This window comes from Streptomyces sp. NBC_00996, assembly GCF_045162675.1.
In the GTDB taxonomy this organism is placed as follows: Bacteria; Actinomycetota; Actinomycetes; order Streptomycetales; family Streptomycetaceae; genus Streptomyces.
The window spans coordinates 5443039-5558381 of record NZ_CP108723.1 but is presented as its reverse complement, the minus strand read 5'-3'; the positions used below and the strand labels follow the sequence as shown (position 1 = coordinate 5558381).

At 68.4% G+C, this 115343-nt stretch carries 97 protein-coding genes, 3 tRNA genes and 2 pseudogenes (2 of these 102 only partly in view); 56 read left to right on the top strand and 46 right to left on the bottom strand.

Annotated elements, in window-relative coordinates; translation table 11 throughout:
• The 19 genes from OG390_RS26165 to OG390_RS26075 all read left to right on the top strand — a co-directional run.
• On the top strand, window positions 1-1767 hold the 3' portion of the coding sequence (locus tag OG390_RS26165) for a non-ribosomal peptide synthetase (protein ID WP_406171529.1). The gene continues 69 nt to the left of window position 1, outside the view; only the last 1767 of its 1836 coding nucleotides appear in the window; its start codon lies beyond the left edge, outside the window; its stop codon occupies window positions 1765-1767.
• Between the two features lie 12 nt (window positions 1768-1779).
• Window positions 1780-6369: a non-ribosomal peptide synthetase gene (locus OG390_RS26160; protein WP_406171527.1), complete on the top strand. Its 4590-nt coding sequence runs from the start codon at window positions 1780-1782 to the stop codon at window positions 6367-6369.
• The gene (locus tag OG390_RS26155) at window positions 6366-6686 is read left to right on the top strand and encodes an acyl carrier protein (RefSeq protein WP_406171525.1); all 321 of its coding nucleotides are present in this window, start codon (window positions 6366-6368) and stop codon (window positions 6684-6686) included. Before OG390_RS26160 ends, OG390_RS26155 begins: the two co-directional genes overlap by 4 nt.
• A complete protein-coding gene (locus OG390_RS26150; protein WP_406171524.1) occupies window positions 6683-10156 on the top strand; it encodes a thioester reductase domain-containing protein in 3474 nt (1157 codons plus the stop codon). The genes OG390_RS26155 and OG390_RS26150 overlap by 4 nt, the downstream gene beginning before the upstream one ends.
• 10 nt (window positions 10157-10166) lie before the next feature.
• The gene (locus tag OG390_RS26145; protein WP_406171522.1) at window positions 10167-11021 is read left to right on the top strand and encodes a 3-hydroxyacyl-CoA dehydrogenase family protein; all 855 of its coding nucleotides are present in this window, start codon (window positions 10167-10169) and stop codon (window positions 11019-11021) included.
• Window positions 11022-11071: 50 nt separating this feature from the next.
• Complete coding sequence (locus OG390_RS26140; protein WP_406171520.1) at window positions 11072-11362, top strand: acyl carrier protein; 291 nt, start codon at window positions 11072-11074, stop codon at window positions 11360-11362.
• Window positions 11355-12464, top strand: a complete 1110-nt coding sequence (locus tag OG390_RS26135) for an acyl-CoA dehydrogenase family protein (protein ID WP_406171518.1) — start codon at window positions 11355-11357, stop codon at window positions 12462-12464. Before OG390_RS26140 ends, OG390_RS26135 begins: the two co-directional genes overlap by 8 nt.
• Window positions 12461-13447, top strand: a complete 987-nt coding sequence (locus tag OG390_RS26130; protein WP_406171516.1) for a 3-oxoacyl-[acyl-carrier-protein] synthase III C-terminal domain-containing protein — start codon at window positions 12461-12463, stop codon at window positions 13445-13447. The genes OG390_RS26135 and OG390_RS26130 overlap by 4 nt, the downstream gene beginning before the upstream one ends.
• 2 nt (window positions 13448-13449) lie before the next feature.
• The gene (locus OG390_RS26125; protein WP_406171514.1) at window positions 13450-15507 is read left to right on the top strand and encodes an HAD-IIIC family phosphatase; all 2058 of its coding nucleotides are present in this window, start codon (window positions 13450-13452) and stop codon (window positions 15505-15507) included.
• A 67-nt stretch (window positions 15508-15574) separates the two neighbouring features.
• Window positions 15575-17128 (top strand): amino acid adenylation domain-containing protein, encoded by a 1554-nt coding sequence (locus OG390_RS26120; RefSeq protein ID WP_406171512.1) that lies wholly within the window; start codon window positions 15575-15577, stop codon window positions 17126-17128.
• A 2-nt stretch (window positions 17129-17130) separates the two neighbouring features.
• The gene (locus OG390_RS26115; RefSeq protein WP_406171510.1) at window positions 17131-17628 is read left to right on the top strand and encodes a hypothetical protein; all 498 of its coding nucleotides are present in this window, start codon (window positions 17131-17133) and stop codon (window positions 17626-17628) included.
• Entirely contained in the window at window positions 17625-18362 is a 738-nt protein-coding gene (locus OG390_RS26110) for a tyrosine-protein phosphatase (protein WP_406171509.1), read from the top strand. The genes OG390_RS26115 and OG390_RS26110 overlap by 4 nt, the downstream gene beginning before the upstream one ends.
• Window positions 18363-18365: 3 nt before the next feature.
• Complete coding sequence (locus OG390_RS26105) at window positions 18366-18704, top strand: hypothetical protein (protein WP_406171507.1); 339 nt, start codon at window positions 18366-18368, stop codon at window positions 18702-18704.
• A 33-nt stretch (window positions 18705-18737) separates the two neighbouring features.
• Window positions 18738-19679 carry a hypothetical protein gene (locus OG390_RS26100; protein ID WP_406171505.1) on the top strand — a complete coding sequence of 314 codons (942 nt, stop codon included), beginning with the start codon at window positions 18738-18740 and terminating at the stop codon, window positions 19677-19679.
• A gap of 52 nt (window positions 19680-19731) precedes the next feature.
• Window positions 19732-20682 carry a nucleoside-diphosphate kinase gene (locus OG390_RS26095; protein ID WP_406171503.1) on the top strand — a complete coding sequence of 317 codons (951 nt, stop codon included), beginning with the start codon at window positions 19732-19734 and terminating at the stop codon, window positions 20680-20682.
• A complete protein-coding gene (locus OG390_RS26090; RefSeq protein ID WP_406171502.1) occupies window positions 20670-21461 on the top strand; it encodes a 4'-phosphopantetheinyl transferase family protein in 792 nt (263 codons plus the stop codon). The genes OG390_RS26095 and OG390_RS26090 overlap by 13 nt, the downstream gene beginning before the upstream one ends.
• Window positions 21462-21518: 57 nt before the next feature.
• Window positions 21519-22049, top strand: a complete 531-nt coding sequence (locus OG390_RS26085) for an ATP-dependent Clp protease proteolytic subunit (protein ID WP_406171500.1) — start codon at window positions 21519-21521, stop codon at window positions 22047-22049.
• 118 nt (window positions 22050-22167) lie between these two features.
• Window positions 22168-23091: a hypothetical protein gene (locus tag OG390_RS26080; protein ID WP_406171498.1), complete on the top strand. Its 924-nt coding sequence runs from the start codon at window positions 22168-22170 to the stop codon at window positions 23089-23091.
• A complete protein-coding gene (locus OG390_RS26075) occupies window positions 23088-24971 on the top strand; it encodes a hypothetical protein (RefSeq protein ID WP_406171497.1) in 1884 nt (627 codons plus the stop codon). Before OG390_RS26080 ends, OG390_RS26075 begins: the two co-directional genes overlap by 4 nt.
• Window positions 24972-25088: 117 nt before the next feature.
• Here OG390_RS26075 and OG390_RS26070 read toward each other — a convergent pair.
• A tRNA-Leu gene (locus OG390_RS26070) sits at window positions 25089-25172 on the bottom strand.
• 538 nt (window positions 25173-25710) lie between these two features.
• On the opposite strand from OG390_RS26070, the gene OG390_RS26065 reads away from it, so the two are divergent.
• The 7 genes from OG390_RS26065 to OG390_RS26035 all read left to right on the top strand — a co-directional run bounded on the left by OG390_RS26065 (window position 25711) and on the right by OG390_RS26035 (window position 34501).
• Entirely contained in the window at window positions 25711-26562 is an 852-nt protein-coding gene (locus OG390_RS26065) for an FhaA domain-containing protein (RefSeq protein WP_406171495.1), read from the top strand.
• A gap of 10 nt (window positions 26563-26572) precedes the next feature.
• Entirely contained in the window at window positions 26573-27097 is a 525-nt protein-coding gene (locus OG390_RS26060; RefSeq protein ID WP_406171493.1) for an FHA domain-containing protein, read from the top strand.
• A 90-nt stretch (window positions 27098-27187) separates the two neighbouring features.
• Window positions 27188-28759 (top strand): Stp1/IreP family PP2C-type Ser/Thr phosphatase, encoded by a 1572-nt coding sequence (locus OG390_RS26055; RefSeq protein WP_406177859.1) that lies wholly within the window; start codon window positions 27188-27190, stop codon window positions 28757-28759.
• A gap of 26 nt (window positions 28760-28785) precedes the next feature.
• Entirely contained in the window at window positions 28786-30210 is a 1425-nt protein-coding gene (locus OG390_RS26050; protein WP_406171491.1) for an FtsW/RodA/SpoVE family cell cycle protein, read from the top strand.
• Window positions 30207-31682, top strand: coding sequence for a peptidoglycan D,D-transpeptidase FtsI family protein (locus OG390_RS26045; RefSeq protein ID WP_406171489.1), 1476 nt, complete (start codon window positions 30207-30209; stop codon window positions 31680-31682). Before OG390_RS26050 ends, OG390_RS26045 begins: the two co-directional genes overlap by 4 nt.
• Before the next feature lie 170 nt (window positions 31683-31852).
• Window positions 31853-33835, top strand: a complete 1983-nt coding sequence (gene pknB / locus OG390_RS26040; RefSeq protein WP_406171488.1) for a Stk1 family PASTA domain-containing Ser/Thr kinase — start codon at window positions 31853-31855, stop codon at window positions 33833-33835.
• A gap of 207 nt (window positions 33836-34042) precedes the next feature.
• The gene (locus OG390_RS26035) at window positions 34043-34501 is read left to right on the top strand and encodes a hypothetical protein (RefSeq protein WP_406171486.1); all 459 of its coding nucleotides are present in this window, start codon (window positions 34043-34045) and stop codon (window positions 34499-34501) included.
• A 58-nt stretch (window positions 34502-34559) separates the two neighbouring features.
• Here OG390_RS26035 and OG390_RS26030 read toward each other — a convergent pair.
• Window positions 34560-34679 (bottom strand): annotated as a pseudogene (locus OG390_RS26030) (class E sortase); the annotation flags it as partial.
• Between the two features lie 290 nt (window positions 34680-34969).
• Here OG390_RS26030 and OG390_RS26025 point away from each other — a divergent pair.
• Entirely contained in the window at window positions 34970-36010 is a 1041-nt protein-coding gene (locus OG390_RS26025; RefSeq protein WP_406171484.1) for a restriction endonuclease, read from the top strand.
• A gap of 99 nt (window positions 36011-36109) precedes the next feature.
• Here OG390_RS26025 and OG390_RS26020 read toward each other — a convergent pair whose 3' ends face one another.
• The 6 genes from OG390_RS26020 to OG390_RS25995 all read right to left on the bottom strand — a co-directional run bounded on the left by OG390_RS26020 (window position 36110) and on the right by OG390_RS25995 (window position 40968).
• Window positions 36110-36868, bottom strand: coding sequence for a class E sortase (locus OG390_RS26020; RefSeq protein WP_406171482.1), 759 nt, complete (start codon window positions 36866-36868; stop codon window positions 36110-36112).
• An 80-nt stretch (window positions 36869-36948) separates the two neighbouring features.
• Window positions 36949-38010, bottom strand: coding sequence for a class E sortase (locus tag OG390_RS26015; RefSeq protein ID WP_406177857.1), 1062 nt, complete (start codon window positions 38008-38010; stop codon window positions 36949-36951).
• Between the two features lie 572 nt (window positions 38011-38582).
• Window positions 38583-39221 (bottom strand): aminodeoxychorismate/anthranilate synthase component II, encoded by a 639-nt coding sequence (locus OG390_RS26010; RefSeq protein WP_399076008.1) that lies wholly within the window; start codon window positions 39219-39221, stop codon window positions 38583-38585.
• The gene (locus OG390_RS26005; RefSeq protein WP_406171480.1) at window positions 39218-39436 is read right to left on the bottom strand and encodes a hypothetical protein; all 219 of its coding nucleotides are present in this window, start codon (window positions 39434-39436) and stop codon (window positions 39218-39220) included. The genes OG390_RS26010 and OG390_RS26005 overlap by 4 nt, the downstream gene beginning before the upstream one ends.
• 16 nt (window positions 39437-39452) lie before the next feature.
• Window positions 39453-40154 carry a class E sortase gene (locus tag OG390_RS26000; protein ID WP_406171478.1) on the bottom strand — a complete coding sequence of 234 codons (702 nt, stop codon included), beginning with the start codon at window positions 40152-40154 and terminating at the stop codon, window positions 39453-39455.
• A gap of 34 nt (window positions 40155-40188) precedes the next feature.
• Window positions 40189-40968: a DUF881 domain-containing protein gene (locus OG390_RS25995; RefSeq protein WP_406171476.1), complete on the bottom strand. Its 780-nt coding sequence runs from the start codon at window positions 40966-40968 to the stop codon at window positions 40189-40191.
• A gap of 143 nt (window positions 40969-41111) precedes the next feature.
• Between OG390_RS25995 and crgA the strand changes: the two genes are divergently transcribed.
• Window positions 41112-41366 (top strand): cell division protein CrgA, encoded by a 255-nt coding sequence (gene crgA / locus OG390_RS25990; protein ID WP_189187114.1) that lies wholly within the window; start codon window positions 41112-41114, stop codon window positions 41364-41366.
• Window positions 41367-41643: 277 nt separating this feature from the next.
• Here crgA and OG390_RS25985 read toward each other — a convergent pair whose 3' ends face one another.
• Together OG390_RS25985 and OG390_RS25980 are read right to left on the bottom strand one after the other, a co-directional pair.
• Window positions 41644-42552 (bottom strand): rhomboid family intramembrane serine protease, encoded by a 909-nt coding sequence (locus tag OG390_RS25985; protein ID WP_406171474.1) that lies wholly within the window; start codon window positions 42550-42552, stop codon window positions 41644-41646.
• Between the two features lie 157 nt (window positions 42553-42709).
• A complete protein-coding gene (locus tag OG390_RS25980; protein WP_406171472.1) occupies window positions 42710-43243 on the bottom strand; it encodes a peptidylprolyl isomerase in 534 nt (177 codons plus the stop codon).
• A gap of 392 nt (window positions 43244-43635) precedes the next feature.
• On the opposite strand from OG390_RS25980, the gene OG390_RS25975 reads away from it, so the two are divergent.
• Window positions 43636-44337, top strand: a complete 702-nt coding sequence (locus OG390_RS25975) for a DUF5324 family protein (RefSeq protein ID WP_406171470.1) — start codon at window positions 43636-43638, stop codon at window positions 44335-44337.
• 496 nt (window positions 44338-44833) lie between these two features.
• Here the strand turns inward: OG390_RS25975 and OG390_RS25970 are convergent.
• Window positions 44834-44906: transfer RNA gene (locus OG390_RS25970), tRNA-Ala, on the bottom strand.
• A gap of 182 nt (window positions 44907-45088) precedes the next feature.
• Here OG390_RS25970 and OG390_RS25965 point away from each other — a divergent pair.
• The gene (locus OG390_RS25965; RefSeq protein WP_362023614.1) at window positions 45089-45637 is read left to right on the top strand and encodes a DNA-binding protein; all 549 of its coding nucleotides are present in this window, start codon (window positions 45089-45091) and stop codon (window positions 45635-45637) included.
• A gap of 130 nt (window positions 45638-45767) precedes the next feature.
• On the top strand, window positions 45768-47849 hold the full coding sequence (locus OG390_RS25960; RefSeq protein WP_406171468.1) for a protein kinase domain-containing protein: 2082 nt from the start codon (window positions 45768-45770) through the stop codon (window positions 47847-47849).
• 15 nt (window positions 47850-47864) lie between these two features.
• Here the strand turns inward: OG390_RS25960 and OG390_RS25955 are convergent, their stop codons facing one another.
• The gene (locus OG390_RS25955) at window positions 47865-49277 is read right to left on the bottom strand and encodes a hypothetical protein (RefSeq protein WP_406171466.1); all 1413 of its coding nucleotides are present in this window, start codon (window positions 49275-49277) and stop codon (window positions 47865-47867) included.
• Window positions 49278-49547: 270 nt separating this feature from the next.
• Window positions 49548-49676: a DLW-39 family protein gene (locus OG390_RS25950; RefSeq protein ID WP_003999697.1), complete on the bottom strand. Its 129-nt coding sequence runs from the start codon at window positions 49674-49676 to the stop codon at window positions 49548-49550.
• Between the two features lie 337 nt (window positions 49677-50013).
• Between OG390_RS25950 and OG390_RS25945 the strand changes: the two genes are divergently transcribed.
• Window positions 50014-50382 (top strand): DUF6344 domain-containing protein, encoded by a 369-nt coding sequence (locus OG390_RS25945; protein ID WP_406171465.1) that lies wholly within the window; start codon window positions 50014-50016, stop codon window positions 50380-50382.
• 433 nt (window positions 50383-50815) lie between these two features.
• Here the strand turns inward: OG390_RS25945 and OG390_RS25940 are convergent.
• The 9 genes from OG390_RS25940 to dnaA form a co-directional block, all read right to left on the bottom strand.
• Window positions 50816-50892: transfer RNA gene (locus tag OG390_RS25940), tRNA-Ile, on the bottom strand.
• Between the two features lie 111 nt (window positions 50893-51003).
• Window positions 51004-51705 (bottom strand): DUF3566 domain-containing protein, encoded by a 702-nt coding sequence (locus OG390_RS25935; RefSeq protein WP_406171463.1) that lies wholly within the window; start codon window positions 51703-51705, stop codon window positions 51004-51006.
• 18 nt (window positions 51706-51723) lie between these two features.
• Window positions 51724-54315, bottom strand: coding sequence for a DNA gyrase subunit A (gene gyrA, locus OG390_RS25930; protein ID WP_406171462.1), 2592 nt, complete (start codon window positions 54313-54315; stop codon window positions 51724-51726).
• Between the two features lie 42 nt (window positions 54316-54357).
• Complete coding sequence (gene gyrB / locus OG390_RS25925) at window positions 54358-56421, bottom strand: DNA topoisomerase (ATP-hydrolyzing) subunit B (RefSeq protein ID WP_406171460.1); 2064 nt, start codon at window positions 56419-56421, stop codon at window positions 54358-54360.
• 474 nt (window positions 56422-56895) lie between these two features.
• On the bottom strand, window positions 56896-57471 hold the full coding sequence (locus tag OG390_RS25920) for a DUF721 domain-containing protein (RefSeq protein WP_406171458.1): 576 nt from the start codon (window positions 57469-57471) through the stop codon (window positions 56896-56898).
• A complete protein-coding gene (gene recF, locus OG390_RS25915; RefSeq protein ID WP_406171456.1) occupies window positions 57468-58589 on the bottom strand; it encodes a DNA replication/repair protein RecF in 1122 nt (373 codons plus the stop codon). Before recF ends, OG390_RS25920 begins: the two co-directional genes overlap by 4 nt.
• Window positions 58590-58718: 129 nt before the next feature.
• On the bottom strand, window positions 58719-59594 hold the full coding sequence (gene gnd, locus OG390_RS25910) for a phosphogluconate dehydrogenase (NAD(+)-dependent, decarboxylating) (RefSeq protein WP_406171454.1): 876 nt from the start codon (window positions 59592-59594) through the stop codon (window positions 58719-58721).
• A gap of 163 nt (window positions 59595-59757) precedes the next feature.
• Window positions 59758-60888, bottom strand: coding sequence for a DNA polymerase III subunit beta (dnaN, locus tag OG390_RS25905; RefSeq protein WP_399083209.1), 1131 nt, complete (start codon window positions 60886-60888; stop codon window positions 59758-59760).
• A gap of 1021 nt (window positions 60889-61909) precedes the next feature.
• Window positions 61910-63955: a chromosomal replication initiator protein DnaA gene (gene dnaA, locus OG390_RS25900; protein WP_406171452.1), complete on the bottom strand. Its 2046-nt coding sequence runs from the start codon at window positions 63953-63955 to the stop codon at window positions 61910-61912.
• Window positions 63956-64352: 397 nt separating this feature from the next.
• Between dnaA and rpmH the strand changes: the two genes are divergently transcribed.
• From rpmH to OG390_RS25855, 9 genes are all read left to right on the top strand, one after another.
• Window positions 64353-64490 carry a 50S ribosomal protein L34 gene (gene rpmH / locus OG390_RS25895; protein ID WP_006381191.1) on the top strand — a complete coding sequence of 46 codons (138 nt, stop codon included), beginning with the start codon at window positions 64353-64355 and terminating at the stop codon, window positions 64488-64490.
• Window positions 64491-64511: 21 nt separating this feature from the next.
• On the top strand, window positions 64512-64883 hold the full coding sequence (gene rnpA / locus OG390_RS25890; protein WP_266458390.1) for a ribonuclease P protein component: 372 nt from the start codon (window positions 64512-64514) through the stop codon (window positions 64881-64883).
• The gene (gene yidD, locus OG390_RS25885) at window positions 64880-65245 is read left to right on the top strand and encodes a membrane protein insertion efficiency factor YidD (RefSeq protein ID WP_406171451.1); all 366 of its coding nucleotides are present in this window, start codon (window positions 64880-64882) and stop codon (window positions 65243-65245) included. Before rnpA ends, yidD begins: the two co-directional genes overlap by 4 nt.
• A 3-nt stretch (window positions 65246-65248) precedes the next feature.
• The gene (gene yidC / locus OG390_RS25880) at window positions 65249-66538 is read left to right on the top strand and encodes a membrane protein insertase YidC (RefSeq protein ID WP_406171449.1); all 1290 of its coding nucleotides are present in this window, start codon (window positions 65249-65251) and stop codon (window positions 66536-66538) included.
• Window positions 66539-66553: 15 nt separating this feature from the next.
• Window positions 66554-67063, top strand: a complete 510-nt coding sequence (locus tag OG390_RS25875) for a protein jag (protein ID WP_406171447.1) — start codon at window positions 66554-66556, stop codon at window positions 67061-67063.
• A 196-nt stretch (window positions 67064-67259) separates the two neighbouring features.
• On the top strand, window positions 67260-67976 hold the full coding sequence (rsmG, locus tag OG390_RS25870) for a 16S rRNA (guanine(527)-N(7))-methyltransferase RsmG (protein WP_406171445.1): 717 nt from the start codon (window positions 67260-67262) through the stop codon (window positions 67974-67976).
• A 365-nt stretch (window positions 67977-68341) separates the two neighbouring features.
• Window positions 68342-69415 (top strand): ParA family protein, encoded by a 1074-nt coding sequence (locus OG390_RS25865; protein WP_406171444.1) that lies wholly within the window; start codon window positions 68342-68344, stop codon window positions 69413-69415.
• Entirely contained in the window at window positions 69412-70509 is a 1098-nt protein-coding gene (locus OG390_RS25860) for a ParB/RepB/Spo0J family partition protein (RefSeq protein WP_406171442.1), read from the top strand. Before OG390_RS25865 ends, OG390_RS25860 begins: the two co-directional genes overlap by 4 nt.
• 327 nt (window positions 70510-70836) lie before the next feature.
• A complete protein-coding gene (locus OG390_RS25855; protein WP_399083188.1) occupies window positions 70837-71454 on the top strand; it encodes a GNAT family N-acetyltransferase in 618 nt (205 codons plus the stop codon).
• Between the two features lie 94 nt (window positions 71455-71548).
• Here the strand turns inward: OG390_RS25855 and trxA are convergent, their stop codons facing one another.
• The 7 genes from trxA to OG390_RS25820 form a co-directional block, all read right to left on the bottom strand.
• On the bottom strand, window positions 71549-71881 hold the full coding sequence (gene trxA / locus OG390_RS25850; RefSeq protein WP_103545205.1) for a thioredoxin: 333 nt from the start codon (window positions 71879-71881) through the stop codon (window positions 71549-71551).
• Between the two features lie 43 nt (window positions 71882-71924).
• Complete coding sequence (trxB, locus tag OG390_RS25845) at window positions 71925-72890, bottom strand: thioredoxin-disulfide reductase (protein ID WP_406171439.1); 966 nt, start codon at window positions 72888-72890, stop codon at window positions 71925-71927.
• A gap of 181 nt (window positions 72891-73071) precedes the next feature.
• Window positions 73072-74019 (bottom strand): anti-sigma factor family protein, encoded by a 948-nt coding sequence (locus OG390_RS25840; protein WP_406171437.1) that lies wholly within the window; start codon window positions 74017-74019, stop codon window positions 73072-73074.
• The gene (gene sigM, locus OG390_RS25835) at window positions 74016-74732 is read right to left on the bottom strand and encodes an RNA polymerase sigma factor SigM (RefSeq protein ID WP_406171435.1); all 717 of its coding nucleotides are present in this window, start codon (window positions 74730-74732) and stop codon (window positions 74016-74018) included. Before sigM ends, OG390_RS25840 begins: the two co-directional genes overlap by 4 nt.
• A gap of 29 nt (window positions 74733-74761) precedes the next feature.
• On the bottom strand, window positions 74762-76483 hold the full coding sequence (locus OG390_RS25830; protein WP_406171434.1) for a serine/threonine protein kinase: 1722 nt from the start codon (window positions 76481-76483) through the stop codon (window positions 74762-74764).
• 118 nt (window positions 76484-76601) lie between these two features.
• Entirely contained in the window at window positions 76602-78905 is a 2304-nt protein-coding gene (gene murJ, locus OG390_RS25825; RefSeq protein ID WP_406171432.1) for a murein biosynthesis integral membrane protein MurJ, read from the bottom strand.
• A gap of 46 nt (window positions 78906-78951) precedes the next feature.
• Window positions 78952-81369, bottom strand: coding sequence for a DUF6049 family protein (locus tag OG390_RS25820; protein ID WP_406171430.1), 2418 nt, complete (start codon window positions 81367-81369; stop codon window positions 78952-78954).
• Window positions 81370-81590: 221 nt separating this feature from the next.
• On the opposite strand from OG390_RS25820, the gene OG390_RS25815 reads away from it, so the two are divergent.
• A complete protein-coding gene (locus tag OG390_RS25815) occupies window positions 81591-83069 on the top strand; it encodes a CCA tRNA nucleotidyltransferase (RefSeq protein WP_406171428.1) in 1479 nt (492 codons plus the stop codon).
• A gap of 222 nt (window positions 83070-83291) precedes the next feature.
• Here OG390_RS25815 and OG390_RS25810 read toward each other — a convergent pair whose 3' ends face one another.
• The 6 genes and pseudogenes from OG390_RS25810 to OG390_RS25785 form a co-directional block, all read right to left on the bottom strand.
• A complete protein-coding gene (locus OG390_RS25810) occupies window positions 83292-83714 on the bottom strand; it encodes a hypothetical protein (RefSeq protein WP_406171426.1) in 423 nt (140 codons plus the stop codon).
• Between the two features lie 16 nt (window positions 83715-83730).
• Window positions 83731-84241 (bottom strand): annotated as a pseudogene (locus OG390_RS25805) (MFS transporter); the annotation flags it as partial.
• A 258-nt stretch (window positions 84242-84499) separates the two neighbouring features.
• Window positions 84500-85012 (bottom strand): hypothetical protein, encoded by a 513-nt coding sequence (locus OG390_RS25800; RefSeq protein WP_406171425.1) that lies wholly within the window; start codon window positions 85010-85012, stop codon window positions 84500-84502.
• 112 nt (window positions 85013-85124) lie between these two features.
• Complete coding sequence (locus OG390_RS25795; RefSeq protein ID WP_406171423.1) at window positions 85125-86387, bottom strand: MFS transporter; 1263 nt, start codon at window positions 86385-86387, stop codon at window positions 85125-85127.
• Between the two features lie 78 nt (window positions 86388-86465).
• Window positions 86466-87548 carry an inositol-3-phosphate synthase gene (locus OG390_RS25790; RefSeq protein ID WP_399083155.1) on the bottom strand — a complete coding sequence of 361 codons (1083 nt, stop codon included), beginning with the start codon at window positions 87546-87548 and terminating at the stop codon, window positions 86466-86468.
• 43 nt (window positions 87549-87591) lie between these two features.
• Window positions 87592-88275 (bottom strand): helix-turn-helix transcriptional regulator, encoded by a 684-nt coding sequence (locus OG390_RS25785; protein ID WP_399083152.1) that lies wholly within the window; start codon window positions 88273-88275, stop codon window positions 87592-87594.
• Between the two features lie 374 nt (window positions 88276-88649).
• Between OG390_RS25785 and OG390_RS25780 the strand changes: the two genes are divergently transcribed.
• Together OG390_RS25780 and OG390_RS25775 are read left to right on the top strand one after the other, a co-directional pair.
• Window positions 88650-91364 (top strand): transglycosylase domain-containing protein, encoded by a 2715-nt coding sequence (locus OG390_RS25780; protein WP_406171420.1) that lies wholly within the window; start codon window positions 88650-88652, stop codon window positions 91362-91364.
• Window positions 91365-91483: 119 nt separating this feature from the next.
• Window positions 91484-92989 carry a glycosyltransferase family 87 protein gene (locus OG390_RS25775; protein ID WP_406171418.1) on the top strand — a complete coding sequence of 502 codons (1506 nt, stop codon included), beginning with the start codon at window positions 91484-91486 and terminating at the stop codon, window positions 92987-92989.
• 92 nt (window positions 92990-93081) lie between these two features.
• Here OG390_RS25775 and OG390_RS25770 read toward each other — a convergent pair whose 3' ends face one another.
• The 3 genes from OG390_RS25770 to OG390_RS25760 form a co-directional block, all read right to left on the bottom strand.
• A complete protein-coding gene (locus OG390_RS25770) occupies window positions 93082-94113 on the bottom strand; it encodes an alanine racemase (protein WP_406171417.1) in 1032 nt (343 codons plus the stop codon).
• Between the two features lie 128 nt (window positions 94114-94241).
• Window positions 94242-95363, bottom strand: a complete 1122-nt coding sequence (gene femX, locus OG390_RS25765; RefSeq protein ID WP_406171415.1) for a peptidoglycan bridge formation glycyltransferase FemX — start codon at window positions 95361-95363, stop codon at window positions 94242-94244.
• A 163-nt stretch (window positions 95364-95526) separates the two neighbouring features.
• Complete coding sequence (locus OG390_RS25760; RefSeq protein ID WP_399083137.1) at window positions 95527-95838, bottom strand: hypothetical protein; 312 nt, start codon at window positions 95836-95838, stop codon at window positions 95527-95529.
• Between the two features lie 286 nt (window positions 95839-96124).
• On the opposite strand from OG390_RS25760, the gene rpsF reads away from it, so the two are divergent.
• From rpsF to rplI, 4 genes are all read left to right on the top strand, one after another.
• Window positions 96125-96415: a 30S ribosomal protein S6 gene (gene rpsF / locus OG390_RS25755; protein WP_005482942.1), complete on the top strand. Its 291-nt coding sequence runs from the start codon at window positions 96125-96127 to the stop codon at window positions 96413-96415.
• Between the two features lie 77 nt (window positions 96416-96492).
• Window positions 96493-97083, top strand: coding sequence for a single-stranded DNA-binding protein (locus OG390_RS25750; RefSeq protein ID WP_406171412.1), 591 nt, complete (start codon window positions 96493-96495; stop codon window positions 97081-97083).
• Between the two features lie 57 nt (window positions 97084-97140).
• Complete coding sequence (gene rpsR / locus OG390_RS25745; RefSeq protein ID WP_003949403.1) at window positions 97141-97377, top strand: 30S ribosomal protein S18; 237 nt, start codon at window positions 97141-97143, stop codon at window positions 97375-97377.
• Between the two features lie 18 nt (window positions 97378-97395).
• Window positions 97396-97842 (top strand): 50S ribosomal protein L9, encoded by a 447-nt coding sequence (gene rplI / locus OG390_RS25740; RefSeq protein ID WP_189187153.1) that lies wholly within the window; start codon window positions 97396-97398, stop codon window positions 97840-97842.
• A gap of 138 nt (window positions 97843-97980) precedes the next feature.
• Here the strand turns inward: rplI and OG390_RS25735 are convergent, their stop codons facing one another.
• Window positions 97981-99327: an MATE family efflux transporter gene (locus tag OG390_RS25735; RefSeq protein ID WP_406171410.1), complete on the bottom strand. Its 1347-nt coding sequence runs from the start codon at window positions 99325-99327 to the stop codon at window positions 97981-97983.
• Between the two features lie 450 nt (window positions 99328-99777).
• Here OG390_RS25735 and dnaB point away from each other — a divergent pair, with 450 nt between their 5' ends.
• The 3 genes from dnaB (at window position 99778) to OG390_RS25720 (ending at window position 103592) form a co-directional block, all read left to right on the top strand.
• Complete coding sequence (gene dnaB, locus OG390_RS25730) at window positions 99778-101253, top strand: replicative DNA helicase (RefSeq protein WP_406171408.1); 1476 nt, start codon at window positions 99778-99780, stop codon at window positions 101251-101253.
• A gap of 666 nt (window positions 101254-101919) precedes the next feature.
• Window positions 101920-102219, top strand: a complete 300-nt coding sequence (locus OG390_RS25725; RefSeq protein ID WP_406171406.1) for a hypothetical protein — start codon at window positions 101920-101922, stop codon at window positions 102217-102219.
• A gap of 323 nt (window positions 102220-102542) precedes the next feature.
• Window positions 102543-103592: a LysR family transcriptional regulator gene (locus OG390_RS25720; RefSeq protein WP_406171404.1), complete on the top strand. Its 1050-nt coding sequence runs from the start codon at window positions 102543-102545 to the stop codon at window positions 103590-103592.
• Window positions 103593-103633: 41 nt separating this feature from the next.
• Here the strand turns inward: OG390_RS25720 and OG390_RS25715 are convergent, their stop codons facing one another.
• A complete protein-coding gene (locus OG390_RS25715; protein ID WP_406171402.1) occupies window positions 103634-104200 on the bottom strand; it encodes a dihydrofolate reductase family protein in 567 nt (188 codons plus the stop codon).
• Between the two features lie 334 nt (window positions 104201-104534).
• Between OG390_RS25715 and OG390_RS25710 the strand changes: the two genes are divergently transcribed.
• Window positions 104535-105920 carry a serine hydrolase domain-containing protein gene (locus OG390_RS25710; protein WP_406171400.1) on the top strand — a complete coding sequence of 462 codons (1386 nt, stop codon included), beginning with the start codon at window positions 104535-104537 and terminating at the stop codon, window positions 105918-105920.
• 78 nt (window positions 105921-105998) lie between these two features.
• Here the strand turns inward: OG390_RS25710 and OG390_RS25705 are convergent, their stop codons facing one another.
• Together OG390_RS25705 and OG390_RS25700 are read right to left on the bottom strand one after the other, a co-directional pair.
• On the bottom strand, window positions 105999-106451 hold the full coding sequence (locus OG390_RS25705; protein WP_406171398.1) for a GNAT family N-acetyltransferase: 453 nt from the start codon (window positions 106449-106451) through the stop codon (window positions 105999-106001).
• A gap of 39 nt (window positions 106452-106490) precedes the next feature.
• Window positions 106491-106949 carry a MarR family winged helix-turn-helix transcriptional regulator gene (locus tag OG390_RS25700; protein WP_406171396.1) on the bottom strand — a complete coding sequence of 153 codons (459 nt, stop codon included), beginning with the start codon at window positions 106947-106949 and terminating at the stop codon, window positions 106491-106493.
• A 143-nt stretch (window positions 106950-107092) separates the two neighbouring features.
• On the opposite strand from OG390_RS25700, the gene OG390_RS25695 reads away from it, so the two are divergent.
• Together OG390_RS25695 and OG390_RS25690 are read left to right on the top strand one after the other, a co-directional pair.
• A complete protein-coding gene (locus tag OG390_RS25695) occupies window positions 107093-108301 on the top strand; it encodes an MFS transporter (protein ID WP_406171394.1) in 1209 nt (402 codons plus the stop codon).
• A gap of 103 nt (window positions 108302-108404) precedes the next feature.
• Window positions 108405-108827, top strand: a complete 423-nt coding sequence (locus tag OG390_RS25690; protein ID WP_406171393.1) for a heme-binding protein — start codon at window positions 108405-108407, stop codon at window positions 108825-108827.
• A 127-nt stretch (window positions 108828-108954) separates the two neighbouring features.
• Here OG390_RS25690 and OG390_RS25685 read toward each other — a convergent pair whose 3' ends face one another.
• Window positions 108955-109821 (bottom strand): GNAT family N-acetyltransferase, encoded by an 867-nt coding sequence (locus OG390_RS25685; RefSeq protein WP_406171391.1) that lies wholly within the window; start codon window positions 109819-109821, stop codon window positions 108955-108957.
• Window positions 109822-110001: 180 nt separating this feature from the next.
• Between OG390_RS25685 and OG390_RS25680 the strand changes: the two genes are divergently transcribed.
• On the top strand, window positions 110002-110634 hold the full coding sequence (locus OG390_RS25680; RefSeq protein WP_406171389.1) for an HAD family hydrolase: 633 nt from the start codon (window positions 110002-110004) through the stop codon (window positions 110632-110634).
• Between the two features lie 399 nt (window positions 110635-111033).
• On the top strand, window positions 111034-112695 hold the full coding sequence (locus tag OG390_RS25675; RefSeq protein WP_406171387.1) for a globin domain-containing protein: 1662 nt from the start codon (window positions 111034-111036) through the stop codon (window positions 112693-112695).
• A 42-nt stretch (window positions 112696-112737) separates the two neighbouring features.
• Here OG390_RS25675 and OG390_RS25670 read toward each other — a convergent pair whose 3' ends face one another.
• From OG390_RS25670 to OG390_RS25660, 3 genes are all read right to left on the bottom strand, one after another.
• Complete coding sequence (locus OG390_RS25670; protein ID WP_399083099.1) at window positions 112738-113220, bottom strand: NUDIX domain-containing protein; 483 nt, start codon at window positions 113218-113220, stop codon at window positions 112738-112740.
• A gap of 122 nt (window positions 113221-113342) precedes the next feature.
• The gene (locus OG390_RS25665; protein WP_406171385.1) at window positions 113343-114248 is read right to left on the bottom strand and encodes a LysR family transcriptional regulator; all 906 of its coding nucleotides are present in this window, start codon (window positions 114246-114248) and stop codon (window positions 113343-113345) included.
• A gap of 249 nt (window positions 114249-114497) precedes the next feature.
• On the bottom strand, window positions 114498-115343 hold the 3' portion of the coding sequence (locus OG390_RS25660) for a cystathionine gamma-lyase (protein WP_406171383.1). Its footprint extends 300 nt past the window's final position; the window shows 846 of its 1146 coding nt (coding positions 301-1146); its start codon lies off the right edge, out of view — the gene reads right to left on this strand; the stop codon is at window positions 114498-114500.

Here is a 115343-nt window from a genome sequence, read left to right as displayed (position 1 = left end):
CAGTCCCGGCGTCGCCCGGACTCCCTCGCCGTGATCGAGCCGACCACCGGACGGCAGGTCACCTACCGGGAACTGTGGAACCTGTCAGGCGCGCTGGCCGCGCGGCTGCGATCGGCGGGCGTGCGCCGCGCAGACGCCTGCGGCATCGACCTCGGCCGTTCGGCGGACCTCGTCGTCGCCCTGCTCGCCGTGGCCAGGGCGGGAGCCTGTTACGTCCCGTTGGACACCGGCGCACCGCGGCAGCGCTCGGCCGCCCAGCTGACCGACGCGGCGGCCCGCTGTCTCATCGGGGCACCGGAGGAGCGGGACCGTGCGACGGCACTGCCGGCCGGAATCCCGGTGGTCGACATGGTACGCGAATGCGGCGAGGACCCTCAGGACCCGGACCCCGAGGTCCTGGGCGAGGACCCGCTCTACGTGAACTTCACGTCCGGCACCAGCGGCCGTCCCAAGGCCGTCGTGGTGCCCCACCGCGCCGTGCGCCGCCTTGCCGACTCCCCCGTCTACTGCCGCATCGAGCCGGGCACACGGGTGGGCAACGCCGCCAACCCCGCCTTCGACGCCACCACCTTCGAGGTCTGGGCCACTCTCGTGGCCGGCGGCACCGTCGTCGTCCTGCCGTCCGCGGCCGTCATGGGGCTGGACGGCTGGACCGAGCTGCTGGGCACTGCACGCGTCGACGCACTGTTCCTGACCACCTCCCTGTTCCACGTGATCGCCCTGGAGCGGCCCGCCGCCCTCGGCACGCTGGAGACACTGCTCGTGGGCGGTGAGGCGATGAACCCCGAAGCGGCCCGCCGGGTGCTCGCCGCCGCTCCCCCGGGCCGGCTGGTCAACGTGTACGGGCCGACGGAGGCCACGACCTTCGCCACCTACTACGACCTCACCCCCGAACGGCTCGACCGCGTGGACCAGGTGCCCATAGGGCACGCGATCCAGCACACGTCGCTCCATGTCCTCGGCCCGGACCTGCGTCCGGTTGCGGACGGGGAGCGCGGCGAACTGTGCATCGGCGGGCCGGGAGTGGCACTCGGCTATCTGGGCCGCCCCGACCTGACCGCTGAACGGTTCGTCACCCTGACCGGCGCCAACGAGCCGGGGACGGTGTACCGCACGGGAGACGTGGTCCGACGGTCGCCGGAAGGCCGGCTGGAGATCTTCGGCCGGCTCGACCGGCAGGTGAAGCTGCGCGGCTTCCGCGTCGAACTGGAGGAGGTCGAGCGAGCGGCGATCGCCACGGGCCTGGTCGCGGAGGCGGTCGTGGAGAAGGCCGGCGAAGGCGGGTCGGCCTCCCTCGTGGGCTTCGCCCTGCCCGCCGACCAAGGTGGCGCCGGCTCAGACACCGTCGCGGAGAAGCTCCGGTCGGCTCTCGCCGCCCTGCTGCCCGACTACATGCTGCCCGCGCGGTGGACCGTGCTGCAGCGACTGCCGCTCGGCCCCACCGGCAAGGTGGACCGCGGTGCGCTGCTCGCGGGGATCGCGACGGCCGCGCCCGACGAGCCCGACGAGCCCGACGGCGAATCGTTCGGCACGGATGCCGTGCCCGGTGAGGTCCGTCGGCTGTGGTGCGAGGTGCTGGGAGTGGCCGGTGCCCGCCTCGAGGACAACTTCATCGAGTCGGGCGGCAATTCGATCCTGGCGATCCAGCTGTCGTCACGCATCGGCGAGACCACGTCCGTCGAGCTGAGCCCGGCGGACGTGCTGCTGGCGGCCGATCTCTCCGACCTGATCGACACGGTGCGGAACTCAGCGTCCGCTCAGGCCTGACCGGGGGTAACGATGCATCATCACACCAAGCCGGGCACGCACGCGCAGGACACGGTCGAGGTACCCCTGTCGGCGGCGCAGGAGAGCATGTGGTTCGTGGACCGGGCCCATCGCGGTACCGCGGCCTCCAACGTGCCCCTTCTCATCCGGTGGAACGAGCCGGTGGACGTGCCTGCGCTCCGTCAGGCGCTGCGGTGGCTGACGACACGGCACGAGGCGCTGCGCACCACATACCGGCTCCGCGGCGACCGGCCGGTGCAGCACGTGGGTCCGTCGCGCCCGGTCGAGGTGTCCGTGCGCCACAACGCTGTCCGGCCCGACCGGGACGAGGTCCTGGCGTGCGGCCGGGCACCGTTCGATCTGGCGGCCGGACCACTGGTGCGCTGCGACGTCTGGCAGGGTGCGCCGGAGGGCGACACGGTCCTGTTGACGGTGCATCACATCGCCGTCGACGGGTGGTCGCTGTCCCCCCTGTTCGACGACCTGCTCGCGGCCTACGAGGCGGCACTGGCCGGAACCGACGTGTCCGTCCCGGAACCGTCCGGCCGGTACACGGACTTCGCCACTTGGGAGCGCGAGTCCTGGGGGCGGCGCGATGTGGAGGGACGGTCCGCCAGACAGGCCGAGGAGCTGACCGAGGCCACTGACTCGCCTCTGTTCCCGGGTCGTGGCCCCCGCGGCGCGGATGTGCGCCCCGGCGGTCATCTGACGTTCTCCGTGCCGGCCGACGTCTGGCGGGCCACCTGCCTGCTGGCCACCCGTCTGCGGGCCACGCCCTTCGTCGTGCTCCTCTCCGCCTTCCAGGAGGTGCTGCGCCGCTGGTCGGGGGCATCGGACTTCGTCGTCGGCACCGTCATGGCGAACCGGCCCAAGCCTGCCCTGGAACATGTGGTCGGTTGCTTCGTGAACACGGTCCCGCTGCGCTGTCGTCCCGCTCCCGGGATGACCTTCGAGGAGCTGTGCCTGCGGTCACGCACCGAGTCCTTCCGCGCGCTGGCCCGTCAGGACCTCCCTTTCGACCGGGTCACCGCCCTGACCGCCGCGAAGCGGGGAACCGGACGCGGGCGCCTGGTGGAGGTGGCCTTCGGCGTGCAGAACATGCCGGCCCCGCGGTCCACGGGCAACGCCCGCTGGCAGCAGCCCGAGCTGCTGCCCACCGGAACCGTGAGATACGACATGCTCTTCCTGGTCGAGGAGCGGGCCGACGGGGTGACCGGCACCATCGAGTACGACCTCGAACTGTGCTCGGACGACATGGCCGAGCGGTTCCGGGACAACTTCGTCGCGCTGCTGGCCGCGGCCGTCGACGCCCCGGGCGGCGCCCTCGCGTCGCTCCCGCTGTCCGACCGCGCGCCGGGCGCCCCGGTGCCGGGCGTCCTCACAGGACAGCGTCGCGACCTGAGCCGCACCACCCCGCCGACCGACCGGACCCTCCTCGACCTGATCTCCGCCCGGCTCGCCGAGGCACCGGACGCCATCGCCGTGAGTGCGGGCGACGCCCGGCTCAGCCGGCGACAGCTGGACGACTGGTCCTGGGCGGTTGCCGAGCGCCTGGGCCCGGAAGCCGGGATCGTGCCCGTCCTCGCCGCACGCGGCCCCGCTCTGGCTGCGGCCTGGCTCGGCACGCTGCGATCGGGCAACGCCTACGTGCCACTGAACCTGGACACACCGCTCGAGCGCCTGGAGTACATCCTCGGCGACCTGAGCGCGCAGGTCGTACTCGCCGACGAGGCCGGGGCCGAGGCGATCCGGCGGGTGAGCACCGGCGTCCGGGTCGTCGACCTGACGGCCCTGCGCAACACCGCGCCCGGAGCGCGCCGGTCCCCCGAGCTGACCGGCGACGACACGGCCGTGGTCATCTACACCTCGGGCACCACCGGTCGGCCCAAGGGCGTTCCCGTACCACACCGCGGCCTCGCCAACACGGTGCTGTGGTGGACCGAGGACGCGCGAGTGGGTCCGGCCGACCGGCTGCTGTGCGTCGTGGGCACCTCGTTCGACCCCGCCACCTTCGAAACCTTCCGTGCTCTGGCCTCCGGCGCGGAACTCGTCTACGCCGACGACGTGGAACGCAAGGACGGCCGGGCCCTGCTGCGGCTGCTGCGCACCGCGTCGGTGGTCTCCATGACCCCTGGCATGCTGCGCGCGGTGCTGGACGCCGAGGACGCCTCGTCGACGAGCCTGGCCGGTTCCGCGCTCCGGCTCATCCACCTCGGCGGCGAGAAGCTCACCCGCTCTCTCGTGACGGAGTGCACGAAGCGCTGGAACGTTCCGCTCCGCAACGTCTACGGCCCCACGGAGGTGTCGTGCACCAGCCTGTCGGCCGTCGTCGATCCCGCCGACCCGCACGCACCGCCCATCGGTGCACCCGTCTGGAACACCCGCGCCTATGTGCTCGGGCCCGCCGGTGAGGAACTGCCGCTCGGTGTGCCCGGGGAGCTCTACCTCGCGGGTGCCGGCGTCTCCAAGGGCTATGTGGGCGGCCCAGACCTCACTGCCGGGGCCTTTCTCACGGATCCCTTCGCGCCGGACGACGAGCCGGGAGCCCGGATGTACCGGACCGGGGACCGCGTGGCGGTGCGCCCCGACGGCTTGATCGAGTACCTCGGCCGCGCCGACGACCAGGTCAAGATCCTCGGTAACCGGATCGAGCCGGCGGAAGTCGCCGCTCTGCTCGAGGAGGGGCACGACGCCGTCCAGTCCGCGGCCGTCACCACCGAAGGTGACCCGGCACGTCTGGTCGCCTATCTCGTCCTCGCCGACACCGCGCATCCGCCCACCCACGACGAGGTGGTCCGGCCGCTGCTGCGCTGGCTGCCGACGGCCGTTTTGCCCGACGCGGTCCATCCGGTGGACGCCTTACCCATGACCGCGAACGACAAGACCGACTTCCGGGCACTGCGGGTGCTGCGCACCGCTCCGCTCCCCAGGGGTGCACGCCACCGGGCCGACCTGGACGCGGCACAGCAGTGGGCGAGTGAGCAGTTCCTGTCCGTGCTGCGCGACGATGACCGGGCCGGCGGGCTCCCCAGCGGAGTCGAGGCCGCTCTCGCGCCCGACGACGACTTCTTCGCCCTCGGGGGCCACTCGCTGCTGGCCGTGCGCATGCTCGCCGCCATCGAGCGGGAGCACGGCATCTCCGTGCCGCTGGGCGCCTTCCTCAGCCGCCCGACGGTGACCGGTCTGGCCCGGCTGCGCCGCGCCGCCGCGGGCGGGGCGAAGGCCGGTGCCGTGGAGGCGGCACAGGGCCGCCACCCCGCGACGCCGATCCAGCAGCGCATGGTGTTCCTCGACCGCATCGCCAGCCAGCGCTCGGCCTATCTGGCGCCCACCGTCGTGGAGTTCACCGGCCCGGTGGACGCCCACGCACTGGCCCGCGCCGTCGACCACGTTCTCGGACACCACCCGGCGCTGCGTTCCCGGTTCACCCTCGACCGCGACAGTCGGCAGGTCTTCTACACGACCGACGGCGCCGCGGCCGAGGCCCGGGTGACGGCGTGGACCGACGGCGACGAAAGGCTCACGGAGTACCTGCGCGCGTTCTGCTGGACGCCGTTCGACCTCGCCGGTGAGGCACCGGTGCGGGCGGAGATCATCCGGGCGGGCAGCCGGACGGTGCTGGCCCTGGTGATCCACCACATCGTCACCGACGGATGGGCTCAGCAGCTTCTGCTGCGTCAGCTGGCCCAGGCCTACCGCTCGGTGGCGGCAGGCCTGGAGCCCGAACTGCCGCCGACGGTGCACCCCAGCACCCTCGTGGACGGCCCGGCGGCGCCCGGCGCCGGATCGGCGCAGCGGGCCGAAGCCCTGCTGGCGCGCCTGCGCGGGGCGCCCACCGACATCTCCCTCCCCCATGACCGGGAGCGGCCCGCCGTGCAGGACACCACGGCCGCCGTACGTCACCGACGGCTGTCCGCCACGACGAGCGCCCAGCTGCGCACGGTGCTTGCCGAGGAGCGGGCCACCGTCTCCATGGCCGCTCCCGCCCTGCTGGCCGCCGCCCTCGCCCGGGCCGTCGGCCAGCGCGACTTCCTCTTCGCCTTCCCCTGGGTCGGCCGCGACAGCGCCGCCGCCACCGAGGCCGTGGCCATGCTGATCCAGACCCTGGCGCTGCGCGTGGACCTGCGGACCGCCTGCACATGGCGGGACCTGCTGGCCGCGGTCAAGGAGGAGAGCCTCGCCTGCTACCAGTACGCGGACGTTCCGTTCGAGACACTGGTCGCCGAGCTCGATCCCGGCCGGGGGCTCAGCCGCCCGCCGCTCACCCCCGTCCTCGTGACGGCAGTGACGGATCCGCCCGCCGTGCCTGACCTGGGCCCCGGGGTGAAGGGCCGGCAGGTCCCACCGCCCGGCCTGCGCATCAAATACGAACTCGAGCTGACCCTGCGGGCCACGGACGACTGCTTCGACGTCGAACTGGCTTATGCGACGGCCCTGTTCGACCCCCGGTCCATCGACGCCTTGCTGGACGGCATCGCCCAAGCCGCCGACCGGCTGGCCGAGCAGCCGGATCACCCGGTCCTCCCACCGCGTCCGGACCACGACAGCGCACACACCGACCGGCCCGGCAAGGGCCCTGAGACTGGAGACACACGCCCATGACGGAGCCGGTGGAGGACGTACGCCACATCTGGAGCACGGTGCTCGCCACCGAGATCCAGGACGTGGATGTCAACTTCTTCGACGCCGGAGGCCATTCGCTTCTCGTGATGGTCCTCCAAGAGCACCTGGAAGAACTCGCCGGCCGGGAGATCGCCATCGAGGACCTCTTCGAGCAACCCACCATCCGCGCTCAGGCCGGTCTGGTCGCCGGCCGTTCCGGAGCCGACAGCGCGGTGGACGCCGGGCTGGGCGCGCGCGCCCGTTCCCAGTTGCTCGGCCGCCGTCGCGGCCGCGCCGTCACCGAGGACCAGGCATGAGCCGCGCCACGGACATCGCGGTGGTCGGTGTCGGCTGCCGCTTCCCCGACGCCCCCGATCCGGCCGCCTTCTGGGCGAACCTGTGGTCAGGTGTCGTCTCGACGCGCCGGCAGTCCGAGGAGCGGCTGCGCGCCACCGGCCTGTCCGAGGCGGAGCTGAAGCACCCGGCGTTCGTCCCGGTCGCCGCGACGGTGCCGGACGTGGAACTGTTCGCCGCGGAGTTCTTCGGTTGCTCCCCGGCCGAGGCGGAGAGCATCGACCCCGGCCAGCGGCTCTTCCTCGAGGTGTGCTGGGAGGCCCTGGAGTCCGCCGGTCACGCGCCGACCGGATCCGGGGGGCCTGTGGTCGCTGTGTTCGCCAGTGGCGGCCCGAGCCCGTACACCGTGGCCCTCCAGGCCGCGAAGCTGAGGGAGGGCGGCCTCGCCGCCGCCGTCGACGACCTGGACCTCACCCTTGGCGGTACGGCCGACTTCATGGCCTCGCGCGTGGCGTACAAGCTGGGTCTGCGCGGCCCGTCCGTGGGTGTGCAGACGGCCTGTTCGTCCTCCCTCACCGGGGTGCACTCAGCCGTGCTGAGCCTGCTGTCCGGCGAGTGCGACCTCGCTCTGGTCGGCGGCGCGGCGCTCAGCGACCCCCTGGTCGGCTACACCCACACGCCCGGCGGCGTGATGTCCGAGGACGGGTACTGCCGCCCGTTCGAGGCGCGCTCCACGGGAACCGCCGCGGGCGCGGGCGTGGGGGCCGTCGTACTGCGTCGCCTCACCGATGCGCTGGCCGACGGCGACCCCGTGCTCGCCGTGGTCCGGGGCAGCGCGATCGGCAACGACGGTGCCCTGCGCTCCGGCTTCACCGCGCCGAGTGCCAAGGGACTCGCGGGCGTCGTCGCCGCAGCGCTGGCCGTGGCCGACGTGGCACCGCACACCGTCCGCTACGTCGAGGCCCACGGCTCCGGCACCCAGCTGGGAGACAGCCTCGAACTCCGGGGACTCACCGAGGGGTTCCACGCGGCCGGCGAGGACCTCGGTACACCGATGCCGGGCAGCGGCGGCTGCGCCCTGGCCTCGGTGAAGGCCAACATCGGCCACGCCGGCTGGGCCGCCGGCATCGCCGGATTCATCAAGGCGGTGCAGGTCGCCCGTACGGGCACGGTGCCTCCGCACCCCTCCTTCGAACATCCCCGTGACCCGGGTGTGCTGGCGGACAGCCCCTTCTACATCCCCGTCGAGCCGGTGTCGGTCGGCACGGCGGACGACTGGCACGTGCTGGTCAACTCCATGGGCCTCGGCGGCACCAACGCCGCCGTGGTGCTCGCTCCGCCACCCGCTCCCACGCGTCCCGCGGCCGAGCCGGCCGACGTGGTCCGGCTTGTGCTCTCCGCACGCAACCGCACCGAGTTGGACACCCTGTGCCGAGCCGTCGCCGATCGGCTGGACGCCGGAGCACCGGTCGGCGATGTGGCGCACACCTTGCGGGTGGGGCGCCGTGCCTTCGCCGAACGGCGCGTGGTGACGGCGGCCCCGGACCGGATCGCCGCCGCCCTCCGGCTGCCGCGGCCACCGCACGCGCGCACCGTGCGGGTCGAACCGCGCCGGGTGCTCCTGGTCACGTCCGGGCCCGGCACGGCCGTTCCCGCAGGGCTCCTGGACCACCTGGTGCGGGCGTTCGGCCGACGGGCCGAGGTCGTGGCCGCCGTGCCCGGCGAACCGCCGGCGGACGCGTACGTGCTCCGGCTGTCGGCCGACGCCGACGGGTCCGGTCCCGTACTGGACATCGGCGGCGGGGCGGTGCCGGATCCGGACGCATGGGACGAGGCGCTGACCACCGCGTGGCTGGGCGGTGCGGACGTCGACTGGGAGTACCTGGCCCGTAACGGCCGCGGACGCCGGCTGGCCCTGCCCACCTATCCCTACCGGCGGCGCCGGTACTGGGCCCTCGACCACGTGGACCTCCGGCCGACGGTCCCCGCCGCTCTCCCGGACCCTGTGCCGGCGGCCGGGCGCCCCCGGACGGGCACCGACGCGGTTGAGAACACCCTCCTCGACATCTGGGCGGAGTTGTTCGGCACCCCGGCGATCGGACTCGACGACGAGTTCGGCACCCTGGGCGGGACCTCGCTGCTGTCCGTCCGCATGGGTCTCGAAGTGCACGCTCGCCTGGGGGTCCTGGTCAACCTGCACCGGGCGGGCGGAAGCCGCGCCACGGTACGCGGGCTCGCCCGGATCGTGCGGGCGGCGAGCGCGGCGGAACGGACGGCGTCCCCCGAGGACGAGGTCGCCGACGGCCAGGCATCTCTCGTCGACGCCGACCTCACCCTGTCGCTGGGCGAGGCCTCGCCCCGCACGGCCACGGGCACCGACGTCCTGCTCACCGGAGCCACCGGCTTCCTGGGCGCCTTCCTGCTGCACGAGTTGCTGTCCCGCACCGATCGCCGGGTGTACTGCCTGGTCCGGGCCGACAGCGAGAAAGAAGGCCTGCGGCGCCTCGGCGAGGCCGCGGCCTCCTACGCACTGCCCGCCCCCGATCCGGATCGGGTACGCGTGGTCGTCGGCGACCTGCGCGACGTCGAGGACGTCTGTGCCGGCTACCGGGACGGCGAACTCGCGCGGCGGGTCGGGCACCTGCTGCACTGCGCCGCCCGAGTCGTGTTCACCGAGCCCCACAGCGAGCTGCGCGGCGACAACGTACTGCCCACCCTCGGGCTGATGTGCTGGGCGCGGAAGCACGGGATACGCGAGTTCGGCTTCATCTCCTCCCTGGCGGCGACCGGTCCCGCGCTGGGGGCGGACGGCCGGATCCCGGAAAGCCGGGAGCAGCCCCTCGACCCCGCCCAGGGCGGCTACGGGGTCGGCAAGTGGGTCTGCGAACGACTGCTGGCGCGCGCGGAGTCCGAGGGGATGCGCGTAAGGGTCTTCCGTCCCGGTCTCCTCCTCGGATCCGGCACCACCGGCGCCTGCAACCCCAAGGACATGCTGTGGCGCATGCTGGCCGCCGGGGTCGCGGTGGGCGCGCACCCGCTGGACGACCGGCCGATGCCGATGGCACCCGTCGACCTGGTGTCACAGGCCGTCGTCGACCTGCTCTTCACCCCCGGGACGGCCGGCCGGGCCTTTCACCTGGTCGCCCGCGAAGGGGTCAGCGCACAGCGGCTGTTCACGCTGCTCGGTGCCGCCGGGCTGCCCACGAAACCGCTGAGCCGGGCGGAGTGGCTCGCCACGGTGGCCGATCGGGCCCGTGCCGGGGACAACGACGTGCTGATGAGCATGGCGCTCTACGACCTCGCCGGACACGAGAGCGGCGACGCCGCCGTGGAGGCCGAGGCATGGCGCCCCTGGCTGGCGGAGGCCGGGCACGATCCCGCCCCCACCGGGGAGCTGCTGCGGACCGCGCTCAGCCATCTCGCCACCAAGGAGCCGGCCTATCTGGAACTGCTCGGCGCCGACGACATGTCCGGCACCGACCGAGACGAGTAGGGGAATTGTGATGGAAGGACAGCACAAGGGCCTCGTCGCTGTGCTGGGGGCGGGAGTCATGGGCGTGGGCATCGCCGCCCTCGTGCTCGGTCACGGCGTCCCCGTGGTGCTCGTCGACATCGACGACGACATCCTTGACCAGGCCGCCCGGGCCGTACCGCTGCGCATCCGTCAGGGCCAACTGCTGGGCAAGCTCCCGCGGACCACGGATCTCCCGAGCCTGGCGACCTCCACCTCACTGGAGGCGGCGGCCCACGCGACGGTGGTGATCGAGGCCGTCGTGGAACTGCCCGACGTCAAGGCCAAGGTGCTGCACGAGGTCTCCGAACTCGTGGCGCCCGGCACCCCCTTGGTGAGCAACACGTCCGGCATCCCGGTCGACGAGCTCGCCGGACACACCGTCCGCCCGTCGAGCGTCCTCGGCGCCCACTTCATGAATCCGCCGTACCTGATCCGCACCGTCGAGGTGATCCGGGGGCCGCGGACGACCGAAGACGCGCTCAACCGGACCCTTCGGCTCCTCACCACCCTGGACCGGCAGTCGATCGTGGTGGGTGACGGACCCGGCTTCGTCATCAACCGGATCCTGCAACGGATGATCAACGAATCGGCGCGGATCGTCCAGGAGGGGATCGCCACCCATGAGGAGGTGGACGCGCTCTTCCAGGGCTGTCTCGGCCACACGACCGGTCCGCTCGCCACAGCGGACCTGATCGGCCTGGACAACGTCGTCGACAGCCTGCGCGTGCTGCACACCCACACCGGCGACGCGGGCTTCGACCCGTGCGATCTGCTGCTCAGCAAGGTCGACGCGGGCGACTTCGGCCGCAAGACAGGCCGTGGCTTCTACGCGTACGAATCCTGACGCGATCAGCGCCGGTCCATCCGACCCCGAAACGAGAGGCTCCAACCACCGTGTCTGCCAAGCCTTCCACCCAGCCGACGGCCGCCGAGATCGAGGCCGAACTCCTCGCCTTCCTGCACAGCCGCGGGAAGGTGGCCGTGGCGTCCGACACTGACCTGTTCGCCTCGGGTGCCGTCACCTCCCTCTTCTCCCTGGAACTGGTCATGCACGTGGAGACGGCGTACGGCGTCGCCGTCGTGGGTGACGAGCTGAACATGGACAACTTCCGCAGCGTGCGGGCCATGGTGGCGCTCATCGAGCGGCTCTGCTCGGACGGCGGGACGGAACCCTCCCGTGCGTGAGTCCGTCGAGTGGGCGGCCGCGCTGGTCACGGAACTGGCCGCGGACCGGGCCGAAGCATGGGACGACCGCGCCGAACTGCCCCGCGAGGTCATCCACGAACTGGGTGTCAAGGGCGTGCTCTGCGCCGACGTCTCCGAGTCGTTCGGTGGCCTGGGACTCGGCAGCCAGGACAACGGCCGGCTGATCGCCGCCACCGGGGAGAGGTGCAGCTCGCTGCGGAGCGTGATGACCTCGCAGGGCATCGCCGCCTGGACCGTGGCACGCTTCGGCTCGGCCGCTCAGCAGTCGGAGTTCCTGCCGCGGCTCACCTCCGGTGAGACGGCCGGGGTCGCGTTCAGCGAGCCCGGCGCCGGCAGTGACCTCGCCGCGATGACCACCGAGATCGTCCGTGACGGGGACACGATCGTCGTCAGCGGTGTGAAGACGTGGGTGACCGGGGCCCACTACGCGTCCCTGCTCGTGGTCTTCGGCCGGTACGGCGACGGTGCCGCCATGGCGGTCGTGCCGACCGATGCTCCCGGGGTGACCGTCGAGCGCGTCCCCTCCCCGCTCGGCTGCCGGGCGGCAGGGCACGCCACCGTCCGCCTGGGCCGGGTCCGGCTGCCCGTCGGCCACCTTCTCGGCGGCGCGGGGATGCCCGTCACGATGCTGGTCTCGTCGCCGCTGACGCACGGCCGGATCTCCGTGGCCTGGGGCTGCGTGGGCATTCTGCGGGCCTGCCTGCGCGAGGTCGTACGGCACAGCTCCCGGCGCGTCACCTTCGGCAGTCCGCTCTCCCGACACCAGCTGGTCCAACGGCACATCGCGGAACTGCACGCCGACGAACGCACGGCGACGTTCGCGTGCGAACACGCCAGCCGGGAGTGGGACACCAAGCAGCCGCGGCACATGGCGACCGCCGTGCTGGCCAAGCACGTGGCCGCGGGACACGCAGCGCGGGGCGCGGCGAGCGCCGTGCAGGTGCTGGCCTCCGCGGGGGCGCACTCCTCGCACGTGGTGGCGCGCGCCTACCGGGACGCGAAGCTGATGGAAATCATCGAAGGAAGCAACGAGATCAGCCAGCTCCTGCTGGCTGACGAAGCGATGACGGTGTGGGGATGACCATGAACGACGGGGGCGGCGACGAGGTCGGCCTGGGGGCCGTGCACTGCCTGTTGCCGGACGAACGCGTCAAGGTGGGCGACCTGCCCGAGTGGGGGCAGCTCAGCCGCGACGAGATGGACTTCGCTCGTGGCTCGGGCATCGACACCGTGAGCGTCTTCGAAGGACGCGCCACCGCGGGCCTGGCGGCCGAGGCCGTCCGCGGACTCGGCGCAGCGGTGGACGCCAGCCCCGACCTGCTCATCCTGGTCAGCCCGCGCTCACCGGACGTGCTGCTCGGCTCCGACGTCGGCCAGGTGCAGTCCGAGGCGGGCCTGGCCGGAGCGTTCTCCTTCACCGTGGACGGACTGGGCTGCACAGGTTCCAGCGCGGCGTGGGCCATGGCCCGCGATCTGATCGTGGCCGACCCCAAACGCACCAGCGCGGTGATCGCCCACGCCAGCCGCCCCACCGGAGCCGACCGGGTGCGCCATCCGGTCACCGTGATCGGTGACGGGGCGTACGCCATGACGATGGTGCGCGGGGGGCGTCCGGTCCTTCGGGCACACCGGATGGAGAGCGACGGCACCTTCCACGACCTCTTCCGCGTCGACTACAAGCGCGCGCCCTGGTACGAGTGGCGCGAGGAGTGCCAGTCCGCCGACCGCTACCGGTTCGAGCTGGCTCTGCACAGCAGACAGCGGCTGTCCCGGCTGGTCGACGAGGTGCTCGCCGACGCGGGTCTGGGCAAGGCGGACATCGCCGCGACCCTGATGCAGAACGTCACCGCCGGTGCCTTCGACTTCTACGAGACCCTGCTCGGCCTGCCCATCCACCCGGTCTGCCGGCGTCATCTCGCCGAGCACGGCCACCTGGGGGCCATGGACGTCGTACTCAACCTTCAGCGGGTGCTCGCCGAGGGCGGTCTACGACGCGGCGACCACGTTCTCGTCCTGAACAACAGTCCGGTTGCCGCCTGGGCGGCCACGCTCTGGGAGATCTGATCATGTCGCACAGCACAGCCGCGCAGAATCCCACCACAGCCGGGCAGGCCCTGGTCAAGTGCCTGGTGTGGGACCTGGACAACACTCTGTGGCAGGGAACGCTGCTGGAGGACGAGGAGGTCAGGCTGCCGGAGGAGATACGGCGCACCATCGAGGAACTCGACGCGCGCGGCATCCTGCAGTCCATCGCCAGCCGCAACGATCACGACCACGCCTGGGAGCGGCTGGAGAAACTCGGGCTCGCCCAGTACTTCGTCCTGCCCCGGATCAACTGGGGCAGGAAGTCCGACTCCGTCCGCGCCATCGCGGAGCAGCTCAAGTTCGCCCCGTCCACCATCGCCTTCATCGACGACCAGCCCGCGGAGCGCGCCGAGGTGGCCCTCGAACTGCCCGACGTGCGGACGTACGAGGCCGAGCGGGCCGCACGGCTGACCGGCCTCCCCGAGTTCAGCCCGGACCACGTCACGGAGGACGCGGCCAACCGGCGTGCCATGTACCAGGCGGGCATCCGGCGCGAGCAGGCCGAAGCGGAGCACAGGGGGTCGAGTGACGAGTTCCTCCGCTCCCTCGACCTGCGGCTGACCATCGAGCAGGCGAGCGCCGAGCAGTTGGGCAGGGTCGAGGAACTGACCCTGCGCACCAGCCAGATGAATGCGACCGGCATCCACTACTCGGACGCCGACCTGCGCACTCTGCTCGCCGACCCCGACCACGACGTGCTCGTCGCCGGCCTGACGGACCGCTTCGGCAGCCACGGCGCCGTCGGTGTGGTGCTCCTGGCACGCCGGAGCACCCACTGGCGCATCAAGCTGCTGGCCACCTCCTGCCGCGTGGTCTCCTTCGGCATCGGTGCCACCATCCTGCGCTGGCTCAAGGCCCAGGCCCGAGCGGCCGGGGTGCACCTGACGGCCGACTTCCGCCCCACGGAGCGCAACCGGATCGTGGAAGTGACCTACCGGTTCGGCGGTTTCGGCCGGCGGTCGTGCGCCGGGTGCGGGAGCATCGGCGAGAACGCCTCCGACATCCAGCAGCTGCACTGCGTCCCGGCCGAGGAGGAGATCTCGGCCACGACGCGGGTCATCGCACCGACGCTGGGCGCCGCGCGCGCCGAATCCGTGCACGAGTGCTACGGCTACCGCGTGGAATGCTCGTACGACCGTGCGGCGCGCAGGGTCGTGGACGACTTCTTCGGCCCCGCCGTGGACCGGGACGGCGCGGTTGCCGGGCATGTTCGGACCGTGCGGCTGGACTTCGCGGTGCAGGACGGCCCGGTGGTGACGCCGGTGAACCCGCCGCACAACCTGGAGGTCATGACGGGGGATCCGATCGTGATCGACACGGGCGGTTCACGGTGCGTGTTCGACCCGTCCACGAGTTCGGGCACCGTCACCGTGGGCCGGGCCGACCTGGGCGACTCCCAGGTGTGGGGCCGCTGGATCCTGGAACGCCTCTTCCTCTACCTCATCTGCCGTTCGCCGCGCAGCTACCCGTTGCACGCCGGAGCGATCGAGGCCGACGGCCGGGTGGCCGTGCTGACGGCGGCCGCCGGTGTGGGCAAGTCGACGTTCACCTACTGGGCTCTGCACCGCGGTGCTCGTCTCGTAGGGGAGGACATCCTCGCCAGGAACATGGACGAACCGGGCGGCGTGGTGTGGGGCTATCCCCGTGCCCTCTACGTCACGCCGGAGATGATCGCCCGCAGTGATGTCCTTCGGGGGGCGCCGGTCACGCCGATCGAGGGCGGGACCAAGTGCCGGGTCACTGTTCCCCGGGCCCTGGAGGACCGCCTGCTTTCCCGGGCCCGGCCCACGTGCCTGGTGTTCCTGGTGCGCGGCGACGGCGGCCTCCGGGAGCTGACCACGGCCGAGGCCCTCGACCGGTGCCGCGAGGACTACGCCACCGCGAAGAACGAGGCGGACCTCAAGGCGGTGGTGGACGATCTGCGGCGGCTTCTGGCGGGGGTGCCCGTCTGGGAGTTCGAGGTCTCCGACGACCTCGACGAGAGCTACGACCGGCTGCACTCGGCCCTGGCCGCCCTTCCCGTGCTCTCCACCGACTGACCGGACAAGCTCCTGTTCGCCCCTGAGGACCCACTGAGGACCGATTGAGGACCCATTGCGAAAGCCCATGCAACAGCTCAAGCACGCCACGTCGCTGTACGCGGTGTTCGCGGGCCAGGCACAGCGTCACCCGGACGCCGTGGCCGTCACCGACGGTTCGCTCGACGTCAGCTACCGCGAACTGGAGCACGGCGCCCTGGCGTACCGGGCACGCCTGGAGCAGCAGGGTGTCCGGCCCGGCGACCTGGTGGGCATCAGCCTCACGCGGGGCTGGGAGGTCGTCGCGGCGATTCTCGCCGTGCTCGGCCAGGGGTGCGGCTATGTACCGCTGGACCCGGCCTACCCCGCGGACCGGCTGGCCCTCATGGTGGAGAACAGCCGCATCCGGGTGGCCATCGCGCACCCGGACGGCTCACCGCTCCCCGAGAACGTCGTCCGCGTGACACGCGGCTCCGCCGACGAGATCACCACCGCCGTCCCCCTCCCACGACCGGACGGCACGCCGGTCTACGTGATCTACACGTCGGGCTCCACCGGAGTGCCCAAGGGAGTCGCCGTCGCGGAGAGCGCGGTACTGGAACTCTTCCGGTCCTGCTCCCCGGGGCTGTTCTCGTTCGGCCCCGACGACACGTGGTCGCTGTACTTCAGCCACAACTTCGACTTTTCCGTGTGGGAGATCTGGGGTGCCCTCCTGTTCGGCGGCCGGGTCGTGGTCGTCCCGGCACAGACCACCACCCGGCCCGCCGCGTTCCTGGAGTTCCTCGCGCGCGAGCGGGTGACCGTGCTCAGCACGGTGCCCAGTTTCTTCAAGTACCTGCCCAAGGCGTACGAACGCAAGCCCGTCCCGCTCGCCCTGCGCTACGTCGTCTTCGGAGGCGAGCAGCTGGACCGGGTCTCCGTGCGCAACTGGATGGAGCTGCGGCCGGACGCCGAGACCCTCGTGAACATGTACGGGATCACCGAGACGACGGTGCACACCACGTTCGGCGCCCTCACCGCGCAACGGGTGGCGTCCGACGGAGGCGGCACCTGGATCGGGACGCCCCTGCCGCACCACCGCATGGTGCTGCTCTCACCGGACGACGGTGCGGTACCCGACGGCGAGCCCGGTGAGGCGTACGTATCCGGCCCCGGCCTCGCCCACGGCTACGTCGGACGGCCGGACCTGACGGCTGAACGTTTCCGCGAGCTCACACTCGACGGCGACGCGGCGGCGTGCGTCTGGTACCGCACCGGTGACGTACTGCGCCGGCTGCCCGACGGCACGTACGAATACCTCGGCCGCAACGACCGCCAGGTCAACCTCCGCGGGTTCCGTATCGAACTCGGCGAGGTCGAGGCGGTCCTGCGCAAGGAGGCGTCCGTGCTCGACGCGGTGGCCCTGACCGAGGAGGCGGGCGGTGGCGAGTCCCTCCTCGTCGGCTACGTGACCCTCGCCGAGGACCAGGCGGCGACGGCGGAGCACACGGCGCGGCTGCGTGCGGTGTGCCAGGACCGATTGCCCGTCCACATGGTGCCCAACCGCATCGTCGTGGTCTCGCAGATGCCCCTGGCTCCCTCCGGGAAGCTCGACCGGGCCCGGCTGTCCACCGACGTCGATCTGAGGGTGGCGCTGCGATGAGGATGGAGATCGAGCGAAAGTTCACCGTGGCGGAGGACTGGCAGGTCCCCGACGACGCGGTCGGCGTGCGGTTGCGTCAGGCGTATCTGACCCCGACGGGGGCGTCGGTCGAGTTCCGGGTACGGGCCGCGGGCAGCGCCCGGGTCCTGACCGCGAAGAGCCTCCACAGCGCGTCCTGGGCGATGGTGCGCGAGGAGGTCGAGTTCCCCATCGACGCCGCCGCGTTCGAGCAGTTCTGGGAGCTGGCCCGGCGTGACTCACTGACCAAGTTCCGCTGGACGGTGCCGCTCGGGGACCACGTGGCGTCGGTCGACGAGTACGACGGACCGCTGACCGGACTCCGCGTGGTCGAGGTGGAGTTCGACAGCGTCGAGGCGGCGAGGAACTTCCGGCCGCCGGACTGGTTCGGCGAGGAAGTGACCGGAAATCCCGCGTGGAGCAACCGCAAGCTGGCCGCGGCGGCGCAAGCGGTACACGACGACGAAGGGAAGCGCCGATGAACCGGCACATTGAGTTCGACCGCCTGCACAACTTCCGTGACCTGGGCGGCTATCGCACGGCCGGCGGTCGCACGGTCGCCTGGCGGACCCTCTACCGCGCCGACTCGCTCGGCAAACTCCGCGGCTCCGACTGGGAGAAGTTCCTCGGGCTCGGCATCGGCACCGTCATCGACCTGCGCTACCCGTGGGAGATCGAGACGAAGGGCCGCGTGCCGGAGGCGGAGCGGTTCCACTACGTCAACCTGAGCATCGAACACCGTCCCTACGACCAGGCGTCCATCGATCCCGCCCTCGACCCCTGGCGCTACCTCGCGGATCGCATCGCCGAAGTGACCGAGGACGGGGCCGACGAGATCCGCGGTGTACTGGAGCACATCGCCGAGGCCCCGCACCCCGTCGTCCACCACTGCACCTCAGGCAAGGACCGGACCGGCCTGATCAGTGCGCTCGTGCTCACCCTGCTCGACGTGCCACGCGAGGACGTACTCGCCGACTTCGCGCTGACCGAGCTGGCCACCGAGCGCCTGATCGCGGACTGGCACGCGGCACATCCCGGGCGCGAGCTGAAGTGGCCGGCGTACGGACGCGCGCCCGCGGTCGTCATGGAGCTGGTCCTGGCGGATCTGGAGACCCGGTACGGCTCCGTGCAGGGCTACCTCAAGGACAGGGTCGGCCTGTTGGACGCCACGGCGGAGCGGCTGCGAGCCCGACTCCTGACGGATGGGAATGGCTGACGCATGCCCGACTCCCATCGGACGACCGAGAGGGCCGAGGGCCGCTTCCGCGTCCTCGCAGTGGACACGTACGGCATCGCCCTCGGTCTGACCGAGGCCGGAGCCGACGCCCTCCGGCCGGTGACGCGCATCGCCTTCGACTGCTCGGGCCTCGCCGAGCCGGTGCTCCTCCCGGCGGCACAGGACAACCGGACCGTGCGGGAAGCTGCCCGACTCCGGCTGGAGCACTCCCGCACCTCTGCGCCGTCTCGGCCAGGAACAGTACGGCGACGTCGAAGGCGCGCTACGTGCCGACTCCCCGACGCGCGACGACACGACCGGACCGACGACAACGGACTCTGACAGGCGCCGACAGCGCGAATGGGGACACAACACATGCAACGGACGTTCCACGAGTTCTATGGTTACCGAGTCGCCTGCACGGCACCGGCGGAGGCGCAGCCGGTGGTACAGCGCCTCTTCGGCGCCCAGCCGATCGTGGATCCACACCTGCCGTGGCCGGGCACGGACACGGTCCACCTGTCCTTCGAGGTGACCGGTGACAGCCACGCCCCCGTGCCTCCGCCCTATTTCCCGCCGCACTGGGAAAAGCTTGACGAGATCGTCCTCGACACGGGCAGTTCCACCGCCGTCGTCTGCCTCGCCGACCGTGCGGTGCGGGTGCAGCTCGCCCGCTCGGACCTGGACAACCCGATCGTCTGGGGCCGCTGGTTGGTGGAGAAGGCCTTCCTCGTCCTCACACTGCGCTCCGACCGCCACTACGGGCTGCACGCTGGCGCTCTCTCCCTGAACTCCCGAGCGGCGCTGGTCACCGCCGACAGCGGTGTCGGCAAGTCCACGTTCACCGCCTGGGGACTCTTCCAGGGCGCCACGCTCATCGGCGAGGACGCCATGATGCGCCACATCGACGATCCCGAGGGCCGGTTCTGGGGATACCCCCGATGCAGTTATCTCGACCCGGCCCTGGTCAAGAGCAGGCCAGAACTCACAGACGCGGTATCCGCCATGGTCCCGGCGCGGGAAAAGTGTCGCCTGGAGTGGCCACCGTCCTTCGAGAGCCGCCTGCTGACCGCCGTACGCCCGCAGGCGCTGCTCGTCCTGACCCGGGCGCACCAGGAGATCCGGTCAGTCGGTATCGACGCGGTGATCGAGCTGTGCCGGAGCGACTTCACGGCGGGCAAGCTCGACGCCGACGCCCGGGACCGGGCCGAGGACGACCTGCGCACGCGGCTCGGGAGCATGGACCTGCTGGAGTTCGGCCTCGCCCCCGATTTGGACACCAACTACACACGGCTGGCAGCGACCCTGCGCGCCTGACCATGGTGGGCCGGGACGGCCCACTCATGAGGAACGAGAGAGCGAAGACACCATGGGCCCCACGAACTGGAGCGCACTCACCCGTATGCCGGTCAAGGCGTACCACTACCAACTCGACACCTGCTTCCGCGAGGGATACAGCGAGGTACAGGATGCTTTCGGAGACCGGCAGCAGGAGGTTCTGCACCGCTCCGCGCTGATGTTGGTCAAGCCCGACGGCATGGCCACGGGCAAGCTCGGGGACATACGTGACTTCTTGATTGAGCACGACTTCTCGATCGTCGGCGCAGAGCTCTTCCGGTTCAACCGGCATACAGGGCGCGAACTATGGCGCCACCAGCACACGCTCGCCTCGCTGGACAGGCTCGCCGTCATCGACATCGTGCTTCAGGCGGCCCCCACCCTGCTACTGCTGCTGCGCAGCCACGGCGACCACATCGTGCCCGCGACCGTGCACCTCAGCTCGCTCAAGGGCAAGGCGGACATATCGCAGCAGGCGCCCGACAGCCTGCGCAGCATCCTCAAGCGCCCGAACCGGCTGTGCAGCATGATCCACTGTGCGGACGAGCCGGCCGACCTGATCCGCGAGCTGAACCTGCTGATGGATCCCGCGCCTCGACAGCGTCTGCTCGGTCGCCTGTACGAAGGTGTCCCCTCGGCGGTCGACGAGGAGCTGATCGACCGTATCCTGCACTCCGGCGACTTCGGAAGCGTCACGCTCGACCGGGACGGCGCTGTCCGGCGCATCCGTCAGCTGGCACAGGCGTGCGCCGCGGAACGCCCCGACCTGGCGGCTCCGGCGGGCAGGATCTGCGACTGGCTGGACGGTACGGAGCGCGGTGAACTGCTCCCCTGGCGTGAGTTCACCCGTGTTCTGGAGTCACTCGACATCAAGGTGGACGTCTGGGACCTGGCCATCGTCGGCAGCAGCCACATCCTGGAGGACGAGCCCGGAGCCATCAAGGTGATAGGCAATCCGGCGCCCGGCTCGTGGCTCACGTGACCCGGTCCTTCCTGGAGCCGCGCCCGGTTCGGACGTCCGAGCCGGCAGCGGCTGCGGCTCTGTTCCTGGTGCACGCCGAAGACCTGGCAGGGGCATGGGAAAGCGCTGTCCCCTCGGTCCTCAGCGAGCAGGAGCAGACCCGGGCCGCCCAGTTTCACCTGCGCTCCGACAGGGACACGTACGTGGCCGTACACTTCGCGCTGCGGCTCGTCCTGGGGCGTGTACTGGACCTGCCGTCGACCGCCGTGCCCCTCGTCCGGCATGTCTGCCCGATCTGTGGCGCGGCACACGGCCGGCCCGGCGTAGCGGGCGATCCCGTGCATTTCTCCCTGAGCCACAGCGGTGGCACGGGGCTTGTCGCGATCGCTTCCACACCCGTGGGCGTCGACCTGGAGGCGCCGGCGAGCGACGCCACGGTGACGTTGCTCAGCCCACGCCTGCACCCGGCCGAGCGCGCCGAGTTGTCTGTGCTGCCGGAGTCCGAACGGCGAGGGGCCTTCGCCCGCGTCTGGTGCCGCAAAGAGGCGTACCTCAAAGGCATCGGAACTGGACTGTCCCGGCCCCTGTCCTCGGACTATGTGGGCGCGACGGAGCTGCCCTCCGCCCCGCCCGGCTGGCAGATCACCGACGTGGCCCTCGACACCAGCCACCTGGCTGCTCTCGCCGTGCAATCACCCGGGCCCCAGTCGGTCACGTCCACGGACGTGGTGTACGGCGGGTTGTTGAGGTCGTCGCCGTTCGGGGTGGTTGAGCGTGCACGCGGGTGGCGTGGGGCATAAGGCAGCTGTCATCGGCTGAGCCTCCGGGAGAACGCTTCAAGATCTCCGACGCAGTTCGTGAAGCCCGACATCCAGGCGGTCTGCATCGGCCAGGCCGCCTCGGCCGCAGCCGTCCTGTTGGGCGCAGGCACTCCGGGTAAAGGCACGGCGCTGCCCGGGGCGCGGGTACTGCTGCACCAGCCGCACAGCGGGGGGCCCGTCCTCAAGTCCGCCTCGTCCATCGGTACCGACGCCCACGACGGCGGAACCATGGTGGTGGCGGAAGGCCCGCGTTTCTCCTCGCGCGCCGAATCGCAGTGGTATGCGGCGGCCGGATGGGCCCTCGTCAACATGACCGGCCATCCGGAAGCGGTCCTGGCACGAGAACTCGCCCTTTGTTACACGGCCGTGGCACTGGTGACCGATCATGACGCGGGCATTCAGCGTAGCGAGAGCGTCGACCAGGAGACCGTCTTCGCAGTGTTCCAGGCCAATCTGGAGCGGCTGCGGGCTGTCATCCTCGGGGCGGCAAAGCTGTTGCCCGAAGACCGGATGTGCACGTGCGTCACCCCCCTGGATGGGCTTCGCCTGCCTTTCGAACTGCCCTAATGCCGTACATGGACGGCACTCTGCCGATCCGCACATCGGGGTCGCACGCGGCCGCTGCCGCGGATACATGTTATTCGAATAACACCCTCCGGCTGGGGTGTTGGTTTGGCGACATGTGATGAGTCAGCGGATTGATTCCTACGGACCGTCCGGCTCCCCCGCGGGGTGGAGCCGCGTCGGCGACGAAGTGCGCCGTGTCGTCCGCCTCGCCGATCCCCTGACGTCCTACAAAGCACGTGAGTTGCTCTCCGCGCTGGCCCAGTTGGCGCTCTTCTGCAACGGCGAGGGCCTTCCTGGAAAAGCCGAGGTGTGGCTCTCCCTGGAGGTGATCGAGAGGTTCATCGCGGTCGGCTGCCCCAACGTGAGGGACAGCACCCGCGGCAACTACCGGACCAGGCTCCTGCGGCTCAGCGAGATCGTCCTGGGCGGCGAATGCCGGACCGGGAACCCCGCCAAGCTGTCGGCCTCGGTTCCCAACAGCCCCTACACTCGGACCGAACTCGCGGACCTGTGGGGCTGGGTCAGCGGGCAGCCCACCGAGGAACTCCGATGGGGCTGCAAGACACTCATGGCACTCGGGCTCGGAGTCGGCCTCGACTCACCGGAGGTCATCCCGGTCCGCGTCCACGACATCCGCAGAACGCCTGGCGGTGGCGGCCCGGTCGTCGTGGCCACTCGCGGGCCCCGGAAACGCGAGATCCTCTGCCGCCGTCCCTGGGAAGGAGTCCTGGCCTCCGCCGCCGGCCGTCTCGAGACCAAGGGCGCCGCCCGGTACCTGTTCCGCCCCAACTCCCACAGCCGCGGCACCAACACCGTCACGAACTTCCTGGCCCGCACCCAGCCCAGCCCGAACGTCCCTCGCCTGGTCACGGGCCATCTCAGGTCCACGTGGCTGGCCGAACTCTTCGAAGAGCGGCTTCCCATCACCGTCATCGTGGCGGCGGCCGGCGTCGACACCCTCCACGGCCTCTCCCGCATCCTGCCGTTCCTGCGCGCCGTCCCCGCCGAAGAAGCGGCCCGCCTGCTGCGAGGCAGCCAATGACAGCGCCACGCAGCCTGCCCAGCGACCCCCACGACCGCCTCCTGGCGATGCGCGCCAAGCGCCGACTCGTCGACGGCGCCGACGTCGAGACGGCGATCGAGGAAGTCGACAACAGCCAACTCGTCCCCCTGCTGGAGGAGTTCGTCCACCTCCCGCGCGGCCGACACCGCACCCTGCACCTCAGAAACCCCCTGATCGGCCTCCACCTCTGCACCCAGGACACCGGCGGCAAGATCGTCCTGGAACGGGTCACGGACATCCTGTACTTCCGTATCAGCCCGCAGCTGCGCGCCCGGCTCGACATACCCGAGTACGAAGACCACGACCAGGGATTCGAGGCGGCCTACGCCGTGGTCCGGCGAATCTTCCACGCCATGAAGGACGCGATGAACCCCGCCCCGCTGACGCCCAACGGGCACCTCTCCCGCATGGAGGCGAACGCGCTGACGGCGGCGGCCGACGTCGACGAGTTGGCGGAGCGGGAGCGGCGGCTGGCGCTGTTCACCGAGTTCGTGCTGGACGCCTCTGTGCGCTCCCTCCACGATCTCCTGGCAGAACTGACAGAGGTCTCCCTGGGCATCGACGCCACTCCTGTCCGTACGTTCTCCCGCGGTCGTCGAACGAACGGGCCCGAGCTCGCCACCGACCCGGACGCCGGCTGGTACGTACGCGAAGGCGACCACAGGGATCCCGATGCGCCGGTGTCCGACTCCATGCGCCCGTCTCCACCGCCAGTCAAGAAGGGCAAAGCCAAGACGTCTCTGGTCAAGAAGAAGGCCTCGCTCAAGAAGAAGTACCTGTTCGGCTACGACGCCCACCTCATCGTGACCCGGGATGCCGAGCACGACGACGTCGTCCTCCTCGACGACGGCACCCCGAACCCCGATGTCCTTCCAGTACTGGTCCTCGGCGTCGCACTCGACAAGCCCGGCCACCGGCCCGCCTACAACGGCGTGAAGATCCTCAACCGCATGCAAGAGCGTGGCTACCAGCCCGGATATCTTGCAGGCGACCGCGCCTACAACAACTCCGAGCCCGACGAATGGCAGCTCCCCATCCGGGCCATGGGCTACAAGCCCGTCTACGACTATCGGGGAGACCAGCTCGGCAAGCAGGCCGAGACGGACGGCGCGATCCTCGTCGAGGGCCGCTGGTACTGCCCGTCCATGCCCGAACCCCTCATCAACGCCACCATCGACCTGCACGCCGAACGCATCGACCAGGAGACCTGGATCAGACTGATCGCAGCCCGCCGCGGCTACCGCATCATGCCCAAAGAGAACGCCGACGCCGACGGCTACCAGCGGATGATGTGCCCCGCCGAAGCAGGCAAAGCCCAGTGCCCCATCAAGCCACACACCCTCGGCCGCGGCGTCCAGCCCCCCCCCCTCGTCGACCCTGAGCCCAGCCCAGCGGGCCCGCTCAAGGTCTGCCGCCAGCGCACGATCACCGTCAGCCCCGAAACCGGCGCCAAGCACTGGCAGGCCCTGGAGTACGGCGGCCCGGAATGGCAGAAGATCTACTTCCGGCTCCGCAACAGCGTCGAGGGCCACAACGGCTACGCGAAGAACCCACTGGCCGAGGGCATCGAAGCTGCGGGCTCACGCCGCATCCGAGGCATCGCGGCCCGGACGATCCTCCTGGCCTTCCAGCTCGCCCACGCCAACCGCCGCAAGATCAAGAAATGGCTTGAGACGCTGGCGCTCGGCGGCGAGCGCCCTCGCCGCCGAACCCACCACAAGCGGAAGACCAAAGACCGCGGGACGTGGACACACCCACCGGCCATCTGGTGCCGGCCGCCTGACCCGAGCCCTCGCCACCCCAGCACCAACCGGAGAACAACCAGCAGCGCAAAAAGCAGGGCCCCGACCGTGAGATAGCTCACCGTCGGGGCCCTGCCGCGTCACTGTCCGGGCCGCAGCCCACCGCAAAACGAGAAACGGGCCTCACCAGGACTTTCGTCACTGGTGAAGACCCGTTCCGTCGGTTCTTCGCTGTGCGCGAGGGGGGAGTTGAACCCCCACGCCCTTGCGGGCACTGGAACCTGAATCCAGCGCGTCTGCCTATTCCGCCACCCGCGCATTGGGTGTGTCGTCCGTCTCTCACCAAGTGGTGTGAGCGCCTGCCGACATCGAGAAGATTAGCACGCTGCCAGGGGTGGAATCACATCCCTTTCCCGGGGCCCCGCGGCCACGCCCGACAGGGCTCCCGCGCAGGCCACGTCCCCCATATCGACGTCGGCGCACGTCGTACGTCTCAGCCCGAACCGGTTCACGTATCAACCTCGTACCGGTCCCGGGCATCTCCCCAGGAGCCGGACGGGCCGCACGGTCAGGTGCGGGACACTGGTCGTGGGGCGCCTCTACGATCCTTGGCAGGAGTAGTGCCGGGAGGAGTTCGAAGTGGTGTCCCGGAGGGAACCTCGGGAGGTGACTTCGGATGGCGTCGACAACCCGTCGACCGGGCCGACAGGGGGAACCAGCCGATTTCCCGACGCGTGGATACGATCAGTAAGCAGTACCAGCAAGACCCGCAGGACCAGCGGGGTCCGCAAGACCCGCAGGGCCAAGAAGACGACAGCAAGCTGTACCAGGACGGCTACGAAGGAGGAGGTGCCCCATGGGAGTCCTGAAGAAGTTCGAGCAGCGTCTCGAAGGTCTGGTCAACGGCACCTTCGCCAAGGTGTTCAAGTCCGAGGTCCAGCCCGTGGAGATCGCGGGAGCGCTCCAGCGGGAGTGCGACAACAACGCGACCATCTGGAACCGGGACCGGACCGTCGTCCCCAATGACTTCATCGTGGAGCTGAGCGCGCCGGACTTCGAGCGCCTCAGCCCCTACTCCGGCCAGCTCGGCGACGAACTCGCCGGCATGGTGCGCGACTACGCCAAGCAGCAGCGCTACACCTTCATGGGCCCCATCAAGGTCCACCTGGAGAAGGCGGACGACCTCGACACCGGTCTGTACCGGGTACGCAGCCGTACGCTCGCCTCCTCCAGCAACCAGCAGGCTCCCGAGCGCGCCCCCGCGGGCCCCGCTCCGGCGGCTCCGCGCGGCCAGGGTGGCTACGGCTATCCGCCCGCGGCCGCTCCCCCCATGCCGTCCGCGCCGCCGCCCGGTGGCCGGCCGGGCCCGGCCGCGATGGGACAGCCGATGGGCGCACGCCCCCCGGCCGGCCCGCAGTCGGGCGCCCGTATGCGGCACTGGATCGAGATCAACGGCACCCGCCATCAGATCTCCCGCCCGACGCTGGTGCTGGGCCGCAGCACCGAAGCCGACGTGCGGATCGACGACCCCGGCGTCTCGCGCCGGCATTGTGAGATCCGGACCGGAACGCCCTCGACGATCCAGGATCTCGGGTCCACCAACGGCATCGTGGTGGACGGGCAGCACACCACCCGCGCTACGCTCCGCGACGGCTCGCGGATCGTCGTGGGCAGCACCACCATCATTTACCGGCAAGCCGAAGGGTGAAGCGGGGGCAATGTCAGAGCTGACCCTCACGGTCATGCGGCTGGGTTTCCTGGCCGTACTGTGGCTGTTCGTGATCGTGGCCGTGCAGGTCATCCGCAGCGACCTGTTCGGAACGCGCGTCACGCAGCGCGGCTCGCGCCGGGACGCCAACAGGCCGCAGCAGGCGGCGCGCCAGCCCGCTGCTCCGCCGCAGCAGCGCCAGCAGGCGGCACCGAGCGGCGGCGGCCGACAGCGCCGCGGCGCCCCCAGCAAGCTGGTCGTCTCCGAGGGCACCCTGACGGGTACCACGGTGGCGCTGCAGGGGCAGACCATCACGCTTGGCCGCGCGCACGACAGCACCATCGTGCTGGACGACGACTACGCGTCCAGCAGGCATGCCAGGATCTACCCGGACCGGGACGGCCAGTGGATCGTCGAAGACCTCGGCTCCACCAACGGCACGTATCTCGACCGGAGCCGGCTGACGACTCCCACGCCCGTACCGCTGGGCGCGCCGATCCGCATCGGCAAGACCGTCATCGAGCTGCGGAAGTAGTACGACAATGAGCGAGCGGAGCGAGCACGCAACGGCGGTCCACACGACGGGCCCCGGCGCGCTCCCGACCGGAGGGTGGGCACCGTGCGGATGTACCCGGAGCCGACGGGCGAGGTGCGCATGAGTCTGTCACTGCGCTTCGCCGCCGGATCGCACAAAGGCATGATCCGCGAGGGCAATGAGGACTCGGGCTACGCCGGTCCCCGCCTGCTCGCGATCGCCGACGGGATGGGCGGCCAGGCCGCCGGCGAGGTCGCCAGCTCCGAGGTGATCTCCACGATCGTCGCGCTCGACGACGACGTGCCCGGATCCGACATCCTCACCTCGCTCGGCACCGCCGTACAGCGTGCCAACGACCAGCTCAGGATGATGGTCGAGGAGGACCCCCAGCTCGAAGGCATGGGGACGACCCTCACCGCGCTCCTGTGGACGGGCCAGCGGCTCGGTCTCGTACACGTCGGCGACTCGCGTGCGTACCTGCTGCGGGACGGCGTACTGACGCAGATCACGCAGGACCACACCTGGGTGCAGCGCCTCGTCGACGAGGGACGCATCACCGAGGAAGAGGCCACCACACACCCGCAGCGGTCGCTCCTCATGCGCGCGCTGGGCAGTGGCGACCACGTCGAGCCCGACCTCTCAATCCGTGAGGTCCGCGCCGGCGACCGGTACCTGATCTGCTCCGACGGACTGTCCGGGGTCGTCTCCCATCAGACGATGGAGGACACCCTCGCCAGCTACCAGGGCCCGCAGGAGACCGTGCAGGAGCTCATCCAGCTCGCGCTGCGCGGCGGCGGCCCCGACAACATCACGGTCATCGTGGCCGACGTCCTCGACATCGACTCCGGAGACACCCTCGCCGGGCAGCTCTCCGACACCCCGGTCGTGGTCGGCGCGGTCGCCGAGAACCAGCACCAGCTGCACGACAACGGCGCCATGCAGACACCCGCGGGCCGCGCCTCCAGCCTCGGCCGTCCGGTGCCCGGACAGGGTGGCGGCGGCGAGTTCGGCCCGCCCGGCAGCGGCGACACCACCGGCTATGTGCCCACGGGTGGCTTCGGCGACTACTCCGACGAGGACTTCGTCAAACCGCGCGCCGGACGCAAGTGGCTGAAGAGATCCCTCTACATCACGCTCGCGCTCGCCGTCATCGGCGGCGGCCTGTACGGCGGCTACCGTTGGACGCAGACGCAGTACTACGTCGGCACCAAGGACGAGCACGTCGCGCTGTACCGGGGCATCAGCCAGGACCTGGCCTGGGTCTCGCTCTCGAAGGTGGAGAAGGACCACCCCGAGATCGAACTCAAGTACCTGCCGCCGTACCAGCAGAAGCAGGTCAAGGCGACCATCGCCGAAGGCGGCCTGAGCGACGCGCAGTCGAAGGTCGACGAACTCGCCGTACAGGCCTCCGCGTGCAAGAAGGACGCCGCGCGCCGCGCCGCCGAGAGCGAGAACAACTCCAAGACCGGTGAAGGCCAGGCCGGCGGGACCACGGGAACCACAAAGACCTCCCTGACGTCCAAGGCCACGTCCAGCCCGACGCCGGCTCCGTCGAACTCGGCACCGTCGTCCTCCAAGTCCACGACCGCACCCACTCCCACACCCGGCCCCAGCCTCTCCGACGAAGAGCAGAAGCTGGTCTCGCTGTGCGGTAAGCAGTAAGCAGCCGTGAGGGGCCCTGTCACACGATGAGCAGTAGCACGAACACGCCGACGCACCACACGTCCACGATCGGCTCGATCGGCACACCGAGTCGACGCAACACCGAGCTGGCACTCCTGGTGTTCGCCGTCGTCATCCCGGTGTTCGCCTATGCCAATGTGGGCCTGGCGATGAACGGCTCCGTGCCGTCGGGTCTGCTGGGTTACGGCCTCGGCCTCGGCCTGCTCGCGGGAGTGGGCCACCTCGTCGTACGCAAGTTCGCGCCGTACGCCGACCCGCTGCTGCTGCCGCTGGCGACGCTGCTGAACGGGCTCGGCCTGGTGATCATCTGGCGTCTGGACCAGTCGCCCCGGCTGCAGCAACGCGCCAAGACCCTGTTCGGCGGATTCAGCCCGGACGCCCCCAAACAGCTGATGTACTCGGCACTCGGCATCGCGTTCTTCGCCTTGATCATCGCGTTCCTCAAGGACCACCGGATCCTGCAGCGCTACACATACATCTCCATGGTCGTGGCGCTTGTACTGCTGGTCGCACCGGTGTTCTTCCCCGCGGTCAACGGCGCCAAGATCTGGATCAGCATCGGCGGATTCACCATCCAGCCCGGTGAGTTTGCGAAGATCATCATCGCGGTCTTCTTCTCCGGCTACCTCATGGTGAAGAGAGACGCACTCGCACTCGCCAGCCGCCGGTTCATGGGTCTGTACCTGCCGCGCGGCCGTGACCTCGGACCGATCATCACCGTGTGGGCGATCAGCCTGCTCATCCTCGTCTTCGAAACCGACCTCGGTACATCGCTGCTTTTCTTCGGCATGTTCGTCGTCGTCCTGTACGTCGCCACCGAGCGCACCAGCTGGATCGTCTTCGGTCTGCTGATGTCGGCGGCCGGCGCCGTCGGCGTCGCCAGCTTCGAGCCGCACGTCCAGCAGCGTGTCGACGCCTGGCTTCACCCCTTCTCCAAGTCGGTGATGGCGCAGAGCGACCAGATCGCGCAGTCACTCATGTCCTTCGGCTCAGGCGGCGTCCTCGGCACCGGCCTCGGCCAGGGCAACTCCGACCTGATCGGATTCGCGGCCAACTCCGACTTCATCTTCGCCACCTTCGGCGAAGAACTCGGGCTGGCCGGTGTCATGGCGGTCCTGCTGATCTACGGGCTGGTCGTGGAGCGCGGAGTCCGCACGGCGCTCGCGGCCCGCGACCCCTTCGGCAAGCTGCTCGCCGTAGGCCTCTCCAGCGCCTTCGCCATCCAGATCTTCGTGGTCGCGGGCGGCGTCATGGGCCTGATCCCGCTGAGCGGCATGACGATGCCGTTCGTCGCGTACGGCGGCTCCTCCGTGATCGCCAACTGGGCCCTGATCGGCATCCTCATCCGCATCAGCGACACGGCACGCCGCCCCGCGCCTGCCCCCGCCCCCAACCCCGACGCCGAGATGACCCAGGTGGTCCGCCCGTGAACAAGCCCCTGCGCCGGATCGCGATCTTCTGCGGGCTGCTCGTCCTCGCCCTCCTCATCCGCGACAACTGGCTCCAGTACGTGCAGGCCGACGACCTGCAGAGCAACGTGCACAACCGCCGCGTCGCCATCGAGCGATACGCCCAGCCGCTCGGCGACATCATCGTGGACGGCAAGTCGATCACCGGGTCCACGAAGACCTCGGGCAGTGACTTCGAGTACAAGCGGACGTACAAGGATGGCCCGATGTGGGCGCCCGTGACCGGCTACGCGTCGCAGGCCTTCGGCACCAGCCAGCTGGAGAACCTCGAGAACGGCATCCTCACCGGCAACGACGACCGGCTCTTCTTCCGCAACACCCTCGACATGATCACGGGCAAGAAGAAGCAGGGCGGCAACGTCGTCACCACCCTCAACGACGCGGCGCAGAAGGCCGCCTACCAGGGCCTGGGCAACAAGAAGGGCGCCGTCGCCGCGATCGACCCGAAGACCGGCGCGATCCTGGCGCTGGCGTCCACTCCGTCGTACGACCCGTCGACGTTCTCCGGCAACAGCACCGACACGGACACGAAGGCCTGGAACAGGCTCCAGAAGAAGAACAACCCCGACGACCCGATGCTCAACCGGGCGCTGCGCGAGACCTACCCGCCGGGCTCCACCTTCAAGGTCGTCACGGCCGCCGCCGCCCTGGAGAACGGGCTGGTCCCCGACGCGGACACCAAGACGGACTCGCCGGACCCGTGGACCATGCCCGGCACCACGACCGTGCTGCCCAACGAGGGCAACCTCCCCTGCAAGAACGCCACCCTGCGGGTCGCGCTTCAGGTCTCTTGCAACAGCGTCTTCGGCAAGGTCGGCTCGGACCTCGGCAACGACAAGATGCTGGAAGAGGCCAAGAAGTTCGGCTTCGGCTCCGAGCAGTTCACGCCGGTCCGCTCCAACGCCTCGGTCTTCTCCGACGGCATGAACAAGTCGCAGACCGCGCTGTCCTCGATCGGCCAGTACAACACCGCCGCGACCCCGCTGCAGATGGCCATGGTGGCCTCCGCCGTCGCCAACGACGGCACGCTGATGAAGCCGTACATGGTCAGCGAGCTGAGCACCCACAACCTGGACGTCATCGAGCACACCGACCCGCAGAAGCTGAGCCAGCCGCTCTCCCAGAAGAACGCTCAGGTCCTGCAGTCCATGATGGAGACGGTCATCAAGCCGGGCGGCACCGGCACCAGGGCCGCGATCCCCGGCGTGACGGTCGGCGGCAAGACGGGCACCGCCCAGCACGGCATCGACAACAGCGAGAAGCCGTACGCCTGGTTCATCTCGTACGCCAAGCTCAGCGACGGCAGCTCGCCGGTCGCCGTGGCCGTGGTCGTCGAGGACGGCAGCGCCAACCGTGACGACATCTCCGGTGGCGGCCTCGCCGCCCCCATCGCAAGGGACGTGATGAAGGCAGTCATCGACAGCAAGAAGTGACCCCGCTCACGTCCCCTTCACATCGGTGCACGTTGCGATACCGGTCCTGTATCGGGTGACGGTTCTGGCCAGGTCACAGAAGCGGAGCCGGGTACGGTATGCCCGGACAGCACACCGCCGGACCACACAAAGGTGCGGTCGGGACCGACGGAGAGGGCTGGTAGGTAGCTATGGAAGAGCCGCGTCGCCTCGGCGGCCGGTACGAGCTGGGCCAGGTGCTCGGCCGTGGTGGCATGGCGGAGGTCTACCTCGCGCATGACACCCGGCTCGGCCGCACCGTGGCGGTGAAGACGCTGCGGGCGGACCTCGCACGCGACCCGTCGTTCCAGGCCCGGTTCCGCCGGGAGGCCCAGTCGGCCGCCTCGCTCAACCATCCCGCGATCGTCGCCGTGTACGACACGGGTGAGGACTACATCGACGGGACCTCCATTCCGTACATCGTGATGGAGTACGTCGACGGGTCCACGCTGCGCGAGCTGCTGCACTCGGGCCGCAAGCTGCTGCCCGAACGCGCCATGGAGATGACCATCGGCATCCTCCAGGCGCTCGAGTACTCCCACAGAAACGGCATCGTCCACCGCGACATCAAGCCGGCGAACGTCATGCTGACGCGCAACGGCCAGGTCAAGGTGATGGACTTCGGCATCGCCCGCGCCATGGGCGACGCCGGCATGACGATGACGCAGACGGCCGCGGTCATCGGCACGGCGCAGTACCTCTCGCCGGAGCAGGCGAAGGGCGAGCAGGTCGACGCCCGCTCGGACCTCTACTCCACCGGCTGCCTGCTGTACGAGCTCCTGACGGTCCGCCCGCCCTTCATCGGTGACTCCCCGGTCGCGGTCGCGTACCAGCACGTACGGGAGGAAGCTCAGCCGCCTTCCGTCTTCGACCCCGAGATCACGCCCGAGATGGACGCGATCGTCCTGAAGGCCCTGGTCAAGGACCCGGACTACCGCTACCAGTCCGCCGACGAGATGCGCGCCGACATCGAGGCCTGCCTCGACGGCCAGCCCGTCGCGGCCACCGCCGCCATGGGCTCGGTCGGCTACGGCGGCTACCCCGACGACCAGCCGACCACGGCCCTGCGCTCCACGGACGCGGGCGCCACATCCATGCTGCCCCCGATGAACCCGGACGACGGCGGCTACGGCTACGACGACCGCCCCGACCGCCGCCGCCAGAAGAAGAACAACACCTCCACGATCCTGCTGGTCGTGGCGGGCATCCTGGTCCTCGTCGGAGCGATCCTGATCGGGAAGTGGGCGTTCGAGGGCAAGGGGGCGAGCAATGACACGTTCGAGGCGCCGAACTTCGTCAGCCAGACGTTGCCCGACGCCCGGAAGATGGCCGAGAACCGCGATCTGAAGCTGTCGACCACCAAGAAGACCTGCGAGAAGGAGCCCAAGGGCAACATCTGCTCACAGGATCCGCCGCCGCGTACTCAGGTGAAGAAGGGCGACACGATCAATGTGGTCGTGTCTACGGGGGCGCCGAAGGTGGCTGTGCCGAACGTCATCGACGACGACGTCGACACGGCGAAGTCGAAGCTCGAAGCAGACAAGTACCAGTTCGACGTTAAGACGCAGAACAAGGAGTCCAGCCAATCTGCCGGCACGGTCCTCGCACAGAACCCGGACCCGGGCAAGGAGGTGGAGAAGGGATCCACGATCACCCTCACCATCGCCGTGGAGAAGAAGCAGGTCACGGTCCCCGATGTCACCGGCAAGACCTGTGACGAGGCCATCCAGCTGATGACGGCCAACAACCTCGTCGGCGAGTGCACCGAGGTGCCGACCAACGACCCCAACCAGGTCGACAAGGTCATCCAGACCGTCCCGGTGCTCGGCCGCTCGGTCGACCCCCAGTCCAAGGTGTCGATCCAGATCGGCAAGTCGGCTGAGGAAAAGAAGTTCGCGATGCCCAAACTGACCCAGATGACCGTCGCCCAAGCCAAGCAGATCATCGCCCAGAACGGGCTCCGGCTCGGCAATGTCCAGGGCGCGAGGGACGACAATGCCATCGTGTTCGGTCAGGACCCCCAAGAGGGCAAGGAAGTCAAGGCAGGCGACACGGTCAGTCTCGTCGCGGTCGACTCCGGCAATAACGGCAACAACAACGGCGGCACCAACATCTTCGGTGGTACGAGCGGTTGAGGCGGCCCCTCCTGAAACGGCGGAAGTCCCCCGGTGTCGCGTGGCGCCGGGGGCTTTTGCCGCTCCGGCTCCTGTGATTCAGATCACACATGCTCAGTGATCACCATGTCCGGCATTTCAAGATCAAGGATCTTGACGTTCGAACGTCTGGCCGATTGAATCCGATCTCCATTGATTGCCTCTACAGGCTTCACACAGGGGATACGAATGAAGCGTATTGCTTCGGCCGCTCTCATCACGTTCGCGCTGACCGCCGCGACGGTCGTCGGCATGACGGGCACCGCGTCCGCCGCCACCGGGCCCAGCTGCAGCGACGCGTACCAGATCGGCAGCACCGGCTACATCACCGTGGACGGCGCGACCGCAGCCTCGGTCAAGCAGTACTACTCGCCGAGCTGCAACAAGAACTACGGCTACGTGTACGTGTGGCAGAGCTTCCGCAGCGCGCACTCGCACTGGTTCGCCTCGGCTGGCGTCCTGACGACGAGCGACAACTACAACCACGCCAGCCAGGGCGACTGGGACGTCACCGAGATCTGGTCGGGCGCGGCCTCCACCGCCAGCGCGTGCACGGCGGGGTACGGCTTCCTCGACGTGACCAACTCCAGCGGCAGCTCCTCGGACGGCTACCACCAGGGCACCGGTCAGAGCAGCACGCGCTGCTGACCCGGTCCACTCATGACCGAGCTCCCGTGCGGGCCTCCCGCACGGGAGCTCGGTCGTTTCAGCACAGTTCCTTCGGCGGTGTCCGCTTGCTGTGCACCTTGTCGATCCGGAGCAACTCGCCCCACGCGATGTCCTGGTACCGGTACCGGGACGTGTAGACCGGTGCGCCAGTCGTCAGTTTCGACAACGGCGGCATCCTCCGTTCAGCAAGGGCGGATTCGTACGCAACCCGCCAGGCTCGGGGAAACCGAAGGCATATCCGTGGCGCCCTGCCCTGGGCGCCCGCGCGACAGTTGGTCACGCAAACTGACGGAGCCCCTCACCGTCTGCCCTTCTGTTCCGACCTTCAGTACGACATTCGACCGCATCTTCATACTCCTCACCTCGTTGAGGGCATGGGGTGGGGAAGCGGAGCTCGGCCCCACACTGCCAGGCACTAAACGAGCAGACGAGCAGAAGGGACAGAGCATGATCAACGAAGCGGCTCTACTGGAATCGAAGACCCTGAGGGACAGCGCGCTGGGGCGCACGGAAGCGCTCGACAGAGTGAAGGCGCTGTCGCTGCTGCCGGACGGTATGCATGTGACCACGGCTATGGTCGCGACGTACTTCGAAGTCGCAGAGACAGTGATCAATAACTTGCTCAGCCGTCATCGGCAAGAGCTCGCATCCAACGGACTGCGCGTACTTCGCGGCTCTGACCTGCGGGAATTTCAGGAACTCAACTTGAGTTTTTCTTCGGGGGGTTATCCACAGCGGCGCTCCAGCCTGGCTCTCTGGTCGCGCCGCGCGGTCCTCAACGCCGCTATGCTGCTCCGAGACAGCCAGGTCGCACGTCAGGTGCGTGAGTACCTCCTCGACATGGAGTACCTAGCGCGTACGCAGCCTGTGGACAAGCCTGCTCGCGCGGACAGAGTCTCCCTCGACAACCACATCGACGAACGCATCGCCCACGTACTCGGCAAAACCGTCGTCCCCATGTTCAACGCCCTCATCGAGACCTCGGGCGAGCACCGTCGCGAACTCATCGCGCTCCGAGACGACATCGAGAATGTCGAGCGCAGGCTGTGCTGGCATCACCGACGGATCAGTGGCCTGGAAGGAGAAACCCCTGTGGATGCCGTCAGGGCGTCCATCAAAGCCATGACATGGCAGGCGTTCGAGCGTCATGTCGCCGACCTGTTGCGTCGCGACGGCTGCACAGAGGTCCTCGTACGGCAGGCCCGCAGTGACCGGGGTATCGACGTCACGGCGTGCACGCCCGATGGACGTACCGTGGCCGTCCAGTGCAAGAATCGCGACGGCCGCTCGTCCGTTCCGAGCGCCGACATGCAGAAGTTTGCCGGCGCCGCACGGACCATCAACCCCGTGGACGTGGCCCTGTTCATCGCCACCTCCAACTTCAGCAGCGAAGCGCAAGCGATCGCTGATCTGAGCGGGATCATCACCGTAAACCGCGTCGAGCTGGAGGCGTGGAGCGCCGGGGTGCGTCTCAAGGCACTGCGCTAGGGCTAGGGGCACACAGGGAACAAACGAAGAGGGCCCGAAGTCGCAAAGGCAAGTTGCGACTTCGGGCCCAGCTCATGTCAGGCGTGACAACACGTCACGCTAACCAAGTTCCTTCGGTGGCGTCCGGTCGCTGTCCACCTTGTCCACGCGCTCCAGCTCGCCCCACACCACATAGCGGTACCGGGAGGTGAACACCGGCGTGCAGGTCGTCAGCGTGATGTAGTGGCCGGGCTTCTTCTTGCCGGACTGCTTCGGGACCTGCTGAAGGACCTTGACGTTGTACTTCGAGGTCTCCGGGAGGATGTCGTAGACCTTGTAGACGTACCACTTGTCCCTGGTCTCGAAGACGATCGGGTCGCCCTTCTTGACCTTGTCGATGTTGTGGAACTTCGCGCCATGGCCGTCGCGGTGGGCGGCGAGGGTGAAGTTGCCGTTCTTGCCGGTCATCGGCAGGGACGCCTTGACGGGGTCGGTGTAGTAGCCGGCGACGCCGTTGTTGAGAACATTGGTCGACGTGCCCTTCTCCACGAGCACCTCGCCGTTCTTCATCGCCGGGACGTGCAGGAAGCCGATGCCGGCCTTGGTGTCCAGCGCCCCCGGGCCGCCCTTGTCCTGCGCCCAGTTGTCGCGGACCTTGTCACCCTGCTTGTGCGCCTCACGGTCCGCGACGACGTTCGTCCACCAGAGCGAGTAGGCGACGAACAGGCCGAGCACCAGACCCGCGGTGATGAGGAGTTCACCGAAGACGCTGACCGCCATCGCGACACGGCCGGAGCCGCGGCGTCGCGGTGCGGGCGCGGCCGATCCGGCCCCGGCCGCTGATTCGGCACGCTCGTCGTGGTCGGTCCTCGCTGCCACTGTGCATCTGCCCCGTCTGGTCTGTCTCAGGTTGTCTCACGTGCCGTCGCGCTCTCGGCCGACGACGTGCTGCCGTGCGCTCAGTTGACGAGCGCGTCCGGCTTGCCCTTGCTGCGCGGCCGGTCCTCGACCATCTTGCCCCAGACGATCATCCGGTACTTGCTGGTGAATTCCGGCGTGCAGGTGGTCAGTGTGATGTAGCGGCCCGGCTTGGTGAAAGTCGAACCCTTGGGTATCGGATCGAGCACGCTCGTGTTGCTCGGACTCGTCACCGGCAGAATCGACGTCATCTCGTAGACGTAGTAGTCATCCTGCGTCTCGACCACGATCTCGTCGCCCGGCTTGAGCCGGTTGATGTACCGGAACGGCTCGCCGTGCGTGTTGCGATGTCCCGCGAGCCCGAAGTTGCCCGTCTTGGCGTCCGGCATCGCGGTCTTGGTCGCGCCCTCGCCGTAATGGCCCACCATCCCGCGGTCGAGCACCTTCGTCTTGTTCGTGCCCTCCGCGATCGGCGCGACCACGTCCAGCTTCGGGATGTGCAAAATGGCGAACCCCTGCCCGGGCGCGAAGGTCCCCGGGCTCCGCTTGCCGTTCGCCCAGTCCTGCTGGAGGTGGTGCGCGGCGCTGCCCGCCTGTTGGTGCGCCCGCACGTTCGACCACCACAGCTGGTAGGTCACGAACAGCAGCATCACCACGCCGGTGGTGATGAACACCTCCCCGAGCACCCGGCTCACGATGACGCCGGCACTCGGCTTCCGCGCCCGGGCCGCCCGCCGGGCCTCCATACGGCTGAGAGGCGCCTCAGCGGCCTTCTCCGCCGACTCCTGGGGCTCCTGCGACTCCTGGGGCTCCTGAGAGCCCCCGCGCCGCCCATGGCGCCGTGCCGCCTTGCGTCGGGCCGCACGGCCCCCTGGCGCGGGCAAAGACCCGCCCCCGGCCACGCCCGCGCCGCTTCCCGCTATTCGGGACGCGTCCGGGATCCGCAGCGCCACCGTCTCGTCGTCCAACGACAAGGGCGCGACGACGGGTTCCTCGTAGGGAGCGACGACCGGTCTCTCGTAGGGGATCGCCACCGGCTCCTCGTACGGCGGGGAGTGCGTCTCCTCGTACGACGGCGGCGTCTGCTGCAGCGGCTGCTGCACCTGGCGCGCCTGCTGGGGCTGCGGCTGCGGCTGCGGCTGCGGCTGCGGCTGCGGCTGCGGCTGCGGCTGCGGCTGCGGCTGCGGCTGCGGCTGCGGCTGCGGCTGCGGCTGCGGCTGCGGCTGCGGCTGCGGCTGCGGCTGCGGCTGCGGCTGCGGCTGCGGCTGCGGCTGCGGCTGCGGCTGCGGCTGCGGCTGCGGCTGCGGCTGCGGCTGCGGCTGCGGCTGCGGCTGCGGCTGCGGCTGCGGCTGCGGCTGCGGCTGCGGCTGCGGCTGCGGCTGCGGCTGCGGCTGCGGCTGCGGCTGCGGCTGCGGCTGCGGCTGCGGCTGCGGCTGCGGCTGCGGCTGCGCAGGGTCCTGCCCCGCGTACCAGTCGCGCGTGTACCCCTCCGGGTCGTACCACTCCTCCTGCCGAGCCGTCGGCCGATGCCCGGGCAGCGGATCCGTCAGCGGGTCCGCGAGCCGCTCGACCGCCGCCTCGAACGCACCGGCGCCGGCACCCTCGAACGCGTCGGCGCCCCCGTACGCGGCCTCGCCGCCGTAGGGGGAGCTGTCGCGCTCGGGGCGCAGCGCGGTCACGCCGTGGCCCTGCCCACCACCGGGGCGAGCCCCGCCGACCTCGCCACGGCCACCTTGTCGCCGCACTCCATCAGCCAGTTGGCGAGCATCCGGTGGCCGTGCTCGGTCAGCACCGACTCGGGGTGGAACTGCACGCCCTCGACGGGGAGTTCGCGATGCCTGAGGCCCATGATGATGCCGTCGTGGGTCCGGGCCGTGACCTCCAACTCGTCCGGCACGGTCTCCGGCTCGGCCGCCAGCGAGTGATAGCGCGTGGCCGTGAAGGGCGACGGCAGCCCCTCGAAAACTCCCTTGCCCTGGTGCTCCACGAGCGAGGTCTTGCCGTGCAGCAGCTCGGGCGCCCGGTCCACCACACCGCCGTACGCCACCTGCATCGACTGCATGCCGAGGCAGACACCGAAGACAGGGACGCCGGTCGCGGCGCAGTGCCGGACCATCTCGATGCAGACCCCAGCCTGTTCAGGAGCGCCCGGACCCGGTGACAGAAGCACCCCGTCGAAGCCGTCCTGGGCGTGCGCCGTCGACACCTCGTCGTTGCGCAGCACCTCGCACTCGGCGCCCAACTGGTACAGGTACTGGACCAGGTTGAAGACGAAGCTGTCGTAGTTGTCCACGACGAGGATGCGCGCGCTCACTGGTTGTCCACCGTCACGTCGTTGAAGGGAAGCAGTGGTTCGGCCCACGGGAAGACGTACTGGAAGAGCACGTAGACCACCGCGAGGACCAGTACGAGTGAGATCAACGCCCTCACCCATACGCTCCCCGGCAGATGCCGCCAGATCCAGCCGTACATGCCGTCCCTTCCGTCGCACCACGGCACCAGAGTCACATCCCACACCACAGGACTCATGCCGTACTGCACCAGACTAACGGCGTAGAGCCCCGGGTTTCCCTGCCTCCACCGGCTGCGTGGAATCAAGGTGTGCCCAGACGATCAGCCGGTGGCTGTGCCCCCACTCCGGGTCGCACGTGGTCAGCGTGAGATAGCGGCCCGGCCGCGTGTACCCGGACTTACGTGGCACAGGGTCGATCACCTCAATGTCCGAGGGCACGGTTTTGTAAGGACCTTTGTCGATCCGGTACGTGAACCAGGTCGTCCCGTCGGTCAGCACCACCGCGTCGCCCCGGCGCAGCTTCGGAAAGTCCTTGAAGGGATCGCCGTACGTGCGCCGATGGCCGGCCACCGAGAAGTTCCCCGCCTGCCCCAGCTGGGCCGTGCCCCTGTAGTGGCCGAGCCCCTTCTTCAGGACGTCCGTGGCGGTGCCTTCCAGCACGGGCTTGTTCCACGTGAAACCAAGCCGCGGGATGTACATCACCGCGAAGGGCCCACCGTACTTGTAGGAGCCGGGCGCCTTGGGGCTCTCGGTGGCACCTGTGCCCTCTGCGGGCGCCTTCGACTCATGCCCGACCGACCCCTTCGACCACTGCTTCTGCAGCACATCGATCTGGTGGTCCATCGCGCTGTCGGCCTTCACGCCCGTCCAGAACAGCACGTAGACCACGAAGAGCACGATCAGCGTGCCGACGGTGATGCACAGTTCGCTGATCGTCCTGACGACCACTCGCACCGACACAAGGTCCCCCCAGCGGCAGCTGCTTCAGCTACTCCACAGGCTTCGCGTAGTGGAGATCCACTGTGCCCGAGTAGCCGGGAAGAGTCACCGTCCCGTCCTCCTCGACTTTCCAGCCGAGCCCGTAGACGTTGACGTACACCATGTAGTTCTGGATCGCTTTGGAGGCGGCGAGCGCGTCCTGGAGCTTCTGCGGGTCACCCACGGCGGTGATCTTGTACGGGGGCGAGTAGACCCTGCCCTGGAGGATCAGGGTGTTGCCGACACAGCGCACGGCGCTCGTGGAGATCAGCCGCTGGTCCATCACCTTGATGCCCTTCGCACCGCCCTGCCACAGGGCGTTCACCACTGCCTGCAGGTCCTGCTGGTGGATGACCAGGTAGTCCGGCTGCGGCTCGGGGTAGCCGGGCAGCTTGGCCGTGGCGTTCGGCGGGGCGTCGTTGAGCGTGACCGTGACGGCCTTGCCGTTGAGCTTCTGGGTGCCGGCGTTCTCCTCCAGGGCGGCGAGCTTGGCGTCCTCGGCCTTGCTGCTGCCGTCCTCCCGCCCGGCGAGGGCGTCGACGTCGTCGCGCAGGGTGCCGTTGGACTCGTCCAGCGACGCGTTCTTGTGGCTGCGCTCCTGGATCAGGTCGGAGAGCTTCAGCAAGGACGTGTCCGTGCGGATATTGGTGCCCTTGGCCGTATCGAAGCTGGTGAAGAAAATGAGGCCGGCGAGAGCGAACACGGCCGCGGTAAGCACCCGTACGGGACGGAAACGGCGCGTACCGGCAGGACTGGAACCCGTCCCTGGGGTGTCGGCAGAATTGCTCAACGTACCCTTATCTCCTTCGGCGCCGCGGAAGCACTACGCTAACGGACGCCCGGGGGAGCGCTCAGTGTCCCCTTGTACGCTGCCCCGGAGCCCGCCCCCAGTTCCCTGCGCGGCCACGCAGCGCATCGACAGGAGAGACCCTCGTGCCGAAGTCACGTATCCGCAAGAAGGCCGACTACACGCCGCCCCCGGCGAAGCAGGCGACCAACATCAAGCTGACCAGCCGCGGCTGGGTCGCACCCGTCATGCTGGCCATGTTCCTGATCGGCCTCGCCTGGATCGTCGTCTTCTACGTGACGGACGGGTCCCTGCCGATCGACGCTCTCGACAACTGGAACATCGTGGTCGGCTTCGGCTTCATCGCGGCGGGGTTCGGCGTCTCCACGCAGTGGAAGTAGCTCTGCCCACGGATATCCACTGAGTTATCCACAGCGGTTGTCCACAGGTGGAAAAAGAACGACGATCTGTGGATAACTCATCCGAGGTTGACACCGGTGTGACTGACCTACCGGTATCCGCAAACCTGTTCGCCCCCTGTCCGACCTGGAAAAACTCGGGTCAGTGACAGGGGGCACAGCTGTTCTCGCACAGCGTGCACAAGATCCGCCACGATCTGTGGACAACAACGGTTCCTCAGGTGAGCCGGGCCCTCTCTCACGTGAGCTGTGGGTTTCCTCAGGTGAGCTGAGCGGTCCTGACCAGCGTCGCGACCACCACGGCGACCAGGATCAGGGCGCTCACCCCGTACTGAGTGAGGTTCCGGCGCTCGCGCGGCGCGTGGACCATCGCGTAGCCGACGAGCACGCCTCCGATGAGGCCGCCGATGTGGGCTTGCCAGGCGATGTTGAATCCGGGGCTGAAGGTGAAGATCAGGTTGATCGCCAGCAGCGCGATGACCGGGCGCATGTCGTAGTTCAGCCGGCGCATGAGGACGGCGGTCGCGCCGAAGAGGCCGAAGATCGCGCCGGAGGCGCCGAGCGACGGCTGGTTGGGCGCGGCAAGGAGGTAGCTGAGCGCGCTGCCCGCGAGGCCCGAGACGAAGTAGAGGGTGAGGTAGCGGGCGCGGCCGAGGGCAGCCTCCAGGGGACCGCCGATCCACCACAGGCTGAGCATGTTGAACAGGATGTGGACGTAGCTGCCGTGCAGGAACATCGACGTCAGCATCCGGTACCACTGGCCCTCGGCGACGCCCTGGAGCTGCCCGGAGAGAAACGCGCGTCCGAACAGGTCGAAGCGGTCGGTGAAGGCGTCGCCGACCGACATTTGGACCAGGTAGACGGCGAGGTTGATGCCGATCAGGATCTTGGTGACGAGCCTGGGGTCCGCGGTGACGGTGCCGCCCGCGAGGGTCCGGGGCTGGGTGGCCGCCGGGGAGTGGCCGGTGCCGGAGCCGCTGCGCACGCAGTCGGGGCACTGGAAGCCGACGGAGGCGCTGACCATGCACTCGGGGCAGATCGGGCGCTCGCAGCGGGTGCAGCGGATGCCGGTCTCGCGGTCCGGGTGCCGGTAGCAAGTGGGCAGGCTCCGGGCGTCCTGCGGTCCCTGATCCCGCGGGTCCTGCGGGCTGCCTGGCGCCTGGTCCATGGGGTCCCCTCAATCTCCGTACGACGGCTCGCGCGCGGGCACCGGGTCCGTGTGCACAACGCACCGCCCCGTCCATCCTTACGGATGAACGGGGCGTTTGGTTCCCTGCGGGAGCCTTCGGACTCTGCTGTGCCGAGCCCCGGCGTGCCGTCGGGGCTCAGCCCTCGCGGGTCTCGACAACGACCGACTCGATGACGACGTCGTTGACCGGGCGGTCGGTGCGCGGGTTGGTCTGGGTGCCGGCGATGGCGTCCACGACCTTCTGGCTGGCCGGGTTGATGACCTCGCCGAAGATGGTGTGCTTGCGCGTCAGCCAGGCCGTCGGGGAGACGGTGATGAAGAACTGCGAGCCGTTGGTGCCCGGGCCGGCGTTGGCCATGGCCAGCAGGTACGGCCTGTCGAAGGCGAGGTCCGGGTGGAACTCGTCCTCGAACTGGTAGCCGGGACCGCCGGTACCGTTGCCCAGCGGGTCACCGCCCTGAATCATGAAGCCGCTGATCACCCGGTGGAAGACCGTGCCGTCGTAGAGCTTGTCCGCGGACTTCACACCCGTCTCCGGGTTGACCCACTCACGCTCGCCCTTGGCGAGTTCGACGAAGTTCCGGACCGTCTTGGGCGCGTGGTTCGGCAGAAGCCGGACTTCGATGTCGCCTTGGTTGGTCTTCAGGGTGGCGTAGAGCTGCTCAGCCACGATCTGCCTTCCGTTGCCTTCTTTGACTTCCCGATCCTCGCACGGACCGGGCCACGCGTCGCCCGACCACCACCTCTGGGCGTCTATCCGTGCGTCGCGGTTACACAAAACCAGGCGAGTACCCCCGGGGCGGGGGCGCGTCGCGTCGATCCGTGGCATTGTCGACGACAAGCTCCCGTTGCCCCGTATTAATCCGCTATTGCACGTGATCGACACCCGACCGGGTCCCGTTCAGGAGTAACCCGTGGTCAGTACGGGTGACCCGGATGCCCGTCCTCACATGCCCCGGACCTCGTGGGCGGGCATGATCCCGTTAAGGGTGGAAAGGTGAACTGTGTGTCATTGGGGGTACCCGGACCCCCGACGTACGCCACCGAGGAGGAGGAAAACCCGTGACCCGCATCGACAGCGTGCGCGCCGCGACCGGCTCGGCGAAGGACAGCGTGCTGCACGCCGCGGAAGTGGTGGCGCCTTACGCCGACACGGCCAAGGACAGGGCCTCGCACTATGCGCAAGAGGCACGTGTACGGCTCGCGCCGAAGGTGTCGCAGGCCGCCGAACAGGCCCGCGTGCAGTACGACGCCCATCTCGCGCCGCGCCTTGAGCAGGCCCGTACCCATGTGCCGCCGAAGGTGGACCAGGCCGCCCATGAGGCCGCCACCCGTACGCGCAAGGCAGCTCGTCAGGCCGCCGACTATTCCAAGCCGCGGATCGAGCAGGCGGTGGCCGCGGCCCAGCCCGTTCGGGAGGAGGCCGCCTCGCGCGGTGTGGCGGCGCTGGCCGCGCTGCGCGGTCAGGTCTCGCCGAAGGAGATCCAGAAGCTGGTTCGTAAGCACGAGCGGCGGGCGAGGGTCGGCCGTATCGCCAAGGGACTGGCCATCGCGGGAGTTCTGGCGGCCGGCGCCTTCGCCGCCTGGAAGTGGTGGGACAAGCAGGCCAATCCCGACTGGCTGGTCGAGCCGCCCGCCGCGACCGAGGTTCCGGCGAGCGATCGCCTGAGGTCGGTCGACGGCACCGGCCGGTCCGACCTGGACCCCGAGGTCCAGGCCAAGGAGGCCGAGGAGCAAGCGGCGGAGCGCGACGACCGCGGCTGAGCGCGACCTCACTCAACAGCGCCGTGGGGCAGAAGACTTGAAGGTCTTCTGCCCCACGGCGCTGTTTCACGTGGAACAGACGTGAGGCCGACACACGAACGCCGGCGAGGCAGGTTCACGAATACGGCCCGCGATGACGTTTGCAACGGCCTACGTGTGCAGCATCCGTGCAGATCTTGTTGACGGAGTGTGATGCTCCGGCTACTCCCACCCACTCGCGCCAGCTCACGCAAGGCTCCCACGCCGAGCGACGCCCCCCGCATGCACCACTTCGATCGCCGACACGTGGATGCACAGGCACCACTCCCGGCATCCATTTGCGCAAAGAATTGCAACGCCTGCAAAGCCCTGTTTGTGACACACGTCACCGCCCCCAATTCGCGTCGCCCCCGCCGCTTCCCCACCGCCGCCTGCATCGGGCCCGCCGGGAGAAGAAAATGGGACATACAAAAAACCGGCCAGGCCGCCGCGAGGCGCGCCTGACCGGTCCGAGGTGTGGAGCCTAGGGGAGTCGAACCCCTGACATCTGCCATGCAAAGACAGCGCTCTACCAACTGAGCTAAGGCCCCGGAAGAGGAGCGTCCGGCCACAGGAACCACCTGTCGACGAGCGCCGCAGACCAGAGTACCGGGTCACCCCCGGGATCTCGCAAAAAGATTGGGGGTCCCCGTGGACGACCACTCTCCGTAAGATGCTCGACGTGGTTCGCTACAGCGAACCGCGGTATTAGGGGAAGCGATGGGGAGACGCAATGGACGCCGCACAGCAGGAAGCAACCGCAAGAGCCCGGGAGCTGCAGCGGAACTGGTACGGGGAGCCGTTGGGGGCGCTCTTCCGTAGGCTCATAGACGATCTGGGTCTCAACCAGGCGCGTCTTGCCGGGGTGCTGGGCCTGTCCGCGCCCATGTTGTCGCAGCTGATGAGCGGCCAGCGCGCCAAGATCGGCAATCCCGCGGTGGTCCAGCGTGTGCAGCTGCTGCAGGACCTGGCGGGGCAGGTTGCGGACGGCAGCGTCAGCGCCGCCGAGGCGACCGAACGCATGGACGAGATCAAGAAGTCGCAGGGGGGATCGGTGCTCAGCAACACCACGCAGTCGACGACCAGTTCGGGCGCGCCGACGGTCAAGCGGGTAGTCCGGGAGATTCAGTCGCTGCTGCGCTCGGTGGCGGCCGCCGGGGACATCATCGAGGCGGCGGACACCCTCGCCCCGACCCACCCGGAACTGGCAGAGTTCCTCCGGGTGTACGGCGCCGGCCGTACCTCCGACGCGGTCGCGCACTACCAGTCCCACCAGAGCTGAGCAGGCCGCCCGGCCGCCGAACGCCCGGCCGCTGAAGGCCCGTTACACCTTCCAGCCGCCGCAAGTCAGGCAGCCGGGCACCTCGGAAGAGGTCTCCGGACCGACCGCCGAAGGGGAGCGACGCACGACCATGGGTGAGGTCTTCGCAGGCCGGTACGAACTGGTCGACCCGATCGGACGCGGGGGAGTCGGTGCGGTCTGGCGCGCCTGGGACCACCGGCGGCGCCGGTATGTGGCCGCCAAGGTGCTGCAGCAGAGCGACGCGCACGCGCTGCTGCGCTTCGTGCGGGAGCAGGCGCTGCGGATCGACCATCCACATGTGCTCGCTCCCGCCAGTTGGGCCGCCGATGACGACAAGGTCCTGTTCACCATGGATCTGGTTGCCGGCGGCTCCCTGGTCCACCTGGTCAATGACTACGGCCCCCTACCTCCCCCCTTCGTCTGCGTTCTGCTCGACCAGCTGCTGGCGGGCCTCGCCGCGGTGCATGCGGAGGGGGTCGTGCACCGCGACATCAAGCCCGCCAATCTGCTGCTCGAAGCGACCGGCACGGCTCGGCCACGGCTGCGCCTGTCCGACTTCGGCATCGCGATGCGGCTGGGCGAACCACGGCTGACGGAGACCAACTACGTGGTCGGAACGCCCGGTTACTTCGCCCCCGAGCAGATGATGGGCGCCGAACCGGACTTCCCCGCCGACCTGTTCGCCGTGGGTCTGGTCGCCCTCTATCTGCTGGAGGGTGCCAAGCCCGACGCCAAGGCGTTGATCGAGTACTTCGCCGAGAACGGCACGCCGTCCGCTCCGCGGGGCATCCCCGAGCCGTTGTGGCAGGTCGTGGCCACGCTGGTGCAACCCGACCCGCACGCGCGGTTCCGCACCGCCACCGGGGCGCGGAAGGCTCTCGCCTCGGCCGCCGAGCTGCTGCCCGAGCCCGGGCCCGATGACGAGCTCGTGGAGGTCTTCGACCAACTCGGCCCGCTCCCGGAGGGGTTCGGCCTGAGAGGACCTCTGCGAGCAGCGCCGGGGGCGAGCACCGGGGGCTCGTCGTCCGGGACGCGTCCGGACGCGCCGGCAGTGCCACAACTCGGCCCCGACGACACGTCGTCTTGGCTTGGGCCCGACGACACACCGTCCTGGCGCGGGCCCGACAACACACTGTCCCGGCCCGGCCACGACGACATGCCGTCCTGGCCCGGCCCCGAAGCCGACTCCGGCTCCAACTCCGGCGCCAGCTCCAACTCCGGCGCCGGCGCCGGAGCCGGCTCCGGCTCCGGAGCCGGCTCCGGCTCCGGCCCCAACTCCGGTCCGGGTTCTGCTGCCGACTCCGGTCCTGGGCTCGGCTCCGGCTCCGGCTCCGGCTCCGGCTCCGGCTCCGGGCCATGGCACCACGGTTCGGGAACGCTGTCTCAGGACGCCGTTTCCGGGAACGGCTGGCCCGGGTCCGGCACCGATGGCGTAGCCCCGGAGTTCCACACGGGGCATATACGGCCGGAGTCCGCCCCCGCCCACGTACGCTCCGAGGCCGCCGGGAATCGTGAACGCCCGGGGGCCACCCCCGATCGCGTACCCCCCAAGTCCGCTGCCAGTGACGGACAGCCGGAATCCGCCCCCGGCAACGTAGGGCCGAAGCCCGCTCCCGATGACGTACCGCCCCAACCTGTCCCCGCCCCCGACACCGTCCCCCCACAGCCGTCCACGATGTCGGACACCGGCAGCTTCCACCTGCCGCCACCACAGCCTGCCGCTCCCGTCACAGAGTCGCAGCCGCGGCCTCAAGGCCACTCGCAGCCCGAGCAACAGCCCCAGCAAGCATGGCACGAGACGCAACTGCAGCCCGCCCCGCACCATTCGCGGCCCCAGCCCGAGCAGCCGCCCACTCCGCCCACCGCGGTCGGGCTCCCGGCGCAAACTCCCCTCTACACCTCGCCTTTCGAACCCACGCCGACTCCCACTGCCACCCCCACACCTTCGCAAGTGCCCTCCCCCCATCGGCCCGCGGCTCCGTCCGCCGCGATGCCGCAGCACGCGTACGCCTCTACTGCTTCATACACCGCTCGGTCCGTGCAGGTTCCGCCTCAGGCGGGTGCGATTCCGGGGCACCGCGCCAGGCGCGCACGGCCGCGTCCAGGGCCGCCCGCCAAGGTGGCCGTCCCTGTCCTGCTGCTCGCGCTGGCCTGTTTCGCGGTGGGTTTCTGGGCGCTGGCCCAGATCTGAGCGAGCCGGCTGAAGTCACCGGCCCCGAGGCGCCCCACGCTCCCAGGGCGCGGGCATCGGAGCCGAAGCCGTATCCGCATCCTCCGGCGCCACCCCCGCCCGCCGCCGCGCGACCACCGCCCATAGCCCGAGCCCCAGCACCAGCGCGCTCCCCGTACCGATCCCGCCCGCGGCGACCAACCTCATCGTGCCACTGCCACTGCCACTGCCACTGCCACTGCTGCCACCGCCTCCGATGGCGGCCGCACCGCCCACCGTGCCGTCGGCCACCTCGTCGGAGTCCCCCGCCGGGAGGGCGAACGCGTCGCGAGGCTGTGGCTGCCCCGCGTACGCGGGACCTGTCCGCGCCGTTCCATCGACGCGCACGCGCAGTGTCAGCCCGAACGGCCCGTCGCCGATCTTGTCAGCGACCTGCGCGGAAAGGTGCACCACGAGGTAGTAGGCGCCCGCGAACCGCATCCCGCTCACGCGGTCGTTGAGGGCGTAGCGGTTCTCGTACGCGACGGGAGGCAGTGGATCGAGCGCGGCGGAGCGCTGGCTGCCGTCGTAGCCGGAGCCGACGTCGTCGACGAAGCCACGCACGGGGTTGTAGAGGGACATGACGAGAGCGGTGCCGACATAGCCCCTACCGCGGCTCGAACTGCCCAGATCTGCTGTGGCGTAGAACTGTTGTCCCCAGTCGACCGGCACCTTGTAGAAGAGCGTCTGTCCGGGGCTGATCCCGTCCTGCCAGATTCCCTGCTTCAGCGAGGTCGCCGTGGCGAACCCGGCCCCGCCCCTGCGGCGCTTCGGATTCCCCGCGAGGGCGTCGGGCGACGCGGAGTTCCAGACCTCGGGAGCGCTTGTCGAACCGGCCGCCTTCTTCAGGGCGGGCTCCGACACATAGCTGAGCTCCAGGTCCCAGTCGCCGGACGGGGAGTTCGCCGTACCGCTGCGCTCGACGACCACGTAGTACGTGCCCGCCGTCTGACAGGCGTACTGATCGCCGCCCGTCTCGCGTGACGCCCAGGCGGCGATGGGATGGGGGCTCTGGGTGGCGCCGAAGTGGGCGGTTCCGGAGAAGGAGCAGTGGCGGCTGTTGGCGTCCTGCACGGACACCTTGACGCCGTCCGAGTAAGAGACCGTCGTCCCCGGCCTGGGGACGGCGGTGGCCGAGACGTACGCGTTGGACGTGGTGTCGAGTTCGAGGCGGTAGTAGAGCTTGCCGTCCCTGCCTATGGAGCTCTTGTAGGCCCTGCCCGGCTCAAGGCGTACCGAGTTGGTGGTGTCCGTCGTGCCTTTGACGGTGGTGGCGTCCTGGGCGAAGGCGTACGGCGTGGGTATGCCGTCCGCGGCGGCCTGCCCCGCCGCCCCCGCGAGCATCACGCACAACGCCGCTGCGAAAGCCACGAGCACGCGGCCGTACCACCTCACCGTGCGCCGCCCCATCACACGCCACCTTTCGTCCCTCGCCCCTCGTCAAAGCCCCGGACCGTGGCCATACTGCCCCGCCGACCACCGCGCCACCCGTGCTATCCCTACGAGCGGCCGAAACGGAGCTTGTACCGAGCCCTCGCCCTTACTCAGGCGTTGCCAACGCAATCATTTTGTTTGCGCAGGTGAATCCGAGATTCCCCGGACAGCACAAAACCTTCTCCGGACAACACAAAACCCCGACCGCGAGGCGGCCGGGGTCTGCTCTGAGACTGTTGTCGATACTCACGAACCCGTGGGCACGGAGTCAGTCGCCTCCGTCCACAGATCCTGCTCGGCGCGATCCGCCTGGATCTGGCGGTACACGAGGAGCCCGCCGATGGCGGCCAGTGCGACCAGGAGAAGCTTCTTCACCGCGCGACCTCGTCTTTCCTTGACGTAAGGGACCTCTGGCGCCCGACTATACACACCGACCGATATCGATCGGTGACCTGGATCGGCCCTCAACTCCCGCCCGGAACACAGCAATAGATCCGGACGCGACCACTCCGACCGAAGAGTGATCACAGGGTGATCGCATCTCACAGACGGTGACTTTCACCATGATCTGCGACTTTTCGGGTCTCTTGCGGCCATCCGGGTGGTGTTCATCTGAACATCGACGCGCCACGGGCGTCGGTCCACCACTTCACGGCCCACATACACATCATGAGGAAAGTACGCAAATCGCCTGACCCGAAAGTGAGGGGCCATGACCCAGAACAAGGTCATGAAGCTGTGGACCGCCTTCGTCACCGCCTTCCTGGCGCTGTGCACGACGCTCGGACTCATCACGACCACCGCGGCCGCCGCGGTACCGCAGGCCGAGGCGACGCGCAACAGCGCGCCCTCCCTGACACTGCCGGCGATGTCCTATGGGACCTGGTCCAACAGCCGGGCCCTACCCCCCACGATGAAGCAACGCATCCGCGCCGAGGCCCACGGCTCCTCGCCGAGCTGCCGCCACCGTCCGCCCGCCGACGACGCCATGGCGGACCTCGCGGCCCTCTGCAGCCCCCAAGCCCTCGCGAAGGCCGACACAGAACTCGTCACGGAGCCCATCACGCCCCTCCAGCTCTGAGCGCGCGGCACCACCCACGGCACCCCTGACGTAGCGGCGAACTTGCGTACAAAGCCACACAGGGCGAAGGCCCGGCAACCCGGCAACTCGTATGAGTTGCCGGGCCTTCCGCGTGCCAGGGCACCGCCAGCTGGATGGTTGCTGCCGATCGGCAGGGTTGCTGTACTTCTCAGCTGCACGACTCTGTTGTACGGCCCCGCTGTACGCCTCTGCTGTACGGCGATCCCCTGGAGGAACCGCCACCGGGGATGGTCCAGGGCCAGGGAGTCGATCAATTCGCCACCGCCATGCCCTACGCCCTACGCCCTACGCCCTACCGAGATTCTTGCTTCTGGCAACGCTCGTACTGATCTTCGGCAGGGGTCGGCACAAAGACCTCTCGGCGCGCTCGACGCAAAGACCCCCAACCATGATCGGCTGGGGGTCTTTGCGCTGGTGGGGCTAACAGGATTTGAACCTGTGGCCTCATCCTTATCAGGGATGCGCTCTAACCAACTGAGCTATAGCCCCGCCGCGCTTTGCGGTGTGTGTCCCGCGCGCTGACCTCTGAAGATTAGCGCACGACGTGGCCAGTCCCAAAATCGATAGTCGGCGGACGTTTGAGAGGGCGCCTGCCGGCGTCTACTCGTCCTCGGCCAGCGTCAGCTCGACGCCGCCGACGAAGCCCGCGGAGAGGTTGTAGATGAACGCTCCGAGGGTGGCCAGCGCGGTGGCCAGGACCACGTCGATGACCGCGATGACCGTGGTGAACATCAGGACGTGCGGGAGCGAGAGGAAGGACTGGAGGTCGAATCCGTTGGATTCGTTCGACCCCGTCGCCTCCGAGATCGTGCCGCCGACCGTCGAGAAGACGCCCATCGCGTCCATGACCATCCACAGCACCGCGGCCGCCACGATCGTGCAGATGCCGAGCGCGATGGAGAGCAGGAAGCTGACCTTCATCACCGACCACGGGTCGGCCTTGGCGACTCGCAGCCGCGCCTTGCGCGTGCGCGGTGTCGTACGCGCCCCGGTGCGTGGCCGACGGACCGCGCCCGCCGACGGCTGCTGAGCCGGGTACGCCTGCGGCGGGTGGTACGGCTGAGCAGCCTGCGGCTGCCGCTCCCCCGGAAGCGGCGAACCCGGCGGCGGCGAGCCAAGCGCCGGTGGCGCCGCGGCTGGGGCCGCCTGCCCGCCCGCGTACTGCTGGGCCTGCGGGCCTCGGGTGTCCGTCACAGTTCCCCCCTGGGATCCATGAGAGTCATGGGAGTCAGTATCCGTGGCGGGGCCACGGCCGCCGTCCGTTTCCGTACCGGTCGATCCGGCGCCCGTGGCTCCGCTCACGATGCCTCACTCCTCGCGCTACTCGTCCGAGGACGGCTCGCCCTCGTCCGTACCGACGGCCTCCACGCCCTCGGCGGCTTCGTCCACAGCGACATCGCCGTCGACTTCCTCCGCCTCGCGACCGGCCTCGGCGTTACGTGCGATACCGACCACGGCATCGCGCTTGCCCAGGTTGATCAGTTGGACGCCCATGGTGTCACGGCCTGTCTCTCTGACCTCGTTGACTCGCGTGCGAATCACACCGCCGGACAGCGTGATGGCGAGGATTTCATCCGTCTCCTCCACCACCAGCGCGCCGACGAGCGACCCACGGTCCTCGACGATCTTGGCGGCCTTGATACCGAGGCCGCCGCGACCCTGGACGCGGTACTCGTCGACGGCGGTCCGCTTCGCGTACCCGCCGTCTGTGGCAGTGAACACGAACGTACCGGGTCGAACAACATTCATCGAGAGGAGCTGGTCTCCCTCGCGGAAGCTCATGCCCTTGACGCCCGAGGTGGCACGGCCCATGGGGCGCAGCGCGTCGTCCGTAGCGGTGAACCTGATCGATTGCGCCTTCTTGCTGATCAGAAGCAGATCGTCCTCTGCCGAAACCAGCTCGGCTCCGATCAATTCGTCGTCGGAACCGTCCTCCGTTTCACGGAGGTTGATCGCGATGACACCGCCGGAGCGCGGGGAATCGTAATCCTTCAAGGGCGTCTTCTTCACAAGACCGCCCTTGGTGGCGAGGACCAGATAAGGCGCCGCTTCGTAGTCGCGGATCGCGAGGATCTCGGCGATCGCCTCGTCCGGCTGGAAGGCGAGAAGGTTCGCGACGTGCTGGCCGCGAGCCTCACGGCCGGCGTCCGGAAGCTCGTACGCCTTCGCGCGGTAGACGCGGCCCTTGTTGGTGAAGAACAGCAGCCAGTGGTGCGTCGTCGACACGAAGAAGTGGTCGACGATGTCGTCCTGCTTCAGCTTCGTGCCGCGTACGCCCTTGCCGCCCCGCTTCTGCGAGCGGTAGTCCTCCGTCTTGGTGCGCTTGATGTAGCCGCCGCGCGTGATGGTGACGACGATGTCCTCTTCGGCGATCAGGTCCTCGATGGACATGTCGCCGTCGAAGGGCACCAGCTTGGAGCGGCGGTCGTCGCCGAACTTCTCGACGATCGCGGCGAGTTCCTCGCTGATGATGCCGCGCTGGCGCACCGGCGAGGCGAGGATCTCGTTGTACTCGCGGATCTTCGCCTGGAGTTCGTCGTGCTCCTGGATGATCTTCTGGCGCTCCAGGGCGGCCAGCCGGCGCAGCTGCATCTCGAGGATCGCGTTGGCCTGGATCTCGTCGATCTCCAGGAGGCCCATCAGGCCCTCGCGCGCGATCTCGACGGTGTCGCTGCGCCGGATCAGCGCGATGACCTCGTCGATGGCATCCAGGGCCTTCAGGAGGCCGCGCAGGATGTGCGCGCGCTCCTCGGCCTTGCGCAGCCGGAACTTCGTACGGCGGACGATGACCTCGATCTGATGCGTCACCCAGTGGCGGATGAACGCGTCGAGCGACAGCGTGCGCGGGACGCCGTCCACCAGCGCCAGCATGTTGGCGCCGAAGTTCGTCTGCAGGTCAGTGTGCTTGTAGAGGTTGTTCAGAACGACCTTGGCGACCGCGTCCCTCTTGAGCACGATCACGAGCCGCTGGCCCGTGCGTGACGACGTCTCGTCGCGGACGTCCGCGATGCCGCCGATCTTGCCGTCCTTCACCAGGTCGGCGATCTTCTGCGCGAGGTTGTCCGGGTTGACCTGGTAGGGGAGCTCGGTGACCACCAGGCACTGGCGGTTCTGGATCTCCTCGACCTCGACGACCGCGCGCATCGTGATGGAGCCACGGCCCGTGCGGTACGCCTCCTCGATGCCCTTGCGGCCCACTACCAGGGCACCACTCGGGAAATCGGGGCCCTTGATGCGCTCGATGAGGGCGTCGAGCAGCTCCTCGTGGGAGGCCTCGGGGTGCTCCAGGTACCACTGGGCGCCGGCCGCGACCTCACGGAGGTTGTGCGGCGGGATGTTGGTCGCCATGCCGACCGCGATACCGGCCGAGCCGTTGATCAGCAGGTTCGGGAAGCGGGCCGGCAGAACGGTCGGCTCCTGGGAGCGGCCGTCGTAGTTGTCCGTGAAGTCGACGGTCTCCTCGTCGATGTCGCGGACCATCTCCATGGACAGCGGCATCAACTTGCACTCGGTGTACCGCATGGCGGCGGCCGGGTCGTTGCCCGGGGAACCGAAGTTGCCGTTGGAGTCCACCAGCGGCATCCGCATCGACCACGGCTGCGCGAGGCGGACCAGCGCGTCGTAGATCGAGGAGTCGCCGTGCGGGTGGTAGTTGCCCATGACGTCGCCGACGACGCGGGCGCACTTGTAGAAGCCCTTTTCGGGCCGGTAGCCGCCGTCGTACATGGCGTACAGGACGCGGCGGTGGACGGGCTTGAGGCCGTCCCGTACGTCGGGCAGCGCGCGCGACACGATGACGGACATCGCGTAGTCGAGGTACGAGCGCTGCATCTCCGTCTCGAGCCCGACGGGCTCGACACGGAGAGCCGGACCCTCTTCTTCAGGGATGCTCGGAATGTTCTCGTCGGCCATTGCTGGTGAAGATCCTTTCTGGTGCGGTCAGCTGAGACCGACTCAGATGTCGAGGAAGCGGACGTCCTTGGCGTTGCGCTGGATGAACGCGCGGCGCGCCTCGACGTCCTCGCCCATGAGGACCGAGAAGAGGTCGTCGGCCTGGGCGGCGTCATCGAGGGTGACCTGGCCGAGGACGCGGTGCTCCTGGTCCATCGTGGTGATGCGCAGTTCCTCGGCGTTCATCTCACCGAGACCCTTGAAGCGCTGGACCGAGTCGTCCTTGATGCGCTTGCCGTTCTGGCGGCCGAGCTCGATCAGCGCGTCGCGCTCGCGGTCCGAGTACGCGTACTCGAAGTCGTCCCGGCCCCACTTGATCTTGTAGAGCGGCGGGCGGGAGAGGAACACGTGACCGGCCTCGACGAGCGGCCGCATGAAGCGGAACAGGAAGGTCAGCAGCAGCGTGTTGATGTGCTGGCCGTCGACGTCGGCGTCCGCCATCAGGATGATCTTGTGATAGCGGAGCTTCTCGATGTCGAAGTCCTCGTGGACTCCGGTGCCGAAGGCGGAGATCAGTGCCTGGATCTCCTGGTTCTGCAGGATCTTGTCGATCCTGGCCTTCTCGACGTTGAGGATCTTTCCTCGGATCGGGAGGATCGCCTGGTACTGCGGGTTGCGGCCGGACTTGGCCGAGCCGCCGGCGGAGTCACCCTCGACGATGAAGATCTCGCACTTGGTGGGGTCGTTCGACTGGCAGTCGGAGAGCTTGCCCGGCAGGGAGGCCGACTCCAGCAGGCCCTTACGGCGGGTGAGGTCACGCGCCTTGCGGGCCGCCACGCGCGCGGTGGCCGCCTGGATGGACTTGCGGATGATGTCCGCGGCCTCGTTCGGGTTGCGGTCCAGCCAGTCGTTGAGGTGCTCGTAGACCGCCTTCTGGACGAAGGTCTTCGCCTCCGTGTTGCCCAGCTTGGTCTTGGTCTGGCCCTCGAACTGGGGCTCGCTCAGCTTGACCGAGATGATCGCGGTCAGACCCTCGCGGATGTCGTCGCCCGTGAGGTTGTCGTCCTTCTCACGCAGCAGCTTCTTGTCGCGCGCGTACTTGTTGATCAACGAGGTCAGCGCCGCGCGGAAGCCCTCCTCGTGCGTGCCGCCCTCGTGAGTGTGGATGATGTTGGCGAAGGAGTACACGCCCTCGCTGTAGCCGCTGTTCCACTGCATCGCGACCTCGAGGGACAGGCTCTTGTCCTTGTCCTCGGCCTCGAGGTCGATGACAGTGGGGTGCACCGCGTCTCCCTTGCGGGAGTTGAGGTACTTCACGAAGTCGACGATGCCGCCCTCGTAGTGGTACGTGACGGTCTTGACCTCGTCCTTCTCGTCAGCACCCGCCTCGTCCGCCCCGGCGGTGGCCTTCGCCGACTCGCGCTCATCAGTGAGTTTGATCGTCAAACCCTTGTTGAGGAACGCCATCTCCTGGAAGCGCCGCGAGAGCGTCTCGAAGGAGTAGTCGGTGGTCTCGAAGATGTCCGCGTCGGCCCAGAAGGTGACCGAGGTGCCGGACTCGTCCGCGGCCTCGTGCTGGGCGAGCGGGGCCGTCGGGACGCCCATCTTGTAGTCCTGCGTCCAGCGGTGGCCGTCCGTCTTGACCTCGACGGAAACCTTGCTCGACAGGGCGTTCACGACGGAGACACCGACGCCGTGCAGACCGCCGGAGACCGCGTAGCCGCCGCCGCCGAACTTGCCGCCCGCGTGCAGGACCGTCAGCACGACCTCCAGGGCCGGCTTGTTCTCGGAGGGGACGATGCCCACCGGGATGCCTCGGCCGTTGTCGACGACGCGAACGCCGCCGTCGGCGAGGATCGTCACGTCGATCGTGTCAGCGTGGCCGGCCAGCGCCTCGTCGACGGAGTTGTCGACGACCTCGTACACGAGGTGGTGCAGTCCGCGCTCACCGGTCGAGCCGATGTACATGCCGGGTCGCTTGCGGACCGCGTCCAGACCCTCGAGGACGGTGATGGCGCTGGCGTCGTACGAGGCTGTGACCTCGCCATTGGCGCCGACGTCGGTGGACGGGATGTTCTCGTTGGGGTTGCCGGAATCGGCCACGAAGCGCCCTTTCTGGCACAGCACAAGCCAAGCTCCCGGCGGGTGGCCGGAGCGGTTGCGGCGTGTTGCGTTGGTAAGCCCTAGTCAGCGTTGCACACCATTTCCCGATGGTCCCCGCAAGCGGGGCGGGATTGGCTTTCAGTCTACCGGTAGCGCCGACAGTGATGGGGGTTTGCCGGTACCTGAGTCCGCATGTGCCGCCCTGAACCGGTCTCGGCCGACTCCCCATATGCGGACCCGGGCCCAAAGAGGCTCACAGCGGCACTCAGCGCTTCCGGGTGTCAACCCTTGGCTACTGCGGAGTCAGGTCGGTGTTCGCGACCGCATGCGGTCGCCCGTGACCGACGGCCGGGGCCGTTCCACGACCGGCTGTGGGGCATGGCACGAGCCGCTTCATGATCGGCTGTGACGGGCTGTCGGCGCCGCTTCGTGATCGCAGGCATGGAAGGCCGAGGCCAGTCGTGATCAGCGGTGACGGACGATTCCCGCAGGCCTTGGTCACCCGTAGGTGTCGCCGGGACCCGTGCTGCCGGGGGCGCGCAGGGGCCCGAAGCGGCGCGCGGGGCCCCCGGGGCCCTGCACCTTGATCAACCGCACCGTGCCGTGCCCGAGGTCCTGGTTCAGCCGCGCGACCAACTGCGGGGCGAGCAGGCGCAGCTGGGTCGCCCAGGCGGTCGAGTCGCACTGCACCGTCAGCACCCGCTCGGCCGGGTCGTCGTCATAGCGCAGCGGAACACAGTGCTTGGCAAGGTCGTCGCCGACGATCTGCGGCCAACGGCCCATCACACCGCCCACCGCGGCCGGGGTCTCCCAGCCCCGCTCGGTGAGCAGCCGGTTGATGGCGGCACCGAGCGCCATCGGGTCGCGGCCGTCGGCGCGCGCGCCGGAGCGCAGCCCGCCACGCCGCGCCTGCTTCTTCTGCTGCGCCGCGTCCCCACGCGCGCGTGCCTGTTCCTTCGCGGCGCGCAGGGCCACGCGCGCCAGGTCGACGCCGGAGGGCTCGGGGGTCTTTTTGCCGGGTACTTCGCCGGGTACGGCTTCGGGAGCGTTTTTTCCGGGTGTGTTCTCCGTCATACGCGCTCCACCGTGCCCTCGGACACGGTATACCGCGTCCCCGCCAGCACGTCCGGTACGTCGTCGTCGACCGCGGCGGTCACCAGCACCTGCTCGCCCGACGCGACGAGTTCCGCGAGACGCTCCCTCCTGTGCGTGTCCAACTCCGCGAACACGTCGTCCAGGACCAGCACCGGCTCGTTTCCCTCGGCCCTGAGCAGGTCGTACGAGGCCAGGCGCAGCGCCAGCGCGTAGGACCAGGACTCCCCGTGGGAGGCGTATCCCTTGGCGGGCAGCTGACCGAGTTTGAGAAGCACATCGTCTCGATGGGGTCCTATCAGGGTCACGCCCCGCTCGATCTCCTGCTTGCGGACCTCGGCGAGCGCCGCCATCAGCTGCTCGTACAGGTCCTCGCGCGTGTGTGCCTCGCCGGGCGCGGACGGCTTGTACTCCAGCGTGATCGGCCCGCCGCCCGGCGCCAGCTGCTCGTACGCCTTGTCGGCCAGCGGCTGGATCGCGGAGATCAGGTCGAGCCGCTGGGCGAGCAGCTCCGCGCCCACGCGCGCGAGGTGCTGGTCCCACACGTCGAGCGTGGACAGGTCCATGGTGCGGCCGCCATGCCGCCGGGCCAGCGCAGCCGACTTCAGGAGGGTGTTGCGCTGCTTGAGGACCCGGTCGTAGTCCGAGCGGACACCCGCCATCCGCGGGGAGCGGGCGGTGATCAGCTCGTCGAGGAAGCGGCGCCGCTCGCCGGGGTCGCCCTTGACCAGTGCGAGGTCCTCGGGGGCGAACAGCACGGTTCGTACGATGCCGAGGACGTCACGGGGTCTGACCTGCGAGGACCTGTTGATGCGGGCGCGGTTGGCCTTGCCGGGGTTCAGCTCCAGCTCGACGAGCTGCTGGCGCTCGCCCTGGCGGACATTGGCCCGGATGATCGCCCGATCGGCGCCCATGCGGACGAGCGGCGCGTCGGAGGAGACGCGGTGGCTGCCGAGGGTCGCCAGATAGCCGACCGCCTCGACCAGGTTCGTCTTGCCCTGTCCGTTGGGTCCCACGAACGCGGTGACGCCCGGCTCGAGCGGGACCTCCACCCGGGCGTACGAGCGGAAGTCGGCCAGCGACAGATGCGTGACATGCATGGTCGTTCGCCGACCTCCCCCAGCGTGGTGTTTCCGTTCTTCCCGACGGTCGCGTCTACCCCGACCTTCGGGCTTTTCCCCCGGCTGTGGACAACCGGGTCACCCCGGGTGGCGAACCCGGGGCGCTGATCAGGCCTTCTCGACGGCGTGGCCGCCGAACTGGTTGCGCAGCGCCGCGATCATCTTCATCTGCGGCGAGTCGTCCTGTCGCGAGGCGAAGCGTGCGAAGAGCGACGCGGTGATCGCGGGCAGCGGCACCGCGTGGTTGATGGCGGCTTCCACAGTCCAGCGGCCTTCGCCGGAGTCCTGTGCATAACCCTTGAGCTTCTCCAGGTGCTCGTCGTCGTCCAGCGCGTTGACGGCGAGGTCGAGCAGCCAGGAGCGGATGACCGTGCCCTCCTGCCAGGAGCGGAAGACCTCCCGGACGTCGGTGACGGAGTCGACCTTCTCCAGGAGCTCCCAGCCTTCGGCGTAGGCCTGCATCATGGCGTACTCGATGCCGTTGTGGACCATCTTCGCGAAGTGACCCGCGCCGACCTTGCCGGCGTGCACCGACCCGAAGTCGCCCTCGGGCTTGAGCGCGTCGAAGATCGGCTGCGCCTTGGCGACGTTCTCGGCGGTGCCGCCGTACATCAGCGCGTAGCCGTTCTCCAGGCCCCAGACACCGCCGGAGACACCGCAGTCCACGAAGCCGATGCCCTTGATGCCCAGCTCGACCGCGTGCCTCTCGTCGTCCGTCCAGCGGGAGTTTCCGCCGTCCACGACGACGTCGCCGGGCTCCATGACAGCGGCCAGCTCGTCGATGGTGGACTGGGTCGCGGCACCGGCCGGGACCATGACCCACACCACGCGCGGGCCCTTGAGCTTGCCCACAAGCTCTTCCAGGCTGTGGACATCGGCGAGGTCCGGGTTGCGGTCGTATCCGATGACGGTGTGACCTGCGCGGCGGATCCGCTCGCGCATGTTGCCGCCCATCTTGCCGAGGCCGACGAGACCAAGCTCCATCAGTTGTTCCTTAGGGGTTGCGACGTGGCGTGAGGGCACTCTCGTACCTGGATCCGAGCCTAAACCCGGACGCTCACGCACACATGTGGGCATAGCCGCTCAGGCGAACGCCCCACCTGCGAATTTGCCCGCCGGGCCGTGCGGACCGGCAGGCTCGCAGTACTCAGCCGCTCAGGCGCACCGGCATGATCAGGTACTTGTAGGCATCGTCCGCCTCGGCGTCCACGGCGGGCTTGCCGCTCAGCAGCGCGGGCTTGGTGGACGTCGTGAAGGAGAGCTGGGCCACCGGCGAATCGATGGCGCTCAGGCCGTCGAGCAGGAACGTCGGGTTGAAGGCGATCGAGATGTCGTCGCCCTCCAACTGGGCGTCGACCCTTTCCACAGCCTGTGCGTCGTCGCTCGAGCCGGCCTCCAGGATGAGCACGCCCTGCTCGAAGCTGAGCCGCACGGGGGTGTTCCGCTCGGCGACCAGGGCCACACGCTTGACGGCCTCCACGAAGGGGGCGGTCTCGATCACGGCCACGGAGTTGAACTCCGTCGGGAACAGCGTGCGGTACTTCGGGAGGTCGCCTTCGAGCAGACGGGTGGTGGTACGCCGCCCGGCGCCCTCGAAGCCGATCAGGCCCTCGCCCGCGCCCGAGCCGGACAGCGCCAGGATCACGCTGTCGCCGCTCGTGAGGGCCTTGGCGGTGTCCAGGAGCGTCTTGGCGGGCACCAGGGCGACCGCGGACGCGTCCGGGTTCTCCGGCTTCCACAGGAACTCGCGGACTGCGAAGCGATAGCGGTCGGTGGAGGCGAGGGTGACCGTGTCGCCCTCGATCTCGATGCGCACGCCGGTCAGGACGGGGAGGGTGTCGTCACGTCCTGCCGCGATGGCCACCTGAGCTGCGGCCGAGGCGAAGACCTCACCCGGGACGGTGCCGGTCGCCGACGGCATCTGCGGCAGCGCCGGATACTCCTCCACAGGCAGGGTGTGGAGTGTGAATCGCGAGGAGCCGCAGACCACGGTCGCCCGTACACCGTCTGTGGAAATCTCCACCGGCCGGTTGGGCAGAGCGCGGCAGATGTCCGCGAGGAGGCGGCCGGAGACGAGGACCGTGCCCTCTTCGTCGACCTCCGCGTCCACCGAGACGCGCGCCGAAACCTCGTAGTCGAAGCTGGAGAGGCTGAGGGCACCGTCCTCGGCCTTCAGAAGGAGGCCGGCGAGCACAGGCGCCGGCGGACGGGCCGGGAGGCTGCGTGCCGCCCAGGCCACTGCCTCCGCGAGTACGTCGCGTTCCACCCGGATCTTCACCGTTGCCGCCTCCGTCTGTTGCCGGCGCTCTCGCCCTGCTGGCCTTCGTCGTCTGACTCGGTGTCCCTCGACCCTGTGAGGGGAAGGACACCGGGGAACAGTCTGACGCACCGCGCTGACAGTCGGTGCCCCTCGGGGTCAAGTCGTGCCGAGCGGCACCTGAGCCTCCGAGAGCGAGTTGTGCACAGCCCCGTCTTCGAAACGATTCCCAGGCTCTCTCTAGTTGGTCTTAGTAGTAGGCCCTGTGGAAACCGTGGATAACCATGTTTTCGCAGCTCAGAGGCGATTTTTTATCCACTGGCCCTGTGGGCGGAGGCGGTGGACAACCGAGGGTTTCTGTGGACGACGAAAAGTTCTGCACACTCGATGCACAGCCTCGGGCCACTTCTCCCCAGCACCGTCCCCAGCTTTACCCACGTTCCCCACAGGCCAACCGGACACCTTTGTGTGACGCCTTTCACTCGACACGGTGAGAAGGCGCGTCGCGTTGCCGAACAGTGGACAGAGGTGTGGAGAAGCTGGGGATCACTGGGGACAACCGAGTCAGGCCTGTGGGGCGCCGGTGGACAACTCCGTACACACCCTGTGGATCTTTTCTTCGTCCACAGTCTGTGGAAAGTCTTCGTCCACGAATCCACAGGGTGTTGACCTGGTCCGATGGTCTCGCAACAGCAGCCCCTGTGGACACGATCGGGACAACTTCCCAGTCCCCAGGGTGTGGACGCCGGAAAGTCACCGAATCTGTGGAGGGTGGCCGTAACCGGGCTCGTATTCGAACAACAGGTGTCGGGTCGGTAGCGGCGACAAGGGGGCGGAAGCCCTCTGCGCGCGTACGAGAACGGCGAAGGACGCCTTCGGCAACGGCGAAGGACGCCTTCGGCACGTGCACGAGAACGGTGGTGGGCGCCCTCGGCACCTGCGTCAGAAGGCCTGGGGGCGCCCTCGCCGCGCGGACGGGAACGGCGAAGGGCGCCCGCGGGAACGTGTCCCGGGGCGCCCTCAGCGGCGTACCGCCGTGCCGTCAGCCGTTCTTGATGCGGTTCGTGAGTTCGGTGACCTGGTTGTAGATGGAGCGGCGCTCGGCCATCAGCGCGCGGATCTTGCGGTCGGCGTGCATGACGGTCGTGTGGTCGCGGCCGCCGAACTGCGCGCCGATCTTCGGCAGTGACAGGTCGGTGAGTTCGCGGCACAGATACATGGCGATCTGCCGCGCCGTCACCAGGACGCGGCTGCGCGAGGATCCGCACAGATCGTCCACCGTCAGTCCGAAGTAGTCGGCGGTGGCCGCCATGATCGCGGTCGCGGTGATCTCGGGGGCCGAGTCCTCTCCGCCGGGGATCAGGTCCTTGAGGACGATCTCCGTCAGACCGAGGTCCACCGGCTGCCGGTTCAGCGACGCGAACGCCGTCACCCGGATCAGCGCGCCCTCCAGCTCGCGGATGTTGCGCGAGATCCGGGACGCGATGAACTCCAGCACCTCCGGCGGGGCGTTGAGCTGCTCCTGCACCGCCTTCTTACGAAGGATCGCGATACGGGTCTCCAGCTCGGGCGGCTGGACGTCCGTGATCAGACCCCACTCGAAACGGTTCCGCAGCCGGTCCTCCAGGGTCACCAGCTGCTTGGGCGGCCGGTCGGAGGACAGCACGATCTGCTTGTTGGCGTTGTGGAGCGTATTGAAGGTGTGGAAGAACTCCTCCTGCGTCGACTCCTTGTCCGCCAGGAACTGGATGTCGTCGACCAGCAGGATGTCCATCTCCCGGTACCGCTTGCGAAAGCTGTCGCCCTTGCCGTCCCGGATGGAGTTGATGAACTCGTTGGTGAACTCCTCAGAGCTCACATAGCGCACGCGCGTGCCCGGGTAGAGGCTGCGGGCGTAGTGCCCGATCGCGTGCAGCAGGTGCGTCTTGCCGAGGCCCGACTCCCCATAGATGAAGAGCGGGTTGTACGCCTTCGCCGGCGCCTCGGCGACAGCGACCGCGGCGGCGTGCGCGAAGCGGTTGGAGGCACCGATGACGAACGTGTCGAAGAGGTACTTCGGGTTGAGGCGCGCGGTGGGCTCGCCCGGACCGGTCGCCGGCGCGGGCTGCGCGGCCAGCGGGCCGGGCGCGCCACTGGAGGAAGGCAGCGCGGGGCCGCCGCGGTGCACCTGGCCGCTGCCCGAGGGCGGCTCCTGAAGATCGCGGCGGTCGGGGCGCTGGTCGTAGTCGGAGCGCGGCTGGTCGTAGTCCGGGCGCTGCTGCTCGTACGGCGGGCGCTCCATGGACTGCGGCCGGTAGTCCTGCGAGGGCGAGGCGTACGGGTCGCGCTCCGGGAAGCCGAGGCGCTGCTGCTGCCAGCCGTAGTCGTCCTGTGAGTGCCGCGGCCAGGCGCCCGGCTCCGGGCGCTGGTAGTCCGGGTACGCCGGACGGGCGGTCGGGAGCTGGTCCGGGCGGCCCGATGAGTGCTGGTCCGGGCGGCCGGACGGCAGCTGGTCTCCGGGAGCGCCCGAGAGCGGGTCGGAGCGGCCGTTCCTGCGGTCGTCGGCGCGGTGGCGGCCATACCCCTCGTAGCCGTCGCGGCGCTGGGTGTCGTACGGGCTGCGGTCGTCGCGTCCTTGGGGCTCGTAGCCGCTGCGTTCGCCGCGACCCTCGGACTCGTAGACGCCGCGCTCGTCGCGCCCCTGGCCCTCGTAGCCGCTGCGCTCGTCACGGCCCTGGCCCTCGTACGCGTCGCGGCCCTGGCTCGACCCGGAGGGGAGCTCGGGCTCCTCGTACCGGGACTGGGCCGGCGGTGCCGGGGCCGGGGGCTCACCGGCGGAGTCGTCGACGGTGATCGCGATCCGGATCGGGCGGCCGCACTCACGGCTCAGGGTTTCGCTGACGACCGGCGCGAGGCGACCTTCGAGTACGCCCTTCGCGAACTCGTTCGGGACCGCGAGGAGCGCGGTGTCCGCGACCAGTGCCAACGGCTGGCAGCGCTTGATCCAGTGCTCGTCCTTCGCCTCGACACCCTGACCCCGGCCCTCCCCGAGGAGTTGTTCGAGTACTCGTGGCCACACTGCGGCAAGATCGGCAGGTACGTCAGCCACAGGGCACGCTCTCTCATGGGTCCCACGAACGTGTGGTTCTGGGAACGGGTTGGGAAGTCAGTCGGGTTGGGGCGGGGGGAACAAAACCGCTGCGGCGGTGGGAAGGGAACGAATCGGAGTCCAGCCACGGTAGTCAGGGCGACCGGTGCGGTTCAAGTTGTTGTCCCCAGCCTGTGGATAGTGTCCCCTGGCCGGGGCTGGTTTGACCGGATGGCGTAGCCGCGCGTACCGTAACCAGGTCGAGTTGTCGATGGCTGCTGCCGCCTGCCTCCGATGGGCACAGATCGCGAAGAGTGATCGGGAAGCGGTGCACTCGGGCGTAACGAGCTACCTCGTGGGCGCACGGTGACAGCCAGGACGGCACCCCGCCACCACCGATTCTTTCTGGAGCCCCCGAGTGAGCAAGCGCACCTTCCAGCCGAACAACCGTCGTCGCGCCAAGACCCACGGCTTCCGCCTGCGGATGCGCACCCGTGCCGGCCGCGCGATTCTCGCGAACCGTCGTGGCAAGGGTCGCGCCAGCCTGTCCGCCTGATCATTTATAGGTCATGACGTCGTGCTGCCTACCGAGCATCGGCTGAGGCGGCGCGAGGACTTCGCGACCGCGGTACGCCGAGGACGCCGGGCCGGACGCCCGCTCCTCGTCGTCCATCTACGTAGCGGTGCAACGGACCCGCACGCGCCTGGGGAGAGCGCTCCCCCGACGCGTGCGGGTTTCGTCGTGAGCAAGGCCGTGGGTGGAGCGGTCGTACGCAACAAGGTGAAGCGCAGGCTTCGCCATCTGATGCGTGACCGAGTCGCTCTGCTGCCCCCCGGTAGCCTGGTAGTCGTACGAGCGCTGCCCGGTGCGGGCGACGCCGACCATGAACAGCTGGCCCGAGACCTGGACGCCGCCCTTCAGCGGCTGCTGGGAGGGGGCGCGCGATGAAGTACCCGCTGCTGGCGCTTATCAAGCTGTACCAGTGGACGATCAGCCCGTTGCTCGGGCCGGTCTGCAAGTACTACCCGTCGTGCTCCCGCTACGGCTACACGGCCATCGACCGGCACGGTGCGATCAAGGGAACGGCACTCACCGCCTGGCGCATCCTCCGGTGCAATCCGTGGTCGCTGGGTGGCGTGGACCATGTTCCGCCGCGCAAGCGTCCGCGGTGGCACGAAATGCTGCGTAACGCCTGGCGTGCACGCAAGGGCGGGAACTCCGCCGCCGAACCGGCCATCGAGGGGCATGGAATGTCCGACCATCCCTCGAGTCCGGCCGCCGAGACCCCGTCCCATGCTCAAGGAGCCTGATTAGTGGACACGATTGCCAGTCTTTTCAGCTTCATCACGACACCTGTTTCCTGGGTCATCGTCCAGTTCCACTCCGTGTACGGGAAGATCTTCGGTCCCGATACGGGCTGGGCCTGGGGCCTGTCCATCGTGTCCCTGGTGATCCTGATCCGTATCTGCCTGATCCCGCTCTTCGTGAAGCAGATCAAGGCCACTCGGGCCATGCAGACCCTGCAGCCCGAGATGAAGAAGATCCAGGAGCGCTACAAGAACGACAAGCAGCGCCAGTCCGAAGAGATGATGAAGCTGTACAAGGAGTCGGGTACCAACCCGCTCTCCTCGTGCCTTCCCATCCTGGCGCAGTCGCCGTTCTTCTTCGCCCTGTACCACGTGCTCAACGGCATCGCGACGGGCAAGACGATCGGCGTTATCGACGATCAGCTGCTCGCCAGCGCCCGTAAGGCGCACATCTTCGGCGCCCCGCTCGCGGCCAAGTTCACCGACAGCGCCGACAAGGTCGCCCAGCTCGGCGCCACGCTGACCGATGTCCGTGTCGTGACCGCAATCATGATCGTGCTGATGTCGGGGTCGCAGTTCTACACCCAGCGTCAGCTGATGACGAAGAACGTCGACACCACGGTGAAGACGCCGTTCATGCAGCAGCAGAAGATGCTGATGTACGTCTTCCCGGTCATGTTCGCCGTCTTCGGCATCAACTTCCCGGTCGGTGTTCTCGTCTACTGGCTGACCACCAACGTGTGGACCATGGGCCAGCAGATGTACGTCATCCACAACAACCCGACCCCGGGCAGCAAGGCCCAGGCGGCGTACCTGGAGCGCCTGCAGAAGCACGTCACGCACCATGAGAAGACGCGCAGCCGTGGCGAGAAGGCCATCGTCAAGGCGATCGTCGCCAAGGGCCGCGACCGCAATGACTTCGAGCGCAAGTTCATCAACAGCCTGACCAAGGCGGGTCTGGTGGCCCAGGTCGACGGCAATGTGGTGAAGGGTGAGGCCGCTACGGTCGTCGAGGCCGAGGACGGCACCACGACCACCACCGGTGGCGCCCCCAAGCGGCAGCAGCCGAAGCGGCAGTCCAAGTCGCAGCGCCAGTCGGGCGCGGCAGCCGGCACGGCCAAGGCGGCGGGCGAGTCCGAGCCGAAGACCTCGCTGACCAAGTCCGACGAGCCGGAGGACGCCAAGCCCGCCCCCAAGGCGGCCGGCGGAAGCAAGCCCGGCACCGGTACCCGCAGCAAAGCCCAGTCCGGACAGCGCAAGGGCCCGCAGCGGCCCAAGTCCCCGTCCAAGAAGTAAGAAGGAGTCCATCCCGTGACGGAAGGCACCACCTCCGCCGCCGCTGAGGGCGACACCCTGACCCGCCTTGAGCAGGAAGGCGAGATCGCGGCGGACTACCTCGAGGGTCTGCTGGACATCGCCGATCTCGACGGCGACATCGACATGGACGTCGAGGCCGACCGCGCCGCTGTCTCGATCATCAGTGACGCGGGCAGCCGCGATTTGCAGAAGCTGGTCGGCCGGGACGGCGAGGTACTGGAGGCCCTTCAGGAGCTCACGCGCCTGGCCGTGCACCGGGAGACCGGCGACCGCAGCCGCCTGATGCTCGACATCGGGGGCTACCGTGCCAAGAAGCGTGAGGAGCTTTCCGAGCTGGGTGCCAAGGCCGCAGCCGAGGTCAAGAGCTCCGGTGAGCCCGTGAAGCTGAAGCCGATGACGCCCTTCGAGCGCAAAGTGGTGCATGACGCGGTCAAGGCCGCGGGACTGCGCAGTGAGTCCGAGGGCGAGGAGCCGGAGCGCTTCGTCGTCGTGCTCCCCGCTTGATCGGTACGTCCGTTCCTCCGGCCCCGTCTGTTGCGCAGGCGGGGCCGAACTTTGTCAGCCTGGTAGTCCCTGACAGCTGGTAGCCCCCGGCAGCTGTAGAAGTCCCTGACAGCTTCGGTCCCGGGCAGCTGTGGTCCCTGATAGTCCTGGAACTCAGCGCTCAGTGCGCTCATGCGGTACGGAAGGACGGTTCCCCGTGACGGAGGCAGCGGAGCTTCCCCCTGCGCCCGAGCAGGCGCGCGAGGTATTCGGCGATCGCTTCGCGGATGCGGTCAGGTACGCGGAACTGCTGGCCGAGGCGGGAGTGCAGCGCGGGCTGATCGGCCCCCGCGAAGTGCCCCGGCTGTGGGAGCGGCATCTACTGAACTGCGCCGTGCTCTCCGAGGTCGTGCCCGAGGGCGTCACCGTGTGCGACGTGGGCTCCGGCGCCGGGCTGCCAGGCATCCCGCTGGCCCTCGTCCGCGAGGACCTCAAGATCACGCTGCTCGAACCGCTCCTGCGCAGGACCAACTTCCTCACCGAGGTCGTGGAGATGCTCGGCCTCGACCATGTCACCGTCGTGCGCGGCCGCGCCGAGGAGGTTATGGGGAAGCTGCAACCCGTCCACGTGGTGACGGCCAGGGCGGTCGCTCCACTGGACCGGCTGGCGACGTGGGGAATCCCACTGCTTCGCCCGTACGGCGAGATGCTCGCGCTCAAGGGCGACACCGCCGAGGAGGAGCTGAAAGCCGCCGCCACGGCTCTGAGCAAGCTCGGCGCCGTGGAGACGTCCATCCTGCACGTCGGCGAGGGTGTCGTGGACCCGCTGTCCACTGTGGTGCGCGTCGAGGTCGGGGAGAGCCCCGGCGGGGTCCGCTTCGCGGCGAAGCGGGCCAAGGCGGCTCGGACGGGACGGACCCGACGGCGCCGCTGACCCACACGGTTTCCGGTTGTCCCTGAACTCTCGGCTCCGCTGTGCGTGGAGCCGAGAGTTTTTCTGTTCGAGGCCAGGAGTTCTTCGTCACTCCGGCTGATCCGTCCTGACGACGAGCCGTACTCCACACAAGCTGCCAAACCTATGCATCTCGGAGTGTCGCGTCGTGATGGCCGTGGCCGCTATGCATCGTGTTTCACGTGAAACGTCGCTCACTGTTGCACGGCATCATCAGTCGCGGCCGCGCCGCGGCCGAACCCCGCGACCGAAGGCCTCTCGGCTCACTCGGAGAGGGTGCGGAGTTGTCCACAGAGGTGGATTTCTCCACAGAAGAACGGGCCTCGCTGGTTCACGACCCCGAAGGCATGGGAGGCTCTGTTCATTGCGAGCCTGAAGTCGAGGAGAGTGAATCCTTGCGGTCCGACGCCAACATCGCGGGACCGATGACCGATCCGGTCCCCGGTCCCCGTACCGAGTCGATGGGGGAGGATGTTTCACGTGAAACACCGCCCCCGATGGACGACACTCCCATCGGTCGTGCTGCCCAACTGGCTGTGGAGGCGCTAGGTCGCGCCGGTGAGGGTCTGCCACGGCCCGAGCAGACCCGCGTCATGGTGGTTGCCAACCAGAAGGGCGGGGTGGGTAAGACCACGACCACGGTCAACCTTGCTGCCTCGCTGGCCCTGCACGGTGGCCGCGTCCTGGTGATCGACCTCGACCCTCAGGGCAACGCCTCCACCGCGCTGGGTATCGACCATCACGCCGAAGTCCCATCCATCTACGACGTGTTGATTGACAGCAAGCCGCTCTCCGAAGTCGTTCAACCGGTCCCTGATGTCGAGGGTCTCTTCTGTGCCCCTGCCACGATCGATCTCGCCGGTGCGGAGATCGAGCTGGTGTCCCTGGTGGCACGGGAGAGCCGGCTGGAACGAGCGATCCAGGCGTACGAGCAGCCGCTGGACTACATCCTCATCGACTGCCCGCCGTCGCTCGGACTCCTGACGGTCAACGCGCTGGTTGCCGGTGCGGAGGTCCTCATCCCCATCCAGTGCGAGTACTACGCGCTGGAAGGCCTGGGGCAGCTCCTGCGCAACGTCGACCTGGTCCGGGGGCACCTCAACCCCAACCTCCACGTCTCGACGATTCTGCTCACCATGTACGACGGCCGGACACGCCTCGCGTCCCAGGTCGCGGACGAGGTACGCAACCACTTCGGCGACGAGGTGTTGCGGACGAGCATTCCTCGCTCGGTCCGTATCTCCGAGGCCCCGAGCTACGGGCAGACAGTACTGACCTACGATCCAGGATCGAGCGGTGCTCTCTCGTATCTTGAGGCCGCACGAGAAATCGCCCTCCGCGGAGTCGGTGTGGCTTACGACGCGCAACACGCCCACCTGGGCGCACAGATTGATCAGAGCATGGTGGAGGGGATCCAGTGAGTGAGCGACGACGAGGGCTGGGGCGGGGCCTCGGCGCACTGATCCCCGCGGCTCCGACCGGAGAGAAGGCGGCTTCCCCGGCAGCGGGTGGAGTCTCCACCTCGCCGGCGGCCGTGCCCGTGCTCACCGCGGAGCGCGGGGTGGCGGCGGCGAAGGTGGCCACGCTGCCGCCTGTTTCACATGAAACGGAGGAGCCTTCGGCGAACGGAGCCATGGAGGCTCCGTCTGCGCCTGTCGGCGCTCACTTCGCCGAGCTGCCCCTCGACTTCATCACCCCCAACCCGCGCCAGCCGCGTGAGGTGTTCGACGAGGACGCTCTCGCTGAGCTCGTCACCTCCATCAAGGAGGTCGGACTGCTCCAGCCGGTCGTCGTTCGGCAGGTGGGCCCGGCACGCTATGAGCTCATCATGGGCGAGCGGCGGTTCCGGGCGTGCCGTGAGGCGGGGCTGGAGGCCATTCCGGCGATCGTGCGGGCCACGGAGGACGAGAAGCTCCTCCTGGACGCGCTGCTGGAGAACCTGCACCGCGCCCAGCTGAACCCGCTGGAAGAGGCGGCTGCCTACGACCAGCTGCTCAAGGACTTCAACTGCACGCACGACCAGCTGGCGGACCGTATCGGCCGCTCACGTCCGCAGGTCTCCAACACCCTGCGTCTGCTGAAGCTCTCGCCGGCGGTCCAGCGTCGCGTAGCCGCCGGAGTCCTTTCCGCGGGGCATGCGCGAGCTCTGCTCTCCGTCGATGACTCGGAGGAGCAGGACCGGCTCGCTCACCGCATCGTGGCCGAGGGGCTTTCGGTGCGGGCCATCGAGGAGATCGTCACCCTCATGGGATCGCGGCCGCAGACCGCTCCGCGTTCCAAGGGGCCGCGCGCCGGTGCTCGGCTCTCTCCGGCGCTGAGCGATCTGGCAACCCGCCTCTCGGACCGTTTCGAGACGCGGGTGAAGGTCGATCTGGGGCAGAAGAAGGGCAAGATCACCGTCGAGTTCGCTTCGATGGACGACCTTGAGCGCATCCTGGGCGCCCTCGCCCCAGGCGAGGGTCCCGTCCTCCAGAAGAGCCTCGTGGATGGTGACTCGGAGGACACGGAAGACTGAGTCGCCCCACGGCGGGACGGACTTTCACAGATCGAACAGGAGCACGGGCCGTGTCCGGTGTGTACCGGAACACGGCCCGCTCTTTGCTTTCTGACGGTATCGATGGAATCGCATCGTGGATACGATGCGTTCGGGTATGGCGCATCCACCTGGCGGCACCTTCATTGGGGAGGCGGGGGCCATGCAAACCGTGAGCCGTACCGGACTGGTGACCGCGGGCCTGGGCCTGGGAGCGGTCGGCGGCTTCGTCGGCAGCCTGCTCAGGGAGCGGAGCGCTCTGACAGCCGCTCGCGATGCTGCGGGCGAAGGAAGCGAGGAACAGCCTTCATGGGGCGCCGGCTCGTACCGCTCACGCTGGACAACCTTCAGGACCTTCCCAACCGCTGTCGCGCGTGTGTCTTCTGGGAGCTGGATCCAGTCAGCGGCGAGGCCGCGGTAAAGGCGGGCACTCCCGCACTGGAGAAGGAAGCCTGGATCTCCGCGGTCCTGTTGGACTGGGGTTCCTGCGGTCGTGTCGTCTACGTAGACGACGCACCGGTGGGCTTCGTGCTGTACGCGCCCCCCGCCTACGTTCCCCGCTCAACGGCATTTCCCACGAGCCCGGTGTCGCCGGACGCGGTTCAGCTGATGACCGCCTTCATCATGCCCGGTTACCAGGGGCAGGGACTCGGCCGGGTGATGGTCCAGACGGTCGCCAAGGATCTGCTGCGCCGTGGCTTCAAAGCGATCGAGGCATTCGGAGACGCGCGGTGGAAGGAACCGGCCTGCGTGCTGCCCGCCGATCATCTGCTCGCCGTCGGCTTCAAGACGGTCCGGCCGCACCCCACCTATCCGCGGTTGAGGCTGGAGCTGCGAACGACGCTTTCCTGGAAGGAGGACGTCGAGCTGGCGCTGGACCGCCTCCTGGGAGCGGTACAGAAGGAACCGGCCCTCCGTCCTCTGTAGCCGGTGCTCTGCCTCTACGGCGAATGGGCCAGCCCGGAAGGGCTGGCCCATTCGTGTTTCACGTGAAACATGCCGCTCGCACGGCCGTCACCCACTACTCGGCGATGAAGTCCTCAAGGTCGCGAACGATCGCGGCCTTCGGCTTCGCACCGACGATGGTCTTGGCCACCTCGCCACCCTGGTAGACGTTCAGGGTCGGGATCGACATGACGCCGTATTTGGCGGCCGTGCCCGGGTTCTCGTCGATGTTGAGCTTGACGACCTCGATCTTGTCGCCGTACTCGGAGGCGATCGCCTCGAGCGACGGAGCGATCTGGCGGCACGGACCGCACCAGGCGGCCCAGAAGTCCACCAGGACGGGCTTGTCGCTCTTGAGGACGTCCTGCTCGAAGGAGTCGTCGGTCACATTCTTCAGGGTGCCGGCCACGGCGGGCTCCTTAACTTGTTTCTGCGGTGAGGCGGATGGGGGATTAGACGGTGGCGGTCGCGGCAGCGGTCTCGCTGTCCGCGAGAGCGGCGAGGTAGCGCTCTGCGTCGAGGGCGGCGGAGCAACCAGTGCCGGCCGCGGTGATCGCCTGGCGGTACGTGTGGTCGACCACGTCACCGGCGCCGAAGACACCGGTCAGGTTCGTCCGGGTCGAAGGCGCCTCGACCTTCAGGTAGCCCTCGTCGTCCAGGTTGAGCTGGCCCTTGAAGAGCTCGGTGCGCGGGTCGTGACCGATCGCGATGAACAGGCCGGTCACCGGGAGCTCCGAGATCTCGCCGGTCTTCAGGTTGCGCAGCGTCAGGCCCTCGAGCTTGGGGCTGCCCTTGATCTCGGCGACCTCGCTGTCCCAGACGAACTTGATCTTCGGGTCGGCGAAGGCGCGCTCCTGCATCGCCTTCGAGGCGCGCAGGGTGTCCCGCCGGTGGACGATCGTCACGGACTTGGCGAACCGGGACAGGAAGGTGGCCTCCTCCATCGCGGTGTCGCCGCCGCCGATCACGGCGATGTCCTGGTCCTTGAAGAAGAAGCCGTCACAGGTCGCGCACCAGGAGACGCCGCGACCGGAGAGGGCGTCCTCGTTGGGCAGGCCGAGCTTGCGGTGCTGCGAGCCCGTCGTAACGATGACGGCCTTGGCGCGGTGCACGGTGCCCGCGGTGTCCGTGACGGTCTTGATCTCGCCCGTCAAGTCGACGGCGACAACGTCGTCCGGAACCAGCTCGGCGCCGAACCGCTCGGCCTGGCCGCGCATGTTGTCCATGAGCTCGGGGCCCATGATGCCGTCCTGGAAGCCGGGGAAGTTCTCCACCTCGGTGGTGTTCATCAGGGCACCGCCGGCAGTGACGGCGCCCTCGAACACCAGCGGCTTCAGCGACGCGCGCGCGGTGTAGAGCGCCGCCGTGTAGCCGGCGGGCCCGGAGCCGATGATGATCACGTTACGGACGTCGCTCACGGCTTGATTCCTCGTCTCTGGAGACTGCTGCGGACCGGTGGGAGCCTCTCTCAGTACTCTCACCCCACCCAACGGATCCTAAGGGGCTTCAATTCCCGCTGTGTCCGGGCACACGGAGACGCGCCACCGCACACAGATGCCATGCGGTATCCGGGGAGAAGACGGTTGGGTACGGACGTCCTCAGGACTTGGCGTAAGACTGCGTCAGCAGCAGCTTGCCGGGGGATGCCGAGCCTTGTTTCTCGCAGGCGTCGTCGACGATGTAGGCCGCGACTTCAGTGCTGTCGGAGGCGTCGGGCTGCACGACGAGATAGACGCTCGTCCCCTTGTATGTGCCCTTCTCGGCAGCGAGGACTACCCCGCTGTTGCCTGTCCCCTGCTGGACGCAGTCAGGGACAGGAACGGTGGGCGAGATCAAGGTGCCGACTCCGCCGGAGTCGGTCTCCGCGCCATTGGACTCGATTCCCCAGGGCTTCGCGCTGCCGGAACGGCTGCCCGTGCTCTTGTTCTTCGCGAGGAGATCCGCGACGTGATCCTTCAGCTGCCCCTCGGAGAAGGTGACCGTCGAGCCTGATTCCTGCTTCGTTGCCGTCTCGGAACCTTTGCCGTCGCCGCCCATCGACTGTACGAGGATCGCGCCCAGCCCCAGAGCGGCAGCCGTGAAGACCGTGCCGAGAACCGCCGCCCTGCGGCGCCCACGGTGTACCAGGCGGGCACGGCCGGGGCCGGTGGACGCGCGAGGATGTCCCGAGGGGCGGTCTGCGGACGAAGCGGAGCCCGAGTCGACCGCTGCTCCGGAGAGGTCGGCGGTCGATGTTTCACGTGAAACACTCGCCCCGTCGTCCTCCGCACCGGATGGCTGATCGGGCGACGTGGCACTCAACAGGACTTCCGCGGCCAGGGCGGCATCGATGCGTCCGGCCACGTCGTCAGGCATGCGTGTTGGACCCGGCAAGGTGCCGAGCAGACCCCGGATCTCCTCCAGCGAGTCGTACACGTCCGCACAGAGCACACAGTCTTCGAGGTGCTGTCGCACGTCCGCGGTACGGGTAGGCGGGAGCAGACCTTCGGTGAGGTCGGAGAGCTCCGCGACGTCCGGGTGCCCGGCCGTATCCGTCGTGGCTGTCACGCTCGCCCACCTCCGCCCTTCACAGCAGCTGAATCGCTTGGCCCTGCATCGTGTGGTCCCGCTGCCGGTGGGACGGATGTCCCCTGCGTCCGGTTCCTTCCGTCGCCCGACTTCTTGCCGTCCTCGCCGCTCCCGTTCCCCGCACGGAGATGGGTGAGCAGCGGGAGCAGTCTGGCTCTGCCGCGCGCGCAACGGCTCTTCACGGTGCCGGTCGGCACATCGAGGATGCGGGCCGCTTCCGCCACGGGGTAGCCCTGCATGTCCACGAGGACGAGGGCGGCGCGTTGGTCGGCCGGGAGCGTACCCAGTGCCTCCAGGAGTTCGCGGTGCAGATCGTTGCGCTCGGCCGGAGCAGAGGCGGACTCGTGCGGCTCGAGGAGCTGCTCCAGGCGTTCGGTGTCGTCGACGGGAGAGGTCTTCCTTGAGGCGGCCTTGCGGGCCCGGTCCAGGCAGGCGTTCACCGTGATGCGGTGGAGCCAGGTCGTGACGGCCGACTGGCCGCGGAAGGTGTGGGCGGCCCGGTAGGCGGAGACCAGCGCGTCCTGGACGGCGTCAGCGGCCTCCTCGCGGTCTCCCAGCGTCCGCAGCGCCACCGCCCACAGCCGGTCGCGGTGACGCCGTACGAGCTCACCAAAGGCCTCCGGATCGCCCTCTACATGGCGAGTGAGGAGATCCTGATCGCTTGCTTCGCCGTATCCGGCTTCCTCGGCCATCGGATCCCCTCCCCTTCGCCGCCGAGCCGTCAGCCGGTGAACTTCACGTCCGTGATGGCCTGCTTGTAGCCGTCGCCGCTGTACTGGTCACCGGCTGCACGGGGCATCGCGGTGATCCACAGCAGGACGTACTGGCTCTTCACTCTCTTGCTGATCGTGATCTTCGCGGTGGTGCCGCCCGTCGTCACGGTCCCGATCTTCGTCATCGATTCCAGGGGCGTCGAGGAACTCGTCGAGTCCGTCGCGTAGAGGGTGATCGTCGTGTGGTCACCGGGGTACAGGAGCCCTATCGAGGCGCCCGAGACCGTCTGCTGCGAGCCGAGGTCGTAGACGATGCCGACGCCGGGCTTGAAGGACGGCTTCATCTCAGGACCGTCTATGAAGCTCTTGGTCCGCCAATACGTCGAGCTGTTGCCGTCGTACGTGTTGGCGACGTCCCCAGGTGCCTGGGCGTCCCCCTTCGCGACGTACTCCGTGGCACTCTGGATCTTGATCGGCTTGACCGGCTTGGTCTTGTCGCCGCTCTTGTCGTTGCCGTCGCTCGTGTGGGTCTGGTTGGTGTTGTCGTCCGACTTGCCGCGGTCCATCAGCGCGTCCGCGAGCTGCCAGCTGCCAAGACCCAGCGCGGCGATGAGGAGAGCCGACACGGCCCACTTGAGGGCCTTGCCGGTACGGCTCTGCAGCGGGGGCAGCGGGGTCGGTACGGGCTGAGCGACACCCGGACGCGGGGCCTGACGGCCGTACGTGCCCTGCTGGTACGTCGTGCGCTGGTACTCGGGCGGGGCGGTGAACGCCGGCTCCGGCGGGCGGATGCGGGGCATCTCGCTGATCGCCTTCACCAGTTCCTCAGGAGTGGTGCACGGGGATTCATGGCGGGAGGCGGTCGCGCCGTCGTTGGCGAGCGCGCGCATGGCGAGCTCCGACAGGCCCCGGTGGACACCGGCCCGTACCTGGTCGGGGGCGATGAGACCGACGCCCTTGGGCAGACCGGAGAGGCCGTACGCGTCGTCCTCGTACGGCCAGCGCTGGGTGAGCGCGGCGTACAGGAGTGCGCCGATCGCCTCGGTGTCGGTGCGCTGGGGGGTGTCGGAACTGATGCCGCGCAGCGCGGCGTTCACTGCGAGCCCGCGGATGCGCCACTGACCGGACGAGGTGCGCAGCACGGCGCCAGGGGTCAGCCGCAGATGTGCGAGGCCCTCGCGGTGCGCTGCAGCCATGGCCTGGGAGACCTGGCTGACCATCTGGTAGGCGTCGTGCACTTCGAGCGGACCCGGGGCCAGGAGCGTCGTCAGCTCCGTGGCGTCCGGCAGCCACTCGTGCACGACATAGACGAGGTCATTCTCCTCGACCGCGTCCAGGACCTGGACGAAGCGGGGATCGCCCAGCAGGGCGGACGAGCGGGCCGCCGCCAGTACCGAGCGGGCCCGCGGATGGTCGGCGGGCAGCAGATGCACACCGACGGCGCGGCGGAGTTTCTCGTCCACCGCGCGCCAACTGCTGAAACCGTCCAGACGGGTGACGCACTCCTCAAGACGGTAGCGTCTGGCGAGCTTGTGACCGCTGTGCAGCTCGGGCGGTGAGGCCTTTCCGGGACGCTCGGTCCCGCCGCTCCCCTGTGCCTCTTCGCTCTCCGTGTCCTGCTCCCGGTTCTGGGCCACCCCGTCGGCCGTGGACTGGTCCGCCTTGGCGGTCAGCGGCTCGTCACCGCTGTTGTCTGCCACGTCGACGGCAGCCGTGCTCCGTTCCGCCACCGTCGTTCCCGCCTCCCCATCCGTTGCGCGCTGTCCGCCGCAGAAACCAATTGTGCCCACAGTCCGGCGCTATGCACGACACACGGCGACGGACGATGGTTGTGCGCATACCCCCGCTTCAGCGCCCCAGGCGCCCGCGGACCATTCCGACCATTGAGTTGAGTTCTTCGATGCGCATCTTGCGCGCAGCGACGTAGAAGACGCCGAGCAGGGCGACCGAACCGACCAGCAGGGCAGCGATCGACCCGAGGGCCCCGTGCCCCAGGGCCCCGGTGATCGCGAACCCGACCGCGCCGCCGACCACGGCGCCAGGGATTGCCGCGAGGCAGAGACGCGCGTACGTCCGCAGTACGCGTGCGCCGTCCAGGTCGCCGCTGAGCCGCCTGCGCAGCCGCTGCCAGGCCACTCCGACGCCCACGGCGTACGCCAGCCCGTACGCGCCGGCCATGCCGACGACCGCCCACTGCGCGGGCAGGATCACGTAGCACAGGGCCGAGGCGGCCGCGTTGACCGCGGCCACGATCACCGTGTTGTAGAAGGGCGTGCGGGTGTCCTCGTACGCGTAGAAGCCGCGCAGGACCACGTACTGCACGGAGAACGGGATGAGGCCGAGGCCGAAGGCCATCAGGACATAGCCCTGGGACTGGGCGGCTCCGATGCCGCTGGAGCCGAAGAGCAGGGTGCACATCGGGATGCCGAGCGCGACGAACATGAAGGCTACGGGGACGATCGCGACGGCCGAGGTGCGCAACCCCTGTGAGATGTCGTCGCGCACCGCGCCGGGGTCGCCGTCGTGAGCCGCGCGCGAGATGCGGGGCAGCATCGCGGCCATGACCGAGACGGTGATGATCGCCTGTGGCATGCCCCAGATCAGCTGCGCGTTGGAGTAGGCCATGATGCCCGCGCCGCTCTTGCCGGAGGCCTTGCCCGCAGCCGTGGCGAGCTGGGTGACGACGAGGACGCCTGCCTGGTTGGCGAGGACGAACAGCACGGTCCACTTCGCGAGCTTGACCGCCTTGCCGAGGCCGTGGCCCTTCCAGTCGAACCGCAGCCGGAAGCGGAAGCCGGTCTCGCGCAGGTAAGGCACCATCGCCATGGCCTGCACGACCAGGCCGAGCAAGGTGCCGATGCCCAGGAGACGGACTCCGTCGGGCGGGATGTTGTGCACCGACATGCCGGAGTCCGCGGCGGTTCCGTACACCCACAGGAACAGGCCGAAGGTGGCGATCATGACGATGTTGTTGAGGACCGGAGTCCACATCATCGCGCCGAACTTCCCCCGGGCGTTGAGGATCTGGCCCATCACCACGTGGATGCCCATGAAGAAGATCGTGGGGAGGCAGTAGCGGGCGAAGGTGACGGCGACGTTGTTCGAGGCCGGGTCGCTGGCGACGGCGTCCGACATCAGCCGGATCAGCAGCGGCGCGGCGAAGACGACGATCGTGACGATCACGCCGAGGGCGACCATGACGAGGGTCAGCAGGCGGTTGGCGTACGCCTCACCGCCGTCCTCGTCCTCCTTCATGGACCGCACCAGTTGCGGCACGAACACGGAGTTGAGGCCGCCGCCGACCGTCAGGATGTAGATCATCGTCGGCAGCGTGTACGCCACGCTCCACACGTCACCGAGGGTCGCGGCGCCCAGGGCTGCCGTAATGATCATGGTCCGGACGAAACCAGTGAGCCGGGACACCAGCGTGCCCGCGGCCATCACCGCGCTCGATTTCAGCAGACCCGAGGCACGTCCGCCCTTCTTCGACGCGGGCGCGGGCGCAGATGTGGGGGTGAGCGTCATCGTCTTGTCGGACACCGGGCCGGGAGGCTGTGCCGTCGGGCCCTGGTTCACGGATGGTGCCGGGGACGGGGCGGGGACGGCCGCGGCCTCCGCGGGAGGACGACCGCCGGCCTGCTGCTGGTCACGGAAGAGATGGGCGAAGGCGTCGGGCTCGTGACGCTCCTCACCGGCCTGCGTGACCAGGTCGTCGACGCCCACGAACTGGGTCGTGCGCGCGTCCTCGCCGTACGGGAGGTGGCGTGTCGGGCCGGCCGGTTCCGGAGGGGGTGTCTGGGCCCACACGCGTGGGTCGGGTGCGTGCTGCGGCGCGGGCGGCTGGGTGTAGAGGGGCTGCTGCGGGTAGTACGTGCCGGGGGGCGGTGGGGGGTGCGCGGCACGGTCGTAGAGCGCCTCGGTCACCGGGTCCTGGGCAGCGAGGTCCTGTGCCCGGTAGGGATCCTGGTCGTAGGCGTCCTGGAAGTACATGTCCGCGGGAGATCCCGGCGGCATCTGGGCGTGCTCGGGCGGCGGGCCTTCCGGGTAACCCTCGGGGTAGCCGGAGTGACCCGCGCCCTGGTCCGGGTAGCCCTCGGGGTGGCTCGGGCTGCCGGCGCCCTGGCCACGGTCACCGTCGTACGGCGCGTTCATGGTTACCCCACCTCATCGTCCCCGGGCCCACCGGCCACGACATCGCTCAACGGTCCACTCTCTCACCCGTGCCGGACGGGTCGGTGCTTTCCGGTGCGGTGTCCGGTGTCGGGTCACTCGGGTGCTCCGGGTCGTCTGCCCCGGACTCCGCGCCGGATTCCCCTTCGGGTCCGTTCTCGGAGTCTTCGGTGTCCTCAGTGTCTACGGTGCCGTCCGTGTCCTTGTTCACGCCCTCGGCCTCGAGACCGTCCTCCGGCTCTTCCTCGGCCTGCAGGGCGACGGCGCGCTTGCGCTGCGTGTACATCCGGAATCCGGCGAGCACGAGCAGCAGGACGCCACCGCCGATGACCAGCATCACCGTGGACGTGATCTCGGTGACCTTCACTTCGAAGGGGACCGCGGGGCCGTACGCCTGGCCGTCCTTCGTGTACAGCTGGGCGAACACCTCCACCGGACCGTTGGCCTTGGTCGAGGTGGTGAACTTCACCGACTGGCTGTGCTCGCCCGCGACCTGGATCGGCTGCTCGTCGTAGGGGCCATCACCGATCTTGAGGCGGTTGGGCTGGCGCGAGGTGAGGCGCAGCACCAGATTGTCGACGCCCTGCACGAGGTTGTTCTGGACGGTCACGGGGATGGTGGCGCTGCGCCCGGAGAGCTTCGCGTCGGACTTCTCGATCAGATGAACCAGGCCGGTGAGGTCGTTGAGGTACGAATCCACGCCCTCCCGGAAGGTCGCCCCCTCGGAGGCACGGCCCCGCCAGGACGTGGACATCCCACGGTCTATGGCCCGACCGAACGGGGTGACGACCCGGGACTTGTCGGTGAGGATCACCTGGAAGTTGTCGAGCTTGGTCTGCGTGCCCTGGATCCGCTCGAAGGCCGCTCGCGGCAGCTCCTGCTTGCGCAGCGACGACGGGTACGAGTGCGCGGAGGGCACCTTCGTGGTGGCGCCCGCGTCCGGCTTCGCCTTGGCGGCCGCGGACAGGTCCTGGGACTCGGACCAGTTTCCGTCCTGGAGAGCCTTGAGTGCCTGTGCCATCGTCTGGGCCTGGCTTCCGGACGGCATGCGCTGTGGGGCGACCACGATGCTGCGCTGTTCGTCCGGCTCCTGCAGGTTGATCATCAGGCTTTGGGCGAGGAATTCCTGTACCGCGAGCGTGGAGGTGTCGGCCTTCGTCATGTCGCCCCGGAACGCGGTGGACAACCGGGCGTCGGCGACGACGGCCGTCGTTCCGCCGCCGATGGGGCGCGCCGCGCTCGGCGTGTACGACAGCGCGCCCGTCTCACGCAGGCTGTCGCTGCGGGCGATCACCTTGTCGGCGCCGGCCGAGGTGGCCACCTTGACGATCGACGGGTCGACGGCACCGTCTGCGGGCCAGGCGAAATCGGTGCTCGGCTTCACATGAAGGATCGTGTCCACCGTGTCGGCGGCCACATCGGTGGCGTCCTTCAGGTGGCTGAGGGACCCGGTGACGTCCTTGCCGTTGTGGGCCAGTGATGCGAGATCGGGGTCGGCGAAGGGGAGCGCGACGACCTTCTTGTCCTGGACCGTCTTCTCCAGCTTGTCGAGCCAGGCCTTGGCCACCGCCTGGCTCTTGCCCTTCGTGGTTCTGCCGTCCTCGGTGCGGATCTGGTAACCGTCCCTCATCGCGTCGACGGAGGCCAGCAGGTCCGGGTCGAGCACCCAGGTGACGTCGAGGTCGCTGCCCAGGGACAGCAGCTGGTCCAGGCGGCCGCCCGGGGAGATCTCCTCGGCCAGGTCGTCGTTCTTGAAGACGGGCGTCTGCTGCTCGTCCGAGCCGGTTTCCGCCGTGAGGTGGACCGTGGAGATGAGCGGCCAGAGGTACGTCGTCTTCGTCTTCGTGTCCGCCCCCTCGGGCTGCCACGGCAGGAACGTCCGCTGAATGCCGAGGATCTGGTCCCACGGCTGGGCGGCGGTCCGGCCCGTGAGCGAGACACCGAGCTGGTAGACCCCGTCGGAGCCCAGGTCCAGCTCCTTGACCGGTACCGAGATGCTGAAGTGCTGAGAGACGCCCGCCGCGAGCCTGGAGAACTTCGCGACGTACTTGCCGCCGACCTCCGGGGCGTCCAGGCCCACCTGGAACCCGGTGCGCTGTGCGGCGCTGTCGATGGCGGAGCGGCTGCTCAGGGACGGTCCCACGCGCAGGCCCACATGGGCATCCGTGACCGTCTGCCTGCCGTTGTTGGTGACCGAGCCGGCGACGGTGATCGTGTCGCCGTCCGTGGGAGCGCTGGGGCTGAGCGAGTCGAGGGAGACGTCGATCGTGCGCGACCCGGTGGCGTCGGCCACGGAGGTCTTGTCCGCGGCGGAAGCGGACGTGCTGATGGGCAGCTGGAGCAGCCCCGCCAGCAGGGGTACCCCGGCCAGCAGTACGCCGCTTCGCCGGAGCCACCGGCGGGCAGGTGAGGGACTCGTCCCCTGGAAGTCTGCCGCCTCGGCCACGCGCTCGCCCGTCCCTCGTCGTCGTCAGTGGTCGTCGGAATGTGCGTCCACGCATGGTAACGATGCGCGCTGAGGGTAAGTGCCGCGGAGTGGTCGACAAGATCGGGGGACAGGGCCGACTGTCCCGTATGTGCGCCTATTGAAGCGCTTGGACGGAGGGGTGCCCGTGCACTTTTTATGGAGGCGCCCGCGGGTGCCTCGGCCACGTACCCTTTTCTGTTGTGCCGAACGCCAACGAAGACAACTCCAGTGCCCTGAGTCAGGTGCAGCACCGCGCGGTGAATGAACTGCTGCGGGTGTCCCCTGTCGCCGACGACCTCGCCCGCCGTTTCCATGAGGCCGGGTTCTCGCTCGCCCTGGTCGGCGGCTCGGTCAGGGACGCGCTCCTTGGCCGGCTCGGCAACGACCTGGACTTCACGACCGATGCCCGCCCCGAGGACGTACTGAAGATCGTGCGGCCCTGGGCGGACGCCGTATGGGAGGTCGGGATCGCTTTCGGCACGGTGGGCGCGCAGAAGGACGCCCGCGTGGACGACGTACAGCAGTCGTTCCAGATCGAGATCACGACGTACCGCTCCGAGGCGTACGACCGGACCTCACGCAAGCCCGAGGTGTCCTACGGCGACTCCATCGAGGAAGACCTGGTGCGCCGCGACTTCACGGTGAACGCGATGGCGGTGGCTCTGCCGGAGAAGGAGTTCATCGACCCGCACGGCGGCCGGGACGACCTGGCCGCTCGCGTTCTGCGTACCCCGGGCACTCCGGAGGAGTCCTTCTCCGACGATCCGCTGCGGATGATGCGGGCCGCGCGGTTCGCCGCTCAGCTGGACTTCGAGGTGGCCTCTGACGTCGTCGCCGCGATGAAGGACATGGCCGACCGTATCGAGATCGTCTCGGCCGAGCGGGTGCGGGACGAGCTGAACAAGCTGATCCTTTCCGCGCACCCACGCAAAGGCCTGACGCTGCTCGTCGACACCGGGCTCGCCGACCATGTGATGCCGGAGCTTCCCGCTCTGCGGCTGGAGCGTGACGAGCACCACCGGCACAAGGACGTCTACGACCACACGCTGATCGTTCTTGAGCAGGCGATGGAGCTGGAGGAGGAAGGCCCCGACCTGACTCTCCGGCTCGCCGCGCTGCTGCACGACATCGGCAAGCCGCGGACGCGCCGCTTCGAGAAGGACGGGCGGGTCTCCTTCCACCACCACGAGGTGGTCGGCGCCAAGATGACCAAGAAGCGCATGACGGCGCTCAAGTACCCCAATGATCTTGTGAAGGACGTCTCGCGCCTGGTCGAACTTCACCTGCGCTTCCACGGGTACGGAACCGGCGAGTGGACGGACTCCGCGGTTCGTCGCTACGTGCGTGACGCGGGCCCGCTCCTCGACCGCCTCCACAAGCTGACCCGCTCCGACTGCACCACGCGGAACAAGCGGAGGGCGGCCGCACTCTCCCGCGCGTATGACGGCCTGGAGGAGCGCATCGCCCAGCTCAAGGAGCAGGAGGAGCTGGACGCGATCCGCCCGGACCTCGACGGCAACCAGATCATGGACATCCTGGGCATCGGCCCGGGCCCGGCGATCGGTCAGGCGTACAAGTTCCTGCTGGAGCTGCGGCTGGAGAACGGGCCCATGGAGCACGACGCGGCGGTGGCGGCGCTCAAGGAGTGGTGGGCCTCACAGCCGGACGGCCAGGCATAGGGCTGACGGCCAGGGGGCCGAGGTCATGTTTCACGTGAAACATGACGCCGGATGACTCGGCATCGGCAAACGCGAGGGGGCGGTGTTTCACGAGAAACACCGCCCCCTCGACGTAGGGGAGTCACCCCTACCTGTTGCTAGTGCACCGTGGTGGGCCCTCCATGCGCGAACGCCGACGTCGACTGCACTCACTAGTGACGATGGTGAGTTGCTGAACGCGGTCTAGTCCTTCTTGTCAATCCAGGCCTCACTGAGATAGGGGTAATTCGTGGTGCAAGCGACCTTCGACCATTCATTCTTGGGCTTCCAGGCGCCTCGGTAGATGTTCGTCCAGCTGGAAGTCGGGCTCCCCTTGCAGCCAATAACCACCCGCTGATATCCGCTGCCACCGCTGCAGAAGCTCTTTGCCCACCCGGGGGTGTCGTAGTGGTCGTCGACGGTGCAGGTGGTGGGTTTTGCGCTGGCGCTGGCCGGCGCCACTATGAATGCTCCTAGGGTGGCTGCAGTGAGCGTGATAACGCGCAAGGTTTTGTTCATGTGCTCGCCGCTCTTTTCAAGCGGCCCGTTGACCACAGGGATATTCAAGCGAACGTTCGAGTTGGAGAGGTGAATCTCGTTAGAGATTGGCCCGAACCTGCTGGCCATAAGCGCATGAGCGTGATCAAACAGGTGGCAATCGACCCGTAGTGGCGGCCACTGTGACCACTAACGGAACCGACCGTCCGTCAGGAGGCAATATCAGGGCGGCTACTGCGGCCGCGCCGACGAAGGCGACGTTGAACAGGACGTCGTAGACGGAGAAGATTCGGCCGCGGAAGCCGTCCTCGACCGACGACTGCGCGATCGTGTCCGTGGCGATCCTCGCGCCCTGGGTGGTCAGGCCCAGGAAGAAGGCGGCGACCAGCATGGGTGCGGGGGCGAAGGGGAGGCAGAGCGTGGGCTCCAGGACCGCGGCGGCGCCGGAGCACGCGACGATCCAGCCGCCGGAGCCAAATCGCTCCGCCGCCCAGGGCGTCACGATGGCCGCGACGAGGAACCCCGCCCCGGAGACGCCCACGGCCAGACCCAGCAGTGCGAGGCCGTCGTCGTCTGAGCCGGACGCCCAGGAGTACCGGCAGAGCATCAGTATCATGACGGTCAGGGCGGTAGCAGAAGCGCTTCAGCGTCCTCGCAGTGTGTGCTCAGGCAGGCTCCCGCCGTGCCGTCATCGGTTAGGTGTACAAGTTCCTGCTGGAGCTTCGCCTGGAGAGCTGGCCCACGGAGCACGATGCGGCGGTAGTGGTGTTTCAAGGAGTGGCGGGTCACACAGGGCTGAGGTTCATGAAGCGAGGTCATGTCACGTGAAACATGACCCCGGGCGACCTGCATCGGATGCGGCCGAAGGGCGGTGTTTCACGTGAAACACCGCCCCTTGCACGTGAGTGAAGCCCTTACTTGGCGGAGTACGGCGACAGGCAGAGGGTGAAGTCGCTCTTGCCGCTCTGGGTGTACTCGGCGTACTTGGTGCGGTCGCAGCCGGAGTCGTCGGTCTTCTTCTGCGCGACCTTGTACTTGGCTTTGGAACTGCCGCAGTCCACGACCTTGAGGCCCGGGTCCGTGGCGCTGTCCGGGTTGCTGATGCTCATGCAGTCGCCGACCTTGGCGGTGTCGGGGTCGTGGCGGCTCGCGAGATAGCCGACGCCGGCGGCTATGACGGCGCAGACGATGACCGCGATGCGCAGGTACTGCTTGAAGCCGCGCTTCGGGCGCTGCGGCGGGACCGGGGCGTACGGGGCTCCCTGCTGCGGGAAGCCGGGCTGGCCGGGCTGCTGGGGGTAGCCCGGCTGCTGCGGGTAACCCTGCGTCGGCTGCTGGCCGTACGGGACCTGACCCTGGGGCGGCTGGCCGTAGGGCTGCTGGCCCTGGGCGAACGGGTTCTGGCCCTGGGGCGGCGGAGTGGTCACTTGGGGGTCCCCCTAGAACGTAGGCGCGTGACGCGAATAAGACGCACGTAAGTTATCGGGACCCGGTGACAACTCAGTAGCCCGGAGGGGCTCTGTGGCACTGATGTGACACTTACTGCAGTTCGAAGTGGGCCATAGCGGCAACAATTGCCGCGTAGAGCGCTGCCACGGTGACGACGAGGGAAACCGAGCGTCCGTCAGAAGGCAGTACCAGAGCGGCTACTGCGGCCGCGCCGACGAAGGCGACGTTGAACAGGACGTCGTAAACGGAGAAGATCCGGCCGCGGAAGCCGTCGTCGACGGATGACTGCACGATCGTGTCCGTGGCGATCTTCGCGCCTTGTGTGGTCAGGCCCAGGACGAAGGCGGCGACCAGCATCGGCGCGGGGGCGAAGGGGAGGCCGAGCGCCGGCTCCAGGATCGCGGCGGCGCCCGCGCACGTGACGATCCAGCCGCCGGGGCCGAGGCGCCCCACCGCCCAGGGCGTGACCACGGCCGCCACGAAGAAGCCCGCCCCGGAGATGGTCACGGCCAGCCCCAGCAGGGCGAGGCCACCGTCCGAGTCGGACGACCAGGCGTACCGGCAGAGCATCAGCACCATGACCAACAGGGCGCCGTAGCAGAAGCGCATCAGCGTCATCGACGCGAGTGCCCAGGCCGCTTCCCGGCGCCCGGGCTCGGCGAGATGGCGTACGCCCGCCGCTAGGCCGCGTGCCGTGCCGACGAGTGCTGTGGCAAGGCGCGACTCAACCAACTCCACGTCGGGGCCCAGCAGTTCCGGGGCGATGCGCAGGGAGGCGAGCGCCGCGCACAGATACATGGCCGCTCCGAGGAGGACGACCGCCGCGTCGGAGTCCGAGGCGACCAGCCGTACGACGAATGCGAGTCCGCCGCCCGTGGTCGCGGCGAGTGTCCCCGCGGTCGGCGACAGGGAGTTGGCCATCACCAGGCGTTCGGAGTCGACGACCCGCGGCAGTGCCGCCGACAGGCCCGCCAGGACGAAGCGGTTGACCGCGGTGACGCACAGCGCGGAGACGTAGAAGAGCCAGTCGGGGACATGGCTCAGCATCAGGACGGCCGTCACGCAGGCCAGTGCCGCCCGCAGCAGATTGCCGTAGAGGAGGACCTGGCGGCGCCGCCAGCGGTCCAGCAGGACGCCGGCGAAGGGGCCGATGAGGGAGTACGGGAGCAGCAGTACCGCCATGGCGGAGGCGATCGAGGCCGCCGAGGTCTGCTTCTCCGGTGAGAAGACGACGTAGGTGGCGAGGGCGACCTGGTAGACCCCGTCGGCGCCCTGGGACAGCAGCCGTATGCCGAGCAGGCGTCTGAAGCCCTGGAAGCGCAGGAGTACGCGCAGGTCACGCACGACAGCCATGGGGCACAGCCTCACATACGAGGAGGGTCCCCGGGCGGTATGCCCAGGGACCCTCAGCAGCACTCACAAAGATGTGCTTTAGCGCTCGACCTCGCCCTTGATGAACTTCTCGACGTTGGCGAAGGCCTCGTCGTCGAAGTACTGGACCGGCGGGGACTTCATGAAGTACGAGGACGCCGACAGGATCGGGCCGCCGATGCCGCGGTCCTTGGCGATCTTCGCGGCGCGCAGGGCGTCGATGATGACACCCGCGGAGTTCGGGGAGTCCCAGACCTCGAGCTTGTACTCCAGGTTCAGCGGGACATCACCGAAGGCACGGCCCTCGAGGCGGACGTACGCCCACTTGCGGTCGTCGAGCCACTGCACGTAGTCCGACGGGCCGATGTGGACGTTCTTCTCGCCCAGGTCGCGGTCGGGGATCTGCGAGGTGACGGCCTGCGTCTTCGAGATCTTCTTGGACTCGAGGCGGTCGCGCTCCAGCATGTTCTTGAAGTCCATGTTGCCGCCGACGTTGAGCTGCATGGTGCGCTCAAGACGGACACCGCGGTCCTCGAACAGCTTCGCCATCACGCGGTGCGTGATGGTTGCGCCGACCTGCGACTTGATGTCGTCGCCGACGATCGGGACGCCCGCCTCGGTGAACTTGTCCGCCCACTCCTTGGTGCCGGCGATGAAGACCGGGAGGGCGTTGACGAAGGCGACCTTGGCGTCGATGGCGCACTGGGCGTAGAACTTCGCCGCGTCCTCGGAACCGACGGGCAGGTAGCAGACGAGGACGTCGACCTGCTTGTCCTTGAGGATCTGGACGACGTCGACCGGGGCCTCGGCGGACTCCTCGATGGTCATGCGGTAGTACTTACCGAGACCGTCCAGGGTGTGGCCACGTTGGACCGTGACGCCCTTGTTCGGGACGTCGCAGATCTTGATGGTGTTGTTCTCGCTGGCACCGATGGCGTCGGAGAGGTCGAGGCCGACCTTCTTCGCGTCGACGTCGAAGGCGGCGACGAACTCGACGTCACCGACGTGGTAGTCGCCGAACTGGACGTGCATCAGACCGGGGACCTTGGTCGCCGGGTCGGCGTCCTTGTAGTACTCGACGCCCTGAACCAGCGAGGCGGCGCAGTTGCCCACGCCGACGATGGCTACGCGAACCGAACCCATTCCGGTTGCTCCCTGTGTGTATCGGTGAAACCCCGAATGGGCCTCACGTGGCGGTGTCGTCGGACGGATCCGGCCGGGTGCTGTCCCGGTGCCGGGGCAGGCCGCCCGTCTCTCCAGATGTGTTGTCCTGCTGAGCGGAGCCTTCGGAGGCGGAACTCTTGACGTCCCGTCCCGCCCGCTCGCTCTCGATGAGCTCGTTCAGCCAGCGCACTTCGCGCTCCACGGACTCCATTCCGTGGCGCTGGAGCTCAAGCGTGTAGTCGTCGAGGCGCTCCCGGGTGCGCGCCAGGGAGGCGCGCATCTTCTCCAGGCGCTCCTCCAGCCGGCTGCGGCGGCCCTCCAGTACGCGCATGCGTACGTCGCGCGACGTCTGCCCGAAGAAGGCGAAGCGAGCGGCGAAGTGCTCGTCCTCGTAGGCGTCGGGGCCCGTCTGCGCGAGAAGTTCCTCGAAGTGGTCCTTACCTTCCGCCGTCAATCGATAGACGATCTTGGCGCGACGCCCCGCGAGCGTTGCCGTGAGTGCGTCTTCGGGTGTGGATCCTGATTCCTCGATCAACCAGCCGTTGGCGACCAGCGTCTTGAGGCAGGGGTAGAGCGTCCCGTAGCTGAACGCACGGAACACACCCAGTGACGTATTGAGTCGTTTGCGCAGCTCATAACCGTGCATCGGGGACTCGCGGAGCAGTCCGAGTACGGCGAACTCGAGGATCCCGGAACGCCGGCTCATCGTCGCCTCCTCCCTGTCGCGGCCTCGTCGGCACGGTCTTTATGCCGTGCTGATGTATCGACTCGATACATCAGCACGATAGAACGGTCATCCGGATGCGACAAGAGGGGCCACGGTGAACGGCGTCACATCACCGATTCATACGAAGCGAGTTGCCTGATTTGCGGTGAACTTCGGCCCTAGGAGGGTTTTGGTGGTGCGTAGTCTGTGCGGCATGCACACCACCGGGAACCGAGTGACACCTGAGGGCGTCATCGTCTTTGGTGCAGTACGGGTGAATGCGCAAACGACCGCATCCGTACTTCGGGGGGACCGGAAACCAGCCGCCGTTTCCAGGCGCGCATGGGTGCGCCTGCCCGAGGAGTAATCGTTCGATGAGCGAGCACCGTCGCAAACTGCCGCAGCCGCAGGAAGGCGGACGTGCCGCGGCCCGACGCGGCCAGCCCGGCATGTCCTCCGGTCGCCGTGCGGCACCGCGAGGCGCCACCGAGTCTCCTTCCGACTCCTATGGGTCGGGGGGTGAAGACCGCCCGTACGGTGGCCGTGCCGAGGCCCGGCGGGCGGCACAGAGAAGTAGTGGCGGAGGCCGGCGCAGAGCGGCCGACGGCGCGGGCCGAGGCGGCCCCGGAGGCGGTGGCGGCCGACGCGGTGGACCCGCGGGCCCGAACGGTCCGGGGCGCGGGAGAGGCCGCTCCGGGCCGCCCGCCAAGAAGCGGATCATCGACTACCCCCGCGCGGGTAGATACGGCGCGGCGCGATGGATCCCGTCCTGGAAGCTCGTGACGGGAGTGTTCATCGGCTTCTTCGGCAGCCTGGTCGCGGTGGCGGGTATCGCGTACGCCATGGTGGGCGTCCCGAAGGTGGCGGAGACCGCCAAGGCGCAGAACAACGTCTATTACTGGGCCGACAACACCCAGATGGTCTCCACCGGTGGTGAGGCGAACCGCCAGATCATCGGCTACGCGCAGATCCCCAAGGAGATGCGGTTCGCGGTCATGTCGGCCGAGAACAAGACGTTCGAGACCGACAGCGGCGTCGACCCGATGGGTATCGCCCGCGCCTTTGTCAACATGGCCAAGGGCGGCCAGACACAGGGCGGCTCCACCATCACTCAGCAGTACGTGAAGAACGCGATGCTGGACGATCAGTCGCAGACGATCTCCCGCAAGTTCAAGGAGTTGTTCGTCTCCATCAAGGTCGGTGCCTCGGTGTCCAAGGAGGACATCATGGCCGGCTACCTGAACTCCGCGTACTACGGGCGCAACGCCTACGGTATCCAGGCGGCGGCGCGCGCCTACTTCAACGAGGACGCCACGGATCTGAGCCCGAGTGAGTGTGCCTTCCTGGCGGCGGTGCTCAAGGGCGCCACGTACTACGACCCCGCGGGTGCCCAGTCGATAGACCCGTCCGCCACTCCGCAGGCCAACCGCAAGCGTGCCTGGGCCCGCTGGAAGTGGATTCTCGACGAAGAGGTCAAGGACAAGCGCCTGACCGCCGCGGAGCGGAACCGATACACCAAGTTCCCCAAGGTCCAGAGTCCGCGGTCGAACGTCGCGCTGAGTGGACAGATCGGCTACCTCGTCGACCTCGCCAACGCCTCCCTGATTAGGGATAGCGCCGAGACGGGGATCACCGAGGGCAAATTGCGGCAGGGCGGCTACGAGATCCACACGACCTTCGACAGGAAGAAGGTCAACGCGCTCAAGGCCGCCGTGGAGAAGGTCCAGAAGGCCAACATCAAGCCCAAGCTGCGCCCGGAGACGGACAAGTACGTCCAGTTCGGCGGGGCGTCCATCGACCCGGACACCGGCGCGATCAAGGCCATCTACGGCGGTGAGGACGCGACCAAGCACTTCACCGACAACGCCGACCAGACCGGTGCCCAGGTGGGTTCGACGTTCAAGCCCTTCGTGCTGGCGGCTGCCATGTCGTGGGGTGCTCGTGATCCCAAGGGCGACCCGGTCCAGGCGCAGGACGAACGCACCATCGTCTCTCCGAAGAGCCTCTACAGCGGTAAGAACAAGCTGACGATCAAGGACTACGACGGCACTGACTGGAAGGATGACAAGGGCAATAAGTGGCGGCAGAAGAACGACGGCCAGCAGTCCTACAACCCGCCCAGCTACAAGATCGACCTGCGTGAGGCGATGCGCGAGTCCGTCAACTCCGCCTATGTCCAGCTGGGCATGGACGTCGGTCTGGACAAGGTGAAGGAGGCCGTCCTGGACGCGGGCATCAAGGAGTCGAGTCTCGCCAGCTCCAGGTATCCCTCCTTCTCACTCGGTACCTCCTCCCCGAGCGCGATCCGTATGGCCGGCGCGTACGCGACCTTCGCGGCCAGCGGCAAGCAGCGCGAACCGTATTCGGTCGACAAGGTCACCGACAAGGACGGCACGGTCTTCCGGCACGCCGATGTCGCGAAGACCAAGACGGCCTTCACCGAGCAGGTGGCCGACAACGTCACCGACGTCCTGAAGACCGTGGTCGAGAAGGGAACCGGTACCAACGCCCAGCTGACCGGTCGTGAAGTGGCCGGTAAGACCGGTACCACCGACGGCAACAAGTCCGCCTGGTTCGTCGGATACACCCCTCAGCTCTCGACTGCGATCGGCATGTACCGCTTGGACGACGACGAGACCAAGAAGAACCGCGAGTTCCTGCAGATGTACGGCACGGGTGGCGAGGAGAAGATTCACGGCGCCTCGTTCCCGTCCCAGATCTGGCGCGACTACATGGAACAGGCGCTCAAGGGGCAATCTGCGGAGGACTTCCCGACCCCCGAATCGATCGGCGAGGTCCTCAACGACACCCCGAGCCCGAGCGTGACCCCCTCGGCCACCGAGAGCGCCACCGAAAGCGCGACGCCGACTCCGACGCCCAGCGAGAGTCTGACATCTCCCTCACCCTCGGTGAGCGAGACCTGTAAGAAGTGGGACCTGAACTGCGGCAGTACCGGCGGGACGGACACAGGCGGCACCAACACCGGTGGGACGGACGGAGGAGTAACCGCCACACCGACGGAGACCACCAGCACCGGATCCACCAGAGGTAACGGCAACGGAGGGTTCCTCGGAGGGTCGAGCGGATAGCCGCCTCCGAGGTGTGTTTCACGTGAAACACACCGTTTCACGTGAAACAAGGGCCGCTGCACCTACCAGGTGCGGCGGCCCTCGGCGTATTCCTAGCTGTGTACGGCAGGATGTGCGGCATGCCCAGTGCAGAGACGACGCGAATGAGCGTGCACGAGCCGGAGCTGGTACGGCCGACCAAGGAGGACGAGGTCGCCGCGAGCGGCAGCGAGCTGATCGGCGGCCCCATCGGGCGGCGAGCCCTGCTCGGGACGTCCTGGTGGACGCCCGTGCGGGTCGTCGCGCTCGTCGCGATCGCCATGTTCGCCCTCGGCATGGTGCAGAAGCTGCCGTGCTACGACGGCGCCTGGTTCTTCGGCGCCAGCTCGCAGTACACACACGCGTGCTACTCCGACATCCCGCACCTCTACCAGGGACGCGGCTTCGCCGACGGTCTTGTGCCGTACTTCGACAAGATCCCCGGCGACATGGACTACCTCGAGTACCCGGTGCTGACCGGTGTGTTCATGGAGGTCGCCGCCTGGCTCACGCCGGGCAGCGGGAGCATCCAGGACCAGGAGCAGATCTACTGGATGGTCAACGCCGGGATGCTGATGGTGTGCGCGGCGGTCATCGCCGTGTGCACCGCGCGCACCCACCGTCGGCGGCCTTGGGACGGCCTCCTGGTCGCCCTCGCGCCCGCCTTCGCGCTCACGGCCACCATCAACTGGGATCTCCTCGCCGTGGCCCTGCTGGCCGCCGCCATGCTCATGTGGTCGCGGGGGCGGGCTCTGGCGTTCGGCGTGCTGATCGGGCTCGCCACGGCTGCCAAGTTCTACCCGTTCCTGGTGCTCGGACCGCTCTTCCTGCTGTGCTGGCGGGCCGGAAAGTGGCGTGAGTTCGGAACCGCGCTGCTCGGCACCGTCGGCGCCTGGCTCGCCGTGAACCTTCCGGTGATGTACTTCGCGCCGGAAGGCTGGGCGAAGTTCTACAGCTTCAGCCACGACCGCGGGGTCGACTTCGGGTCGGTGTTCCTGTTCATCTCGCAGTGGCTGAAGATCACGATCACCTTCGAGTCGGCGAACAACTGGGCGCTGATCATGATGCTGCTCATCTGCGCGGGGCTGACCGCGCTCACGCTCACCGCCCCGCGCCGCCCTCGCTTCGCCCAGCTCGCCTTCCTGATCGTCGCGGCCTTCATCCTCACCAACAAGGTCTACTCGCCCCAGTACGTGCTGTGGCTGGTCCCTCTCGCCGCGCTGGCTCGGCCGCGCTGGCGGGACTTCCTGATCTGGCAGGCGTGCGAGGTCGCGTACTTCCTGGGCATCTGGATGTACCTCGCGTACACGACCAGCGGGGACGCCCACAAGGGCCTGCCGACCGACGGGTACCAAATCGCCATCGCCGTCCACCTGCTGGGGACGCTGTACCTGTGCGCCGTGGTCGTACGCGACATCTTCATGCCGGAGCGCGACATGGTGCGCCGAGCCGGTGACGACGATCCGTCGGGCGGCGTCCTGGACGGTGCGGAGGACGTCTTCGTGCTCGGTGCAGCGGCCCATCCACCGCGGCACGCGGCGCACTTCGACGGGCCGCAGGTCGAGTGGGGCAGCCGGAGCGCGGCAGCCGGAGACAGTTCGCCCTGAGCGAACAGGGCGTAGAGAAGGCGCACAAAAGGCCGTACACGGGTGTCCGTGTACGGCCTTTCTGCTGGGCTCGAGCTGGTCGAGCCCTGGGTTCAGCGTTCGACGATGCGATCGAACTGCGTGGTGGTGTGCCGTAGATGGGCCACCAACTCGTCGCCGACCCGCGGCTCCGTGGCGTCCGCGGGCACGAAGAGGATCGAGACCTGCATGTGCGGGGGCTCCGCGAACCAGCGCTGCTTGCCCGCCCAGACGAACGGCGAAAGGTTCCGGTTGACCGTCGCGAGGCCGGCGCGGGCGACGCCCTTGGCGCGCGGCATGACGCCGTGCAGCGCTTTCGGGGCCTCCAGGCCCACTCCGTGCGACGTACCGCCCGCCACGACGACCAGCCAGCCGTCGGAGGCGGCCTTCTGCTGCCGGTAGCCGAAGCGGTCGCCCTTGGAGACGCGAGTGACGTCCAGGACGGCCCCGCGGTACTCGGTCGCCTCGTGGTCCCCCAGCCACAGCCGCGTGCCGATACGAGCGCGGAAGCGGGTCTGCGGGAACTGCTGCTGGAGACGGGCGAGTTCCTCAGCTTTGAGGTGGCTGACGAACATCGTGTGCAGCGGCAGGCGGGCCGCGCGCAGGCGGTCCATCCAGCCGATGACCTCCTCGACGGCGTCCGAGCCGTCGGTGCGGTCCAGCGGCAGATGGATGGCGAAGCCCTCCAGCCGGACGTTCTCTATGGCGGAGTGCAGGTGGGGCAGATCCTGCTCGCTCACGCCGTGCCGCTTCATCGAGGACATCACTTCGATGACGACACGGGCGCCCACGAGGCCGTACACGCCGTCGATGGACGATACGGAGCGGATGACGCGGTCGGGCAGCGGCACAGGCTCCTCGCCCCGCCTGAACGGAGTCAGGACCAGCAGGTCGCCGCCGAACCAGTCCTTGATCCTGGCGGCCTCGTACGTGGTGCCGACGGCGAGGACGTCCGAGCCCAGGCGGGTGGCCTCGTCCGCGAGCCGCTCGTGGCCGAAGCCATAGCCGTTGCCCTTGCAGACGGGGACCAGCCCCGGAAACTGCTCGGACACCTGCTTGTGGTGTGCCCGCCAGCGCGCGGTGTCGACGTAGAGCGTGAGCGCCATGGCCGGTCCCGGAACCTTTCTCGTGGCTGCGGTGTATCAGAGGTATGAAAGGAAATTGTGGCGGATCCGCCGGACCGACGGGGCGACGCCGGGCCGGATCAACGGCTCGGCATGCGGTTCGGGCCGACTCAGCGGCGCGACATGTAGATGTCGAGCGCTTTGTGGAGCAGCTTGTTCAGCGGGAAGTCCCACTCGCCGAGGTACTCGGCAGCCTGCCCGCCCGTGCCCACCTTGAACTGGATCAGGCCGAAGAGGTGGTCGGTCTCGTCCAGCGAGTCGGAGATGCCGCGCAGGTCATAGACGGTCGCACCCAGGGCATACGAGTCGCGCAGCATCCGCCACTGCATCGCGTTCGAGGGCCGGAACTCACGTCCGATGTTGTCCGAGGCGCCGTACGAGTACCAGACGTGCCCGCCGACGACCAGCATGGTCGCGGCGGACAGGTTCACACCGTCGCGCCGGGCGAAGTACAGCCGCATCCGGTTGGGGTCCTCGGTGTTGAGGGCCGTCCACATGCGCTGGAAGTACGACAGTGGGCGGGGCCGGAAGTGATCGCGGATCGCCGTGATCTCGTACAGCCGCTGCCATTCCTCGAGATCCTGGTAGCCGCCCTGGACGACCTCGACGCCCTCCTTCTCGGCCTTCTTGATGTTGCGGCGCCACAGCTGGTTGAAGTTCTTGTGGACCTCTTCCAGGGAGCGGTTGGCCAGCGGCACCTGGAAGACGTAGCGGGGCTGTACATCGCCGAAGCCGGCGCCGCCGTCCTCGCCCTGCTGCCAGCCCATGCGGCGCAACTTGTCGGCGACCTCGAAGGCGCGCGGCTCGATGAAGTCCGCCTCGATGTCGCGCAGGCGCTTGACGTCCGGGTTCTGGATGCCGCTCTTGATGGACGCGGCTTCCCAGCGCCGGATGATGACCGGCGGACCCATCTTCACGGAGAAGGCGCCCTGCTGCTTGAGGTGCGCGAGCATCGGCTGGAGCCAGTCGTCGAGGTTCGGCGCGTACCAGTTGATGACCGGACCCTCGGGCAGATAGGCGAGGTAGCGCTTGATCTTGGGCAGCTGGCGGTACAGCACCAGGCCCGCGCCGACCATCTCGCCGGTCCTGTCGTCGAACCAGCCGAGGTTCTCGGAGCGCCATTCCGCCTTGACGTCTGCCCAGGCCGGGACCTGCATGTGGCTCGCCGCGGGCAGGCTCTGGATGTACGCCAGATGCTGCTCTCGACTGATGGTCCTCAGGGTCAGGCTCATTCGGGGCGCTCCTCGGGCTGGTGTGTCCCCATGGGTACAGGGGCTCCGGCTCTCGCGCCGAAGCCTACTGCGCCCTGGGAGCGCCTCGAATGGCCGTGTGGAACCTGCGCCCTGGGGACGGATGAAGAAGAGTCCCGGGGTCAGAGGAAATCGGGCGTTCGGATTAGAAGAGGCCGCCGAAGAGACCCCCGTGCGCCATGCCGAGGAAGAAGCCGATGGCCGACGCACCGAGCCCGAGGATCAGCCCGAAGCGCTCCCGCGTCGTCACGGAGATGAACTGTCCGTACGCGCCGGTCAGGATTCCGATCAGCCCGGCCCAGGAGGTGAGCAGGTGCAGGTTGTGGAACATCGCCGTGACGAAGGCCGTGATCCCGAGCACCAGAGTCACCGCGAGCAAGGTGTCCTGGAGCGGATGGGCCTTGCCATCCGTGGCGAAGAGAGAGCCGGTCGTGTTGGGTCGCAATACCTGTGCCATGTGGCACCTCCTGCGGAAGGCGGCGCATCGTAGCGCCATACACACCCGATGTGTACAGATTGACGGTCAACCCGGTCGGATTTCAACCGGAAGCGGGTGTGCAGGTAGTCTGTACCGTCTGCACCGGTGTCTGCCCAGGCAAAGGCCAGGTCACGACAGGGATTCCCGCTCGGTCCACCGACGGGAAGCCCGATTGTCAGTGGCGGCCGATACCGTTGCGTACGCATCACAACCCTCCTGCCACGGAACGACCGTGGCCGCTGAGTCCAAAGGAGGTGGGTTCCACATGCGTCACTACGAGGTGATGGTCATCCTCGACCCCGATCTCGAGGAGCGCGCTGTCGCCCCCCTGATCGAGAACTTCCTCTCCGTCGTCCGTGAGGGCAACGGAAAGGTCGAGAAGGTCGACACCTGGGGCCGTCGTCGTCTCTCGTACGAGATCAAGAAGAAGCCCGAGGGCATCTACTCGGTCATCGACCTGCAGGCCGAGCCTGCGGTCGTCAAGGAGCTCGACCGCCAGATGAACCTGAACGAGTCGGTCCTCCGGACCAAGGTCCTCCGTCCCGAGACCCACTGAGCTCTCCAGCTCAGCTGATCTCGGGCATCGAGTAGCAGCACTAGCAGCCAGCAGCAAACCCGCCGAGAGGTTCCCCCATGGCAGGCGAGACCGTCATCACGGTCGTCGGCAATCTTGTCGACGACCCCGAGCTGCGCTTCACCCCTTCCGGTGCGGCGGTCGCGAAGTTCCGTGTCGCGTCCACTCCCCGCACCTTCGACCGTCAGACCAATGAGTGGAAGGACGGCGAGAGCCTGTTCCTGACCTGCTCGGTCTGGCGTCAGGCGGCGGAGAACGTCGCGGAATCGCTCCAGCGAGGCATGCGCGTCATCGTGCAGGGCCGGCTGAAGCAGCGGTCCTACGAGGACCGTGAGGGCGTCAAGCGCACGGTCTACGAGCTGGACGTCGAGGAAGTCGGCGCCAGCCTGAAGAACGCCACGGCCAAGGTCACCAAGACCACAGGTCGAGGCGGCCAGGGTGGTTACGGCGGCGGCGGTGGTGGCGGCCAGCAGGGCGGCGGCTGGGGCGGAGGCTCCGGCGGCGGTCAGCAGCAGGGTGGCGGCGCTCCCGCCGAGGACCCCTGGGCGACCAGCGCCCCTGCCGGTGGCAACCAGGGCGGCGGCGGTGGCGGCTGGGGCGGAAGCTCCGGCGGCTCCGGCGGCGGCTACTCGGACGAGCCCCCTTTCTAGGCCCCCGGGCCGAGGGCGGGTCGTACCCCCACTTCTTGATCACACAGGAGATACACCATGGCGAAGCCGCCTGTGCGCAAGCCGAAGAAGAAGGTCTGCGCTTTCTGCAAGGACAAGGTCACGTACGTGGACTACAAGGACACGAACATGCTGCGGAAGTTCATTTCCGACCGCGGCAAGATCCGTGCCCGCCGCGTGACCGGCAACTGCACGCAGCACCAGCGTGACGTCGCCACGGCCGTGAAGAACAGCCGTGAGATGGCGCTGCTGCCCTACACCTCCACCGCGCGATAAGGGAAGGGTGACCGACACATGAAGATCATCCTCACCCACGAGGTCTCCGGCCTCGGTGCCGCGGGCGACGTCGTCGACGTCAAGGACGGTTACGCTCGCAACTACCTGATCCCGCGGAACTTCGCGATCCGCTGGACCAAGGGCGGCGAGAAGGACGTCGAGCAGATTCGTCGTGCTCGCAAGATCCACGAGATCGCCACCATCGAGCAGGCCAACGAGATCAAGGCCCGCCTCGAGGGCGTCAAGGTCCGCCTGGCCGTTCGCTCCGGCGACGCCGGTCGTCTCTTCGGTTCCGTCACCCCGGCCGACATCGCCTCGGCGATCAAGGCTTCCGGTGGCCCCGAGGTCGACAAGCGCCGCATCGAGCTGGGCGCGCCGATCAAGACCCTGGGCGCCCACGAGACGTCCGTGCGTCTGCACCCCGAGGTTGCCGCCAAGGTCAACATCGAGGTTGTCGCTGCCTGAGTGCAGCGCTCGGCATAGCTGAGAGAAGGGCCGCACCCCTCGGGGTGCGGCCCTTCTGCGTTTCGCGAGCTGAGACTGCGTCTCACGCGGATACCGGCGCTCGCTGTTTCACGTGAAACGGGGTTTCACGTGAAACGGTCAGCGCGTCGCGCCCGTGACGATCCAGCGCCCCGAGCGAGAACGCAGCCAGAGGGTCATCATCCGGATCGTCATCATCAGCGTCATCGCACTCCAGAGCGCAGTAAGACCGCCTCCGAGTGCCGGGACGAGCAGCGCGACGGGAGCGAAGACCACCAGGGTGAGCAGCATGGCCCACGCCAGGTATGGCCCGTCCCCCGCTCCCATCAGGACTCCGTCCAGGACGAAGACGATGCCGCAGATCGGTTGCGAGACGGCCACCATCAGCAGGGCGGGCAGCGCAGCGTCTCGCACGATCGAATCGCTACTGAAGAGGGGCAGGAAGAGGGGGCGAGCGGCGATGACCAGCAGGCCGAGCACGACCCCGGTGGCGATGCCCCACTGCACCATGCGCCGACAGGCCTCGCGGGCGCCTTGCACATCGCCCGCGCCGAGATACCGCCCGATGATGGCCTGTCCCGCGATGGCGATCGCGTCGAGTGCGAAGGCGAGCAGGCTCCACAGCGAGAGGACGATCTGGTGCGCTGCCATCTCGGCGTCCCCGAGCCGGGCGGCGACCGCGGTGGCGATCATGAGAATGGCCCGCAGTGACAACGTGCGCACGAGCAGAGGAGCGCCGGCCTGGGCGCAGGCCCGTATCCCGTCGGCATCCGGCCGCAGCGAGGCACCGTGCTTCCGCGCTCCGCGGACGACGACGTACAGATAGACGGCCGCCATGCCGCACTGGGCGATGACGGTGCCCCAGGCGGAGCCTGCGATGCCCAGGTCGGCACCGTAGACGAGGCCCGCGTTGAGGGCGGCGTTGGCGACGAAGCCCCCGACTGCCACGTAGAGCGGGGTCTTCGTGTCCTGCAGTCCGCGCAGGACACCGGTGGCGGCGAGCACGACGAGCATGGCCGGGATGCCGAGCGTCGAGATCCGGAGATAGGTGGTGGCGTACGGGGCGGCGGTGTCAGAGGCGCCGAACAACTCCATGAGACTGGGCGCCGTCGGCAGGACGACGGCTATGACGGCTGCGCCGATCAGCAGGGCGAGCCAAATGCCGTCCATGCCTTGGCGAATTGCGGCCCGCAGATCGCCTGCGCCGACACGGCGGGCGACGGCGGCCGTGGTGGCGTAGGCGAGAAAGACGAAGACGCCGGCGGCGGTCATGAGGAGCGCCGAGGCGACGCCGAGGCCGGCCAGCTGTGCGGTGCCGAGATGGCCGACGATGGCGCTGTCGGCCATCACGAAGAGAGGCTCGGCAACGAGTGCGCCGAAGGCCGGAACAGCCAGCGCGACGATCTCTCGGTCATGCCGGCGGCGGGTGGCCCTGGGTGCCACGGGAGCCTGTGTCATGAGCACCAATCTAATCTTCCACAGGTAAGAGATGCAACGCAAAAAGGACCCTTACTCAATCGCTGGCGAGGTATGCCGCAGCGCACCGTTTGCAGCGATCTTGGCCCGACTGGGAAAGTTTTTCTTCTGCACAGCCGGTGGACGGGAAAGTAGCAGGTCAGAGCCGGTTCATTGGAGGGGTTGAGGGCTTGTTCACAGGGCTGTCCACCGGGTCGTGCACAGGTTTTGTGGGGTTCTCCACAGCATCCGGGCCGTCGTCCACATGGCCTGTGGATAACCAGATTGGCTGACGGTGCCCGCGGCCCTAACGTGGTGCGGCGCCCGCTCTCTCCTCCGTCCTCGGAAACCTGGCAAAACCAACGCGTCAGAACCGGAGTTGGGCATCTCAGTTGTCAGTGCCGTGCCGTAGAAATGAGAGGCACGGTTAGGTCCGCTCTGCGGACGGGAGGAGGTGGCTCGGTGAGTATTTCCGAGCCCTTGGACGACCCCTGGGCCGACAGCGGTCCCAGTGATCGTCTGCCCTCTTCCCGCCGGCACAGCAACGGTGGCCGCGGCCGAGACGAGCAGCACGACCGCGACCGGGACAGTGGCTCGTGGGAGGGCGGAGGTTCCTCCTTCGAACGTGTACCGCCTCAGGATCTGGACGCCGAGCAGTCCGTCCTCGGCGGCATGCTTCTGTCCAAGGACGCCATCGCCGATGTCGTCGAGGTCCTCAAGGGGCACGACTTCTACCGGCCTGCGCACGAGACCATCTACGGGGCGATCCTCGACCTGTACGCCAAGGGCGAGCCGGCCGACCCCATCACGGTCGCGGCCGAGCTCACCAAGCGCGGCGAGATCACGAAGGTCGGCGGCGTACCGTATCTCCACACCCTGGTACAGACGGTCCCGACCGCGGCGAACGCCGAGTACTACGCGGAGATCGTGCACGAGCGGGCGGTCCTGCGCCGCCTGGTCGAGGCGGGCACGCGCATCACCCAGATGGGATACGCGGCCGACGGCGACGTCGACGAGATCGTCAACAGCGCCCAGGCCGAGATCTACGCGGTCACCGAGCAGCGCACCACCGAGGACTATCTGCCGCTCGGCGACATCATGGAGGGCGCTCTCGACGAGATCGAGGCGATCGGTTCGCGTTCGGGGGAGATGACCGGCGTGCCGACCGGTTTCACCGACCTCGACTCGCTCACCAACGGTCTGCACCCGGGCCAGATGATCATCATCGCGGCTCGTCCCGCCATGGGTAAGTCGACGCTGGCCCTGGACTTTGCGCGGGCCTGCTCGATCAAGCACAACATGCCCAGCGTGATCTTCTCGCTCGAAATGGGCCGCAACGAGATCGCGATGCGTCTGCTGTCGGCCGAGGCCCGAGTCGCCCTGCACCACATGAGGTCCGGCACGATGACCGACGAGGACTGGACCCGGCTCGCTCGCCGTATGCCGGACGTCTCGGCCGCCCCGCTCTACATCGACGACTCCCCGAACCTGTCGATGATGGAGATTCGCGCCAAATGCCGTCGCCTCAAGCAGCGCAGCGATCTGAAGCTCGTGGTCATCGACTATCTGCAGCTGATGCAGTCGGGCGGCAAGCGGTCCGAGAGCCGCCAGCAGGAAGTCTCCGACATGTCGCGAAACCTCAAGCTGCTGGCCAAGGAGCTGGAGCTGCCGGTGATCGCGCTGTCGCAGCTCAACCGTGGTCCCGAGCAGCGTACGGACAAGAAGCCCATGGTCTCCGACCTGCGTGAGTCCGGATCGATCGAGCAGGACGCGGACATGGTGATCCTGCTGCACCGCGAGGATGCGTACGAGAAGGAGTCACCGCGCGCAGGCGAGGCGGACATCATCGTCGGCAAGCACCGTAACGGCCCGACGGCCACGATCACGGTGGCCTTCCAGGGCCACTACTCGCGCTTCGTGGACATGGCACAGACCTGATCCGACGCTGTTGTGGTGTGGGATCTCAGATTCCGTGGCCAAATCTCACGAACGATGGCCAAGCGGCGGCCACTCGCGAGACTCCGCAGGTCGGAGCCCTGCCCATCGGTGGCCGCCCCGAGGATTCGGACACGGCCGTGAGACTGGACGGCTGGCCAAGCCGTGAGACAGCGCGACAACGACCAGGTCGCAGTATCGCCGTTGGCCACGAGCGCGAGAACCTACAGCTGTAGGGTCTCAGATTTCGTGGCCACATCTCACGAGCGATGGCCAAGCGATGGCATATCTGACACGAATCTGAGACTGGCAGGTCAAGCCACCCGCTCGGCCCTTCGCACGTGTTGAGGAGGGCGGCATGAGCAGGGCGGGAGTCCGAGTCGGAGTCGGTACGTCCTTCCACTACGACGGGGAGACCGTCGAAGTGGTGGAGATGGCCGCGACCACAGCGGGCAACGAAGTGGTATTGAAGGACGGGCGAGGGCGTCTCCTGCGGCTGTCGCTCAAGGAGTTGCTGTTCTCCGACCGGGCTGCCATCAATCCTGATGGCCCGGGATCGTCGGCAGATGACGAGGACGAGATCGCCTCCGTGGTGCTGGGGCAGCTTGATGAGGCCCAGAGATCGGCCGCCGCCGCTACAGCGGGCCGGGCCTGCCGGAGTGGCGGCAGATGCTGTTGGCCCTCGAACAGCGCGTCGTGCTCACCGACAAGCACCCCGGCATGCTCGCGGACCACCTGTCGGATTATCTCTTCGCCCGCAGCACCGGACACATCGGCTCGCTGAAGACGCTGATCAACCGTGGCTGTCAGCGGGCGGTCCGCACTGGCGCCGAACGTCTCGATCAGGAGTTGATGGACCGGGTGAAGAACGACGAGGCGTCCGAGGCGGGCCGCCTAGAACTGCAGGCCGCGCTGGAGAAGAAGCGGCTGACCAGCCGCCCGCGGTCCCGGAGCCGACGAGCCGCATGACACCACCGGTCCGCACCCTGCCGATCCGGCTGGTCCCACTGCCCGGCGAGGCACTGGACTCCTGGCCGGAGGCTACGGCCAGGCGGATGGACACCACACTCGGTGACCTTCTGCTGCACTTCGGCTTCCCGGTCCGGCAGCGGGCCGGGAACACCGCGAGCCGCGGATGCCGCCGTCGCGGTCACCATGGCCCTGGGCATCCTTCAACAGCCAGGAATCCATCTGGCCGGCGGGGCCCTGCGCGGCCTGCTGGAAGCAGTACGCGAGGAACTCACGCAGATCTCGGTGACGAGCATCGACGGCTGGGGCCGGGGCATCAGCCGGTGCTGCAGTCCGTGCACCTGGCCGCCCTCGTCCCTTCCCTCCGCCCCAGCGAGCGCCTCCGCTACCGCACCACGACCGAGACTCCCCGACGTCCGGCAAGGACCACCCGGGACATCGAGCAGAGAGCCAGGAAGATCCCCACGATGTTCTGGCCGTCCTGGACGGTCCGGCTCACACCGCCCGAAGGAATCTATGCACGGTCCCTGGCTCCCGTCCTCGCCGCCCTGCTGCTGATCCCGGACAGCCGCACCTCCCTGGACCAGGCGGCCGGGCTGGCCGGCGACGTCATCGACGGCATCGAGATCTCGCGGCTCCTCCAGGAACTCGACGACCTGCCACAATGGCCGGACATCATCACTGCCCTGGACCGGCTCGCTGATCACCTCGATGCCGCCGACGTCCCCATCGACTACGGCCGACGCCAGCTCCTCGACTACACCGGCCTGCTTCCCCATGACCGCTGGCTGACGATTTGCCGCCGCACCGGAACCCCGCCGGGAACCGGCCGACGTGAACGCATCGCCCGCAGCCAGCTCTTCCGACGCCTCAGCGGCCTGCCTGCCGAGTCCGTCCCCGATGACCTGGGCGGGCTCGACAGCGCAGAGTTCCGGGCGACGTCCCTGCGGTTCGCTGCACTCCAGACACCCGAACTCACACACGCCCTCCAGCAGGAAGCCCTCAACTTCCTGGCGTCGCACCACATCCACGACGAGCCCGTGACCTGGCAGCCTCCCACCGCCCTCCGCACCGCCGACGAAGCCGAGGCACTTCCCGCAGTCCTTCGCAAAGCCCTCACCGGTTCATTCGCACGGCAGCGGCTCTCGCGGTTCCTGGCCGCCCGGTCCTACCCCACGCTCACCGAAGCAGCCCGAGACCTCGGCATCCGCCAGTCCGCTCTGGTGACCCAGATCAACCGTCTCGAAGAGGACCTCGGACAGCCCCTCTTCGAGCGGGCAGAGCGCGGCAGGGCCATGAAGCTGACCCGATTCGGGAAACGCGTCGCCGCAGCCGCCCAGACGATCACGGCTGAGGAAATGCCACGACGGTGAGAGGAAACACCCATCCAAGCCGTGAGACAGCGGGAAGCTGCTCAGCGCCTCGTCTCGTACCTGGTCAGGACCACGCCGCCGGGAAACGTTCGCGTCTCCACCAGGTTCAGGTTCACCCAGCTGTCCAGCGCGGTGAAGAACGGCGTGCCGCCGCCCACCAGGACCGGATGGGCGGCGATCGCGTACTCGTCGATCAGCCCGGCGCGCATGGCCGCCCCGGCGAGCGTTGCGCCGCCGATGTTCATTGGGCCGCCGTCCTCGGCCTTGAGCCGGGTGATCTCGGCGACCGCGTCGCCGGTGACCAGGCGGGCGTTCCAGTCGACCTTGTCGATCGTCGAGGAGAACACCACCTTCGGCGTGTCCCGCCAGTTCCGCGCGAACTCGATCTCCGCCGGGGTGGCCTTGGGCTGCTGGTCGCCGGTCGGCCAGTAGGAGCTCATCGTCTCCCAGAGCTTGCGCCCATACAGCGACAGGCCACTCGCCTGCTCGTGGTCGAGCCACCACTGGAACAGCTCGTGGCTCGGCGGTCCGCTCCAGCCGATGTCGTCGCCGGCCGCGGCGATGTAGCCGTCCAGGGTCAGGTTCATGCCGTAGATCAGTTTCCGCATGGCCCAGCCTTCCGTCCGTGGGTGTCCGGCGTATAGACCAGCGCGGCGCGGGAAACTCATCGGTGCGCGATCTGGGCTCGCCGGTAGTCCTCGTGCTCGGGGCTCAGCGTGGTGTACTCGGCCGACACGGGCAAGCCGCCTGATCTCGACCTCGCCCTCACGAGGAAATGCCGCGGATTTGAGACTGATCATGGGTGACAAGGCCGTGAGACGGCCAAGAGCGCCCAGGTCACGCAAGATCGACATGCCACGAGCGGCGAGACCCCACAGCCTTGCGGGGCGGCCCCGGGTTAATGCGCTCGACGTGTGGTGCCGGGCCGGGTGGACTGGTGCCATGACGACACCTCAGGATGATCTGCTTCCCGCCACGCGCCGGGCTCTGCTGCACCGTATCGCCGTCGCACAGACCGAGGGTCGGGCGCCGTCGCTGGTCGCGGCCGTCGTCCGGGGCGGGGAGACGGTGTGGAACGGGGCCCGGACCTCGGTGGACGGGCACGGGCCCGACGAGAACGTGCAGTACCGGATCGGCTCCATTACCAAGACCTTCACCGCTGTACTCGTACTGCGGTTGCGTGACGAGGGCGTGCTGGGCCTCGGCGACGCGCTGGAGAAGCATCTGCCGGGTACCGGCGCGGGGGAGGTCACCATCGCCGAACTGCTCGCGCACACCGGCGGTTTGGCGGCCGAGTCGCCCGCGCCCTGGTGGGAGCGCACGCCGGGCTCGCTCCGCCCCGAACTGTCCGACGTCCTGGGCGAGAAACCCTTCCGGCACCCGGTAGGGCGCCGACACCACTACTCGAACCCCGGCTACACGCTCTTGGGCGCGCTGGTCGAGGAGTTGCGGGGCGCTCCCTGGGAGCAGCTGCTGCGGCGCGAGGTGCTCGAGCCGCTGGGTCTGCAGCGTACGAGCGGTCGCCCGCAGGCACCGCACGCGGGAGGCTGGGCCGTCCACCCCTGGGCGGACGTGATGATGCCCGAACCCGTGCAGGATCTGGGCCGGATGGCTCCAGCCGGACAACTGTGGTCCACCACCGCTGACTTGGCACGCTTCGCCGTCTTCCTGATCCGGGGGGACGACCGGGTGCTGAGCGCGGAGTCCGTACGGGAAATGCGTACGCCTGCCGCGCCGCCCGAGGCAGCGGAGCTGGCCGCCGGAGCCGCTTACGGCCTCGGCATGCAGATCCTGCACCGAGACGGTCGGACACTCGTCGGGCACTCCGGCTCCCTGCCGGGATTCCTGGCCGGCCTGGCGATCGGTGTGGAGGACGACGTGGCGGCGGTCGTGCTGTCCAACTGCACCTCTGGCCCGCCCGCGCTGACCGTCGCCGCCGATCTCGTCCGGATCGTGGCGGAGGCCGAGCCGAGGATCCCTGAACCCTGGCGCCCCATGACCGAAGTCGACGGCTCCGTAATGGAGTTGGTCGGGCAGTGGTATTGGGGGACTCAGGCGTTCGGGTTGCGGTTGGCGGCCGACGGGGACGTCGCCTTGGAGCCGCTGTCCGGCATCGGTCGGCGCGCTCGGTTCCGGGCGAACGGTGATGGGACATGGACGGGGCTCGACGGCTACTACGCAGGTGAGCTGCTGCGGGCCGTACGGCGCCCGGACGGCTCTGTGAGCCATCTCGACCTCGGGTCCTTCGTCTTCACGCGACAGCCCTACGACGAGGGGGCTCCTGTGCCGGGTGGGGTGGACCCCGAGGGCTGGCGCGGGATCCAGTAGACGGCTGGACGACATCATGGTGAGGGGCGGTGTGTTTCACGTGAAACACACCGCCCCTCACCACCCGGGTGGCACGCCTCAGAGCGGCAGCTTGAATCCCACGTGGGAGGCTGTGAAGCCGAGCCGTTCGTAGAAGCGATGGGCGTCGGTGCGGGTGACGTCGGAGGTCAGTTGGGCCAACTGGCAGTCCAAGCGCCGGGATTCGTCGATCGCCCATTCGATGAGCTGGGTGCCGAGGCCGCTGCCGCGCTCGTCGGCATGGACGCGTACACCTTCGATGATGGAGCGAGTCGCTCCCTTGCGGGACAGCCCGGGAATGACCGTGAGCTGAAGGGTGCCGACGACACGGCGTTCACGCACGGCGACGACCAGGCGCTGGTTCCGGTCGGCGCTCAGGCGCTCCAAGGCGGCGAGATACGGGGTCAGGTCGTCCTGCGACTCCCGTTGGGCGCCCAGTGGATCGTCCGCGAGCATCGCGACGATGGCGGGCACGTCTTCGGCGACAGCGGCTCGTATTTCAAGATCTCCCATGACCGCACCCTACGAGGGCACGCTCATGGGGTGCATGGTCTATACGGGCACGCTCGCCGACTCCACGACTCGAACCAGCGGGGCCAGCTCCGGGTTCTTGGCCGCTTCGTCGAGTGCATCGCGCAGGGCGGCGTCGTTGGTGGGTCGTGCCTCTTCGAGGAGCTTGAGGCCCGCCTCGCTGACGTTCGTGTAGATGCCGCGGCGGTCGGTCGGGCAGAGATAGCGGGAGAGCAGCCCGCGGTCCTCGAGCCGGGTGACAAGACGAGTGGTGGCGCTCTGACTCAGGACGACCGCGTCCGCGACCTGCTTCATCTGCAGATGACCGCCCTCACCGTCGTGCTGTCGGCTGAGTACGTCGAGCAGCGAGTACTCCCGCACGCTCAGGTCGTGCTTGACCTGCAGCTCGCGCTCGATGTGGGCCTCGATCCTCCCGTGCAAAAGAGAGAGAGCACACCAGCCCTGAGCGAGGGCGGTGAGCGCGGGGTCCGTGGCTGTCATGGCATTTTCCTCCGTCCCGGAGCGGCTGAAACCCAGGATAGAGCACGGCTGCAATAGCCCGCTGTTGCATATAACCCGCGTATGCAACTATTGTGAACGCACGCAAAGCGCTCCTGCAATCGTCTGGGAAGGTGTACCCCACCATGCCTCTCGCGCTTCTGGCCCTCGCGATCGGGGCCTTCGGAATCGGAACCACCGAGTTCGTGATCATGGGTGTGCTGCCCGAGGTCGCCGGTGACTTCGGTGTCTCCATCCCCACCGCCGGACTGCTGGTGACCGGCTATGCCCTCGGCGTGGTGATCGGTGCTCCGATCATGACCGCACTTGGCACCAAGGTGCCCCGCAAGCGGATGCTGATGCTGCTGATGGGGCTGTTCGTCCTCGGCAATCTGCTCTCCGCCGTAGCTCCGGTCTTCGGGCTGATGCTGGCGGGCCGAGTGGTCGCCTCGCTCGCGCACGGTGCCTTCTTCGGCATCGGTTCGGTGGTCGCCGCCGAGCTGGTCGCGCCCGAGAAGAAGGCCGGTGCCATCGCCATGATGTTCAGCGGGCTCACCATCGCCAATGTCGTCGGAGTCCCCCTGGGCACGCTGATCGGGCAGTCCGCGGGCTGGCGCGTCACCTTCGCGGGCGTCGCCCTGCTCGGCCTGATCGGTCTGCTGGGCATCGCCAAGCTGGTGCCCGAGCTGCCGAAGCCCGAAGGCGTACACCTCCGTCATGAGCTGGCTGCCTTCAAGAACGTCCAGGTGCTGCTGGCCATGGCGATGACCGTGCTCGGCTTCGGGGGCGTCTTCGCGGCCGTCACCTACATCGCGCCGATGATGACGCACGTCGCGGGCTTCGCCGACGGCTCCGTCACCTGGCTGCTGGTGCTCTTCGGCCTTGGCATGGTCGGCGGGAACCTCATCGGCGGCAAGTTCGCCGACCGTGCGCTGATGCCGATGCTGTACGTGTCCCTGGGTGGCCTCGCAGTCGTGCTTGCCCTGTTCACCGTCACGGCGCACCACAAGATCCTCGCGGCGGTCACGATCGTCCTCATCGGCGTTCTGGGCTTCGCGACCGTGCCGCCGCTGCAGAAGCGAGTGCTCGACCAGGCGCATGGCGCCCCCACACTGGCGTCTGCCGTGAACATCGGCGCCTTCAACCTCGGCAACGCCCTCTCGGCCTGGCTCGGCGGCATCGTCATCGCGGCCGGCCTGGGTTACACCGCCCCCAACTGGGTCGGCGCCGTCCTCGCCGCAAGCGCGCTCGTCCTCGCCCTCCTTTCGGCCTCCCTGGAGCGCCGTGCGGACGACCCCAGCGCCGTCGTCGTCGGCGGCGCGCCCGTGGAAAAGCGAACGGCCGTCCACCACTGACCGGGGTCTGGACGGCGCGGGGCCAGGGCCGTCCCCGCACTGCCTCGACTCGGCACCGGCCGCAACCAACCCGGCACGTGCCCCCACAAGGAGAAACCCCCTCATGAGCACCACCACTGCCATCGCCCCGCTGACCACCGAGGACGCCGAAGTTCTCGTCACCGCGGCCCGCCGCGCCGCCGAAGCTGCCGGAGTCAGGGTCAGCGTCACCATTCTCGACGCGGGCGGTCATCTGCTCGCCTTCCGCCGCGACGATCAGGCCGTGCTGATCTCGGGCGAGACCAGCACCCGCAAGGCCTACACGGCGCTCCAGCTGGACTCCGCCACTGCCGACCTCGTCGACGCGGTCCAGCCCGGCGGCCTCTTCCACACCCTGCCCACCGCGCTCGACCGGCCTCTGCTGTTCATCGCGGGCGGCGTGCCGGTCCACCGCGACGGCCGTCTGATCGGAGCCATCGGTGTCGGCGGCGGCGCGCCGGACCAGGACCACAGCTTCGCTGCCGCCGCCGTGGAGTCGATCGCCTGAGCGCACCTCTGTAGAGAAGCGCCGGCCCCTGTGGGGGCCGGCGCTTCTCTACAGGCGCTTACCTGGACGTCTACGGCGTTCGGAGGGCTAGAGGCGTCACAGGCGTCGACGTCCAGCTACAGCCGTCTCAGCCCGCCGCCACCGTCAGCGGGGCGAACCGTCGTGTCCAGTCTCCAGGCAGCTCCGAGATCCCATACGTCATGACCGAGTTGAAGGCGATGGACACGAGGCCGTGGTCCTTGAGCCAGGAGAGCAGCTCTTCGTGCCGCACGTCGATATCGGTGCGCAGCGGGCGGTCGGCGTGGGCGGCCAGCGAGGCGATGAGTGCCTTCGCGGTCTCCGTGTCACGGGCAATCAGCGGACCCACGACATGGGTGTCCCTGTTGGGCCAGGCGGACGCGTATCCGATGATCCGGCCATTTTCCTCGGCGACGCACAGTTGGTCGGAGAAGGCGGGCAGTCGCGTGATCATATGGGTGCGGTCGACCCCGAAGATCTCCTCGTCGAGCCGGAGTACGGCGGTGAGGTCGTCCGCGGTGGCCGGGCGGGTGACGACCTCGGACTCCACACCGCCGGGGACAAAGTGCCCTCGGACCATCTCGGCCCGGCCGGTGACCTTGAAGCCCAGTTCCTCATAGAGCGGGCGGCCGCTCGGAGTGGCGTGCAGAGTCAGGGGGGTGGTCCCCATCTCCGCGACCACATGGCGCATCAGCCGTCGGCCGATGCCCTGGCGGGCATGCCGCTCGGCGACGAGAACCATGCCGATGGCTCCCAGATCAGGGCGTTCGTGCGGTCCATACTCGGTCACGACGCAGGCGGTGACGAGACCGCCGTCGGGGTCATCGATGCCGTAACCGGTTCCCGCCGCGAGGAGCAGACTCCACTTGTGTTCCTCACGGGGCCAGCCCCGGTTCTCGGACAAGTCGGCGCAGGCGGTGAGATCGCGAGGCGTCAGACGGCGAATGGGCAGAGCGGCGGGGGAAGGTGTCGACACGCATGTCAGGCTGTCTGACACGCGCGCCTGACGTCCACTGGTTTGCGGGCACGTGTACGCGCTTTTGGCCATGTCGTCCACAACCGCACAGAGCGCGGACAGATGTTTCACGTGAAACGGCGCGGATTACCGCTGGGCTCACCGATGGAGGGACAGTCGGCACCGCTAGCCTCGGCGGACATGGCACGACTTCATCTCTTCGACCTCGACGGGACGTTGCTGTATGGGAGCACCGCACCGGTGGAGATCTCGCGGCAGCTCGGGCTGGAAGCCGAGACCGTAGTGCTCGATCAGGCGATCTCTGCGGGGCGCATAGGCCCGCCGGAGTACGCCACACGGGTGCATGCCCTGTGGGCGGAACTGACCGAGGCCCATGTGACGGCCGCTTTCGAAGGGGCGCCCTGGATGTCCGGCATAGAGGACGTCTGGGCGGAGATCCGGGGGAACGGCGACTACTGCGCTGTCATCTCGCTGTCACCCTCCTTCTTCGTGGAACGGCTGAGAGCGTGGGGAGCGCACGCGGCGCATGGCTCGCGGTTTCCCGCCGTGCCCTTCACGGAGGCGGTCGATCCGGCGGGGATTCTCAGCAGCGCAGCCAAGGTGCGGATCGCGGACCGGCTCTGTGAAGAGTTCGAGGTGAGCAGGGCCGACTGTGTCGCCTATGGCGACTCATCGTCGGACAAGGACCTGTTCGGTGCCGTGCCGGTATCCGTCGCGGTCAATGCGGATCGGCATCTGCAGGCTCTCGCCACCCACGGCTACGTAGGACGGGATCTGTGGGATGCCTATGAATTGGTCCATCGCGCCCGGTAATTGAGGCAATTGATGGATCGACCCCCGTCAATTCGTGGTGATGCGAGGGGGGACTTGTGTGTGCAGCCGCTGCCGGTATGGTCGAGTCCGGTTCGCGTCCACCGACATGTGCGCATGTCCCGTGGGGGCACGAACGCAGGCCAATGCAGCCTAACGGGACGGAGAGATCGAAGACCCGCATTTTCCGTTACACGGTCGGGCGTTGGCTCGAGGTGGGATGCTGCGGTGAGGGTACTGCGGCCAATGTCACATTCTCGCCTTACTTGTCCGTACGGAGCGAGAATCCGGGTTCAATGTGGCCGCATTGGCCGACGGGGACTGAACGGGGAAAGCAAGCACGCCGTCTGCGGGGGAAAGCAGGCACTTTCCGACCGCGGAAGTGCGCAGACCGACCGAAAGATGTTCGAGGCGAGGCACACCATGGACGCTCCGACCACCACGTCGGCCGACAACGGTACTTCCGGCGGCAACGGCGGGGGCGGCTGGTTCACGCCGCGCAAGGAGCCGGCGCCTTCCGCCGGCGACCAGGGGGCGGCCGACGGCCGTCGGCTGGCCGCGATGCGTCCGGTAGGACGGCCCGCCACGGGGCACGGAGCGCCGGAGCAGGGATCGTCGACGCAGGAACGAATATCACCGGCCGTGGAAGCGCCACCCGCCTCGCATGATGCGGCGCCGACATCCCACGACGCGCAGTCGCCAGGGATGCGATACCCCGAGGCGGCGCCGACGGGGACACGGACCCACGAGCCCGTGCCGGCGCAGGAGCGCCTCCGCCAGGCACCACAGCCTGAGGCGCGACATCCGGAGCCAGAGCCCGCCCACGACGTCGTACAGGCACAGGCCGGTCCCGAGCGGCCCCCGTACGGCTCTCTGCAGCCCGATCCCGGCCCACAGCCGCGGGTGCCCGCCCAACGGCCCACTTCCGAGACACCCCCCGGTCCAAAGGCGTCCCCCGACGCCATGCTGATCCGCCGGACCATGGCCGAGGTCGGCGCCGTCGCCGACAAGGTCACCTCCTACTTCTACGCGCTGCTCTTCGTGCGCCACCCCGAACTGCGCTCACTGTTCCCGGCCGCGATGGACACCCAGCGGGACCGGCTGCTCAAGGCGCTGCTGACCGCCGCCGAGCACATCGACAACACCGAGGTCCTCGTCGCGTATCTGCAGAACCTCGGCCGTGGACACCGCAAGTACGGCACGCGGCCCGAGCACTACCCGGCCGTCGGTGAGTGCCTCATCGGCTCGCTCAGCCGGTACGCCTCGGCGATCTGGGACACCGAGATGGAGGCGGCCTGGGTGCGGGCGTACACGACCATCTCTCAGGTCATGATCGACGCGGCGGCCGCCGACGAACTGCGCGCCCCGGCCTGGTGGTATGCCGAGGTGGTCTCACACGATCTCAGGACCCCGGACGTCGCGGTCATCACCGTCCGTCCCGACCAGCCGTACCCCTTCCTCGCCGGGCAGTACACGAGCCTGGAGACGCCGTGGTGGCCGCGGATCTGGCGGCACTACTCGTTCGCCTCGGCGCCCCGCTCCGACGGGCTGCTGTCGTTCCACGTGAAGGCAGTTCCGGCGGGCTGGGTGTCCAACGCGCTGGTGCACCGCGCCCGGCCCGGCGACATCGTCCGGCTCGGACCCCCGGCCGGCTCGATGACCGTCGACCACACCACAGACAGTGGACTGCTCTGTCTGGGCGGCGGCACCGGGATAGCGCCTATCAAGGCCCTGGTCGAGGATGTCGCCGAGCACGGGGAGCGCCGCCCGGTCGAGGTCTTCTACGGTGCTCGCACCGGTCACGACCTGTACGACATCGACACGATGCTGCGGCTCCAGCAGAGCCACCCGTGGCTCGCGGTGCGCCCTGTCGTCGACCAGCAGGCCCATCTCCAGCTGCCGGACGTCGTGCGCGAGTACGGGCCGTGGAATGAGTACGACGCGTATCTCTCGGGTCCGCCCGGGATGATCCGCAGCGGTGTCCACGCGCTGAGGGACATCGGCATCCCGTCGGACCGCATACGCCACGACTCGGTGGAGGAACTCGTCGCTGCCGGGGACTGACCTGGGCCCCAAGCACGCCCGGACAAGCCGCAGCAGCGCGAGTCAGCCCAGGTCGGGCGCGTGCATCGCCCGTACGCCCTCGATGTTCCCGTCGAGGTAGTGCCGCAGTGACAGCGGTACGAGGTGGACGGAGGCGATCCCGACCCGGGTGAACGGCACACGTACGATCTCGTACTCGCCGCAGGGTTGGTCCACCTCGGGACCGTGCCGCAGGGCCGGGTCCATGGACTCAAGGCGGCAGACGAAGAAGTGCTGCACCTTCACGCCGGTCGCGCCGCCGTCGTCGCCGATGTGCTCGACGGTGTCGACGAAGCAGGGCACTACATCGGTGATCTTTGCGCCGAGTTCCTCGTGCACTTCACGGTGGAGTGCGTCGACAACAGTCGTGTCTTCCGGTTCGACCCCGCCACCCGGTGTGAGCCAGTAGGGATCGACGCCGGGCTTGGTGCGCTTGATCAAGACCAGATCGTCGCCATCGAGCAGGATGGCGCGGGCGGTGCGCTTGACCACGGGTCGGACGGTCATGGGAGAAATGTGGCCCGGCTGGTTCCACGTGAAACATCGCACAGCCCCAAGAGCTTCAGAAACGGGCCTCCGTACGGGGTGAGCCCTCCCGGTCTTGGCTCCAGCCGACGCCTGGGCCGGCCTCAGCTCCAGTCGGCGGCCGCCCTCAGCAGCCACTCGTGCGCCCGCGCGATATGCGGCATCGCCAGTGTTCCGGTGCGCACCACCAGGAAGTACGTGCGCAGGGGAGGTATCGCCGGGTCGAGGAGCGCCACGACGTCGCCGCGCTCCAGGGCGTCGGTGCACAGATACCGGGGCAGCACGGCGAGTCCGGCGCCCGCAGCGGTGCAGGCGAGGACCGCGCGCAGATCGGGGACGACGACGGTGCCCGAGGCTGCCGGGCGGCAGTCGAAGACAGAGGCCCAGTAGCGGGCGACGAGCGGCAGCGACTCGTGCACCTCGACCACGGGGAGGTTCTCCAGTGCGTGCGCGCCCTTGCGGCGCAGCTTGCCCGGGCCGACACAGGCGGCCCAGCGCGGAGCGGCGACCAGGACGTGCTCTTCGTCGCAGAGCGGAGTCGCGGTGAGCAGCGCACCCCGTGGGCGGGCCGTCGTAATGGCCAAATCATGATGTCCGGCAGCCAGCCCCTCCAGCGTCTCCTCGGCGTTCCCGAAGGAGGCGCGCAGCGCGAAGCCCTGGCCGTCGTCGCCTGTCAGCTCCGTCAGCGCGGGCAGGGCCCGCTCGGCGGTGAACTCCGGTGGTCCTGCGAGGTGCAGGGTGCGTAAGGACGAGTCCTCGTCGAGCCCGGCTTCGGCGATCTCCACCAGGGCGTCCAGATGCGGAGCCGCCTTGTGGGCAAGCTCGTCGCCGATGGTGGTCGGAGTCACCCCGCGAGCCTGGCGCAGAAACAGGGGCCGTCCCAACTGCCGCTCCAGCGTGCGGATCTGTGAGGTGACGGCGGGCTGCGAGAGCCCGAGCAACGCGGCGGCGCGCGTGAAGGAACCGGCCCGGTGCACAGTCACAAAAGTGCGCAGCAAGGCCAAGTCCATGGTGCCCCTCCCCTCCCAGCACCCCCGCGCGAGCCTCAACTATAAATAAGTCGATAGGTCTCTGTCGCTACCGTGATTGGACACTGACACAGAGTCAACTAGCCTTGTTTGCACGGTTCTTCGCGCGCGGAACCGGGACGGTCCGAGCCACGAGGGGGGAGGCTCGGACCGTCCGTTGTACGTAGCGGGGTACTAAACCGGCGTCGCCGACGCGCGCCGCCGCGTACTCACCGGTCGCTCAGTAGGCATTCACTCCGCGGATTCGTCGAGTGCCCGCAGCACGTCCGCCACCAGGTCCTCGGGATCCTCAGCGCCGGCCGAGAAACGGATGAAGCCTTCCGGCACCGCGTCCCCGCCCCACCGGCCGCGCCGCTCGGCCGTGGACCGCACGCCACCGAAGCTCGTCGCGTCGTCCACCAGAAGCAGCGCGTCGAGGAAACGGTCGGCACGCGCGCGCGTGGGCAGAGTGAAGGACACCACACACCCGAAGCGCCGCATCTGCTGCGAAGCGATCTTGTGCGAGGGGTCGTCGCTCAGTCCCGGATAGCGCAGTCCGGCGACCTCGGGCCGCTCCCGCAACGCCTCGGCGATCGCCAGAGCGTTGGCGGTCTGCCGGTCGGCGCGCAGCTGGAGCGTGGCCAGCGAGCGGTGTGCCAGCCAAGCCTCCATGGGGCCGGGGATCGCGCCGACGATCTTCCGCCAGCGCCGCACGGGAGCCATCAGAGCGGTGTCGAGCGCGGTGACGTATCCCAGAAGGATGTCGCCGTGCCCGGTGAGCATCTTGGTGCCGCTGGCCACGGAGAAGTCGGCACCCAGCTCCAGCGGGCGCTGGCCGAGCGGGGTCGCGAGGGTGTTGTCGACCGCGACGAGGGTGCCCTGGGCGTGTGCCGCCGCGACGAGCCGCCGTACGTCGCACACGTCGAGGCCCGGGTTCGACGGGGTCTCGATCCACAGCAGCTTCGCCCCGTCGAGAACCTCCAGCTGGGCGTCGCCACCGGTCGGGGCGGTGCGCACCTCGATGCCGTACGCGGTCAGCTGCTCGCGCACCAGCGGCAGCACCTGATAGCCGTCGTCGGGCAGGACCACGATGTCGCC

Excerpts from the sequence above, each read along its gene's own strand:
- OG390_RS26160 (WP_406171527.1), top strand. The coding sequence starts at position 1,780 with ATGCATCATCACACCAAGCCGGGCACGCACGCGCAGGACACGGTCGAG.
- OG390_RS26155 (WP_406171525.1), top strand. The coding sequence starts at position 6,366 with ATGACGGAGCCGGTGGAGGACGTACGCCACATCTGGAGCACGGTGCTC.
- OG390_RS26150 (WP_406171524.1), top strand. The coding sequence starts at position 6,683 with ATGAGCCGCGCCACGGACATCGCGGTGGTCGGTGTCGGCTGCCGCTTC.
- OG390_RS26145 (WP_406171522.1), top strand. The coding sequence starts at position 10,167 with ATGGAAGGACAGCACAAGGGCCTCGTCGCTGTGCTGGGGGCGGGAGTC.
- OG390_RS26130 (WP_406171516.1), top strand. The coding sequence starts at position 12,461 with ATGACCATGAACGACGGGGGCGGCGACGAGGTCGGCCTGGGGGCCGTG.
- OG390_RS26125 (WP_406171514.1), top strand. The coding sequence starts at position 13,450 with ATGTCGCACAGCACAGCCGCGCAGAATCCCACCACAGCCGGGCAGGCC.
- OG390_RS26120 (WP_406171512.1), top strand. The coding sequence starts at position 15,575 with ATGCAACAGCTCAAGCACGCCACGTCGCTGTACGCGGTGTTCGCGGGC.
- OG390_RS26115 (WP_406171510.1), top strand. The coding sequence starts at position 17,131 with ATGGAGATCGAGCGAAAGTTCACCGTGGCGGAGGACTGGCAGGTCCCC.
- OG390_RS26110 (WP_406171509.1), top strand. The coding sequence starts at position 17,625 with ATGAACCGGCACATTGAGTTCGACCGCCTGCACAACTTCCGTGACCTG.
- OG390_RS26105 (WP_406171507.1), top strand. The coding sequence starts at position 18,366 with ATGCCCGACTCCCATCGGACGACCGAGAGGGCCGAGGGCCGCTTCCGC.
- OG390_RS26100 (WP_406171505.1), top strand. The coding sequence starts at position 18,738 with ATGCAACGGACGTTCCACGAGTTCTATGGTTACCGAGTCGCCTGCACG.
- OG390_RS26095 (WP_406171503.1), top strand. The coding sequence starts at position 19,732 with ATGGGCCCCACGAACTGGAGCGCACTCACCCGTATGCCGGTCAAGGCG.
- OG390_RS26080 (WP_406171498.1), top strand. The coding sequence starts at position 22,168 with ATGAGTCAGCGGATTGATTCCTACGGACCGTCCGGCTCCCCCGCGGGG.
- OG390_RS26075 (WP_406171497.1), top strand. The coding sequence starts at position 23,088 with ATGACAGCGCCACGCAGCCTGCCCAGCGACCCCCACGACCGCCTCCTG.
- OG390_RS26065 (WP_406171495.1), top strand. The coding sequence starts at position 25,711 with ATGGGAGTCCTGAAGAAGTTCGAGCAGCGTCTCGAAGGTCTGGTCAAC.
- OG390_RS26060 (WP_406171493.1), top strand. The coding sequence starts at position 26,573 with ATGTCAGAGCTGACCCTCACGGTCATGCGGCTGGGTTTCCTGGCCGTA.
- OG390_RS26055 (WP_406177859.1), top strand. The coding sequence starts at position 27,188 with ATGTACCCGGAGCCGACGGGCGAGGTGCGCATGAGTCTGTCACTGCGC.
- OG390_RS26050 (WP_406171491.1), top strand. The coding sequence starts at position 28,786 with ATGAGCAGTAGCACGAACACGCCGACGCACCACACGTCCACGATCGGC.
- pknB (WP_406171488.1), top strand. The coding sequence starts at position 31,853 with ATGGAAGAGCCGCGTCGCCTCGGCGGCCGGTACGAGCTGGGCCAGGTG.
- OG390_RS26035 (WP_406171486.1), top strand. The coding sequence starts at position 34,043 with ATGAAGCGTATTGCTTCGGCCGCTCTCATCACGTTCGCGCTGACCGCC.
- OG390_RS26025 (WP_406171484.1), top strand. The coding sequence starts at position 34,970 with ATGATCAACGAAGCGGCTCTACTGGAATCGAAGACCCTGAGGGACAGC.
- OG390_RS26005 (WP_406171480.1), bottom strand. The coding sequence starts at position 39,436 with ATGAGTCCTGTGGTGTGGGATGTGACTCTGGTGCCGTGGTGCGACGGA.
- OG390_RS25985 (WP_406171474.1), bottom strand. The coding sequence starts at position 42,552 with ATGGACCAGGCGCCAGGCAGCCCGCAGGACCCGCGGGATCAGGGACCG.
- OG390_RS25965 (WP_362023614.1), top strand. The coding sequence starts at position 45,089 with ATGGACGCCGCACAGCAGGAAGCAACCGCAAGAGCCCGGGAGCTGCAG.
- OG390_RS25960 (WP_406171468.1), top strand. The coding sequence starts at position 45,768 with ATGGGTGAGGTCTTCGCAGGCCGGTACGAACTGGTCGACCCGATCGGA.
- OG390_RS25955 (WP_406171466.1), bottom strand. The coding sequence starts at position 49,277 with ATGGGGCGGCGCACGGTGAGGTGGTACGGCCGCGTGCTCGTGGCTTTC.
- OG390_RS25945 (WP_406171465.1), top strand. The coding sequence starts at position 50,014 with ATGACCCAGAACAAGGTCATGAAGCTGTGGACCGCCTTCGTCACCGCC.
- gyrA (WP_406171462.1), bottom strand. The coding sequence starts at position 54,315 with ATGGCCGACGAGAACATTCCGAGCATCCCTGAAGAAGAGGGTCCGGCT.
- OG390_RS25920 (WP_406171458.1), bottom strand. The coding sequence starts at position 57,471 with ATGACGGAGAACACACCCGGAAAAAACGCTCCCGAAGCCGTACCCGGC.
- recF (WP_406171456.1), bottom strand. The coding sequence starts at position 58,589 with ATGCATGTCACGCATCTGTCGCTGGCCGACTTCCGCTCGTACGCCCGG.
- gnd (WP_406171454.1), bottom strand. The coding sequence starts at position 59,594 with ATGGAGCTTGGTCTCGTCGGCCTCGGCAAGATGGGCGGCAACATGCGC.
- yidD (WP_406171451.1), top strand. The coding sequence starts at position 64,880 with ATGAAGTACCCGCTGCTGGCGCTTATCAAGCTGTACCAGTGGACGATC.
- OG390_RS25865 (WP_406171444.1), top strand. The coding sequence starts at position 68,342 with ATGGGAGGCTCTGTTCATTGCGAGCCTGAAGTCGAGGAGAGTGAATCC.
- OG390_RS25855 (WP_399083188.1), top strand. The coding sequence starts at position 70,837 with ATGGGGCGCCGGCTCGTACCGCTCACGCTGGACAACCTTCAGGACCTT.
- sigM (WP_406171435.1), bottom strand. The coding sequence starts at position 74,732 with ATGGCCGAGGAAGCCGGATACGGCGAAGCAAGCGATCAGGATCTCCTC.
- murJ (WP_406171432.1), bottom strand. The coding sequence starts at position 78,905 with ATGAACGCGCCGTACGACGGTGACCGTGGCCAGGGCGCCGGCAGCCCG.
- OG390_RS25810 (WP_406171426.1), bottom strand. The coding sequence starts at position 83,714 with ATGGCCAGCAGGTTCGGGCCAATCTCTAACGAGATTCACCTCTCCAAC.
- OG390_RS25795 (WP_406171423.1), bottom strand. The coding sequence starts at position 86,387 with ATGGCTGTCGTGCGTGACCTGCGCGTACTCCTGCGCTTCCAGGGCTTC.
- OG390_RS25790 (WP_399083155.1), bottom strand. The coding sequence starts at position 87,548 with ATGGGTTCGGTTCGCGTAGCCATCGTCGGCGTGGGCAACTGCGCCGCC.
- OG390_RS25785 (WP_399083152.1), bottom strand. The coding sequence starts at position 88,275 with ATGAGCCGGCGTTCCGGGATCCTCGAGTTCGCCGTACTCGGACTGCTC.
- OG390_RS25780 (WP_406171420.1), top strand. The coding sequence starts at position 88,650 with ATGAGCGAGCACCGTCGCAAACTGCCGCAGCCGCAGGAAGGCGGACGT.
- OG390_RS25775 (WP_406171418.1), top strand. The coding sequence starts at position 91,484 with ATGCCCAGTGCAGAGACGACGCGAATGAGCGTGCACGAGCCGGAGCTG.
- OG390_RS25770 (WP_406171417.1), bottom strand. The coding sequence starts at position 94,113 with ATGGCGCTCACGCTCTACGTCGACACCGCGCGCTGGCGGGCACACCAC.
- femX (WP_406171415.1), bottom strand. The coding sequence starts at position 95,363 with ATGAGCCTGACCCTGAGGACCATCAGTCGAGAGCAGCATCTGGCGTAC.
- OG390_RS25760 (WP_399083137.1), bottom strand. The coding sequence starts at position 95,838 with ATGGCACAGGTATTGCGACCCAACACGACCGGCTCTCTCTTCGCCACG.
- rpsF (WP_005482942.1), top strand. The coding sequence starts at position 96,125 with ATGCGTCACTACGAGGTGATGGTCATCCTCGACCCCGATCTCGAGGAG.
- OG390_RS25750 (WP_406171412.1), top strand. The coding sequence starts at position 96,493 with ATGGCAGGCGAGACCGTCATCACGGTCGTCGGCAATCTTGTCGACGAC.
- rpsR (WP_003949403.1), top strand. The coding sequence starts at position 97,141 with ATGGCGAAGCCGCCTGTGCGCAAGCCGAAGAAGAAGGTCTGCGCTTTC.
- rplI (WP_189187153.1), top strand. The coding sequence starts at position 97,396 with ATGAAGATCATCCTCACCCACGAGGTCTCCGGCCTCGGTGCCGCGGGC.
- OG390_RS25725 (WP_406171406.1), top strand. The coding sequence starts at position 101,920 with ATGCTGTTGGCCCTCGAACAGCGCGTCGTGCTCACCGACAAGCACCCC.
- OG390_RS25715 (WP_406171402.1), bottom strand. The coding sequence starts at position 104,200 with ATGCGGAAACTGATCTACGGCATGAACCTGACCCTGGACGGCTACATC.
- OG390_RS25710 (WP_406171400.1), top strand. The coding sequence starts at position 104,535 with ATGACGACACCTCAGGATGATCTGCTTCCCGCCACGCGCCGGGCTCTG.
- OG390_RS25705 (WP_406171398.1), bottom strand. The coding sequence starts at position 106,451 with ATGGGAGATCTTGAAATACGAGCCGCTGTCGCCGAAGACGTGCCCGCC.
- OG390_RS25700 (WP_406171396.1), bottom strand. The coding sequence starts at position 106,949 with ATGACAGCCACGGACCCCGCGCTCACCGCCCTCGCTCAGGGCTGGTGT.
- OG390_RS25695 (WP_406171394.1), top strand. The coding sequence starts at position 107,093 with ATGCCTCTCGCGCTTCTGGCCCTCGCGATCGGGGCCTTCGGAATCGGA.
- OG390_RS25690 (WP_406171393.1), top strand. The coding sequence starts at position 108,405 with ATGAGCACCACCACTGCCATCGCCCCGCTGACCACCGAGGACGCCGAA.
- OG390_RS25680 (WP_406171389.1), top strand. The coding sequence starts at position 110,002 with ATGGCACGACTTCATCTCTTCGACCTCGACGGGACGTTGCTGTATGGG.
- OG390_RS25675 (WP_406171387.1), top strand. The coding sequence starts at position 111,034 with ATGTTCGAGGCGAGGCACACCATGGACGCTCCGACCACCACGTCGGCC.
- OG390_RS25670 (WP_399083099.1), bottom strand. The coding sequence starts at position 113,220 with ATGACCGTCCGACCCGTGGTCAAGCGCACCGCCCGCGCCATCCTGCTC.
- OG390_RS25665 (WP_406171385.1), bottom strand. The coding sequence starts at position 114,248 with ATGGACTTGGCCTTGCTGCGCACTTTTGTGACTGTGCACCGGGCCGGT.